The sequence below is a fragment of the Polaromonas sp. 39-63-25 genome (genome assembly GCF_002278925.1).
Lineage (GTDB): Bacteria > Pseudomonadota > Gammaproteobacteria > Burkholderiales > Burkholderiaceae_C > Polaromonas.
This window is the reverse complement of the sequence record NZ_NCJH01000014.1, coordinates 1-105,701: the sequence shown is the minus strand read 5'-3', so window position 1 is coordinate 105,701 and position 105,701 is coordinate 1. Positions and strand designations below refer to the sequence as shown.

General features: G+C 64.1%; 97 protein-coding genes, 2 tRNA genes and 3 pseudogenes. 45 read left to right on the top strand and 57 right to left on the bottom strand.

The window, feature by feature from the left end; translation table 11 throughout:
- Window positions 1-145, top strand: a pseudogene (locus B7X65_RS16915) (DUF4148 domain-containing protein); the annotation flags it as partial.
- Window positions 146-455: 310 nt separating this feature from the next.
- Window positions 456-767, top strand: a complete 312-nt coding sequence (locus B7X65_RS16910) for a hypothetical protein (RefSeq protein ID WP_293595464.1) — start codon at window positions 456-458, stop codon at window positions 765-767.
- A gap of 143 nt (window positions 768-910) precedes the next feature.
- Here the strand turns inward: B7X65_RS16910 and B7X65_RS16905 are convergent, their stop codons facing one another.
- The 7 genes from B7X65_RS16905 to B7X65_RS16875 form a co-directional block, all read right to left on the bottom strand.
- The gene (locus B7X65_RS16905) at window positions 911-1,366 is read right to left on the bottom strand and encodes a MaoC family dehydratase (RefSeq protein WP_293595463.1); all 456 of its coding nucleotides are present in this window, start codon (window positions 1,364-1,366) and stop codon (window positions 911-913) included.
- Window positions 1,367-1,439: 73 nt separating this feature from the next.
- Window positions 1,440-2,057, bottom strand: coding sequence for a ParA family protein (locus tag B7X65_RS16900; RefSeq protein WP_293595462.1), 618 nt, complete (start codon window positions 2,055-2,057; stop codon window positions 1,440-1,442).
- Window positions 2,058-2,304: 247 nt separating this feature from the next.
- Window positions 2,305-4,245: a serine/threonine-protein kinase gene (locus B7X65_RS16895; protein ID WP_293595461.1), complete on the bottom strand. Its 1,941-nt coding sequence runs from the start codon at window positions 4,243-4,245 to the stop codon at window positions 2,305-2,307.
- Between the two features lie 66 nt (window positions 4,246-4,311).
- Window positions 4,312-5,199 carry an adenylate/guanylate cyclase domain-containing protein gene (locus tag B7X65_RS16890; protein WP_293595460.1) on the bottom strand — a complete coding sequence of 296 codons (888 nt, stop codon included), beginning with the start codon at window positions 5,197-5,199 and terminating at the stop codon, window positions 4,312-4,314.
- 172 nt (window positions 5,200-5,371) lie between these two features.
- A complete protein-coding gene (locus tag B7X65_RS16885; RefSeq protein ID WP_293595459.1) occupies window positions 5,372-6,127 on the bottom strand; it encodes a sulfite exporter TauE/SafE family protein in 756 nt (251 codons plus the stop codon).
- A 279-nt stretch (window positions 6,128-6,406) separates the two neighbouring features.
- Complete coding sequence (locus B7X65_RS16880) at window positions 6,407-6,727, bottom strand: Dabb family protein (RefSeq protein ID WP_293595458.1); 321 nt, start codon at window positions 6,725-6,727, stop codon at window positions 6,407-6,409.
- A gap of 90 nt (window positions 6,728-6,817) precedes the next feature.
- A complete protein-coding gene (locus tag B7X65_RS16875; RefSeq protein ID WP_293595457.1) occupies window positions 6,818-7,648 on the bottom strand; it encodes an intradiol ring-cleavage dioxygenase in 831 nt (276 codons plus the stop codon).
- Window positions 7,649-7,850: 202 nt separating this feature from the next.
- Between B7X65_RS16875 and B7X65_RS16870 the strand changes: the two genes are divergently transcribed.
- Both B7X65_RS16870 and B7X65_RS16865 read left to right on the top strand, forming a co-directional pair.
- The gene (locus tag B7X65_RS16870; protein ID WP_293595456.1) at window positions 7,851-8,780 is read left to right on the top strand and encodes a LysR family transcriptional regulator; all 930 of its coding nucleotides are present in this window, start codon (window positions 7,851-7,853) and stop codon (window positions 8,778-8,780) included.
- A 1-nt stretch (window position 8,781) separates the two neighbouring features.
- The gene (locus B7X65_RS16865) at window positions 8,782-10,452 is read left to right on the top strand and encodes an FAD-dependent oxidoreductase (RefSeq protein ID WP_293595455.1); all 1,671 of its coding nucleotides are present in this window, start codon (window positions 8,782-8,784) and stop codon (window positions 10,450-10,452) included.
- 94 nt (window positions 10,453-10,546) lie between these two features.
- Here B7X65_RS16865 and B7X65_RS16860 read toward each other — a convergent pair whose 3' ends face one another.
- A complete protein-coding gene (locus B7X65_RS16860) occupies window positions 10,547-11,155 on the bottom strand; it encodes a hypothetical protein (RefSeq protein ID WP_293595454.1) in 609 nt (202 codons plus the stop codon).
- A gap of 314 nt (window positions 11,156-11,469) precedes the next feature.
- Between B7X65_RS16860 and B7X65_RS16855 the strand changes: the two genes are divergently transcribed.
- A complete protein-coding gene (locus B7X65_RS16855; RefSeq protein ID WP_293595453.1) occupies window positions 11,470-12,114 on the top strand; it encodes a trimeric intracellular cation channel family protein in 645 nt (214 codons plus the stop codon).
- An 88-nt stretch (window positions 12,115-12,202) separates the two neighbouring features.
- Here the strand turns inward: B7X65_RS16855 and pcaF are convergent, their stop codons facing one another.
- The 3 genes from pcaF to B7X65_RS16840 all read right to left on the bottom strand — a co-directional run bounded on the left by pcaF (window position 12,203) and on the right by B7X65_RS16840 (window position 14,872).
- Window positions 12,203-13,405: a 3-oxoadipyl-CoA thiolase gene (pcaF, locus tag B7X65_RS16850; RefSeq protein ID WP_293595452.1), complete on the bottom strand. Its 1,203-nt coding sequence runs from the start codon at window positions 13,403-13,405 to the stop codon at window positions 12,203-12,205.
- Between the two features lie 77 nt (window positions 13,406-13,482).
- Entirely contained in the window at window positions 13,483-14,154 is a 672-nt protein-coding gene (locus tag B7X65_RS16845; RefSeq protein ID WP_293595451.1) for a 3-oxoacid CoA-transferase subunit B, read from the bottom strand.
- Window position 14,155: 1 nt separating this feature from the next.
- Window positions 14,156-14,872, bottom strand: coding sequence for a 3-oxoacid CoA-transferase subunit A (locus tag B7X65_RS16840; protein WP_293595450.1), 717 nt, complete (start codon window positions 14,870-14,872; stop codon window positions 14,156-14,158).
- A 93-nt stretch (window positions 14,873-14,965) separates the two neighbouring features.
- On the opposite strand from B7X65_RS16840, the gene B7X65_RS16835 reads away from it, so the two are divergent.
- Window positions 14,966-15,781 (top strand): IclR family transcriptional regulator C-terminal domain-containing protein, encoded by an 816-nt coding sequence (locus B7X65_RS16835; RefSeq protein ID WP_293595449.1) that lies wholly within the window; start codon window positions 14,966-14,968, stop codon window positions 15,779-15,781.
- A gap of 24 nt (window positions 15,782-15,805) precedes the next feature.
- On the opposite strand, the gene B7X65_RS16830 is transcribed toward B7X65_RS16835, so the two are convergent.
- Window positions 15,806-16,027, bottom strand: coding sequence for a hypothetical protein (locus B7X65_RS16830; protein WP_096698029.1), 222 nt, complete (start codon window positions 16,025-16,027; stop codon window positions 15,806-15,808).
- Window positions 16,028-16,207: 180 nt separating this feature from the next.
- Here B7X65_RS16830 and B7X65_RS16825 point away from each other — a divergent pair, with 180 nt between their 5' ends.
- A complete protein-coding gene (locus B7X65_RS16825) occupies window positions 16,208-16,642 on the top strand; it encodes a DUF1841 family protein (RefSeq protein ID WP_293595448.1) in 435 nt (144 codons plus the stop codon).
- Window positions 16,643-16,905: 263 nt separating this feature from the next.
- Here B7X65_RS16825 and B7X65_RS16820 read toward each other — a convergent pair whose 3' ends face one another.
- On the bottom strand, window positions 16,906-17,571 hold the full coding sequence (locus tag B7X65_RS16820; RefSeq protein WP_293595447.1) for a c-type cytochrome: 666 nt from the start codon (window positions 17,569-17,571) through the stop codon (window positions 16,906-16,908).
- Window positions 17,572-17,706: 135 nt separating this feature from the next.
- Between B7X65_RS16820 and B7X65_RS16815 the strand changes: the two genes are divergently transcribed.
- The 4 genes from B7X65_RS16815 to B7X65_RS16800 are packed head-to-tail and all read left to right on the top strand — an operon-like array spanning window position 17,707 to window position 20,630.
- Window positions 17,707-18,549, top strand: coding sequence for a MoxR family ATPase (locus tag B7X65_RS16815; RefSeq protein ID WP_293595446.1), 843 nt, complete (start codon window positions 17,707-17,709; stop codon window positions 18,547-18,549).
- A gap of 8 nt (window positions 18,550-18,557) precedes the next feature.
- Entirely contained in the window at window positions 18,558-18,797 is a 240-nt protein-coding gene (locus tag B7X65_RS16810; protein WP_293595445.1) for a hypothetical protein, read from the top strand.
- A complete protein-coding gene (locus B7X65_RS16805; RefSeq protein ID WP_293595444.1) occupies window positions 18,794-19,399 on the top strand; it encodes a GNAT family N-acetyltransferase in 606 nt (201 codons plus the stop codon). Before B7X65_RS16810 ends, B7X65_RS16805 begins: the two co-directional genes overlap by 4 nt.
- A 13-nt stretch (window positions 19,400-19,412) precedes the next feature.
- Window positions 19,413-20,630: a VWA domain-containing protein gene (locus B7X65_RS16800; protein ID WP_293595443.1), complete on the top strand. Its 1,218-nt coding sequence runs from the start codon at window positions 19,413-19,415 to the stop codon at window positions 20,628-20,630.
- A 62-nt stretch (window positions 20,631-20,692) separates the two neighbouring features.
- Here the strand turns inward: B7X65_RS16800 and B7X65_RS16795 are convergent.
- From B7X65_RS16795 to cysM, 5 genes are all read right to left on the bottom strand, one after another.
- Window positions 20,693-20,768 (bottom strand) — tRNA-Arg (locus B7X65_RS16795).
- A gap of 237 nt (window positions 20,769-21,005) precedes the next feature.
- Window positions 21,006-21,899, bottom strand: a complete 894-nt coding sequence (locus B7X65_RS16790) for a sigma-70 family RNA polymerase sigma factor (protein WP_293595442.1) — start codon at window positions 21,897-21,899, stop codon at window positions 21,006-21,008.
- Window positions 21,900-21,919: 20 nt separating this feature from the next.
- Complete coding sequence (locus B7X65_RS16785; RefSeq protein ID WP_293595441.1) at window positions 21,920-22,366, bottom strand: carboxymuconolactone decarboxylase family protein; 447 nt, start codon at window positions 22,364-22,366, stop codon at window positions 21,920-21,922.
- Between the two features lie 255 nt (window positions 22,367-22,621).
- Window positions 22,622-23,152 carry an NUDIX hydrolase gene (locus tag B7X65_RS16780; protein ID WP_293595440.1) on the bottom strand — a complete coding sequence of 177 codons (531 nt, stop codon included), beginning with the start codon at window positions 23,150-23,152 and terminating at the stop codon, window positions 22,622-22,624.
- 178 nt (window positions 23,153-23,330) lie between these two features.
- The gene (cysM, locus tag B7X65_RS16775) at window positions 23,331-24,233 is read right to left on the bottom strand and encodes a cysteine synthase CysM (protein WP_293595439.1); all 903 of its coding nucleotides are present in this window, start codon (window positions 24,231-24,233) and stop codon (window positions 23,331-23,333) included.
- A 40-nt stretch (window positions 24,234-24,273) separates the two neighbouring features.
- On the opposite strand from cysM, the gene B7X65_RS16770 reads away from it, so the two are divergent.
- The 3 genes from B7X65_RS16770 to B7X65_RS16760 all read left to right on the top strand — a co-directional run bounded on the left by B7X65_RS16770 (window position 24,274) and on the right by B7X65_RS16760 (window position 26,999).
- A tRNA-Leu gene (locus tag B7X65_RS16770) sits at window positions 24,274-24,358 on the top strand.
- A gap of 186 nt (window positions 24,359-24,544) precedes the next feature.
- Complete coding sequence (locus B7X65_RS16765; RefSeq protein ID WP_293595438.1) at window positions 24,545-25,837, top strand: amidase; 1,293 nt, start codon at window positions 24,545-24,547, stop codon at window positions 25,835-25,837.
- 109 nt (window positions 25,838-25,946) lie between these two features.
- A complete protein-coding gene (locus B7X65_RS16760; protein WP_293595437.1) occupies window positions 25,947-26,999 on the top strand; it encodes a S1C family serine protease in 1,053 nt (350 codons plus the stop codon).
- A 124-nt stretch (window positions 27,000-27,123) separates the two neighbouring features.
- On the opposite strand, the gene B7X65_RS16755 is transcribed toward B7X65_RS16760, so the two are convergent.
- Both B7X65_RS16755 and B7X65_RS16750 read right to left on the bottom strand, forming a co-directional pair.
- The gene (locus tag B7X65_RS16755; RefSeq protein WP_293595436.1) at window positions 27,124-28,806 is read right to left on the bottom strand and encodes a methyl-accepting chemotaxis protein; all 1,683 of its coding nucleotides are present in this window, start codon (window positions 28,804-28,806) and stop codon (window positions 27,124-27,126) included.
- 176 nt (window positions 28,807-28,982) lie between these two features.
- The gene (locus B7X65_RS16750; RefSeq protein ID WP_293595435.1) at window positions 28,983-29,909 is read right to left on the bottom strand and encodes an SDR family oxidoreductase; all 927 of its coding nucleotides are present in this window, start codon (window positions 29,907-29,909) and stop codon (window positions 28,983-28,985) included.
- 65 nt (window positions 29,910-29,974) lie between these two features.
- Here B7X65_RS16750 and B7X65_RS16745 point away from each other — a divergent pair, with 65 nt between their 5' ends.
- On the top strand, window positions 29,975-31,018 hold the full coding sequence (locus B7X65_RS16745; protein ID WP_293595434.1) for a CDP-6-deoxy-delta-3,4-glucoseen reductase: 1,044 nt from the start codon (window positions 29,975-29,977) through the stop codon (window positions 31,016-31,018).
- A gap of 594 nt (window positions 31,019-31,612) precedes the next feature.
- Here B7X65_RS16745 and B7X65_RS16740 read toward each other — a convergent pair.
- Window positions 31,613-32,614: a tripartite tricarboxylate transporter substrate binding protein gene (locus B7X65_RS16740; protein WP_293595433.1), complete on the bottom strand. Its 1,002-nt coding sequence runs from the start codon at window positions 32,612-32,614 to the stop codon at window positions 31,613-31,615.
- 148 nt (window positions 32,615-32,762) lie between these two features.
- On the opposite strand from B7X65_RS16740, the gene B7X65_RS16735 reads away from it, so the two are divergent.
- Together B7X65_RS16735 and B7X65_RS16730 are read left to right on the top strand one after the other, a co-directional pair.
- The gene (locus B7X65_RS16735) at window positions 32,763-33,839 is read left to right on the top strand and encodes a hypothetical protein (protein WP_293595432.1); all 1,077 of its coding nucleotides are present in this window, start codon (window positions 32,763-32,765) and stop codon (window positions 33,837-33,839) included.
- Window positions 33,840-33,843: 4 nt separating this feature from the next.
- Window positions 33,844-34,842, top strand: a complete 999-nt coding sequence (locus B7X65_RS16730; protein ID WP_293595431.1) for a hypothetical protein — start codon at window positions 33,844-33,846, stop codon at window positions 34,840-34,842.
- A 110-nt stretch (window positions 34,843-34,952) separates the two neighbouring features.
- Here the strand turns inward: B7X65_RS16730 and B7X65_RS16725 are convergent, their stop codons facing one another.
- The 8 genes from B7X65_RS16725 to B7X65_RS16690 all read right to left on the bottom strand — a co-directional run bounded on the left by B7X65_RS16725 (window position 34,953) and on the right by B7X65_RS16690 (window position 44,043).
- Complete coding sequence (locus B7X65_RS16725; RefSeq protein WP_293595430.1) at window positions 34,953-35,681, bottom strand: ABC transporter ATP-binding protein; 729 nt, start codon at window positions 35,679-35,681, stop codon at window positions 34,953-34,955.
- Window positions 35,682-35,695: 14 nt separating this feature from the next.
- The gene (locus B7X65_RS16720) at window positions 35,696-36,463 is read right to left on the bottom strand and encodes an ABC transporter ATP-binding protein (protein WP_096666533.1); all 768 of its coding nucleotides are present in this window, start codon (window positions 36,461-36,463) and stop codon (window positions 35,696-35,698) included.
- 10 nt (window positions 36,464-36,473) lie between these two features.
- Window positions 36,474-37,562, bottom strand: a complete 1,089-nt coding sequence (locus B7X65_RS16715; protein ID WP_293595429.1) for an ABC transporter ATP-binding protein — start codon at window positions 37,560-37,562, stop codon at window positions 36,474-36,476.
- A 10-nt stretch (window positions 37,563-37,572) separates the two neighbouring features.
- Window positions 37,573-38,502, bottom strand: a complete 930-nt coding sequence (locus B7X65_RS16710; RefSeq protein ID WP_293595428.1) for a branched-chain amino acid ABC transporter permease — start codon at window positions 38,500-38,502, stop codon at window positions 37,573-37,575.
- 264 nt (window positions 38,503-38,766) lie between these two features.
- Window positions 38,767-40,107 (bottom strand): replication-associated recombination protein A, encoded by a 1,341-nt coding sequence (locus tag B7X65_RS16705; protein ID WP_293595427.1) that lies wholly within the window; start codon window positions 40,105-40,107, stop codon window positions 38,767-38,769.
- Between the two features lie 18 nt (window positions 40,108-40,125).
- Complete coding sequence (lolA, locus tag B7X65_RS16700) at window positions 40,126-40,842, bottom strand: outer membrane lipoprotein chaperone LolA (RefSeq protein WP_293595426.1); 717 nt, start codon at window positions 40,840-40,842, stop codon at window positions 40,126-40,128.
- A 107-nt stretch (window positions 40,843-40,949) separates the two neighbouring features.
- Window positions 40,950-43,295 (bottom strand): DNA translocase FtsK, encoded by a 2,346-nt coding sequence (locus B7X65_RS16695; protein WP_293595425.1) that lies wholly within the window; start codon window positions 43,293-43,295, stop codon window positions 40,950-40,952.
- A gap of 70 nt (window positions 43,296-43,365) precedes the next feature.
- A complete protein-coding gene (locus tag B7X65_RS16690; RefSeq protein ID WP_293595424.1) occupies window positions 43,366-44,043 on the bottom strand; it encodes a Crp/Fnr family transcriptional regulator in 678 nt (225 codons plus the stop codon).
- A 195-nt stretch (window positions 44,044-44,238) separates the two neighbouring features.
- Here B7X65_RS16690 and trxB point away from each other — a divergent pair, with 195 nt between their 5' ends.
- From trxB to rpmG, 3 genes are all read left to right on the top strand, one after another.
- The gene (gene trxB, locus B7X65_RS16685; protein WP_293595469.1) at window positions 44,239-45,189 is read left to right on the top strand and encodes a thioredoxin-disulfide reductase; all 951 of its coding nucleotides are present in this window, start codon (window positions 44,239-44,241) and stop codon (window positions 45,187-45,189) included.
- Between the two features lie 369 nt (window positions 45,190-45,558).
- Window positions 45,559-45,792 (top strand): 50S ribosomal protein L28, encoded by a 234-nt coding sequence (rpmB, locus tag B7X65_RS16680; protein WP_293595423.1) that lies wholly within the window; start codon window positions 45,559-45,561, stop codon window positions 45,790-45,792.
- A gap of 11 nt (window positions 45,793-45,803) precedes the next feature.
- Complete coding sequence (rpmG, locus tag B7X65_RS16675; protein WP_007863188.1) at window positions 45,804-45,971, top strand: 50S ribosomal protein L33; 168 nt, start codon at window positions 45,804-45,806, stop codon at window positions 45,969-45,971.
- Window positions 45,972-46,304: 333 nt separating this feature from the next.
- On the opposite strand, the gene B7X65_RS16670 is transcribed toward rpmG, so the two are convergent.
- Window positions 46,305-47,504 (bottom strand): fatty acid desaturase, encoded by a 1,200-nt coding sequence (locus B7X65_RS16670; RefSeq protein WP_293595422.1) that lies wholly within the window; start codon window positions 47,502-47,504, stop codon window positions 46,305-46,307.
- A 195-nt stretch (window positions 47,505-47,699) separates the two neighbouring features.
- On the bottom strand, window positions 47,700-48,953 hold the full coding sequence (locus B7X65_RS16665) for an RsmB/NOP family class I SAM-dependent RNA methyltransferase (protein WP_293595421.1): 1,254 nt from the start codon (window positions 48,951-48,953) through the stop codon (window positions 47,700-47,702).
- Window positions 48,954-49,001: 48 nt separating this feature from the next.
- Here B7X65_RS16665 and B7X65_RS16660 point away from each other — a divergent pair, with 48 nt between their 5' ends.
- Together B7X65_RS16660 and B7X65_RS16655 are read left to right on the top strand one after the other, a co-directional pair.
- Window positions 49,002-49,244: a DUF1653 domain-containing protein gene (locus B7X65_RS16660; protein WP_293595420.1), complete on the top strand. Its 243-nt coding sequence runs from the start codon at window positions 49,002-49,004 to the stop codon at window positions 49,242-49,244.
- A 29-nt stretch (window positions 49,245-49,273) separates the two neighbouring features.
- Window positions 49,274-50,890 carry a peptide chain release factor 3 gene (locus B7X65_RS16655; RefSeq protein ID WP_293595419.1) on the top strand — a complete coding sequence of 539 codons (1,617 nt, stop codon included), beginning with the start codon at window positions 49,274-49,276 and terminating at the stop codon, window positions 50,888-50,890.
- 73 nt (window positions 50,891-50,963) lie between these two features.
- Here B7X65_RS16655 and B7X65_RS16650 read toward each other — a convergent pair.
- A pseudogene (locus tag B7X65_RS16650) lies at window positions 50,964-51,173 on the bottom strand (glycerophosphodiester phosphodiesterase); the annotation flags it as partial.
- A gap of 167 nt (window positions 51,174-51,340) precedes the next feature.
- On the opposite strand from B7X65_RS16650, the gene B7X65_RS16645 reads away from it, so the two are divergent.
- A complete protein-coding gene (locus B7X65_RS16645; RefSeq protein ID WP_293595418.1) occupies window positions 51,341-53,152 on the top strand; it encodes a 7TM diverse intracellular signaling domain-containing protein in 1,812 nt (603 codons plus the stop codon).
- An 8-nt stretch (window positions 53,153-53,160) separates the two neighbouring features.
- Here the strand turns inward: B7X65_RS16645 and B7X65_RS16640 are convergent, their stop codons facing one another.
- Window positions 53,161-53,628, bottom strand: a complete 468-nt coding sequence (locus tag B7X65_RS16640; protein WP_293595417.1) for an Lrp/AsnC family transcriptional regulator — start codon at window positions 53,626-53,628, stop codon at window positions 53,161-53,163.
- A gap of 153 nt (window positions 53,629-53,781) precedes the next feature.
- Here B7X65_RS16640 and mdeB point away from each other — a divergent pair, with 153 nt between their 5' ends.
- On the top strand, window positions 53,782-56,427 hold the full coding sequence (mdeB, locus tag B7X65_RS16635; protein WP_324487526.1) for an alpha-ketoglutarate dehydrogenase: 2,646 nt from the start codon (window positions 53,782-53,784) through the stop codon (window positions 56,425-56,427).
- Window positions 56,428-56,444: 17 nt separating this feature from the next.
- On the opposite strand, the gene purN is transcribed toward mdeB, so the two are convergent.
- Complete coding sequence (gene purN / locus B7X65_RS16630; RefSeq protein WP_293595415.1) at window positions 56,445-57,053, bottom strand: phosphoribosylglycinamide formyltransferase; 609 nt, start codon at window positions 57,051-57,053, stop codon at window positions 56,445-56,447.
- A 20-nt stretch (window positions 57,054-57,073) separates the two neighbouring features.
- A complete protein-coding gene (locus B7X65_RS16625; protein ID WP_293595414.1) occupies window positions 57,074-58,261 on the bottom strand; it encodes an MFS transporter in 1,188 nt (395 codons plus the stop codon).
- A 155-nt stretch (window positions 58,262-58,416) separates the two neighbouring features.
- Between B7X65_RS16625 and B7X65_RS16620 the strand changes: the two genes are divergently transcribed.
- The 3 genes from B7X65_RS16620 (at window position 58,417) to B7X65_RS16610 (ending at window position 62,255) form a co-directional block, all read left to right on the top strand.
- The gene (locus tag B7X65_RS16620; RefSeq protein WP_293595413.1) at window positions 58,417-59,598 is read left to right on the top strand and encodes an acyl-CoA dehydrogenase family protein; all 1,182 of its coding nucleotides are present in this window, start codon (window positions 58,417-58,419) and stop codon (window positions 59,596-59,598) included.
- Between the two features lie 86 nt (window positions 59,599-59,684).
- A complete protein-coding gene (locus B7X65_RS16615; protein WP_293595412.1) occupies window positions 59,685-60,800 on the top strand; it encodes an acyl-CoA dehydrogenase family protein in 1,116 nt (371 codons plus the stop codon).
- Window positions 60,801-60,878: 78 nt separating this feature from the next.
- The gene (locus tag B7X65_RS16610; RefSeq protein ID WP_293595468.1) at window positions 60,879-62,255 is read left to right on the top strand and encodes an alpha/beta fold hydrolase; all 1,377 of its coding nucleotides are present in this window, start codon (window positions 60,879-60,881) and stop codon (window positions 62,253-62,255) included.
- 108 nt (window positions 62,256-62,363) lie between these two features.
- Here the strand turns inward: B7X65_RS16610 and B7X65_RS16605 are convergent, their stop codons facing one another.
- Both B7X65_RS16605 and B7X65_RS16600 read right to left on the bottom strand, forming a co-directional pair.
- Window positions 62,364-62,975, bottom strand: coding sequence for a hypothetical protein (locus tag B7X65_RS16605; protein WP_293595411.1), 612 nt, complete (start codon window positions 62,973-62,975; stop codon window positions 62,364-62,366).
- Window positions 62,976-63,180: 205 nt separating this feature from the next.
- Window positions 63,181-63,738 carry an HNH endonuclease gene (locus B7X65_RS16600; protein WP_293595410.1) on the bottom strand — a complete coding sequence of 186 codons (558 nt, stop codon included), beginning with the start codon at window positions 63,736-63,738 and terminating at the stop codon, window positions 63,181-63,183.
- A gap of 161 nt (window positions 63,739-63,899) precedes the next feature.
- Between B7X65_RS16600 and B7X65_RS16595 the strand changes: the two genes are divergently transcribed.
- The 5 genes from B7X65_RS16595 (at window position 63,900) to B7X65_RS16575 (ending at window position 71,426) form a co-directional block, all read left to right on the top strand.
- Complete coding sequence (locus tag B7X65_RS16595; protein ID WP_293595409.1) at window positions 63,900-64,934, top strand: bifunctional riboflavin kinase/FAD synthetase; 1,035 nt, start codon at window positions 63,900-63,902, stop codon at window positions 64,932-64,934.
- A 108-nt stretch (window positions 64,935-65,042) separates the two neighbouring features.
- A complete protein-coding gene (gene ileS, locus B7X65_RS16590) occupies window positions 65,043-67,862 on the top strand; it encodes an isoleucine--tRNA ligase (RefSeq protein ID WP_293595408.1) in 2,820 nt (939 codons plus the stop codon).
- Complete coding sequence (gene lspA / locus B7X65_RS16585; RefSeq protein WP_293595407.1) at window positions 67,862-68,359, top strand: signal peptidase II; 498 nt, start codon at window positions 67,862-67,864, stop codon at window positions 68,357-68,359. The genes ileS and lspA overlap by 1 nt, the downstream gene beginning before the upstream one ends.
- 160 nt (window positions 68,360-68,519) lie before the next feature.
- Window positions 68,520-70,187: a Na/Pi cotransporter family protein gene (locus tag B7X65_RS16580; RefSeq protein WP_293595406.1), complete on the top strand. Its 1,668-nt coding sequence runs from the start codon at window positions 68,520-68,522 to the stop codon at window positions 70,185-70,187.
- 18 nt (window positions 70,188-70,205) lie between these two features.
- On the top strand, window positions 70,206-71,426 hold the full coding sequence (locus B7X65_RS16575) for a multidrug effflux MFS transporter (protein WP_293595405.1): 1,221 nt from the start codon (window positions 70,206-70,208) through the stop codon (window positions 71,424-71,426).
- Window positions 71,427-71,552: 126 nt separating this feature from the next.
- Here the strand turns inward: B7X65_RS16575 and B7X65_RS16570 are convergent, their stop codons facing one another.
- Entirely contained in the window at window positions 71,553-72,368 is an 816-nt protein-coding gene (locus tag B7X65_RS16570; protein ID WP_293595404.1) for an NUDIX domain-containing protein, read from the bottom strand.
- 6 nt (window positions 72,369-72,374) lie between these two features.
- A complete protein-coding gene (locus B7X65_RS16565; RefSeq protein ID WP_293595403.1) occupies window positions 72,375-73,370 on the bottom strand; it encodes a quinone oxidoreductase in 996 nt (331 codons plus the stop codon).
- Between the two features lie 168 nt (window positions 73,371-73,538).
- On the opposite strand from B7X65_RS16565, the gene B7X65_RS16560 reads away from it, so the two are divergent.
- A complete protein-coding gene (locus B7X65_RS16560; RefSeq protein WP_293595402.1) occupies window positions 73,539-74,438 on the top strand; it encodes a DMT family transporter in 900 nt (299 codons plus the stop codon).
- A gap of 21 nt (window positions 74,439-74,459) precedes the next feature.
- Here B7X65_RS16560 and B7X65_RS16555 read toward each other — a convergent pair whose 3' ends face one another.
- Window positions 74,460-75,557, bottom strand: coding sequence for an SMP-30/gluconolactonase/LRE family protein (locus B7X65_RS16555; RefSeq protein WP_293595401.1), 1,098 nt, complete (start codon window positions 75,555-75,557; stop codon window positions 74,460-74,462).
- A gap of 124 nt (window positions 75,558-75,681) precedes the next feature.
- Between B7X65_RS16555 and B7X65_RS16550 the strand changes: the two genes are divergently transcribed.
- Window positions 75,682-76,902 (top strand): MFS transporter, encoded by a 1,221-nt coding sequence (locus tag B7X65_RS16550; protein ID WP_293595400.1) that lies wholly within the window; start codon window positions 75,682-75,684, stop codon window positions 76,900-76,902.
- Window positions 76,903-77,003: 101 nt separating this feature from the next.
- On the opposite strand, the gene B7X65_RS16545 is transcribed toward B7X65_RS16550, so the two are convergent.
- Window positions 77,004-77,798 carry an SDR family oxidoreductase gene (locus tag B7X65_RS16545; protein WP_293595399.1) on the bottom strand — a complete coding sequence of 265 codons (795 nt, stop codon included), beginning with the start codon at window positions 77,796-77,798 and terminating at the stop codon, window positions 77,004-77,006.
- 36 nt (window positions 77,799-77,834) lie between these two features.
- Between B7X65_RS16545 and B7X65_RS16540 the strand changes: the two genes are divergently transcribed.
- Both B7X65_RS16540 and B7X65_RS16535 read left to right on the top strand, forming a co-directional pair.
- The gene (locus tag B7X65_RS16540; RefSeq protein ID WP_293595398.1) at window positions 77,835-78,419 is read left to right on the top strand and encodes an SH3 domain-containing protein; all 585 of its coding nucleotides are present in this window, start codon (window positions 77,835-77,837) and stop codon (window positions 78,417-78,419) included.
- 10 nt (window positions 78,420-78,429) lie between these two features.
- Window positions 78,430-79,500, top strand: coding sequence for a M48 family metalloprotease (locus B7X65_RS16535; RefSeq protein WP_293595397.1), 1,071 nt, complete (start codon window positions 78,430-78,432; stop codon window positions 79,498-79,500).
- Window positions 79,501-80,020: 520 nt separating this feature from the next.
- Here the strand turns inward: B7X65_RS16535 and B7X65_RS16530 are convergent.
- From B7X65_RS16530 to B7X65_RS16500, 7 genes and pseudogenes are all read right to left on the bottom strand, one after another.
- On the bottom strand, window positions 80,021-80,893 hold the full coding sequence (locus tag B7X65_RS16530; RefSeq protein ID WP_293595467.1) for a DMT family transporter: 873 nt from the start codon (window positions 80,891-80,893) through the stop codon (window positions 80,021-80,023).
- A 78-nt stretch (window positions 80,894-80,971) separates the two neighbouring features.
- On the bottom strand, window positions 80,972-82,582 hold the full coding sequence (locus B7X65_RS16525) for a gamma-glutamyltransferase family protein (RefSeq protein WP_293595396.1): 1,611 nt from the start codon (window positions 82,580-82,582) through the stop codon (window positions 80,972-80,974).
- Between the two features lie 56 nt (window positions 82,583-82,638).
- The gene (locus tag B7X65_RS16520) at window positions 82,639-83,622 is read right to left on the bottom strand and encodes a tripartite tricarboxylate transporter substrate binding protein (RefSeq protein WP_293595395.1); all 984 of its coding nucleotides are present in this window, start codon (window positions 83,620-83,622) and stop codon (window positions 82,639-82,641) included.
- 97 nt (window positions 83,623-83,719) lie between these two features.
- On the bottom strand, window positions 83,720-85,231 hold the full coding sequence (locus tag B7X65_RS16515; RefSeq protein ID WP_293595394.1) for a tripartite tricarboxylate transporter permease: 1,512 nt from the start codon (window positions 85,229-85,231) through the stop codon (window positions 83,720-83,722).
- Between the two features lie 10 nt (window positions 85,232-85,241).
- Window positions 85,242-85,716: pseudogene (locus B7X65_RS16510) on the bottom strand (tripartite tricarboxylate transporter TctB family protein).
- A gap of 137 nt (window positions 85,717-85,853) precedes the next feature.
- Entirely contained in the window at window positions 85,854-87,659 is a 1,806-nt protein-coding gene (locus B7X65_RS16505; RefSeq protein WP_293595393.1) for a type II/IV secretion system protein, read from the bottom strand.
- Between the two features lie 53 nt (window positions 87,660-87,712).
- Window positions 87,713-88,486 (bottom strand): spermidine synthase, encoded by a 774-nt coding sequence (locus B7X65_RS16500; RefSeq protein WP_293595392.1) that lies wholly within the window; start codon window positions 88,484-88,486, stop codon window positions 87,713-87,715.
- A gap of 225 nt (window positions 88,487-88,711) precedes the next feature.
- On the opposite strand from B7X65_RS16500, the gene B7X65_RS16495 reads away from it, so the two are divergent.
- A complete protein-coding gene (locus tag B7X65_RS16495; protein WP_293595391.1) occupies window positions 88,712-89,326 on the top strand; it encodes a hypothetical protein in 615 nt (204 codons plus the stop codon).
- A gap of 207 nt (window positions 89,327-89,533) precedes the next feature.
- Here B7X65_RS16495 and B7X65_RS16490 read toward each other — a convergent pair whose 3' ends face one another.
- On the bottom strand, window positions 89,534-90,031 hold the full coding sequence (locus B7X65_RS16490) for a DNA-deoxyinosine glycosylase (protein ID WP_293595390.1): 498 nt from the start codon (window positions 90,029-90,031) through the stop codon (window positions 89,534-89,536).
- Window positions 90,025-90,873, bottom strand: a complete 849-nt coding sequence (locus B7X65_RS16485; protein WP_293595389.1) for a TatD family hydrolase — start codon at window positions 90,871-90,873, stop codon at window positions 90,025-90,027. Before B7X65_RS16485 ends, B7X65_RS16490 begins: the two co-directional genes overlap by 7 nt.
- Before the next feature lie 138 nt (window positions 90,874-91,011).
- On the opposite strand from B7X65_RS16485, the gene B7X65_RS16480 reads away from it, so the two are divergent.
- The 4 genes from B7X65_RS16480 to B7X65_RS16465 are packed head-to-tail and all read left to right on the top strand — an operon-like array spanning window position 91,012 to window position 94,999.
- Entirely contained in the window at window positions 91,012-91,911 is a 900-nt protein-coding gene (locus tag B7X65_RS16480; protein ID WP_293595388.1) for a trypsin-like peptidase domain-containing protein, read from the top strand.
- A gap of 11 nt (window positions 91,912-91,922) precedes the next feature.
- Window positions 91,923-92,933 carry a MoxR family ATPase gene (locus B7X65_RS16475; protein WP_293595387.1) on the top strand — a complete coding sequence of 337 codons (1,011 nt, stop codon included), beginning with the start codon at window positions 91,923-91,925 and terminating at the stop codon, window positions 92,931-92,933.
- Window positions 92,914-93,936, top strand: a complete 1,023-nt coding sequence (locus tag B7X65_RS16470; protein ID WP_293595386.1) for a DUF58 domain-containing protein — start codon at window positions 92,914-92,916, stop codon at window positions 93,934-93,936. Before B7X65_RS16475 ends, B7X65_RS16470 begins: the two co-directional genes overlap by 20 nt.
- A 19-nt stretch (window positions 93,937-93,955) precedes the next feature.
- On the top strand, window positions 93,956-94,999 hold the full coding sequence (locus tag B7X65_RS16465; protein ID WP_293595385.1) for a VWA domain-containing protein: 1,044 nt from the start codon (window positions 93,956-93,958) through the stop codon (window positions 94,997-94,999).
- Between the two features lie 667 nt (window positions 95,000-95,666).
- Here B7X65_RS16465 and B7X65_RS16460 read toward each other — a convergent pair.
- The 6 genes from B7X65_RS16460 to B7X65_RS16435 form a co-directional block, all read right to left on the bottom strand.
- Window positions 95,667-96,878, bottom strand: coding sequence for a hypothetical protein (locus B7X65_RS16460; RefSeq protein ID WP_324487510.1), 1,212 nt, complete (start codon window positions 96,876-96,878; stop codon window positions 95,667-95,669).
- 31 nt (window positions 96,879-96,909) lie between these two features.
- Window positions 96,910-97,665 carry a hypothetical protein gene (locus B7X65_RS16455; RefSeq protein ID WP_293595384.1) on the bottom strand — a complete coding sequence of 252 codons (756 nt, stop codon included), beginning with the start codon at window positions 97,663-97,665 and terminating at the stop codon, window positions 96,910-96,912.
- Window positions 97,666-97,698: 33 nt separating this feature from the next.
- Window positions 97,699-98,301 carry a hypothetical protein gene (locus B7X65_RS16450; protein WP_324487508.1) on the bottom strand — a complete coding sequence of 201 codons (603 nt, stop codon included), beginning with the start codon at window positions 98,299-98,301 and terminating at the stop codon, window positions 97,699-97,701.
- Window positions 98,302-98,304: 3 nt separating this feature from the next.
- The gene (locus tag B7X65_RS16445; RefSeq protein WP_293595383.1) at window positions 98,305-98,595 is read right to left on the bottom strand and encodes a DnaJ domain-containing protein; all 291 of its coding nucleotides are present in this window, start codon (window positions 98,593-98,595) and stop codon (window positions 98,305-98,307) included.
- A 142-nt stretch (window positions 98,596-98,737) separates the two neighbouring features.
- Window positions 98,738-99,442 (bottom strand): lipoprotein-releasing ABC transporter ATP-binding protein LolD, encoded by a 705-nt coding sequence (gene lolD / locus B7X65_RS16440; protein WP_293595382.1) that lies wholly within the window; start codon window positions 99,440-99,442, stop codon window positions 98,738-98,740.
- Window positions 99,435-100,691, bottom strand: a complete 1,257-nt coding sequence (locus tag B7X65_RS16435; protein ID WP_293595381.1) for a lipoprotein-releasing ABC transporter permease subunit — start codon at window positions 100,689-100,691, stop codon at window positions 99,435-99,437. Before B7X65_RS16435 ends, lolD begins: the two co-directional genes overlap by 8 nt.
- A gap of 45 nt (window positions 100,692-100,736) precedes the next feature.
- Between B7X65_RS16435 and B7X65_RS16430 the strand changes: the two genes are divergently transcribed.
- The 4 genes from B7X65_RS16430 to B7X65_RS16415 all read left to right on the top strand — a co-directional run bounded on the left by B7X65_RS16430 (window position 100,737) and on the right by B7X65_RS16415 (window position 104,522).
- Entirely contained in the window at window positions 100,737-101,714 is a 978-nt protein-coding gene (locus B7X65_RS16430) for a hypothetical protein (RefSeq protein WP_293595380.1), read from the top strand.
- Window positions 101,711-103,447 (top strand): single-stranded-DNA-specific exonuclease RecJ, encoded by a 1,737-nt coding sequence (gene recJ / locus B7X65_RS16425; protein ID WP_293595379.1) that lies wholly within the window; start codon window positions 101,711-101,713, stop codon window positions 103,445-103,447. Before B7X65_RS16430 ends, recJ begins: the two co-directional genes overlap by 4 nt.
- 117 nt (window positions 103,448-103,564) lie before the next feature.
- A complete protein-coding gene (locus tag B7X65_RS16420; RefSeq protein WP_293595378.1) occupies window positions 103,565-104,215 on the top strand; it encodes a Crp/Fnr family transcriptional regulator in 651 nt (216 codons plus the stop codon).
- Window positions 104,216-104,324: 109 nt separating this feature from the next.
- The gene (locus B7X65_RS16415) at window positions 104,325-104,522 is read left to right on the top strand and encodes a DUF2892 domain-containing protein (protein ID WP_293595377.1); all 198 of its coding nucleotides are present in this window, start codon (window positions 104,325-104,327) and stop codon (window positions 104,520-104,522) included.
- 331 nt (window positions 104,523-104,853) lie between these two features.
- Here B7X65_RS16415 and B7X65_RS16410 read toward each other — a convergent pair whose 3' ends face one another.
- Window positions 104,854-105,525, bottom strand: coding sequence for a glutathione S-transferase (locus tag B7X65_RS16410; protein WP_293595376.1), 672 nt, complete (start codon window positions 105,523-105,525; stop codon window positions 104,854-104,856).
- Window positions 105,526-105,701 lie beyond the last annotated feature (176 nt).

Here is a 105,701-nt window from a genome sequence, read left to right as displayed (position 1 = left end):
AGTGAAAAACCACAGCCAGGAGCCTGCCGGCTCCCGCGTTGCGGCCACCGTGCAGTCTTCGACCGACCGCGCCACCGTGCGTGCACAAGCGGCTGACGCTGTCCGTCTGGGCCAGATCCCGCGCGGTGAAGCCAGCTACATGTAATAGCGGCGCTATCTGCATAACTGAGAATGGGCCGGGTTTCGGCCCATCCAAAACCGTCCGGGGGCTTGCTCCGGACGGTTTTTTTGTTCTTGCGGAAACCCGCCACCCGGCGCGCAGGGCGCGGTGCCGGCACCGTGCAACAACGTTGCGGCAAATGTCACAACGGGTTAGGTCGGCCGGCCTACTCAATCACAGGGTAATCCCTAGAATTCGATAACACGCTCACGCTTGAGGACCGCGATCCGGTCCGTCAGCGTTTCCTCCGCCCTCCCCTGCGGTCTACCCGACCTCAGGAATCCACAGGTTCCCCATGGCTCTCCCCTCCATTTTTGCCGCGATGCGGACACCTCCTGCTGCGCCGGACACCCCGGACCGGCTGCCGCTTGAGCAGATCAGGCATCAGCTGCACCAAACCCTGCATGACTGCAAGAGTATTGACGCGCAGCGCATCATCTTCAGGATCAACACGGCCGACACCCCGGCCGATCTCTGGCTGTTGCGCAGTGACCTGTACCAGTGCATCGCGCGCGCACGCGACCAGACAGAAGCTGCCAGGCGCATCAACGCCCTGCTGGGCACTTTCAGCGGCTGGCTGCCAGCTGCCCAGCTCACCCCGATTTAGGACGACCGGTCCCATCCCGCGGACCATACTCGGCTACGTGTAAGCCTGCTGCCCGGGAGGCCATGTGGTTCTGAAAAAAAAGCCCGCTGCATGGTTGCAGCGGGCTTTTTTCGTGGTTCAGGCGGTTCGCGCCTTTGAGCCCGTCACGGGTAACGCCGCACCAGAGACTCGGCCACACACACCGGCCTGGTCGCACCCTCCCGCTCGACCGTCACTTCCCAGGTCATCTGCTGCCCCTCGTTGTCAATCGACTCGCAGGCCAGCAGCTTCAGGCGGGCGCGCAAGCGGCTGCCAACAGGCACCGGCGCCGTGAAACGCACCCGGTTGAGCCCGTAATTGACGCCCATGCGGGATTGAACGATCTCCAGGGACGATTCAAAAAATGCCGGCAACAGCGACAGGGTCAGGAAGCCGTGCGCAATCGGCCCGCCGAACGGACCGGCCCTGGCTTTTTCCGGGTCCACATGGATCCACTGGTGGTCGCCGGTGGCCTGGGCAAACAGGTTGACCTGCTCCTGGGTGATGGTCAGCCAGTCGCTGATCGCGACTTCCTGGCCGACACAGGCCGCCAGTTCGGAGAGGGTCTGGAAGGTTTTCATGCCCGGACTTTAACGCCCGCACCGATGGCGGCCTGTCCAGCCAGCGACATGGCCGACCGCGGACGCAGCCCTGTCACTGGTCCAGCCAGCGGCAGATGCCCTGCCATTGCTGCAGGTCTTTTTCCACCCGCCCCGGGGCGACGTCGAACACGGTCAAGCCGCGGGCCGCCAGATGGATGTAGTTCTGGGTATCACGCACATAACCGAGTACCGGCAAGCCCAGGCCTTCGACAAAAGCACGCAGTTTGTCGGCCGCGATGGTGCGGGCATCGACGCGCATGCCGACGATGCCGACCTGCATCTTGCCGGCGTGGCGGTGTTCGGCGAGCTGGTCCAGAAAGCTGCGGGTGGCAAAAATATCAAACACGCTGGGCTGAAGCGGCACGATCACCTTGTCGGCCAGCTTGAGGACGTCGTTAAAGCGCCAGCCGTGCAGGCCGGCGGGGGTGTCGAGCACCACGTGGGTCGTGCCCTTGGGCGGTTTGACAATCAGGTCGGCGTTGACATCCCAGGTCGAAATCGGCCGGGCTGCGGGGGGCCGCAGCCCCAGCCAGAGCCGGGACGACTGCTGGCGGTCCGCATCGCCGAGCATGACCGCATGGCCCTGGCTGGCGAAATAACCTGCAATATTGGTCGACAGCGTCGTTTTACCGACGCCGCCCTTCGGATTGGCAATCACAACCACAGGCATGCGAATCTCCCGGAATTTTGACACTATGGTAACGGCTGGCACCCCATCGGCCAAACCGCAGACGGGGCGGGCGGGTCGCCATGGGGCCGCCCCCTCTGCCTGCGCTGCTGCCATGCCTGTTCGTGGCGCCTTGCCATTTCAGTCAAACAACCCCTCCGCCCTTGATACGCGGGCGGAGAATGCTCATGTTCTTATAGCAAAAAAGCGGGCACGGCGATGCTGCAAGCCGGCAGCCTCTCAAAACACCTCAATTGCGCTGGTCCTGCGCCTCCCGCCGCAGCTTTTCCATCGCGCGCCGTTCGACACAGACCGGATGCCTGCTGTAGGCAGGTTTGGCGCATTGTTCATTCATGCAGATCTGATACCCAAGCAACATGCGGCCTTCACAGGCTTGCGCCGGGCTGGACGGCTGCGCCGGGGCAGCAGCAGGTGGCGTAACGGCAACCGTCGCTGCAGCGCTCGTGCCGGCGTCCGGGCCTGCCGAGGCCGGCCTGGATGGCGCCGCCTTGTCCGTGCGCACGGGGGCGGCGCGTTTGGGTGCCGGATGGACGGCGGCAGGCGCCGTGCCCGCCTTGGCTGAAGGTGAGGGTTCCGAGGATCGCGCCGCCGGGCTGGCAGGCGCGGCGCCGGCAGCCGTGGCCGGCAGGGCCGCATCGGCTGTCGCCGCAACCACCGGCACCGGTTCGCCGGACAAGCCCTTGAACACCACGCCAGCCAGCACCAGTACCGCCGCCCCGGCCAGCGCGAACAGGGGCATCCGGGAGCGGCGTACCGGCGCCGCAGGCGTGCCTGCCTCGCCCGGCGCAACCGGTGCACCCACTGGCGGCGCAATCGTGCTGGCAGCAGCGCTGGCCGGCGCCGGACTGGAAAGCGGCACCGTCGAAGGCGCACCCCAGGTTTCGTCAGGACCCCCGGCGTCCGGCCCGGCCGGAACACTTGCTGCAGGAGCGGGCCGGGTATCTGTGGCCGGAATCGGGGCCGCCCGGGAATTGAGAACCTGCAAACGCGTCCATTCGCTGACCTCTTCGGAAAAAGCCCCCGTGGTGTCAGGCCCGCTGCCGGTCCCCGAACCATCGACCTCTACCGTGCCGCCCAGTTTCCGCAGGCGCCGCCGCGCGAGATCGGCGTAAATGCCGGACGGAAACCTGTCGAGAAACCCTTCCAGGTCTTCCAGGTCCTCGGAGTCCTTGATGTCCTTCCAGTAGACCAGCTCGAGTTCCTGCGTCACGGTCGAGCCGGTGTCGGTCCCGCTCGTGCTGAGCTTGACGGTGGAGCCGCCCGCGCGTGAGCGCCCGGTGTCCGTCGCCGTACCTGCGCGCCCGCCGGGCGGGCTCACGGGCGGCACAATGGTCGGGTCCGAAGCATGGCCGCTGGCTTCCTGCAGCGCCGTCGAAAACTCCTGCGCCGTCGCGAAACGCTGGTCGCGTTTTTTGGCCAGTGCCCGCGCCATCACCGCGTCGATGGCGGGCGGCAACAACGTGTTGAAGCTGCTGGGCTCGGCCGGGGTGTGACCCACAATCTGCTGGATGATCGCAAAGTCGGTATCGCCGTCGAAGGGCCGCTTGCCCGTGAGCAGCTGGTACAGCACCACCCCCACCGCAAACAGGTCGGCGCGCGCGTCGATCGGCAGGCCCTGCACCTGTTCGGGCGACATGTATTTCAGGGTACCCACCATGGTTCCCTGCGTGCGTGTGGCTTCACCGGAGTCCTGAATGCGGGCCACGCCAAAATCGGTGAGCTTGACCCGGCCATCGGCCTCGATCAGCAGGTTGGCCGGCTTGACGTCGCGATGCACGATGTTCTGCCGGTGCGCATAGTCCAGCGCAGACAACAACTCCCGGACCATGCGCAGTGTTTCCTCCAGCGAATAACGCCGGCCCGCGTCCAGATGGTGTTTGAGGTCTTCGCCCTGGATGAATTCCATGACCAGAAAAGCCATGTCACCATGGCGGTCCGAGTCATACACACTGACGATATGGGGATGCTGCAGGCGGGCCGCCGAATGGGCCTCGGTGCGAAAACGCGCTTCGTACTCGGCGGCGGCCTCTTCCGACAGGTTTTCCACCTTGATGGTCTTGATCGCCACGCGGCGGTTCAGGTTGGGGTCGCGCGCCTCGTAGACCAGCCCCATCGCGCCTTTGCCCAGCACGCGAATGATGTCGTAGCGGCCCAGCTTGTTAAGACTCATGGGTTAAAAAAAGGGGGAAAGACCAGTTGGATACGTTTGGAAACAGCAATTCTATCGGCGGCCGCCTCAGCTCCTGATAGAAAAACTGACCAACGGGCTGCCTTCCTTGCGTTCGCAGCCGGCGCTGATCTGGCCGCTGCCGACGAGATAACACTCGGTGCGGCGCAACACCACGGCTTCGTTCTGGTTGCCGAAGTAGACCCAGGTGCCATAACTTGACGCATCGCTGAGCACGAACTGCCCGCCGCGCCATTCCAGCGTGGCGTGCATGCGGGACACCCGCGGATCGTTCAACGCCAGCGACGCCCCGGCGCCGCGGCCGATGGACATCTTCGCGCTGCCGGCATTGACTTGCACGGCCTGCTCGCCGGCCACCAGTTCGAGAACCATGGGCCGGGCATCGGAGGCCATCGACCGCCCCATCATGGTGGCATCGTCGTCGCGGCCGCTTTGCCATTCCACCCGGTACACCAGGCTGGCTTCCGCCTTGCCGCGCAGGTGCATGGGCCCCAGGCTGCGCAATGATGCCCGCTGCACAGGCCCCAGGGCCGACCAGACGTTCTGCGTGGTGAGAATCTGCGCCGCACCAGCCAGGTCGGCCAGGCGCGCCGCAGAATTGACGGTATCGCCAAAACAGTCGCCGTCGATCTCGATCACATCACCCGACTCCATGCCCATCTGCATCTGCACCGGCGCGCCAGTGCCGCCGGGCCGGATGGGTTTGTCGAGGAAGCGCTTCTGGATGGCGACACAGGCGGCCAGCGCATCACCCTCCTGCGGAAACACGACAAACAACCCGTCGCCCAGCAGCTTGACGACACGGCCGTTGTGCTGCTCGAAGACCTGGCTCAGCGCCCCCACGAGCTGCGTGACAAAGCGCGAGGCGGTTTCATCCCCCAGCCGCTCGAACATGCTGGTGCTACCGACGAGATCGGCAAAAACGACGGTGGTCATGAAGACATTCTGGAAAACCGGAGGGCAGAACAGACCGGTACGCACGTGGTGTCAAACGGTAACACGTAACCTTTTGTTCTCATATTGGCGATTTTTACAGAAAATCACCCGCCCCCGCGTGTGAAGTTTTTACCAGCGAAGCGCGCCACCCGCAGGGCGGTGTCGCCTGGCGTCAGCGCAAACCGTCCCAGAGCAGCTTGCAGCCTGTGAGGAACATGCCGCCGTACAGCACCCGGTAAAACAGCAGCTGGCTGATGCGCCTGGCCATGCGCACACCAGCCCACACGCCCACGGGCGCCAGCGGCAGCAGGGCCAGCGAGGTCGCCATGTTGCGCAGGTCGAGCAGCCCCAGCCAGGCATAGGGAATCCATTTGGAGAGGTTGATCACAAAGAAGAAAAACGCCAGGGTGGCGGTGAATTTGAGCGGGCTCAGGCGCAGGGGAATGACATAGGCACTGATGGGCGGGCCGCCGGCATGGGCGACAAAACTGGTGAAGCCCGAGGTCGCGGTCAACAACGCACCCAGCCACTTCGGCGGCGGCGGGCTGTCGGGCCGGGGCGGAAAAAGCAGGCGCTGCGCCAGAAACAGCAGGGTGAAAAAACCCACGATGCCGGCCACGACCTTGCCGTCGAGCAGGCTGAACAAAAGGGCGCCGATCAGCGTGCCCACCAGGCCGCAAGGCAGCAGGAACTTCAGCAGCTTGAGGTCGAAGTCCTTGCGGAACGCCGCCATGCCGAGCAGGTCCATCAGCAGCAACACCGGCATCAGGATGGCCGCCGCCTGCGGCACGGTCACCGCCAGCGCCATCATGGGCACGGCCAGCGAGCCGAAACCCGCCCCGAACCCGCTTTTGCTGACCCCCAGCAACAGCACGGCGGGCACCGCCACGGCGTAAAAGAAGGGGTCGGTGATGAGCGGAAAGGTCACGGGTTTGCAGGTGAAAGCTGCCGATTATCAGGCCTGCATGGATGACGGCGCCACCGGGCTGCATCGCCCGCAGATCCGCCGCGGGTCAGTGTTGATGCAGAGAATCGGCCTCCAGCCCTTGAGGGACAGGCGCAAGCAGCTATTATTTCAGTAGCATCGCCCGACTGCAGGGGCCGGCGATTTCATTCGTGCGTCTCCAGGCCCAGACAGGCTTTCTGGATTTCCGGGCGTGTCAGCAGCTCGCCGTCCACATCCATGTTGTCATTCATGGGCGGTCTCCTACTGTTGCGGGGTGGCGGGCGGACTTTCGTAGTCGACCTGGTGGCGCGCGCTGCGCAGACCGGCGAGTTCGCCCTTCACGCGCAGGTGTTCGGGGTGGCCGGCATAGGCATCAAGCGCCGCCTGGCTGTCGAACTCCGAATAAAGCACCACGTCGCAGGCGTAATCGACCTGGCTGGCATCGACACCGATTTCCAGGTGCGCGAGGCCGGGAATTTTCCCGCGCAGGCTTTCAAAACTGCGCTGCAGCCTGGCGATGCCCGCCGCCCTGGCCTCGGGCGTGTCGCCGCGGATGTTCCACATGACGATGTGTTTGATCATGCGGGCAACCCGGCCTTGTGCTCGGGCCGGACGCGCTGGCGCAGTTCGCCACTGTCGGGCTTGTCGATCAGTGAAACGATGTCAATCACGTCATGCGGCCGGGTTGAGGACAAAATCAAAATCAAGGCGGTACACACCGTCGGGCTGCTTGACCCAGTCGGCCACCAGCGACTGGCGCACGCCGAACACCGCATCGGAGTCGAGGTAAGGGTCCCCCTTGCGAAACACGTGGGTCACCAGCGTTTCATAAGCCGGGGCCTTGATCATGAAATGCAGGTGCGCTGGCCGCCAGGGGTGGCACTTTGTCGCCCGCAACATGTCGCCGACCGGGCCGTCGACGGGAATCGGGTAAGGCTCGGCCACGATGGTTTTAAAGTTGAAACTGCCGTCGGCACCGGACCTGAGCACGCCGCGCGCCTGAAACTTGTCCAGGTCGGCGTACTGCACATCGTAGTGGCCCTCGGCATCGGCTTGCCAGACCTCGATTTCGGCGCCGGCCACCGCCTCGCCGCCCAGGCCCAGCACCCGGCCGCGCACCACGCAGGGCTCACCGACCGCGCCGTTGGCCACATCGGCGCCGTTGTCGAAATGCGGCGCGCCCTCGACATGAAAGGGGCCGAACACCGTGGCCTCGGTGCAGCCCTGCGGCTTGTCGTTGTTCATGGCCACGGTCAGCATGGACAGGCCCAGCGTGTCGCTGAGCAGAATGAACTCCTGACGCTTGTCGTCACATTTCCGGCCGGTGGCGGTGAGGAAGTCGACGCCTGCGAGCCACTCGGCTTCCGTCAATTTCACCTCGCGCGCAAATGCGTGCAGGTGCTGCACCAGGCTGGTCATGAGTTCCTTCAGGCGCGCATCGGGCGTGCCGGCGAATCGCGCAATCACGGCCTGGGTGATGGTGTCCTGGTTCAGGTTGCGCATGACGGGGCCGGGGCAAGGAGGGGGAAATGGATATACATACTTTCCTTCGTGAACGCTCTGGTCCAAATGTAGGTCAAGGCGCCCCTGGAGAAAAGCGGACTCCGCAAATGACTTTTCCGCACCGCGGAAAGACGGCAGCAGCGGCTGGGCCACAATGCAACGACCTTTAAAAAACACAAGCGGCAACTGCAGGAGACATGGCGTGGATCGCTGGACGGAGATTGAACTGTTTGTGCAGGTGGCCGAAACCGGCAGTCTGGGCCGTGCCGCCGAAGTGCTGGAGCTGTCCAATGCCGCCGCGAGCCGGCACCTGTCCGCGCTGGAAGAGCGCCTGGGCGCCCGGCTGGTGGAACGCAACACGCGCCGGCTCTACCTCACCGACACCGGCCAGGAGTTTTTCAGCCGCGCCAAAACCATCCTGTCGGACCTCAAGGATGCCGAGTCGGCCGTCAACGCCACCGCGCTGAACCCGACCGGCATGCTGCGCATCACGGCCTCGCTGTCGTTTTCTCTGCACCACGTGGCGCCGCTGCTGCGCGAGTACACGCAGCGCTACCCCAACGTGACGGTGCATGTCGAGGCCGCCAACCGCTACCTGGACATCATCGACAACAACATCGACGTGGCCATCCGCACCCGCGAGACCGAGCCCGACTCCAACATCACGATTCGGCGCCTGGCCGAAACGCGTCGCATCCTGACGGCGTCGCCGCGTTATTTTGCGCAGCACGGTTTTCCGAAAACCCTGGAAGACCTGCACAAACACAAGCTGCTGATCTACACCTACGCCAACAACCCCAACGAGCTGCGCTTCACGCGCGACGGTAAAACCACCACCGTCACGGTCAAGGGCCTGCTGGAGTCCAATGACGGTCAGATCCTGCGCACCGCGGCGCTCGACGGCATGGGCATCCTGGTGCAGCCCAGCTACATCGTCTACAACGACATCGTGGCCGGCCGCCTGGTGCCGGTGCTCGACGACTGGGACCTGCCGCACCTGACCATCAACCTCGCCTACCCCAGCCGCAAACACCTGTCCGCCAAGGTGCGCACCTTCATCGACTTCATGGCCGAACATTTCGCGAAGCAGGACTACGAGCGCAAATGGACCGGACGCTTCGGGGTGTATTGAGATGGCAAACGTTTTGCGTACCGACGTGCTGATCGCCGGCGGCGGCCCCTGCGGCCTGATGCTGGCCAACGAGCTCGGCCGCCGCGGCATAGCCTGCCTGCTGGTGGACCCCAAACCCGGCACCGCCTTCAACCCGCAGGCCAACGCCACGCAGGCGCGCACCATGGAGCATTTTCGCCGCCTGGGGTTTGCCGGCGAGATCCGTGCCCAGGGCCTGCCGGACGACCACCCGACCGACATTGCCTACTTCACGCGTTACACCGGCCATGAGCTGGCCCGCCTGCACCTGCCCACCGCCGCGCAGGCGGTGAAAAACATCAAGGCCATGAGCGGCTCCTGGAGCGCGGCCGAGCTGCCGCATCGAATATCGCAGAAGTTTGTCGAGGCCAGCTTGCGCCGCCACGCCGAAGCTCTGCCCGGCGTCGATGTGCGTTACGGCTGGGGCCTTGAAAGTTTCGAGGACCGCGGCAGCCATGTGCAGGCGCAGGTGCGCGCCACCGCCGGCGGCGAGTCCCTGGACGTGCAGGCCGCGTACCTGGTCGGCGCCGACGGCCCCCGCAGCCTGGTGCGCAGCACGCTGGGCATCGCCTGGGACGGCGCCAGCGGTGTCAGGCGCGAGTTCATGGGCGGCAAGATGTTTGCGGTGTATCTGCGCGCGCCGGATTTTTACAGCGTCTTCCCGCACGCCCGCGCCTGGATGTACGTGTCGGTCAACCCGCAGCGCCGCGCCTTCATGGCCTCGGTGGATGGGCAGTCGGAGTTTGCCTTTCACGCCGCCGTGCACGAGGGTGAAGATGCCGACGCCTGGACCGCCGCCGACGCACAGCGGATTGTTGATGAAGCCATGGGCATGCATCTGGCCATCGAGGTCTTGTCGGTCGGCACCTGGACGGCCGGGCATTCGCTGGTGGCGCAAAGCTTCCAGCGCGGCCGGGTCTTCATAGGCGGCGACGCGGCCCACCTGTTCACGCCGACCGGCGGCCTCGGCTACAACACCGCGGTGGAAGACGCCGTCAACCTCGGCTGGAAACTGGCCGCCGTGCTGCGCGACCAGGCACCGCCGCAGTTGCTGGACAGTTACGGGCCGGAGCGCCAACCGCTGGCCGAACGCAACACCGCCTATGCCCGGCGTTTCGCCGATTCGGTCGGCAGCTTCCGTGCCTCCCCGCTGCTGGAGCAAGAGGATGCCGACGGCCGGGCCGAGCGCGAACGCGCCTCCAGCTATCTGAACCAGCACGTGCGCATGGAGTTCAACATTCCCGGCGTGACCTTCGGCGGGCGCTACGACGCCTCGCCCCTGATCGTGAAAGACGGCAGCACAGCGCCGCCGGACGAAGCCGGCAGCTACCAGCCCAGCGCCAGCCCCGGTGGCCGCGCGCCGCACGCGTGGCTGGCCGACGGCCGCTCGCTGTACGACAGTTTCAACTTCGAATGGACGCTGCTGGCCCTGGGGCCGGATGCGCCCGGCACCCGCGGTTTTGTGGACGCGGCGGCGGCGCTTGGCCTGGACCTCCAGGTTGTCGCGCACGTATCGGAAACACTGCGGGCGCTGTACGAAGCGCCGCTGGCCCTGATCCGCCCCGACCAGATCGTGGCCTGGCGCGGCAGCAACAGCCGGCAGGCCCTGCAGGTGCTGAAGCAAGCCAGCGGGCACGCCGCCGGCACCTTCTGACAGCATCGACTACTCCTGATTTGATAGCTGGTTGCGCCCATCTGATAAGGGCTGGCGCTCGATTTGACTGAACCTTTTTGGCAGCGCCACCGGTTCACCGGCCTATCACCGCAAGATAAGCTTGGCGTGTCTCCGGGTCCACGGATGCCAACATCTGCTGGTAAGGCGTCTGGTGCCGGGCCAGCATGCGGGCCGAGGCGACCGCCCTGGAGTGGCAATACCAGTGGCAGGTGTGCTGCATCAACAACAGCTCGGCCGACAGGGTGTAGGCCTTGTCACGCGGCGCGCGGCCCTGTGCATTTTTTGCCGCGCGCTCCATCCCCTCGGCATGAACGACCAGGATGCGCCGCATGTCGAAGGTGTTGTCGGGGAAAAATCGGTCGGTCTCAGGCAGAAACGCCGGCAGCTTGCTGACGCGGGCATCGGCTTCGTCCACCGCCGAAAAATCCGCGGTAAAACGCCGGAACTGTTCACACAACTGCTCCTCGGAGAAAGCCAGCGTGGCCCAGAGCCGGGTCTGGCGCTCCGGGTCTTTCTCCTCCAGCGCCTTGAGGTAGCCTTCGATCAGGTTTTCCATCCGCTTGTCCAGCTGGTAGCGGCCGAGAAAACCGTCCAGCAAGGCAACACGCCTGGTCCGGTTTTCCGATTTGAGCTGCCAGGCGCCGAAAGCAGCAACCATCAGCAGCAGAACAAAAATTTCCATGACGCCACGGGTCTGTCCACACAGGATGCCAGTCTAGTACGGCTACCCGAAAATGGCGACCCATGAAAGCGCGCCATCGCCCCGTGGCGGCCGACCGCGTTTCAGGCTCCGAGGCGCTGTCCGTTGAACGCCCAGCGTCCAGGCCGAGGTCCATTCGATACGCATGCCCATGGTTGTTCTCGTTTCTTTTAACCCGGCTGCCCTGTGCAGCAGCACCTGCCGGGGTCCAGAAAATCCAGCGGAAATCAGTTTTTCATGGGCGAAAAAACGGCTGCCACCCGCCCCGCCGGCAACCGGCGCGGCACAATCCCCCCATGGAAAACATCAACACCTGGGGCAGCTGGCTGCGCCATGCGCTGGAACTGTCGGCCACCATCGCCTTTGCCCTCTCCGGGATCATGATGGCTGCCCGCAGCCGGCTTGATGCCGTGGGCGTCTTTGTGGTGGCTTTTGTGGCTGCTTTTGGCGGCGGCACGCTGCGCGACCTGCTGCTGGACCAGCGGCCCTTCTTCTGGGTCCGGCATGTGGAGTATGTCTGGGGCATTCTGGCGCTGGGCACGGCAGCGATGCTGTTCATGCGCCAGCGCCATTTCGAGCCGACCGAGCGGGTCATGCAGATCCCCGATGCGCTGGGCCTGGGCCTGTTTGCCGCAGTGGGGGTGGACGTGGCCAGCCGGGCCGGCATGCCGGCGCTGGTCTGTGTGTTGATGGGTATCGTCACCGGCGTGTTCGGTGGCGTGTTGCGCGACATCGTCTGCAACGAAATTCCCAGCGCGTTTCGCGACCACCGGCCGTATGCGGTCTGCGCCTTTGCCGGCGGCTGGGTCTACCTGGGATTGAGCGGGCTCGGCGCGCCCGAATGGGTCGCGCTGGTCAGCACCGTGACCATCACCGCCGGCCTGCGCCTGCTGGCGCTGTGGCGCGACTGGCGCCTGCCGCTGTGGCAGGTGGGGCATTAGTCCTCCGCCCTCCCCTCACCCAAGAAGCAATGCGGCCGGGGCGCCGTAGAACCGGCATTGCCAAGCCACGGGCCTTGCCCGGTTCAGTTCAAACGCGTTCGATCACCAGCGCAATGCCCTGGCCCACGCCGATACACATGGTGCACAGCGCGTAGCGGCCGCCGGTGCGGTGCAGCTGATTGACCGCCGTGGTGACCAGGCGTGCGCCGGAGGCCCCCAACGGGTGGCCCAGCGCAATCGCGCCGCCGTTCGGGTTGACGCGTACATCGTCGTCCTGCAGGCCCAGCAGGCGCAACACCGCCAAGCCCTGGGCCGCAAAGGCTTCGTTGAGTTCGATCACGTCCATCTGCGCCAGGCTCAGGCCGGTCAGCGCCAGCACCTTCTCGGTCGCGGGCGCCGGGCCTATGCCCATGATGCGCGGCGGCACGCCGGCCGTCGCCATGCCGACGATGCGCGCGCGCGGCGTGAGGCCGTTCTGCTTCGCGGCCTCTTCGTTGGCAATCAGCAGCGCGCAGGCGCCGTCGTTGACGCCCGAGGCATTGCCCGCCGTGACACTGCCGTCAGGCCGCACTGCACCCTTGAGTTTGGCCAGCGCTTCGAGCGAGGTTTCACGCGGGTGTTCGTCCTTGCTGACGACGATCGGGTCGCCTTTTTTCTGGGCAATGGTGACCGGCGTGATCTCGGCGTCGAAGAAACCCGACTTCTGCGCGGCCACCGCCTTCAGCTGGGAGGACAGCGCCATCCTGTCCTGGTCTTCGCGGCTGATCTTGTACTCGGCCGCCACGTTTTCAGCGGTTTCCGGCATGGCATCCGTGCCGTACTTTTCCTTCATCAGCTTGTTGACGAAGCGCCAGCCGATCGTGGTGTCGTACATCTGCGCTGCGCGGCTGAAGGCACTCTCGGCCTTGGCCATCACAAACGGCGCGCGGCTCATGCTCTCCACGCCACCGGCAATCATCATGCGGGCCTCACCGGCCTTGATGGCGCGGGCCGCCGTGCCCACCGCGTCCATGCCCGAACCGCACAGGCGGTTGATGGTGGCGCCCGGCAACTCCAGCGGCAGGCCGGCCAGCAACGTGGCCATGTGGGCCACGTTGCGGTTGTCTTCGCCGGCCTGATTCACGCAGCCGTAAATCACGTCGGTCACGGCCAGCCAGTCAACGTTGGGGTTGCGCGCCATCAGCGCCTTGAGCGGCACGGCGGCCAGGTCGTCGGTGCGCACGCTGCTGAGCGCGCCGCCATATCGGCCGAAAGGGGTACGGATGGCGTCGCAGATAAAAGCCTGATTCATGTGTGTCCTTTAGTGAAAGTTTCCCTCTCCCTTTGGGAGAGGGTGTGGGTGAGGGCTCTTCGTGTGCCGGCTTGCCCTCACCCCTGCCCTCTGCCGGAGGGAGAGGGAGCAATACCAATCGGCAGGCCGACCAGCTTCTCCAGCTCGTCGTGCGCCAGCCCCTCGACTTTATCCACCAGCCGGAGGCCTTGCGGCGTGCATTCCAGCGTGGCCAGGTCGGAGTAGATGCGTTTGACGCAGGCTATGCCGGTCAGCGGGTAGCTGCAGGTCTTGACCACTTTGCTCTCGCCTTTTTTGGTCAGCAGGTCCATCATGACCCAGGTCTGCCTGGCACCGATGGCGAGGTCCATGGCACCGCCCACGGCCGGAATGGCGCCGGGCTCGCCGGTGCTCCAGTTGGCCAGGTCGCCGGTGCTTGAGACCTGAAAGGCGCCGAGCACACAGATGTCCAGGTGGCCGCCGCGCATCATCGCGAAGCTGTCGGCATGGTGGAAATAGGCGCCGCCCTTGAGCAGGGTCACCGGCTGCTTGCCGGCATTGATCAGGTCAAAGTCTTCGTCGCCCTCGGCTGGCGCCGGGCCCATGCCCAGGATGCCGTTTTCGCTCTGCAGGATGACCTCGATTCCTTCGGGCAGGTGGTTCGCAACCTGCGTCGGCATGCCTATGCCCAGGTTCACGTAGGCGCCGTCATGGATGTCACGCGCCACACGGGCGGCGAGCTGGTCTTTGCTGCGTTTCTGGTAAGTCATGTCAGGCTGCCTGTTTGAAGCCGCCGGCCTGCGTGGCGACACGCTCAATTTTCACGATCCGGTGCACAAAGATGCCGGGGGTCACGATGTGTTCCGGGTCCAGCGCGCCGAGCTCCACGATCTCGTGCACGGTCGCCACCGTTTGTCTGGCCGCTGTCGCCATGACCGGGCCAAAGTTGCGCGCCGCCTTGCGGTACACCAGGTTGCCCCAGCGGTCGCCGCACTCGGCCTTGATCAGCGCCACGTCGCCGTAGATCGGCATTTCCAGCACGTAGTGCCGGCCATTGATTTCGCGGGTTTCCTTGGGCGAACCATCGGCCTGTTTGGCCAGCTCGGTGCCGAAGCCGGTGGGGGAAAAGAACGCGCCGATGCCGGCCCCCGCCGCGCGCAGGCGCTCGGCCAGGTTGCCCTGCGGCACCAGTTCCAGCTCGAGCTTGCCGGTGCGGTACAGCTCGTCAAAAACATAACTGTCGGCCTGGCGCGGAAAACTGCAGATGATCTTGCGCACGCGGCCGGTCTTGAGCAGCGCCGCGAGACCAATGTCGGCATTGCCGGCGTTGTTGTTGACCACGGTCAGGTCCTTCGCACCCTGCGCAATGAGCCCGTCTATCAGTTCGTTCGGGATGCCGGCCGTGCCGAAGCCGCCGATCAGCACGGTTGAGCCGTCCCTGACACCGGCCAGCGCCTCGGCCACCGACCGGGCTGTCTTGTTGATCATGAAACTGTCTCCGTCGGAAAAATCATTCGCCTGAAATTTGTTCTTATGTAGAACAAATGTTCGTATAATGAATTTTAGGAGATTTCCGCACCCATGGCAATTGCTGCATCCCCTTCGGGCCCTGATGGCCGTCCCGGCCCCGCGCCGGGCGACAGTTATGTCCAGTCCTTTGCACGCGGGCTGGAGGTCATCCGCTCCTTCAGCGCGCAATCGCCCCGCCAGACGCTGAGCGAGGTGGCGGCGCGCAGCGGCTTGACCCGCGCCGGTGCGCGGCGCATTTTGCTGACCCTGCAGACGCTCGGTTATGTCGTCAGCGACGGCAAGTTGTTTTCCCTGACCCCGCGCATCCTGGACCTGGGCTTTGCCTACCTGTCGTCCATGCCGATCTGGAACCTGGCCGAACCGGTGATGGAGGGTCTTGCCGGGGAAGTCGGGGAGTCGTGTTCTGCCGCGGTGCTGGAAGGCACGGACATTGTGTATGTGATGCGGGTGGCCACCCACAAGATCATGAGCATCACGCTGGGGGTCGGTTCGCGCCTGCCGGCCTACTGCACGTCCATGGGCCGCGTGTTGCTGGCCGGCTTGCCAGAGGGCGAAGCGCTGGCTTGCCTGAAAGCCTCGGAACTGGCGCCGCTCACCCGCCACACGCTGACGGACCTGGACGCCTTGCGCCAGAAAATTGCGCAGACGCGCAAGCAGGGCTGGTGCCTGGTGAACCAGGAACTCGAAGAAGGCCTGGTGTCCATGGCCGCGCCGATTCACGACCGGCTAGGCAAGACGGTGGCGGCCCTGAACATCAGTGGCCAGGCCAACCGGACCAGTGCCAGGGCCATGCAGGACAGCATGCTGCCGGCCCTGCTGGCCGCCGCGCAAACGATTTCACGCCTGCTCAGCGTTCAACGCACCTGATCGGGCCATGACCCGACGGGCCGTTCAGGACTTGCGGGAACCCATGACCAGCACCACGGCGCCCAGGACAATCGCGCCAATGCTGAGCCACTGGGGCACATTGACCGACTCTTTTTCCTTGACGACCAGTTCGAGCGGGCCGATGTTGGCTTTGGTGGTGTCCTTGGTGAAGCTGAAACCGCCGGTGAAAAAACCGGCCAGGCCGAGCACGATCAGGACAATGCCTGTGATTCTGACTGCATTCATGAAATTCTCCTCGCCGGATGATGGGTATGCCGGCGCGCGCTTGCCGGGATCACGCTGCCGTGCAGGTAATCTAGCCGATAAGACCCTGCAGGGCGCGTAGGACATTGCCGACGGACCTTTTTTGGCGTCCCGGAAACACCACAGCAGCAACAAGCACAGACCCCATGCTACGCTTGACCCATGTTCACGCCTTCACAAGCCGACGTCCGTCGTTTTTTTTGTTCCGTTTACGCCAAAGCCCGCTCCGGGCAAGCACTGGAAGCTATTGAAATCATAGCAAGCCAGTGGATCGACGAGCACCCCGAGTACCACGCCGACTTTGCCGATGCCGATGCAGCGCTGCAGAAGATGTACGACGCTGAAGACGGCAAGACCAACCCCTTCCTTCACCTGTCCATGCACCTGTCGATCAGCGAGCAGTGTTCGATTGACCAGCCGCGCGGCATCCGGCAGGCGGTCGAGCTGCTGACCGCGCGGCGCAATTCGCTGCACGACGCCCACCATGAAGCCATGGACTGCCTGGGCCAGATGGTCTGGGAAAGCCAGCGCGCCGGCCGCCCGCCCGACGGCGCCGCCTACATCGCCTGCGTGCAGCGCCACGCCACAAGAGATTAGCCCCCCCCGTTCGCTCGCTTCGCGTAGCTCTCGAGGCCTTGCAGGCCGCGGCTCGCGAGACGCTTCGCCTCTGTCGCCTGTCCAAAGCTGCTCAAGCAGCTTTGGAGCTGCAGGCTCCAGCCCCTCGGGGCACTGCGCCTGCGGGCCGGCAAAGCCGGACCCGCGGCCCCTGCTTGAAAAAAAAGCCCCGCCGTTGGGTGTCCGGGTAATCGCCCACGAAAAAGCCGCTGATTCAGCGGCTTTTTCGTGGGTGCAAAGTGCGCTTAACGGAACTTGCTCTGCGGAACCACTTTCAGGTCACCCTCGACAGACGCCAGGTAGTTGGCCAACTGCTTGAGCTCAGCGTTGGTGTACTGCTTGGCCATGCCCGCCATGATGGCGTTGCCGCGACCCACGGTTTTGTTGTTTTCCACCTTGTAGGCCTTGAGCGCCACAAACAGGTAGTCGGCATGCTGGCCGCCGAGCTTGGGATAGGACGGATCGATCGGCTTGCTGAAGTCGGCGCCGTGGCAGGACGCGCAATTGGCCTTGCCCAGCAAGGCAGTGACGGCCGGGCTGGGCGTTTTGGCGGTGCGCGCTGCAGCGGCTGCGCCTTCGGTCACGCCATGCTGGGCGTAATACGCGGCCAGATCGGCAATGTCCTGGTCGTTCAGCGACTCGGCGATGCCGCGCATCGTGGGGTGTTTGCGCTCACCCTTTTTATAGGCATGCAGGGCCGCGTCAATGTACTTGGCGCTCTGGCCTGAAATCATGGGGACTTTGTAGACCTCGGGGAAACTGGCCTGGTAACCCTTGATGCCATGGCAGCCAATACACATGGCATTTTTGGTTTCGCCTGCCTTGACATCACCCTTGATGTCCTGGGAATGGGCGGAAACCGTCACAAATGAGACAGCCAGGGCGAATAACGTGGTGAACAGCTTGGTCATTTTGCGCGCACAATCAGGTGAGAATTTGTTATAAAAAACAACCGCTGATTATATCTGTGCCTGCCGCGGCCCGATCCTGCCCCGGCTTAATCACCGCAGATTCACCCATCTTCCTGTCCCTACCTCCTGTCCACCATGAAATTCCAAGGCTCCAAAAACTACGTCGCCACCCAGGACCTGATGCTCGCCGTCAACGCCTCCGCCACTCTGAAAAAGCCCCTGCTGGTCAAGGGCGAGCCCGGCACCGGCAAGACCATGCTGGCCGAGGAAGTGGCCGAAGCCCTGAGCCTGCCGCTGTTGCAGTGGCACATCAAGTCCACCACCAAGGCGCAGCAGGGCCTGTATGAATACGACGCGGTGTCGCGCCTGCGCGACTCGCAGCTCGGCGACGAAAAGGTCAAGGACATCCACAACTACATCATCAAGGGCGTGCTCTGGCAGGCCTTCACTGCGGACGAGCCGGTGGCGCTGCTGATCGACGAGATCGACAAGGCCGACATCGAGTTTCCGAACGACCTTCTGCGTGAGATCGACCGCATGGAGTTCTACTGCTACGAGACACGCGAGCTGATCAAGGCCAAACACCGGCCGCTGGTCTTCATCACCTCGAACAACGAAAAGGAACTGCCCGACGCCTTCTTGCGCCGCTGCTTTTTCCACTACATCAAGTTCCCGGACGCCGACACGATGAAACTGATCGTCGACGTGCACTTCCCCGGCCTCAAGAAGGAACTGCTGGCCGCGGCCATGAAAACCTTCTACGACGTGCGCAACCTGCCCGGCCTGAAGAAAAAGCCGTCCACCAGCGAACTGCTGGACTGGCTCAAGCTGCTGGTGGCCGAAGACATTCCACTGGAAGCGCTGCAAAGCAAGGAAGACAAGGTGGCCGTGCCGCCGCTGGTGGGCGCGCTGCTCAAGAACGAGCAGGACGTCACCTTGTTTGAAAAACTGGTGTTCATGCAACGCCACAACCGCTAGGCGCGGCCATGGCAAGCGACACCCGCAATCTCCTGGTCGAAGGCCTGTCCGACGCCGTCGGTTTTGTCGGCGGCGCGCTACTCGGCTTCTGGCTGGGCCGGCTGTTCGGCCTGGACATTTTTGCCGCCGGTTACGGCAACAGCGCCATAGGCGGCATCGTGCTGGTCGGCCTGGGCGGTGGTCTGGGGCTGCAGATCGCGCGGCGCTGGCGCCGTGCGCAGGCCAAAAAACAGGGCAAAGACACATGAGTTTTGTGCAAGCCGTCATTCTTTCCGGGCGTGGCATCGAGCTGGTGCCGCTGGCGCTGGACCACGAAGCCGGCCTGCGCGCCGCGGCCGCCGACGGTGAACTGTGGAAGCTGCGCGTGACCTCGGTCCCGGAGCCGGACCAGACCCGCACCTACATCGACGACGCGCTCAAGGCCCGCGATGCCGGCCACCGCTTCGCCTTTGCCGTGCGCGACGCCGCCAGCGGCACCGTGCTGGGCAGCACCAGTTACCACGACATCCTGCCGGCCGTGAAACGCGTGGAGATTGGCTACACCTGGTACGCCGCGCGCTGCCAGCGCACCCATGTCAACACCACCTGCAAGCTGCTGATGCTCACCCACGCGTTCGAGGCCCTGGGCTGCCACGTGGTGGGCTGGCGTACCGACAACTTCAACTTCGCCTCGCAGCGCGCCATCGAGCGCCTGGGCGCCAAAAAAGACGGCGTGATCCGCGGCCACGCGCTGCGGCGCGACGGCACGATTCGCGACACGGTGATGTACAGCCTGCGCTCCGGCGAGTGGCCGGAAGTGAAAGCGCAACTCCTGTACCTGCTCGACAAACCACGCGCGCCAAAAGCCTGAAAGGAGTCCTGCCATGTTGATCGACTTCTTCTACACCCTGCGTTCGGCCAAGCTGCCGGTCTCGGTCAAGGAATACCTGATGCTGCTCGAAGCGCTGCAGGCCGGCGTGGTCGGGCCCAACAGCGGCAAGGGGGAGGACGGCGAGATCGGCGAGGGCGCCTACAAGATCGACGACTTCTATTACCTCAGCCGCACCGTGCTGGTGAAGGACGAAAAACACTACGACAAGTTCGACCGCGCCTTTGCGGCCTACTTCAAGGGTGTGGAGATGATTGCCGACTTCACCAAGGACATTCCGCTGGAGTGGCTGCGCAAGAACCTCGAGCTCGAACTCAGCCCCGAAGACAAGGCCAAGATCGAGAAGATGGGCTGGGACGAACTCATGGAAACGCTGAAAAAGCGTTTCGAGGAACAGAAGGAACGCCACGAAGGCGGCAGCAAGTGGATAGGCACGGGCGGCACCTCGCCGTTTGGCGCCAACGGCTTCAACCCGCAGGGCATACGCATCGGCCAGGAAAAAAGCCGCAACAAAAGCGCGGTGAAAGTCTGGGACCAGCGCGCCTACAAGGACTACGACGACACCCAGGAGCTGGGCACGCGCAACATCAAGGTCGCGCTGCGCCGCCTGCGCAAGTTTGCGCGTGAAGGCCATGTCGAGGAACTGGACCTGGACGACACCATCAAGTCCACCGCGGCCAACGCCGGCTGGCTGGACATCAAGATGGTGCCGGAGCGCCACAACAACGTGAAGGTGCTGCTGCTGATGGACGTGGGCGGCACCATGGACGAACACATCAGCCGCGTGGAAGAACTGTTCTCCGCCACCAAGACCGAGTTCAAGCACATCGAGTTCTATTACTTCCACAACTGCGTCTATGACTTCATGTGGAAGAACAACCGCCGCCGCTTCAGCGAGAAGTTTGCGACCTGGGACATCATCCGCAAGTACAACAAGGACTACAAGCTGATCTTTGTGGGCGACGCGACCATGAGCCCGTATGAAATTTTGCAACCGGGGGGCAGCGTCGAATACAACAACGAGGAAGCCGGCGCCGAGTGGATGCAGCGGCTGACCAACGCCTTCCCGAAATTTGTCTGGATCAACCCCGAGCCGCAAGGCGTCTGGCAGTACCGCCAGAGCATCAGCGTGATCCAGCAGCTGGTAAACCAGCGCATGTACCCCTTGACCATCAAGGGGCTGGAAGAGGCGATGCGCCTGCTGTCGAAGTAACGCACGGCCTGAAGCGGCATCGCCATTCAGCGCGTGATTGGCACGGCAGCGTAAAAAGAAAATGGTGCCCTTGGCAGGAATCGGACCTGCGACCTATCCCTTAGGAGGGGATCGCTCTATCCACTGAGCTACAAAGGCACACACACATAGTTTACCAAGGCGGGCGACGCGGCGCCCCCCGATGCAGGCCCCCGGCTTCGTCAGCTGCGGTAATTCCGGGGCGGTACGGTCGACAGGCCGGCCGGCTGTCCATCGGACAGCTTGCAAGGCGCTTCTTTTTTGATAGCTGCTTGCGCCCACCCCATAAGGGCTGGAGAGCCAAAACGCTTATATCAATGACGTTTCGGGCTCATTTCACACCGCAGCGCACCAGCCTCACGACAAAACCTCCGGCCCGAAGGCCAGCCCGTCGAGCTTGTCGGGGTTGCGCATGATGTAGATGTTGGTGGCCTGGCCTTTGTCGTTGTAGGCGAAGGTGATGGCCGCCGCGATTTCGCCGTTCTTGCGCAGCTGGATGGCGCGGCCGCCGTTGATCTCGCAGGGCAGCCATTCGTAGTGGGCCCAGTAGCGGGCCAGTTGCGTCGTCAGCAGGGTGAGCACGCTGCCCTTGCCCTGGAAGATGCCTTCCACCGAGGCGACCTTGCCGCCGCTGTCGGTGCACAGGGCGATGTCGTCCGAGAGCAGGCTGGCGAGCGACCCGGTGCTGCCGGCGGTAATGGCTTCGCGGAATGCGGCGAGCAGGCCGTCCTGCACCTGGGGCGGCGTCACGTGCCGCACCTTGCCCTGGGCAATGCTGATGCTGGCGCGCGAGACCAGCTTGCGGCAGGCAGCTTCTTCCATGTCCAGCATCTCCGCCACTTCGGCGTACGGCGTTTCAAAAATCTCGTGCAGCAGGTAAGCGGCGCGCTCCCTGGGCGTGAGCCGCTCCAGCAGCAGCAAGAAAGCCATGCTCAGCGACGAGGCCAGCATGGCCTGCGTTTCGGGCGTGTCTTCGGTGCGGGTCTGAATCGGTTCTGGCAGCCAGGTGCCGACGTAGTCGACCCGGCTGCGCTGGGCGTCGCGCAGCATGTCGATGCAGTGCCGCGTGCAGAGCGTGGTGAGCCAGGCCGCCGGCGTGGCAATGCCGGCGCGGTCGGCCGCCTGCCATTTGATGAAGACATCCTGCACGGCGTCTTCGGCATCGGCCCGTGAACCGAGGATGCGGTAGGCCAGGCCGAACAAATGCCTGCGCCTTTCTTCAAAGACGGCGGTGGGGTCAATGGTGCTCATGCTGCGCGTCTCGGGTTTACTCAGTGTGCCGAGACCTGGAGGCGATTCCAGAGGTTGATCATGCCGACGGTAGCGGTCAGTGCGCCGATCTGCTTGTCGGTGAAAGAGGCACGTAGCCGGCCGCGCAGGCTGGCGTAGTCGGTCTGGGGGTTGAGCACGGTCAGGGCTTCCGTCCAGGCCAGTGCGGCTTTCTCGGCTTCGCTGAAGTCGCTCACATGCGCCCAGACAACGAGGCGGTCCAGCCTGTCGCTGGTTTCGCCGTCCTGCCGGGCTTCGCGGGTGTGCATCTTGACGCAGAAGGCGCAGCCGTTGATCTGCGAGGCGCGCAGGTGCACCAGGTGGTGAAGTTTTATGTCGAGTCCGTGGCCACCAACGGCTTCACGCACCTTGATCAGGGCGGGGATGACGTCGGGAACGACGAGGTCCAAACGGACGGGGGCGGTATTGGCAGTGGCGGTAGCAGTCATGGTGTTTTCCTTTAGAAACTGGAGGTGACACCGTATTGACGATTGAGCTTTTCAGTTTGTGACGCGGGGCCAGAAAATAAAAAGTCTGAAATGACAGAGATTCAGGCCGGGGGACCGCTGCACACGACGCGCCTGCCTGGCAGGATCGACGTGCCCGTCAGCCATTGCTACGCTTTTCATAGCTGTCTGCGCCCGTGCAACAAGGGCTGCAGCCCAAAAATACTCACAAGCACCAAGTCCCGCGCCGCCAGGCCCTCAATCCCGCTTCGCCCACTCCACAAACTCCGGCGCGTAACCCCTGGACTTCAGAAAGTCGGCCAGGGCGTAACCGGTGCCGGCCGGCCAGCACTTGACGTCTTCGTGGGCATACAGCCGGTAGTCCACCAGCTCCGGGGAGAGTTTCACTTCACCGTGGCCGACGGCGCTGTAGGCAATGATGATCTGGTTCATGCGCTGGAAGTCGTAGACGCCGATCAGTTTGAGGTCGGTCACGTCGAGGCTGGTTTCCTCCTTGATCTCGCGGGTGATGCCGCCTTCGGGTGTTTCGCCGGCCTCCATGAAACCGGTGATCAGCGCGTACATCTTGCCGGACCAGGCGGCGTTGCGCGCCAGCAGGATCTTGCCCTGGTGCTCGATGACCGCGGCCAGCACCGGCACCGGGTTGTTCCAGTGGGTGTAGTCGCAGGCCGGGCAACGCAGGCGCACGGTTTCGCCGCTGTCTTCGAGCTGGGAAATCATCGCCAGCGGGGTGGCGCAACTGGGGCAAAACTTGAATTCCTGGCTCATGCGATTTGTATCCTGTTACTGATATTCAACAATGCCCGTTCCCGGAAGGCAGGTATTGCCGTCCATGAGCCAAAATCTGTCATCCCGGACTCGATCCGGGATCCATGCCACATGACCCACGCCAAGCGTTGAGCCAGCATGGATTGCGGGTCAAGCCCGCAATGACAAGGCATGAGAATCAGGCCGGAAACACGCCGGTCGACAGATAACGGTCGCCGCGGTCGCAGACGATGAACACAATCACCGCGTTCTCGACGGTTTTGGCAATCTCCTGCGCCACCCAGCAGGCGCCGGCGGCCGAGATGCCGGCGAAGATGCCCTCTTCGCGCGCCAGGCGGCGGCACATGTCTTCGGCGTCGAGCTGGCTCACCAGCACGGTGTCGTCGATGTGGCTGGGGTCGTAAATTTTCGGCATGTAGGCCTCGGGCCACTTGCGGATGCCGGGAATGCGCGAGCCTTCGCTCGGCTGTGCGCCGATGATCCTGATTGCCGGGTTTTTCTCTTTCAGGAAACGCGACACGCCAGTGATGGTGCCGGTGGTGCCCATGGCGCTGACGAAGTGCGTGACTTTGCCCGCCGTGTCGGCCCAGATCTCGGGCCCGGTGGTCTCGTAGTGGATGCGCGGGTTGTCCTGGTTGGCAAACTGGTCCAGCACGCGGCCCTTGCCGTCTTTGGCCATCTGGTCGGCCAGATCGCGGGCGTGTTCCATGCCGCCGCTTTTGGGCGTGAGGATCAGCTCGGCGCCAAAGGCCTTCATGGTCTGCGCACGTTCGATCGACAGGTCTTCCGGCATGATCAGCACCATGCGGTAACCCTTGATGGCCGCGGCCATGGCCAGCGCAATGCCGGTGTTGCCGGAGGTGGCCTCGATCAGCGTGTCGCCGGGTTTGATCTCGCCGCGCTCTTCGGCGCGCTTGATCATGGACAGCGCGGGCCGGTCTTTCACCGAGCCGGCGGGGTTGTTGCCTTCGAGCTTGCCGAGGACCACGTTGTGGCGTTGGGTGTTGGCTTGGGACTGGATGCGTTGCAACGCCACCAGGGGCGTTTTGCCAATGGCGTCTTCGATGGTCGGATAATTCATACCCTGCACTGTGCCATAATTTGCCTCTTTGCTTCTTCCAGCCCGGGTGGTGAAATTGGTAGACGCAGGGGACTCAAAATCCCCCGCCGCAAGGCGTGCCGGTTCGATTCCGGCCCCGGGCACCACCTCCTGTGAACTTCGTTGCCTGGTTCTCCCGAACCGGCCCGCCTTTGGGCGAGATTGACGAAGCGCACTTCGTACGCGGGTTCGACTCCGGCCCCGAGCACCAGATACAGGCCCTTCCAGTTCTGGAGGGGCCTTTTTTGTGGGCGCTTGCGCGCAAAAACGCAGAAACACAGATACTGGCGGCCATGACTTCCTCCAGCACTCCCCTGCATCAACTCGACGCCTGGCAAGCCGCCGCCCTGCTCGCGCGCCGCGAACTCCAGGCCGTGGACCTGGTCCGCGCCTGCCTGGACCGGATTGCCGAACGGGAGCCGCAGCTGCAGGCGTTTGTGCAGCTGGGCGCCGACGCCGCGCTGGCAATGGCCCGTGAACTCGATGCCGGGCCGGTGCGTGGCCTGTTGCACGGCCTGCCCTTCGGCGTGAAGGACTTGTTCGACACCTTCGACCTGCCCACCGCTTACGGATCACCCATTTATGCCGGCCAGCAGCCGCTGGCCGATGCGGCGGCCGTGGCGCTGTGCCGTGAAGCCGGCGCGGTGTTGCTCGGCAAAACCGTGACCACCGAGTTGGCCAACATGTTCCCCGGCGCCACGCGCAACCCGCACCACCCGGATCACACGCCGGGCGGCTCGTCGAGCGGTTCGGCCGCCGCCGTGGCCGACGCCATGCTGCCGCTGGCACTGGGCACCCAAACGGCTGGCTCGCTGATACGACCGGCGGCTTTTTGCGGCGTGGTCAGCTACAAGCCCAGCCACAACCGGGTGCCGCGCGGCGGTGTCAAAAGCCTGTCGGAAACGCTGGACACGGTGGGCGGCTTTGCGCGCAGCGTGCGCGACGTGGCGCTGCTCGGCGCGGTGCTGACCGGCGATGCGCGGCTGGCCGACCCCGCCGCGTTTGCGCAAGGAGCCGCGCCGCGCATCGGCTTTTGCCGCACGCCCGAATGGGCGCAGGCCGATGAGGACACGCAGCAGGCCTGGGCCCGGGCCGAAGCCGCGCTGGCCGGCCATGGCGCGCCTGTGGCGCTGCCGCCCGAGCTGTCGGGCCTGGTCGCCGTGCAGAAAGAGGTGCAGGCTTTCGAGACCGCGCGTTCGCTGAGCCATGAGCGCCTGCGGCACCGCGACCAGCTCAGTGCGCCGCTGCAGGCACTGATCGCCACCGGCCTGGCCATCGGTGGTGAGGCCCATGCGCACAACCTGCAGGTGACCGCGCAGGCGCGGCGCCAGGCGCAGGCCCTCTTCGGGCCGCACGACGTGTTGCTGGCGCCCAGCAGCATCGGCGAGGCCCCGGCCGGGCTGGACGGCACCGGCGACCCGCTGTTTTGCCGCACCTGGACACTGCTGGGCCTGCCCTGCGTGCACCTGCCCTTTGCCCGGGGCCGCCACGGGCTGCCGGTGGGCCTGCAACTGGTGGGCGCCCATGGCGACGATCACCGCCTGCTGGCGGCCTCGCACTGGGTACATGCGCGCCTGAGCCGGTAAGCCCTGCCGCCAGGCGCGGGTAACCGCGACTTGACCCCGCGCAATGCCACGGCATTGAAATCGGCGCATTCTCGAGGCGCAGTTTTTTCTGCGGCTTCGGGAGTCCGTCATGCACTCACTTCGTCGTTGGACCCATCCCTTCGTGGCGGCTGTCCTGCTGGCGGCCCTGCCCGCCCAAGCGGCCTCGGCCCAGCCCCCGAACGCCCAGGAAATGATTGCGGCGATGGCCCGGGCCAACGCCGCAGTGGTCGGCGTGCGTGTCATGGTGGACGAGGAGGCGCGGTCGGCCGAGACGCTGGGTCAGCACCGCCGCGGCTCCGGGGTGATGATCGCGCCGGACGGCCTGATCCTGACCATCGGCTACCTGATGCTGGAGGCCGAGCAGATTGAAATCGTCACGCAGGACAACAAGATCCTGCCGGCACGCGCCGTGGCCTATGACCTGGCGACCGGTTTCGGCCTGCTGCGGCCCTTGCTGCCGCTGCGCGCCGGCAGCGGCGTCGGTGCCGCAGTGCTGGGCAGCAGCCAGCCCCTGCAAGCCGGCGAGGCGCTGATGGCCGTGACCGGCCCGCAGGCCAGCGACGACGGCGAGGTCAGCATGACACGGCTGGTCAGCAAGCGCGCGTTTTCGGGCAGCTGGGAATACCACATCGACACGGCCCTGTTCACCAGCCCGCCCCTGCTGGGCAACGCCAACCACAGCGGCGCGCCGCTGTTCAACCAGAAAGGTGAACTGGTGGGCATTGGCTCGCTGCTGGTGTCGGACGCCAGCGGACAGAACCAGCGTCTGCCCGGCAACATGTTTGTGCCGGTGGACCTGCTGCACCCCATCCTGGCCGAAATGCAGCGTTCGGGCACCAGCGCCCAAAGCCGCCGGCCCTGGCTGGGCCTGAATTCGAGCGACCAGGGCGGACGCATCCAGATCGTGCGTGTCAGCAGGGACAGCCCGGCCGAGCTGGCCGGCCTGGAGGCGGGTGACGTGGTGCTGGCGGTGGACGGCAGCAAGGTCGCGACGCTGGCCGATTTCTACAAAAAACTCTGGGACCGGGCCGCACCCGATGCGGAGGTGTCCCTGACCGTGCTGCAGGGCGCCGACGTGAAGACCATTGTGCTGAAAGCGCAGGACCGCCTGCAGACCCTGAAAAAACCTTCCGGCATCTGAGTTTTTCAGGTCAAATCGGCCCTCAGCCCTTTCTGGACAAGCGCCACCAGCTACTGATTTTATAGCGCCTCACGCGCGACGGCTGGCAGCAGCGGCAAGCCAGACCGGGCCGACCCGGGACAGCTCAAGATTGCAAGCTTCCTGCGATTGCCAGCCGGGGAGACGGCACCGCTGCCCGGCGCCGGGCTGGCCGACCTGCAGCGTGGCCATTGGCGGGCTGTTTTCTCCTGAACACCGTGACGGCCTGCTCCAGGTGCTCAGCCTGCTCCTGCAGTGCGGCGGCGGCGGCGGCCGCTTCCTCGACCAATTCGGCGTTCCGCTGCGTCCCCTGGTCCATCTGCGTGATCGCCTGGTTGATCTGCTCGATACCTTGCGTCTGCTCCTGGCTGGCCGCGGTGATCTCGGCCATGATGTCGGTCACACGTTTGACGCTGCCCACAATCTCGTCCATGGTCTTGCCGGCCTCGGCCACCTGTTTGCTGCCTTCTTCAACCTTGCTCACCGAGTCGCCGATCAGGGTCTTGATCTCCTTGGCCGCTGCCGCGCTTCTCTGCGCCAGGCTTCGCACTTCAGCGGCCACCACGGCAAAGCCGCGACCCTGCTCACCGGCACGCGCCGCTTCGACCGCTGCGTTGAGCGCAAGAATATTGGTCTGGAAGGCAATGCCGTCGATCACGCCGATGATGTCGACGATCCTGCGAGACGAGGTGTTGATCGCACCCATGGTGCCCACCACCTCGGAAACGACGCTGCCCCCGCGCACCGCCACGCCGGCGGCAGACACCGCCAGCTGGTTGGCCTGGCGGGCGTTGTCGGCGTTTTGCTTGACGGTGCTGGTCAGCTCCTCCATGGCGGCAGCGGTCTGCTCCAGGGAACTGGCCTGCTGTTCGGTGCGTGCCGACAGGTCCATGTTGCCCGCGGCGATCTGGGCGGCGGCGGTGACCACGCCGCCGGAGTTGGCCGCGATGTCTGCGACGATCGCCGTCAGATTGGCGCTCATCTGGTTCAGGGCGCGCAACAGGGGTTTGGCCTCGTCAGCCGGCTGGATCTCGAACTTCATGAGTTCGCCGCTGGCAATGCCCTGGGCCACGTGAACGGCCTTGTGCAACGGACGAAACACCGAACGCACCAGAAAATAGCCCAGCCCCGCCCACGCCATGGCTGAAGCCACCGCCACCGCGGCAAATGCGTCGGGCAGCCTGCCGGCCTCGCCGGCCGCCGCAACAAGCCGGCTGATTTCGCGCCAGCCCAGGACGCCCAGCACCAGCGTCAGCACGGTTGCCAGGGCGGTGACCCAGACTATCCTCTGCTGGATGGGAATTCTTCGCACGCTGGCCAGGGGGCTGCGCCAGACCGGCGAAATCACCTCGCCATGCTGGATCGTCAACCCGCCGGCATGCCCCTCCCTGATATTTCTGTAGATCTGCTCGGCCTGGGCCACCTGGGCGGCTTCGGGCTTGCTGCGCACCGACATGTAACCCAGGACCTGGCCGTGGCTGCGTATGGGCGTGACGTTCGCCTGCACCCAATAGAAGTCACCGTTTTTGCGCCGGTTCTTGACCAGGCCCGTCCACGGGGAACCCTGCCCCAGGGTCTCCCACATGTCGGAGAAAGCTTCAGGCGGCATGTCGGGATGCCGCACGATGTTGTGGGCTTGACCCATGAGTTCGTCGTTCGCATAACCGCTGGCCTCGACAAACGCGGGATTGGCGTAAGTGATACGTCCCTTGAGGTCGGTGCGGGAGACCAGTGAGACGTCCTCCGCCAGTTCATAAGCAATGTTTGTAGTTGGCAGATTGAGACGCATGGCGGGTGAAAAGCTTCCTTTGAGGCGTTGAAGGTGTCAATACGACCGAATCTCCCATCTAACGGCAGATCCGGCGAAAAACTTTAATAAACGCCTGCCAACGCATCCCGCCAAGGGCGCTGGCGGCAAGCCAGCAGACCCACTTGCCACTCACCGCTCACCGCTCACCGCAGAATTCAAGGGCGCAGGCCATCCGCTACGGTCGGGTAATGCAGCCGCAGGCCCAGCTCCCGCTTCAGCCGCGTGTTGGCTAGCCGGCGCGACTCGCTCATGAAGCTCAGCAGCATCAACGGCAATTCGTCCTGCGCGGTGCTGCGTGCCACCCGCGGCGGGCGCGGCAGGCTGTACAGGTCGGCGGCGAGGTCGAAGTAGTCGCCCATCTTCAGCTCGGTGTCGTCGCTGGCATTGGTGATGCGCTGGGGTTTGCCGCGCCACAGAGCCGCCACGCAGGCACGCGCCAGGTCGTCGGCATGAATGTGGTTGGTGAACACATCGTCCGCTGGCGCCAGCACCGGCGTGCCCTTGAGCAGACGGCCGTGCGGCGTGCCGCCCTCGCGGTCGGGGGCGTAGATGCCCGGAATGCGCAACGTGTGCACCCGCACTCCGCTGGACCGGCCAAAAAAGCGCAGCTGGGTCTCGGCATCAACACGGCGCCACGCGCGCGGCGTGTGCGGGTTCACGGCGCGCGTTTCACTTGCCCACTCCCCCTGGCAATCGCCGTACACGCCGCTGGTCGAGCCATACACCACCGCTTGCGGCAGGCCGCGCAGGCGCATGGCCCGCAGCAGGGCCAGCGTGCGCGGGTCGCGGCGCCAGTCGGGCAGGTTCTCTCCGGGCGGCGGGGCCAGGTGGACCACGCGGGTGGCCAGCCCGGCCAGCCGCCGCAGGGTGGCGCTCTGATCCAGGTTACCGGCCAGCGGCGTGATGTGTTGGGCACGCAGTTCAGGGCTGCGTTCGGGCGACGAGCTCAGGGCCAGCAGCCGCACACGCGGCGCCAGCTGGCGTGCCACACGCAGGCCGACGTCGCCGCAGCCGATGATCAGAATACGCTGGCGGCGAAAGCGCGAAGGCAGGGCGCCGAGGGGACTTTGGTTTGAGGGCAAAATTGGGGAATCTGCTGAAAACAGCCAGAGTTATAAAAACAGGATTACGTCAGAGGATAACCAGTATGACTTTCAACGTCACCGTGCTGCCCAGCGGCCGTTCGTTCACCGCCAACCCCGACGAAGCGCTGCTGGCCGCGGCCATCCGCCAGGGCATAGGCATGCCTTATGGCTGCAAGGACGGCGCCTGCGGTTCCTGCAAGTGCAAAAAGATCGAAGGCACGGTCGTGCACGGCCCGCACCAGCTCAAGGCACTGTCGCACGAGGAAGAAGCCGCGGGGTTCATCCTGACCTGCTGCGGCGTGGCGCAGACCGACGTGGTGCTGGAGTCGCGCCAGGTCACCGACGAAAGCGCCTTCCCGATCAAGAAAATGCCGGCCCGCGTGAGCAGCCTGGCACGCGCCTCGCACGACGTGATCGTGATCCGCCTGCAGTTGCCGGCCAGCGATGTGTTCAAGTACCACGCTGGCCAGTACGTGGAGTTTTTGCTGCGCGACGGCGACCGCCGCAGCTACTCCATGGCCAATGCGCCGCACACGCAGCTGGACAACCCCGGCATCGAGCTGCACATCCGCCACATGCCGGGCGGCAAGTTCACCGAGCAGGTGTTCGGCACCATGAAGGAAAAAGACATCCTGCGCATCGAAGGGCCTTACGGCAGCTTCTTCCTGCGCGAAGACAGCGACAAGCCCATGGTGCTGCTGGCCTCGGGCACGGGCTTTGCGCCCATCAAGGCGTTGATCGAACACATGCAGTTCAAGGGCATCACCCGGCCCGCCGTGCTGTACTGGGGCGGCCGCCGCCCGGCCGACCTGTACATGAACGACTGGGTGCTGGCCAAGGTCGCAGAGATGCCGAACCTGAGCTATGTGCCGGTGATCTCCAACGCACTGCCGGAAGACAACTGGACCGGCCGCACCGGCTTCGTGCACAAGTCAGTGCTGGAAGACTTCCCGGACCTCTCGGGCCACCAGGTCTATGCCTGCGGCGCGCCCATCGTGGTCGACTCGGCCCGCGCAGACTACAGCGCGATCGGCGGTTTGCCTGCTGAAGAGTTTTATGCGGATTCGTTTACCACTGAGGCGGACAAGGCCAAAGCGCTGGCGTGAATTTTTGCGCTGCTTGCGTCACGCTGCGCCTTCAGTCTGCTCTGGACAGTAGGACGGACTCCCCACTCCCACCCCTATCCCCTGCCCTCGCCCCGCTGGGCGATGGAGGGGGACTTCATTTGGCCGTGTGTGCTGCAAGCGCGTGCAAACATGACGGTCCCGTGGTCCGACCTGACGCGCTGCGCGCGTCAGGTCTCCCCGCATCCGATCCCGAACCCGCATTTTTTCCCTACCCGTCGGGCTGGGCCGAGCAGCGCAGACGGAGGCGGGATCAGGGCGGCAGTTGTCCGAGCGCAGCGAGTTCTGCCGACCCCCGCCGGAGTCGAGTAGCGCAGGTTGCCCCGGAGCGCAGCGCAGGGGACCCAGACCATCGGGTCGCCTTTTTCTTTGCTTACTTTCTTTTTGGCGACGCAAAAAGAAAGTAAGTTGCCGCCGGGCAACCCCCGGCTTGCCGGCACACCTCAAAGCGCGAGTTAGCACACATGGATCCCGGATCAAGTCCGGGATGACAAGCCACAGAAAATATTCGCTATAAATTCAATAGCTGTCTACGCCCGTCGCATAAGGGCCAGAGCCTCAAAAGGCTCAAGAAAATCAATCCACCCGAGCCCCGGAAGCCTTCACCACCTTCTCATACTTGGCCAGCTCGCTTTTCATGAAAGCGCCAAACTGTTCCGGCGAACTCGCCACCGGTTCGGCCAGCAGCGCGGCAAAACGGGCTTTGGCTTCCGGCGAGTTCAGCGCGGCCACAAAGGCCTGGTTCAGTTTGACGATCACGTCTTTCGGGGTCGCGGCCGGGGCCACCAGGCCCCACCAGGTGTCGATGGCAAAACCCTTGAGCGTTTCGGCCACAGCCGGCACCTCGGGCAGCGCTGCGCTGCGTTTTTCGGTGGTCACGGCCAGCGCCTTGAGTTTGCCGGCCTTGATGTTGGCGGAGGCGGTCGCGAGGTTGTCGAAGTTGAAATCGACCTGGCCACTGAGCAGCGCCAGTTGCGCCGGGTTGCCGCCGTTGTAGGGAATGTGCAGCGCAAAAATGCCGGCGTCCTTTTTGAACATTTCCCCGGCCAGGTGGCCGGCACTGCCATTGCCACCGCTACCATAGTTGAGCTTGGCCGGATTGGCTTTGGCGTAGGCGATCAGGTCGGCCAGGGTGTGGATGTTCAGGCGTCTGGCGGTGTCGGCGTTCATGACCAGCACGTTCGGCACGCGCAGCATCTGCGTGATGGGCGCAAAGTCGGTGGCTGCGTTGTAGGGCATCTTGCTGTAAAGCCAGGGGTTGATGGCGTGGGTGGCCACGGCGGCAATGCCGATGGTCAGGCCGTCAGGCGCGGCTTTGGCCACCAGATCGGCGCCGATGTTGCCGCCGCCACCGGGGCGGTTTTCAATGATCACGGTGCCCAGCGAGTCCTTGACGCGTTCGGCCATGAGACGCGCGGTGACGTCGATCGGACCGCCGGGTGCGTACGGCACGATGATGCGCATGACCTTGGGCTGGGCCGTGGCGAGGGTGGACGACAGGGCCAGCACGGCGATGGAGGCCGCCGCCAGCGCACGGGCCGCGAAACAGGGGAAAAAGGAGAGAGAGGAGGTTTTCATGGCCCTGATTGTGGCAAAACCGGGAGCCCGGGTCACCGTGGGATTCCCTAGGGCCGGCACGGCGGTGCGCCCGACCTCCCACAAACGCGGGATGCCCCGAATGCGCAGCGCTGGCTAACATGGCCGGCACCTATCCCCTGGAGTTGCCATGCCCCGTTTTTCCCTTCGTGCCTCGCGTTTTTACCTGCTGGCTCTTGCCTGTCTGGGCGTGGGTCCCGCGCTCGCGCTCGACCTGCCGAACCCTGCCGAGCCCGAAGCACAGGCGCTGGTCAAGCGTTTCCAGGCCGACTACGCCCGCATCAAGGCCGACCCCAACTTTTTCAAGCCACCGGCCGCGCCCATGGCCATGCCTTGTGAAGTTCCCCAGCGTGACCTGTACCAGCCGCTCGGACTTTTCATGGCGATTCCGGAAGAGGCCGAGAAGATCCGGCTGATGTCGCGAAAACAGCTGCGCGACATGGGCATGGACCCGGACACCGCCGCCAAGCCCATGCAGTACAGCAACATCCGCATCACGCCGCTCAAGGCGGCCTGCAAGGACGGCAAGCTCGAGGGCGACACCGATTTCCTGGTGCAGTTCGACACCCTGATGGAAAACGTCAACAACATGGACCTCGGCACCAGGAAGGTGAAGATGACCATGAAGATGGGGACGCAGCAGGCCAGCCGCTATTTCCTGACTTTCAAGGACGGCAAGGTCCAGGACGGAGACCGCTACCACGCCAACCAGTTGTCCATGCGTAACGAGACCCTGTACGACGATGCGCAAATGGCCCAGACCATGGCCAAAACAAAAATTCCGGATGCGCCCGAGCCACAGGTTTCGCTGTATTACATGAATTTCAGCTCCGGGCAAATGGCTACTTTCACCGTGAGCATGGCGCCCAAAATCACCGGCGGGCTGTTTGGTGTCAACACCAGCTTCCAGCAGCAGCTGGACAGCCATTTCACGTCCGGCATGAGCGGGCCTGTCAACAAAATGGTCATGTACAAGAACGACAAGTTTTTCATGACCAGCGAGACGCCCATGAAAAACGGCACGTACCACGGCGAGCAAGTGCAGGTGCAGGAGAACTACCTGAAGGCATCGGGCATGCGGCTGGACCAGATGCCCGGCATGGAGAAAGCCCGGCTGGTGACTGTCAATGGCGTGGAAATGCTGGAAACCCGCAACTGCTTTATTGCAGGCGTGTTGACCAAAGCCCAGACCTGTCCCAAGGACTGAGGGGATGCGGGCTTCCTCTTCACGCCGCGCCATGGCGCTGGCCACGCTGGTGGCTGCATTGGCGCCGGCCGTCCATGCGCTGGACATCTCCAATGCCGACTTTTACCGCTGTGTGCAGGGCGACTGCCGCAACGGCCAGGGAACGGTGCACGACATGTACCAGAACCAGATGCTCGAAGGCGTCTGGCAAAACAGCAAGACCATTCCCGGCCAGCGTTACCTGGTCAGCCATCCGCTGACCAAGGGCAAGAAGTACGAGCAGTTCTACGGCGCGGACGGCCTGATGGACCGCGGCAGCCAGATACGCGGTTTTGGCGCCATGAACATCGTGCCGGTGTTCACCGGCAGCTTCGGACGCCTGGACCACGCCTTCATGCGGGCGCGGCTGGCGGTGCCCTACGAGGGTGTGTATGCCCTGGGCAACGGCATCGAATTCCGCGGTCGCTTCGACTACATGCCGGCCAAGGGGATGGAGGCAGGACGCATCACCATGGGCCACATCATCTTTTACGGTGACAAGGTGGATCTGGAAGACAACAGCAAGGAAACCGGCCTGTTTGTCAGCAATTCGGCAGTAGTCGGCGGTGGCGTGGTGATGTTCATGCCGGCGCGGCCCGACTACATGGCCCTGCTGCAGCAGCAGTACCACCGCGACCTGCAGATTGCCGTGGGTGATTTCAAGCAGCAGGAAAGTGAAAAAGCCTGGCGCACGGCTTTTGCGATTCTGGGCCAGGTAGCCTTGACGATGGCGGGCTCTTCAGGCGGTGGTGGCGGAAGTTCAGGCAACCGTTTTGCCATGGACCTGGTCAGCGGCCTGATGAAAAGCGCCACCGCCCCGGAAGGTTCGGCCGGCACATCGGCCAATACCGACCCATCGACCCGCCTGATTCAACTGGTGACCGGTGCGGCGCTCGGCAAGGTGACGGGTGACAGTGGCTTGTCGAACAGTCTGGCCCAGGCGGTGGCGACCGGGATTGAAAAGTCGAACGCGGCGGGAAAATAAAGCTGTATCGCATACAAAAATCAGGCCCGGGAAGGCTCTGATTTTGCTACTGATTCAATAGCTGCTGGCGCCCGTCGTGCAAGGTCTTGAAGCCAAAACTCCTTGAAGAATCACTCCCCCAGATAAGCCGCTCTCACCCGCGGATCGTTGAGCAGTTCCTTCGCCTCGCCGTTCATCGTGACCAGGCCCGACTCCATGACATAACCGCGGTCGGCAATGCCCAGGGCCCGGCTGGCGTTCTGTTCGACCAGCAGCACGGTGACGCCCTGCGCCGACACGTCCCTGACGACTTCGAAAATCTTGTCGACCATGATGGGGGACAGGCCCATGGACGGCTCGTCGAGCAGCAAGACGCGGGGACGGCTCATGAGCGCACGCCCCATGGCCAGCATCTGCTGCTCGCCGCCGGACATGGTGCCGGCGAGCTGGTCCTTGCGTTCGCGCAGGCGTGGAAACAGCGCAAACATCTTCTCCATGTCGGCGGCGATCTCGGGCTTGTCGTTGCGGATGTAGGCGCCCATCTGCAGGTTTTCGGTGATGGTCATGCGGGTGAACACGCCGCGGCCTTCGGGCACCATGGCCAGGCCTTCCTTGACCAGGTCCCAGGCGCCCTGGCCCTTGATGCTTTTGCCCAGGTATTCGATGTCGCCGCCCAGCAGCGGCAGCGTGCCGGTGATGGCTTTCATGGTGGTGGTCTTGCCAGCGCCGTTGGAGCCGATCAGCGTGACCAGTTCACCCTCCTTGACTTCGAAATCGACGCCCTTGACCGCCTGGATGCCGCCATAGGCCACTTTGAGGCCGGTGACTTTGAGCAGGGTGGTATGACTTGTGGTGGCCATGTTCTTGATTTCCTTCAATGACCTGTGCCCAGATAGGCGGTGATCACTTTTTCATTTTTCTGCACCTCGGAAGGCGGGCCTTCGGCAATCTGCTTGCCGTAATCGAGGACGGTGACGCGGTCGCAGAGGCCCATGACGAGCTTGACGTCGTGCTCGATCAGCAAGATGGTGCGGTTGTCCTTGCGGATCTGATCGATCAGCTCGCGCAGCTGCACCTTCTCGGTGGCGTTCATGCCGGCGGCGGGTTCGTCCAGCGCAATCAGCTGCGGGTCGGTCGCCAGTGCCCGCGCGATCTCGAGGCGGCGCTGGTCGCCGTAACTCAGCGTGCGTGCCTTGTAGTCCGCGTATTTGCCGATGCCCACGTAGTCGAGCAGCTCCTGCGCGCGTTTGGAGATGGCCGCTTCCTCGGCCTTGAAACCCGGCGTGCGAAACACCGCGCCGATCAGGCCCGATTTGGTGCGTATGTGCCGCCCCACCATGACGTTTTCCAGCGCCGTCATGTCGGCAAACAGGCGGATGTTCTGGAAGGTGCGCGCAATGCCGGCCTTGGCCACTTCGTGCACGGCCGACGGCTTGTAGGGCTTGCCGGCCAGCTCGAAGGTGCCGCTGTCGGGCGTATACAGCCCGGTCAGCACATTGAAGAAGGTGGTTTTGCCGGCGCCGTTGGGGCCGATCAGGCCGTAGACCTGGCCGCGTTCGATGTGGATGCCGACATCGCTGAGGGCCTGCAGACCGCCGAACCGTTTGGAGACGCCGGAGACTTTGAGAATGGTTTCGCTCATGGCCTTGCCCCTATTTGCCGTTGCCGGTGTTGACCAGCGATTTGCCATGGTCGGGCGCCGGCCACAGGCCGCGCGGCCTGGACAGCATGATGGTGATCATGGCCAGCGCAATCAGCAGCTGGCGCAGGATGGCGGAGTCGAGGCGGCCGCCCGTCATGGCCTGCAGCGGCCCGGCCACGTGGCGCAGCACTTCCGGCAGCGCGGCCAGCAGCAACGCGCCGAGAATGACCCCCGGCAGATGACCGATGCCGCCCAGCACCACCATGGCCACAATCATGACCGACTCCATCAGGCTGAAGGACTCCGGCGAGACAAAACCCTGGAAGGCGGCAAACATGGAGCCGGACACGCCGCCGAACGTGGCGCCCATGCCGAAGGCCAGCAGCTTGAGGTTGCGGGTGTTGATGCCCATGGCCTTGGCGGCAATTTCGTCTTCGCGAATCGCCATCCAGGCGCGGCCGATGCGCGAATTCTCGAGGCGGTGGCAAATGACCACCGACACAATCACGAGCACCAGGAAGAGGTAGTAATACATCGACACCGAGGTGAACTCGATGCCGAAGAATTCATGCGTCTTGCCCAAGTCGAACCCGAAGAACTTCATCGAGTCGATCTGGCTGATGCCCTTGGGCCCGTTGGTCAGGTTGATGGGACGGTCCAGGTTGTTCAGGAACACGCGGATGATTTCGCCAAAACCCAGCGTGACGATGGCCAGGTAATCGCCGCGCAGCTTCAGCGTGGGGGCACCCAGAACCACGCCGAAGAGACCCGCGAGGGCCGCCGCCATCGGAATGATGGCCCAGATCGGCAGGTGCAGGCCGTTCGGGAAAGCCGCCTTCACCGCGGGAAAGGCATCGGCCAGGTGCGGCGAGCCCAGCAGCGCAAACAGGTAGGCGCCGACGGCAAAGAAAGCGACGTAGCCGAGATCGAGCAGGCCGGCGTAACCCACCACGATGTTCAGGCCCAGGGCCAGCAGGACATACAGCAGGGCCATGTCGACAATGCGCACCCAGGCGTTGCCACCCTGCTGCAGGATCAGGGGCAGCACCAGCAGTGCCGCCGCGACGATGAGAAAAGTGGCGATTTTTTTGGTTTTCATCGAAGTTCTCCTAGGCCCTGTCCGCCACACGTTCCCCGAGCAGCCCTGAAGGCCGCAGCGTGAGCACGAAAATAAGCACGATGAAGGCGAAGATGTCCGAGTACTGGCTGCCCAGCACACCGCCGGTCAACGGGCCGATGTAGCCAGCGCCAATGGCCTCGATCAGTCCGAGCAGAATGCCGCCCAGCACCGCACCGCCGAGGTTGCCGATGCCGCCGAACACGGCGGCGGTGAAGGCCTTGAGGCCGGGCAAAAAGCCCATGGTGTGCTGCACCGTGCCGTAATTGGACGCATACATCACGCCGGCCAGCGCCGCGAGCACGGCGCCGATGATGAAGGTCGCCGAGATGACGGTGTCAGGCTTGACCCCCATCAGGGCGGCCACGCGCGGGTTCTCGGCGGTCGCGCGCATGGCCCGGCCGAGGCGCGTGTAGTTGACCAGGTACATCAGGATGGACAGCGAGACGGCGGTAGCGCCCAGGATGAAGATCTGCGTGACGGTGATCACCGCGCCACCAATCTGCAGCGGCTCGGACGGTAGCAGGGTCGGGTAAGGCTTGTAGTTGGGCTTCCAGATGATCATGGCCAGGGTCTGCAGCAGGATGGACATGCCGATGGCGGTGATCAGCGGTGCCAGCTTGGGCGAATTGCGCAGCGGCCGGTAGGCAACTTTTTCAATCGCAAAATTGAGCGCACCACACACCACGAACGCGATCAGCAGTGAAATCACCAGGATGACCCAGCCCGGCGTCCCCGGCATGGCTTCCTGCATCCAGACGATGATGGTCCAGCTCGTCAGCGCGCCCACCATCAGCACCTCGCCGTGCGCGAAGTTGATCAGGTTGATGATGCCGTACACCATGGTGTAGCCCAGGGCGACCAGGGCATACATGCTGCCCAGCACCAGCCCGTTGATGATCTGCTGAAGCAAAACTTCCATAACTCACTCTCCCGATTGGTTGAAATTGTCAACTCCGCCTGGCGGCCACGAACCCCCGGGATCACCGTGAGGACGCGTGAGTTAACAAAAAGCCCGCCTATCAACACCAGATAACAACTGGATTGGGTGGCGAGCTAATCCGCAAATTGTAGCCATGCGTCTCTAGCGAGAAACGGGCCAGCAAGCCGGTTTTCGCGGGGTTTACCCTTGAGAAACCGTATTTATCGAACCGAATCAGGCTTTATCAGCAGGTTTTGTTTTTCATTAGTTTTTCTGCTTGTTCATCAGCTTCAACTCATTCAACTTATCGGCAATCCTGATCTCCAGACCCCGGTTCACCGGGCGGTAAAACACCGGCACCGGCATGCCGTCGGGGAAGTAGCTTTCGCCGGCGGCAAAACCGCCCTCCTCGTCATGGGCATAGCGGTAGTTTTTGCCGTAATCCAGCTCTTTCATGAGCTGGGTGGGCGCATTGCGCAAGTGCAGCGGCACCGGCCGGCTACCGTCCTTTTTCACGAGTGCCTTGGCCTCGTTGAAGGCCTTGTACACCGCATTGGACTTGGGGGCGATGGCCAGATAGACCACACATTCGGCCAGCGCCAGCTCGCCCTCGGGCGAACCCAGGCGCTCGTAGACCTCGGCGGCGTCCAGCGCCAGCCGCAGCGCACGCGGGTCGGCCAGGCCGATGTCTTCGCTGGCCATGCGGATCAGGCGCCGCGCCATGTATTTGGGCTCGGCACCGCCGTCGAGCATGCGCACCAGCCAGTACAGCGCGGCATCGGGGTCGGAGCCGCGCACCGACTTGTGCAGCGCCGAGATCGTGTCGTAAAACTGCTCGCCGCCCTTGTCGTAGCGGCGCATGCGTTCGCCCAGCACCTTGAGCAGCCAGGCCGCCGTGACCTCCAGGCTGCCGCCCTTTTTTTCGCGCTGGGCCGCCACGTTGAGCGACTCCAGCGTGTTGAGCAGGCGGCGGGCATCGCCGTCGGCATAGGCCACAAGCTGGTCGGCGGCGTCAGGCGCTATGTTTTTGATAGCTGGCAGCGCTTTCTCGGCAAGGACCCTGGCGATGATTTGCTTGAGATCTTCTTCCCCCAGGGGCTGGAGCACATACACCGCCGCGCGTGACAACAAGGCCGAGTTGACTTCGAACGAGGGGTTCTCGGTGGTCGCACCGATGAAGGTGAACAGGCCACTTTCCACATGCGGCAGGAACGCATCCTGCTGGCTCTTGTTGAAGCGGTGCACCTCGTCGACAAACACGATGGTGCGTTTTCCGCCCTGCCCCTGCCAGATGCTGGCCTGCTCGACCGCTTCACGGATTTCCTTGACACCGCCCAGCACGGCCGAGATGGTGATGAAGTGGGCGTCGAAACTGCTGGCCATCAGGCGCGCGATGGTGGTCTTGCCGACGCCGGGCGGGCCCCAGAGGATGCAGCTGTGGGGCTGGCCCGATTCAAAGGCAATGCGCAGCGGCATGTCTTCGCCGAGCAGGTGCTGCTGGCCTATCACCTCACCGAGGTTTTTCGGACGCAGGCGCTCGGCCAGCGGGGCCATGGCCCGGGCATCCGCGTCCTGCCCGAAAGGGGTCCCGTCGAGAGCGGCCATGTATCTTCTTCTGTTTTTTTATTGGCGAATCACGTCCGCGCCGGCAGGAGGCTTGAACTGGAATCCGCTGGCATTCAGGGCCGGGTTGACCTCGAACTGGCTGAAGGTCATCACCGAACGCTGGCCGAAGCTGTCGAGGATTTCCAGCACCGCCAGCTCACTGCCCTTGCCGGTGTTCCGGAAACCAACGGTGATGTTTTGCACCTGGCCGTCCTTGGTCCTGGGTGTGGCCTGCACCCACTCCAGACCGTTTTTGTCGGGTTGCGGCACCAGGGTGAAATCGGCCTGCAGCGCCTTGATGTCTGCCGCAGCCGCGATCACGGCCGCGGGCGTGCCGCTGAGCACCTGCGTGAGCTTGCGGGCGGTCACCTGGTTGAGGTCCACGTCGTGCAGCCACAGGGTCTGCCCGTCGGACACGATGCTTTGCTCAAACGGCTTTTTGTAGACAAACTTGAACCGGTTGGGCCGCAAGAATTCAAAGCCCCCGCTGGAGGTTTTGGTCTTGGCGGTCTGCCCTTCGCGTGCCGGGCTGGTCACCACCTGGGTGAAAACGGCGCGTCCGCTTCTGGTGTTCTTGACAAAAGCCTCCAGGCTTTCCAGGCCGCTGGCGGTGCTCACTTGCGCGCTGGCAGCGATGGCAAAAACGGCCAAAGACGTCGCCAGTGCGGCCCGGAATGCGCCGACCAGAGGACGGCGGGCGGCAACGGCAGCGGGAAATGAGAGCAAATGGGTCATGGCAAATGGAGGGGTAAGCCCCGTTGGGTGAACAGTGCTTGTGGGACTCAAGCGGCGGGCATTGGTTGCCTGAACAATGTATCGCCCCGGTAAATGCCCCGCTGTCGTCATTCGGCGCGTGCGGGCACCAGAATTTCGCGCTGTCCGCTGCCCGACATGGCGCTGATCATGCCCGCTTTCTCCATTTCTTCGAGCATGCGGGCAGCCCGGTTGTAACCGATCTTGAGGTGGCGCTGCACCAGCGAGATCGAAGCCTTGCGGTTTTTCAGCACGATTTCGACCGCCTGGTCGTACATCGGGTCCTTGTCGCCCTCGCTGCCGCCGTTGCCGTCGCCCAGCATGTCGCCCTCGCCGTCAACCGTGCCGCCTTCGAGCACGCCGTCGATGTAGTTGGGCTCGCCCTGCTGCTTCAGGTAGGCGACGACGCGGTGCACCTCGTCGTCGCTGACGAACGCGCCATGCACGCGAACCGGAAAACCGGTGCCGCTGGGCATGTACAGCATGTCGCCCATGCCCAGCAGGGCCTCCGCGCCCATCTGGTCGAGGATGGTGCGGCTGTCGATCTTGCTGCTGACCTGGAAGGACAGCCGCGTGGGAATGTTGGCCTTGATCAGGCCGGTGATCACGTCCACGCTGGGGCGCTGGGTAGCCAGCACCAGGTGGATGCCGGCGGCGCGCGCCTTTTGCGCCAGCCGGGCGATCAGCTCCTCGATCTTCTTGCCGACCACCATCATCAGGTCGGCCAGCTCGTCGATGACGACCACGATGTAGGGCAGGCGTTCCAGTGGCTCGGGCTGCTCGGGCGTGAGGCTGAAAGGGTTGTAGATGAACTCGCCGCGCGCCTTGGCCTCGTCGATCTTGACGTTGTAGCCGGCCAGGTTGCGCACACCCATCTTGCTCATCAGCTTGTAGCGCTTTTCCATTTCGGCCACACACCAGTTCAGGCCGTGCGCGGCCTGGCGCATGTCGGTGACCACCGGTGCCAGCAGGTGCGGAATGCCTTCGTAGACACTCATCTCCAGCATCTTCGGGTCGATCAGCAACAGGCGCACATCGCGCGCGTCAGCCTTGTAGAGCAGGCTCAGGATCATCGCATTGATACCCACCGACTTGCCCGAGCCGGTGGTGCCCGCCACCAGGCAGTGCGGCATCTTGGCGAGGTCGGCCACCACCGGCGCGCCGCTGATGTCCTTGCCCAAGCCAATCGTCAGCATGGACTTGGCTTCGTTGTACACCTGCGAGCCCAGAATTTCGCTGAGCTTGATGGACTGGCGTTTGGCGTTGGGCAGTTCCAGCGCCATGTAGTTCTTGCCGGGAATGGTCTCGATCACACGAATCGACACGAGACTCAGCGCGCGCGCCAGATCCTTGGCCAGATTGACGATTTGCGCACCCTTGACGCCGGTGGCCGGCTCGATCTCGTAACGCGTGATGACCGGGCCCGGCGCGGCCGCCACGACACGCACCTCGACACCAAAGTCCTTGAGCTTTTTCTCGATCAGCCGCGAGGTCATCTCCAGCGTTTCTGGCGCCACGGTTTCCTGACGTATCAGCGCGCCGTCGAGCAGGTCCACCTGCGGCAGCTTGGAGTCGGGCATCTCGCTGAACAGCGGTTTTTGGCGTTCCTTGGCCACCCGCTCGCTTTTGGGGATCTCGACCAGCGTCGGCTCGATCAGCACCGGCACCGGATGATGTTCCTCGATCTCGATGCGTTCTTCGTGCAGGATTTCCTCCCGCTCGCGGGCGGCAACGCGGCCCACGGCGAGATCCTCGGCAATCTCGCGCTTTTCGCGGCGCGATTCGATCAGCTCGTCAATCCAGGCGCCTATGCGCTGGGCCGTATGGGCCCAGGAAAAAGCAAACACCACCGACACCGCAATCACCCCAACCGCAATCCAGACCAGGCCGGAGCCGGTAAAACCCAGCCACTTCACGCTGGCAGGACCCGCCAGATAGCCCAGGATGCCGCCCGCATGGCCGGGCAACCTGACTTCAAAGCGGTACAGCCGCGACCATTCGAGCGCCGTGCTGGCCAGCAACAGCAGCGCCAGGCAGGCCCAGAACCTGACCCGGTCCAACGCCGTGCTGGAAGCCGGCTGGCTGCGCAGGCCGCGCGCCAGCGAACCCAGCCAGGCTCGAACGCCCGCAGCCAGTGCCCACCAGACGGAAAAACCAAACAGGAAATAGCTGGCATCGGCCAGGTGCGCGCCCAGGCGCCCGCCCCAATTGCGGGTGACGGCTTCGCCGGCCTTGAGCGCGCTGGCCGCTTCGCTGCTGCCCGTGGTGGACCATGCCGCATCCAGCGGCGAATAGCTGATCAGCGCTCCGAGCCAGAAGACCAGCGCGAGCAGCCCCAGGATCAGGCTGACTTCATGCGCAAAGCGTTTCACGCCGCCTGCGGGACCGGTGGCGGAAGAGGTTCGGGAGTTCAGGGTATCTAGCGAATAAGTCATAGGGCAATCACTGAGCTTACCTCAGTTAACCAGGCCGGCATGACGCAAAAAGGTGACAGAAAAACTGTCGTCAGCCCAGGGTGTTGAGCCTGTCCTTGACCCACATCGAGCCATCGGCGCGGGTCTCGATAAAACCGCGTTCTTCCAGGTCTTTCATCACGCGGCTGACCATCTCGCGCGAGGCACCGACCATTTTGGCCAGGTCCTGGCGCGAGACCTTCTCGCGGATCACGGTGTTGCCCTCGCGGTCCGGCACCGCCGACTCCAGCAAGGCCCTGGCGACGCGGCCATAGACATCCATCAAGGCCAGCGATTCGATCTTGCGGTCGGCCTGGCGCAGGCGCTGCACCAGGCCTTTCATGACCGCGTAGGCCATGGAACTGTTTTCGGGCAGGCAGCGGGCAAACTCCGGCCGGCCCACCACCAGCACGTCGGTCTGGACTTCGGTGCGCACGGTAGCCGAATGCGGTTCGTTGTCGATCAGGCTCATCTCGCCGACGTAGTCGCCCGGATGCAGGGTGGCCAGGATCACCTCCCGCCCGCGCGCATCGGTGGTCACAACGCGCGCCCGGCCAGTCAGGATGATGGCCAGGGCGTTGGACTTCTTGCCCTGCTCGACAATCGCTTCACCGCGTTTGTAGCGGCGCTTGATCACCGCCTGGGCCACGGACTCGGCCTGGCTGGTCGTCAGCATCGAGAACAGGGGCACCCGACGAATCAGTTCAAGGTTAGACACCATCGTAGACATGACAAACTTCTCCAGACCGCGCTGCCGAAGGGATCCCAAAGCCTGCCGGCGCCGGGGAAGCGGCACCGGCGATGCAAACTTCTGGAACGGGTTCCTACAATAGCGTGTGTTGTGCCAACTATTTCCATCCGCCAGGGGTTTTAAACCCTGTGGTCAGCCCCGACTCTAACTGAGTTCAAATGCTTTTCCCTACAGATTTTCACCATGCGACATTCTAAAGTTCTCATTCTGGGGTCCGGCCCCGCAGGCTACACCGCGGCTGTTTATGCGGCGCGCGCCAACCTCAACCCGGTGCTGATCACCGGCATCGCGCAGGGGGGCCAGCTGATGACCACCACGGACGTGGACAACTGGCCAGCCGATCCCATGGGCGTGCAGGGCCCGGCGCTGATGCAGCGTTTTCTGGAACACGCCGAGCGCTTCAAGACAGAAATCATCTTCGACCATATCAACAAGGTCGATTTCAGCCAGCGTCCCTTCACCCTGACCGGCGACAGCGGCACCTACACCTGCGACGCGCTCATCATCGCCACCGGCGCTTCCGCCAAATACCTGGGCCTGGACTCCGAGACCGCCTTCATGGGCCGGGGCGTATCGGGTTGCGCCACCTGCGACGGCTTTTTTTACCGCGACCAGGAAGTCTGTGTGGTCGGCGGCGGCAATACGGCGGTGGAAGAGGCCTTGTACCTGTCCAACATTGCCAGCAAGGTCCATCTGGTCCACCGGCGCGACAAGTTCAAGGCCGAAGCCATCCTGATCGACAAGCTCCACGAAAAGGTGGCTGCCGGCAAGATCGTGCTGAAGCTGCACCAGACACTCGATGAAGTGTTGGGAGATGCCGCCGGCGTCAACGGCGTGCGGCTCAAGAACACGGAAACCGGTGCCACCGAAGATCTTCCCGTTCAGGGCTGCTTCATTGCCATCGGCCACCAGCCGAACACCGACATTTTTGCCGGCCAGCTGGACATGAAGGAAGGCTACATCGTCACCCGCACCGGCTTGCAGGGCTTTGCCACCATGACCAGCGTGCCGGGTGTCTTTGCCGCCGGCGACGTGCAGGACCACGTCTATCGCCAGGCGATCACCAGTGCCGGCACCGGCTGCATGGCGGCCCTCGACGCCCAGCGTTTTCTGGAACAGAGTTAGAGCCCCCACACTTGTCGCTTCGCGTACTGCGCTGCCCCCCGAGGGGGCGCTGCGCCTGCGGACCGGCGAAGCCGGATCCGCGGCCCCTGCTGGGTTTGAGAGCCTTCGCGGACGTTCACTTCTTAACCGATCGTCCTGAGCTTGTCGAAGGATGCCCCCCCGAGGGGGCCGCTGCGCCTGCGGACCGGCTAAGCCGGATCCGCGGCCCCTGCTTGATTCTTCTGGGGAGCGGGTCGCAATCGGGCTACGCCCTCACCGCTAGGAACTTGAGACTTGAGGGCGGCAGGTTTTCAGGCTATAATCGCAGGCTTGGCTGAGTATCCGACGGGTGCCAGCATCCTTTTTTTCTTTTTTATACGGAGAGTGCTCATGGCACGCGTCTGTCAGGTTACGGGCAAAGGCCCGATGGTGGGAAACAATGTTTCTCACGCGAACAACAAAACCAAGCGCCGGTTTTTGCCTAATCTGCAATACCGCCGCTTCTGGGTCGAAACGGAAAACCGCTGGGTTCGCCTGCGTACATCCAGCGCCGGTTTGCGTCTTGTTGACAAGATCGGTATCGACGCGGTCCTGATGGACCTCCGTGCCCGCGGTGAAATCTAAGGAGAATCATCATGGCAAAAGGCGCACGCGAAAAAATCAAGCTGGAATCGACGGCCGGCACGGGTCACTTCTACACGACCACCAAAAACAAGAAGACCACACCTGACAAGATGCTGATCATGAAGTTTGATCCCAAGGCACGCAAGCATGTGGAATACAAGGAAATCAAGCTGAAGTAATTCAGCCTGAACCTGCAGCACTCTGTGCTGTACCATGAAAAAACCCGCCCGGACCCAGTGTCCCGGCGGGTTTTTCATGGCCGGCCGGTTTTCCCTGGTGTAACCATGGCCCGGGGAAGACAGCAGCAGACAGCAGCAGACAGCAGCATTCGCAAAGTCTGTGTGTGGCGTCACGGGGCTTTCCAGCGGCCAGCGGCTGGTACTTCCGAAGTAATCCCTGTCGCCGCCCCGTCCCTTGTCGGCTGGGCGAAACCGAGACCCCAAAGAAAAACCGCCTGGGCGCGAGGCACCGAGGCGGTTTGCAGCACAGGGGGCAAGCCCCTGACGGCAGAATCAGGCGCGTGCGGCGCGCAACTTCATCGAAAACTCCTGCAGGGCCGCGATGCCGCTTTCTTCAGCGCGGCGGCACCAGGCCTGTAGATCCGTGGCCAGCTGCTCGCGCGACGCCGACCTCGACAGCCACATCTGGCGCAACTCTTCGCGCATGGTGACCATCTTGTCGAGCACCGGGTGCTCGGCACGGGCCTGCGCCACCTGAGGCTTGGCCGCAGCAGGAACCTTGTCATCGTCGCGATGCAACCAGCGGTTGGCCGCCTGCAGTACCGAGATATCAGCCTTGCGGGCCTTGAGCACCTCGATTTCAGCCTTGCCGGCGCGGCGCAGTTCACGCGCAAAACCGGCCATCACCTCGTAGCGGTGGGCAATCAGGGCTTCGAGGGTTTTCTCGTCGGCCACAGGCTGGATGTCCCCGAGCTGAAGCCGGGGCGGAACCTTCTTGACCGTCGCCAGACCGACTTTTTCCATGGCGCGGATGTACACCCAGCCAATGTCGAATTCGTAGGGCTTGACAGAGAACTTGGCCGAGGTGGGATAGGTGTGGTGGTTGTTGTGCAGTTCTTCGCCGCCAATGATGACGCCCCAAGGCGACACATTGGTGCTGGCATCCGGTGCCTCGAAGTTGCGGTAACCCCAGTAGTGGCCAATGCCGTTGATGATGCCGGCAGCCGTCACGGGGATCCAGATCATCTGAACGGCCCAGACCGCCAGGCCGGCTGCGCCGAACAAGGCCAGGTTGATGACCAGCATCAGGCCAACGCCCTGCCAGCTGTAGCGGGTGTAGAGATTGCGCTCGATCCAGTCGTTCGGCGTGCCGTGGCCGTACTTGACCATGGTTTCCATGTTCTTGCTTTCAGCGCGGTACAACTCGGCGCCTTCCCAGAACACTTTCTTGATGCCGTAGGCCTGCGGGCTGTGCGGATCTTCCGACGTTTCGCATTTGGCGTGGTGCTTGCGGTGAATGGACACCCACTCCTTGGTGACCTGGCCGGTACCCAGCCAGAGCCAGAAACGGAAAAAATGCGAGGGGATGGGGTGCAGGTCCATCGCACGGTGCGCCTGGTGGCGGTGCAGATAAATCGTCACGCTGGCAATGGTGATGTGGGTCGTCACCAGTGTGTACAGCACAATTTGCCACCAGCTGGCGGCGAGCAAACCATTGGCCAGCCAGTCAAGGGCGGCATCAAACAAGACCATGAGAATCCTTTAAACAGTCACCAGCCACGCATATCAAAGTTGTCTCCGGAGGCTGCGCCGGACAACTTTCCATTGTAATTGGGCCCGTGCCAAACATCAAGCCGGAGCACTCGCACCAAAACCGGTAAAAAACGAACAAAATCACCGATTAACCGGAAACTTCGGCTTACTCACCTTCTTTTTCCATCAAAAACATCAAGCCTTTTGCCATACCGCGGCAAAAAAACCGTCCGTCTGATGCAGATAGGGCCAGAGCCGCAGGTAGGGACCGCGGCACAGTGTTTCAGCCTTTTCCACCCCTAGATGAGTCAACAAAGGTCCGGTTTCAAGGACGGTGAATTCTTTATTTGCAGCGCTGAAGGCCTCGGCGATCGCCTCGTTTTCCTCGCGCAGGATGCTGCAGGTGGCATAAACCAGCCGCCCGCCCGGCTTGAGCAGCCGCGCAGCGCTTTGCAAGATGGCGGTCTGCTTGGCGGTCAGCTCCTCAATGGCCTGGGGGTTGTGCCGCCATTTGAGGTCAGGGTTGCGGCGCAGGGTTCCCAGGCCCGAACACGGTGCATCAACCAGCACCCGGTCGATCTTGCCGGCCAGGCGCTTGATGCGCTCGTCGCGCTCGTGCGCGATGGCGACCGGGTGGACATTGGACAGGCCGCTGCGGGCCAGCCGCGGCTTGAGGGCATCGAGCCGGTGGCCCGAGGTGTCAAAGGCATAGAGCCGGCCGGTGTTGCGCATGCTGGCGCCCAGGGCAAGCGTCTTGCCGCCCGCGCCCGCGCAAAAGTCGACCACCATTTCCCCGCGTTTGGCGTCAACCAGCAAGGCCAGCAACTGCGAGCCCTCGTCCTGCACCTCGATCGCGCCGCGGGTGAAGGCCTCCAGCTTGTTGAGCGCCGGTTTGCCGGCCAGCCGCAGGCCCCAAGGGGAATAGGGCGTTGCGACAGCCTTGATGCCGGCCTTGGCCAGCTCCTTCTGGATGTCTGCCCGCTTGTCTTTCAGGGTGTTGACCCGCAGGTCCAGCCCTGCCGGTGCATTGAGGCTTTCCACCAGCGGCCAGAAGTCGGCCCCGAGCTGGGCCTTGAGCGGCTCGACCAGCCACGCCGGCAGGTTGTGGCGGTGCGGCTCCATCAGGTCGTCCGGTTTGACCTGGTCGCAGCGCGCCAGCCAGTCCTTTTCCTGGTCCGTCAGGGCGCCCAGCAGAAAATCGCGCTCCGCCGCAAAACCCAGAATGGCCAGGCGCCGCTCGGTCGGGCCGCTGCCGTGCTGGGCCAGGTAGGTGTAGAGATTCTTTTTGCGCAGGACGCCGTAAATCGTCTCGGCCACGGTCGCGCGTTCGCGCGGGCCGAGACGCTGCTCGCGAAAATGGCGCGACACCACCATGTCGGCGGGGTGTTCAAATCTGAGGACCTGCTTGAGAAGCGTGGCACAACTGTCGAGTAAGGCGTTAGGATGCATGCCCCTATTGTCCCACCGCAGGCCCGCGGCGTGCCTTTTTGCATCTGGATGACCATGTCTGACGACCTTCCCCCGCTGATCACCACCCCGCCCGGCCTGTACCGCCATTACAAGGGCATGCTGTATGAAGTGGTGGGCACCGTGCGCCACAGCGAAACCCTCGAACCCCTGACCCTGTACCGCGCGCTTTATGGCGAGCACGGCCTGTGGGTGCGACCGGCTGCAATGTTCAATGAAGAGGTGGTGATCGACGGCGTCCGCCAGCCGCGTTTCGCCAGGCAAGCCAGCTAGCCCACCCCCGTCAACGATAATCGTGGGTTATGTCCGAATCCACTGAAATCGAAAAACAGGTCAAGCGCCGCCGCACGTTTGCCATCATCTCCCACCCTGACGCCGGCAAGACCACGCTGACGGAAAAGCTGCTGCTGTTCTCGGGCGCGATCCAGATCGCCGGCAGCGTCAAGGCGCGCAAGGCCGCACGCCACGCGACCTCCGACTGGATGGAGATCGAAAAGCAGCGCGGCATCTCGGTGGCCAGCTCGGTCATGCAGATGGAATACCGCGACTGCGTGATCAACCTGCTGGACACCCCCGGTCACCAGGACTTCTCCGAAGACACCTACCGCGTGCTGACGGCGGTCGATGCGGCGCTGATGGTGATTGACGCGGCCAACGGCGTCGAGCCGCAGACCCGGCGCCTGCTGCAGGTCTGCCGCGCCCGCAACACGCCCATTCTGACCTTTGTCAACAAGATGGACCGCGAGGTGCAGGACCCGATGAGCGTGATGGACGAGATCGAGCAGGAGCTCGGCATGACCGTCGTACCCTTCACCTGGCCGGTCGGCATGGGCAAGCTGTTCCACGGTGTCTACGACCGGCGTGAAAAACGCATGCGTGTGTTCAGCCCCGGCGAAGACAAGGCCGGCGGCGACGATGAAATCCTGGCCGGCCTGGACAACGCCGAAGCGGAACGGCGTTTTGGCGCCGAGTTCACCCAGGCGCAGGGCGAACTGGAGTTGCTTGAAGGCGCCTCACCCGAGTTTGACCGTGCCGCGTTTCTCTCCGGCAAGCAGACACCGATGTTTTTCGGCTCGGCCATCAACAACTTCGGCGTGCAGGAAGTGCTGGACGCGCTGGTGGACCTGGCGCCGGCGCCGGCCGATCGCACCGCGCTGCAGCGCGTGGTGCATCCGGAAGAAAAGAAATTCTCGGGCGTGGTGTTCAAGATCCAGGCCAACATGGACCCGGCGCACCGCGACCGCATCGCCTTTTTACGCGTGGCCAGCGGCGAGTTCACCCGCGGCATGCGCCTGAAGGTGGTGCGCAGCGGCAAGGAGATCCGGCCCAACACCGTGGTGAGTTTCATGAGCCAGCGCCGCGAACTGCTGGACACCGCCTTTGCCGGCGACATCATAGGCATCCCGAACCACGGCATCCTGCAGCTCGGCGACACCCTCACCGAAGGCGAGGCGCTGCAGTTCACCGGCCTGCCCTTCTTCGCGCCGGAAATGTTCCGCGCGGTCGAGGTCGCCGACCCGCTGCGCAGCAAGCAGCTGCGTGCCGGCCTGACCCAGCTCGGTGAAGAAGGCGCGATCCAGGTGTTCCGGCCGATTGCCGGCTCCCTGCTGCTGCTGGGCGCCGTGGGTCAGCTGCAATTCGAGGTAGTGGCACACCGGCTCGAGCACGAATACGGCGTCAAGGCGCGCATCATGCCGAGCAACTTCAACCTCGCACGCTGGGTCACCTGCGATGACCCGAACGAGCTGAAAAAATTCATCGACGCCAATGCGCACCGAGTGGCACTCGACGCGGTGGATGCGCCCACGCTGCTGGTCGATCACAGCGCCACCTTGCGCGCCGTCGAGCAGCAGTGGCCCAAGATCAAGTTCCATGCGCTGCGCGAACACGCGGGCCTGGTCTTCCAGTCAAAAATCTAGTCTTTTCGGCCTCCAACCCAGAAGGGACGGGCGCAAGCAGCTATTGATTCAATAGCATTTGCACCCTGCCCCCTCACTGCGCCTTGGGGAAATCGCCGACTTCCAGCAGGATCAGCGCGTAGTCGTCAGCCTGGTTCGGCTCGCGGCGGCCCGAAAACGGGAGCTTGTTGTCATTGCCCGCGATGATGTACGCGGCATCGACCAGGTCCACGTTTTCGATCATGAAGAAGAGGAAGGTCGGCACGCCATTGTTCAGCGGCTTGCGCGTCCGCTTGTTCGGGTCGGGGCTCCGGTGAGGCCGGGGTAAGGCATGTGGCATCCGTTGTTGAAGGAAGACGGATAGAGGTCAATTCTTGTGACATCGTGATGGCCGGGCGATCCGCTGCCGGACAGCACGCGCTTAAGCAACAGGTTATGCAATAAGCTATGCGGATGTACAGAAAGGCCAACTTGCGCATTTTTTTTCTGGTGCTGCTTGGCCTGGTGCTGCGGGCAGGCCACACGCAGGACTTTGACCGCCTTTACAGCGACAGCGTCACCATCACGCTGGCCGAACCGCTGCAGTGGGTGGCCGTGCCAAAGGGCACGATTGCCTCGCCCGACGCCTTCACTGCCGCCGGGCCCTGGGGATTGCAGCCCTACACCGACAACACAGTTCTTCCCACTTCGGGCAAGCAGGACGTCTGGGCCACCTTCTCACTACCGGCCACCGAGTCGCTTCAAACCTGGTTCATCCGTTTGCCGGGCCAGGCGCTCGTCAAGGCCAGCCTTTTCTCGCGCGGCCCCCGGGGCGACTGGCTCGTACAGGCGGCCGGCGAGGCGATTGCGCCGGCCAACTGGTCATTGCGCACCCGCGTGCCCAGCTTTGAATTGCAGACACGCAGTGACCGCGTGCAGACCTACTACCTGCGCTTCGAGAACAACCGGGCGCTCACGGGGCGACCCATGCTGCTGTCTCCCGTCGAATACGTTGACGGCGCCTCCCGCGTGGGCGTGGTGATTGGCCTGATGTGGGGCATGTTCAGCGTGCTGGCAGCGCTGAGCCTTGCCGCGTTCTCCATGGCACGCAACCGGGTGTTTTTGTGGTTTGGCGCCGTGGTGGTGACGCTGATGTTCACGCAGCTGGTGCTGATCGACTACGGCGGCTGGCGCATGTGGCCAGGCAGCGCACACCTCAACCAGGTCATGGGCTGGGTCTCGGCCGGGCTGAGCATGGCCGCCGGGGCATGGTTCTGCGCCCAGGCCAGCTACGCCAAAAGCGGCCACCCGCGCATTTACCGGCTGCTGGCCACCGTCGCAGCGGGCAGCCTTCTCGTGGCCGGCCTGGCGGCGATCGATCGGGACTTCATCCCGCGCGACCTTCGCAACCTGTGGCTGGCGCTGGCCACGGTGGCAATCCTGGGCAGCCTGGTGTGGATGTCCCTGCGCGGGCAGGCATGGAACCTGCTGCTCCTGCTGGGCACGGCACCCATCGCACTGGCAGCGCTGGCGCGGCTGTCCTACAACGCGGGCTGGGTGCAGAACATCGAGGAGGCACAGGCGGCCGGCGTGTTGTCGGCCATGGTCGGGCTGCTGTGGATCTTTTTTGTGCTGGCATGGCGCAGCCGGGCTGCCCTGTTTTCCACCCATCGCGGTGCCGCCCTGGCCACTTATGACCCGGCCAGCGGGCTGATGCTGCCCCGGGTGATCGACAACCGGCTGGCGCAAATGCTGCTGCGCGCGCGCCGCAAACACTCGGAATGCGGCCTGTTGATGCTGAGCTGGCTCGACCAGGTCCCCAGCCCTGACGAACTCAGCGACCACAAGCGCAGCACCGCGCTTTCGCGCATCGGCGAAATCCTGCGCCGGGCCGCGCGCGACATGGACACAGTGGTCCGTTACGACGAGAACCTGTTTCTGATGCTCATCGAAGGCCCGGTCAATCGCGAGGCCGTCGCCGAAATCGCCACCAAGATCCTGGCCGACTGCATACGCCTGTCCGGAAAACTGGACGACCCCAACGCGTTCAACCTGCACATCGCCATCTGGCACGGCACGCCGGGGGCCCAGACCGGACAGCAAATCATCGACAGCCTCAAAACCCGCCTGCGGCGAATGACCTCAGGCCCGAAGCACTACGTCCAGTTTGTCGATGCTGCCGGCGAACCTGCGAGCCTTCCGCCGGAGGACAGCACACGCCGGGAGGATCTCCTGGCAAAAATCAATGCGCTCGAAACCTCTCATCCAGCCCTCACCGGCGAAGAGCAGGCACCCGTCCGCTAGGGACCTCTTCACAGCGCTGGCAGCGGCAGCGCAGTTTTGTAGCGCACCTGCTTGAGCGCAAAGCTCGAGCGTATTTTTTCAATGCCCGGAATCGGCGTGAGCTGCTCGAGAATAAATTTTTCGAGCGCCGCGATGTCGGCCACGGCCACACGGATCAGGTAGTCGCTGTCACCCGTCATCAGGTAACACTCCATGACCTCGTCGTGCTCGGCAATGCGCCGCTCGAACTCGGCGAGCGAGTCCTTGTTTTGCGAGCGCAGGCTGATGGAAATGAACACGCTCAGCCCCAGCCCCAGCGCCGCGGCATTGGCGATCGCCACATAACGGTCGATCACCCTGGCCGCCTCCAGTGCCTTGACCCGGGCCAGGCAGGGGGACGGACTCAAATGCACGCGCCTGGCCAGCTCCACGTTGGACAACGAGCCGTCGCGCTGCAACTCGTCGAGTATCCGCAAATCCAGTGCATCCAGCTTCATGGCGCCTAAAATCTCCAATTTGAAGCATTTTATGCCGCCAAACAGGATTATGGCGACGTATTTTGACAGCTCATAGGGGGTCAATCGGCCTATATTGAGGGCATGAATGCGCCCGCCCCACTCCATGCCCTCCACGCCCTGCAGCAGGCTGCCATGCCCATACCCGACACCGATCCCCAGGAAACCGCCGAATGGCGCGAGGCTTTCATGGCACTGGCAGCGACGCAAGGCCAGGCCCGCGCACGTTACCTGCTCGATGAACTGGCGCGGCTGGCGCGCGAGCAGCGCGTGAGCTGGAAGCCGGAACTCGCCACGCCTTATGTCAACACCGTCGGTGTCAACGAACAGCCGGTTTTTCCGGGCGACCTGGCGATGGAAGAACGGCTGGCCTCGTTGATGCGCTGGAACGCGCTGGCCATGGTGGTGCGCGCCAACCAGGCCGAGTCGGGTGGATCGAGCGAGCTCGGCGGCCACATTGCCAGTTATGCCAGCGCGGCCGATCTGTTTGAAACCGGCTTCAACCATTTCTTTCATGCACGCGAAGGGCTCGGTCAAATCGACGGTGTTAACCAGCATCGCGGCGACCTGGTTTTTTTCCAGCCGCACAGCGCGCCCGGCGTGTATGCCCGCGCCTACCTCGAAAGCCGGCTGAACGAAAAAGATCTGGGGTTTTACCGCCAGGAACTCTCGGCGGCGACCCAAGGCGCACAGGGACTGTCGAGCTACCCGCACCCCTACCTGATGCCCGACTTCTGGCAGTTTCCGACCGGCTCCATGGGGATCGGTCCGATCAGTTCGATTTACCACGCGCGTTTCATGCACTACCTCACGCACCGACGCCTGCTCGACTGCACCGGCCGAAAGGTGTGGGGCGTGTTCGGCGACGGCGAGATGGACGAGCCCGAGTCGATGAGCGCGCTGACGCTGGCCGCACGCGAAGGCCTGGACAACCTGGTCTGGGTTGTCAACTGCAACCTGCAGCGCCTGGACGGCCCGGTGCGCGGCAACGGCCGCATCATCGACGAGCTGGAGAAGCTGTTTGCCGGCGCCGGCTGGAATGTCATCAAGCTGGTGTGGGGCAGCGACTGGGACGGCCTGTTTGCGCGCGACATCACCGGCGCGCTGACGCAGGCCTTTGCGCACACGGTGGACGGCCAGATGCAGACCTTTGCAGCGAAAGACGGCCGCTTCAACCGCGACAACTTCTTCGGCCAGAACGAAGAGCTCGCACGACTGGCGCAGGGCATGACGGACGAGCAGATCGACCGGCTCAAGCGCGGCGGCCACGACCTCGTGAAAATCCACGCGGCCTATGCCGCCGCCGCCAACCACACCGGCCAGCCGACGGTGATCCTGGCGCACACCAAAAAAGGTTACGGCATGGGCAGCGCCGGCCAGGGCAAGATGACCACGCATTCACAGAAGAAGTTCGACGAAAGCGATCTGCTCGAATTCCGCAACCGCTTCAACCTGCCGCTCAGCGACGAACAGGCGAAGCAACTGGCGTTTTACAAGCCGGCCGCAGACAGCCCGGAAATGCAGTACCTGCACGCCAAGCGCGCCGCGCTGGGCGGTTATCTGCCCAAACGCGAAACCAGCGCCGACACCGTCCCTGTCCCCGCCCTGCCCGTGTATGCGAACTTTGCACTGGCCGCCGACGGCAAGGAGATGAGCACCACCATGGCCTTTGTGCGCATGCTGGGCGGCCTGCTGAAAGACGCGTCACTCGGCCCACGCATCGTGCCCATCGTTGCTGACGAAGCGCGCACCTTCGGCATGGCGAACCTGTTCAAGCAGGTCGGCATTTATTCGAGTGTGGGCCAGAAGTACGCGCCGGAAGACATCGGCTCGGTGCTCAGTTACCGCGAAGCGCTCGACGGCCAGATTCTCGAGGAAGGCATCAGCGAAGCCGGTGCACTTGCCAGCTGGACGGCCGCCGCCACCAGCTACAGCGTGCACGGACTGGCGATGCTGCCCTTCTACATCTACTACTCGATGTTCGGTTTCCAGCGCGTGGGCGACCAGATCTGGGCCGCTGCCGACCAGCGCGCCCGCGGCTTTCTGCTGGGCGCCACCTCGGGCCGCACCACGCTGGGCGGCGAAGGCCTGCAGCACCAGGACGGCTCCAGCCATCTGGTGGCCGCGACCATTCCCAACTGCAAGGCCTACGACCCGGCCTTTGCCTGCGAGCTGGCCGTCATCATCGACCGCGGCATGCAGGAAATGATGGTGGAGCAGCAGGACGTTTTTTATTACGTCACGCTGATGAACGAAAACTATGCGCAACCCGATTTGCGGCCCGGGTCCGAAGCCGGTATTGTTCGCGGATGCTATAAATTCAATAGCTACTCGCGCTCACCAGACAAGGGCCAGAGCCAACAAACGCTTGAAAAATTGACGCTGCTGGGCTCCGGCGCGATTTTGACCGAGGTGATCAAGGCGGCGCAGCAGCTGGCCGAGCAGGGTCTGGACGTGACGGTGTACAGCGTGACCAGCTGGAGCGAACTCGCGCGTGACGGCGCGGCCTGCCAGCAGCGCGCGCTCCAGGGCGAACCCGCGTCTGCGCCCTTCATTGCGGAACAACTCAAGGACAGCGAAGGCCCCATCATCGCCGCCACCGACTATGTACGCGCCGTGCCCGAAAGCATCCGCGCCTTCCTGCCGGCCGGCCGCAGCTACCTGACCTTGGGCACGGACGGTTTCGGCCGCAGCGACACCCGTGCGGCGCTGCGCGGATTTTTCGGGGTCGATGCATCAAGCATCGTCCAGGCGGCGCTGCATCAGTTGAAGGCGGGCTGAAACACCGCCAGGCCGGTTCAGGGCTGGCTCTGCAGCCAGGCCTTCACCGCTTGCGGATACAGCAGGTGCTCCTGCACCAGCACGCGTGCGGCCAGCGTGTCCGCCGTGTCGTCCGGCAGCACCGGCACCACCGCCTGCGCGAGGATGGGGCCGTGGTCGAGCTCGGCCGTCACCTGGTGCACCGTGCAGCCGGCTTCCAGGCAACCCGCATCGATGGCGCGCTGGTGCGTGTTCAGGCCGGTGAAGGCCGGCAGCAACGACGGGTGGATGTTGACCAGCCGTCCCGCGTAATGCCTGACAAACCCCGGCGTGAGAATGCGCATGAACCCGGCCAGCACCACCAGGGCGGGCTGGTGCGTGTCGATCAGTGCCATCAGCGCCGCGTCAAAAGCTTCGCGCGATTCAAACGCCTGGTGGCTCAGCACCTGCGTGGCCACGCCCAGCGACTGCGCGAGCTGCAGCCCGGCCGCGTCGGGCCGGTTGCTGATCACCGCAGCCACCCGGGCACCGAACTGCTGTTGCCAATGCTGCGCCTGCGCGGCCCGGACGATGGCCGCCATGTTCGAGCCGCTGCCCGAGATCAGGATCACGATGTTTTTGGACTGGCGTGGCATCAGGTTGGGCATGAATGCAGGGATTATCGCGGTCACGCCCGCGGCTGCGGCGGCCTGGCCAGGGCAAACAGCGCCAGCGTCGCCACGCCCATGCCGACCAGCAGCCAGAGCAGCCCGGTGTAGCCGCCCAGCGCCAGCAAGGCCCAGGCCGTCAGGAAAGGCGCCGCCGCGCGGGTACACAGCGCAATGCCCGACATCGCGCCGCTGATGCGCCCCACATGTTCGCGGCCGTAGAAGTCCGGCACGATGTTGCTGCGCACGATGGTGATCAGCCCGTTGGCCACGCCGAACAGCACCGCAAAAGCGACCAGCACCCCGGGCTGGCGGCCCAGCGCAAACAGCATCAGCGCGAACGGAAACAGCGCCAGCACCACGAGCCCGAGCGCGCGGTGGTTCAGCGAGCGGCCCAGCCACAGAAAGGCAAAGCGACCCGCCACCTGCGCCGGGCCGAACCACACCATCACGGCCACCGCCTCTGCCTGCGACAACCCGCGCGACGCGAAGGCCGGCATCAGGTGCGCCCATACCGTCGACAGCGCAAAGGTGTAAAGCGTGAAGGTGGCCGTCAGCAGCCAGAAGGTGGAACCCTCCATGGCCTGGCGCAGCGTGGCCTGGTCCTGCACCGCTACCACGGGCGCGGCGCTGGGCAGCGGCGGCCGCTTCCAGCCGCCGCGCAGCACCCAAGCATGCAGCGGCGCCACCATCAGAAGGGTCAGCGCCATCACCAGCAGCGCCGGTCGCCAGCCCAGGCGGGCCTGCAGCCAGGCCACCGCCGGAAACGACAGCGTGCTGGCAAAACCACCGACCAGGGTGAGGGTGGTGATGCCCTGGCGGTAGCGGTCGGGAAAACGTTTGGTGATCTCCATGAAGGCCGGTTCATACAGCGTCATCGCCATCGCCAACCCGAGCAGCGCCCAGGCGCCATACAGCAGCGGCAGGCTGTAGGCCTGCGACCAGAGCGCGCAGCCGGCCGCTCCTAGCAGCGCCCCGCCGGTCAGCACGGCGCGTCCGCGCCCGCGGTCGATCGCCGCGCCGACCGCATAGGTCGCCAGGCCCCAGACCATCAGGCCCAGCGTGAACGCCCCCATGATGTCGGGCTGACTCCAGCCCATGTCGCGCTGCATGGGCAGCACGAAGGAAGAAAAGCCGTAATACATGATGGCCCAGACAAGAATCTGGCCGACACTGAGGGCGCTGATGATGGTGCGGTAGGAAGGCAAGGTGGGGTGATTATCCGGGGCCGGAAAAAACACTCGCCCGCGCCCGATTCTGCAAAGCGGAATCGCTCGCTATTTGTCCCAACTGGGACATAAAATTCCGAACGACCGTGCTAAAAATGCAGCAGTAACTCGAACCCGACGGAGACACGCATCTTATGGATCTCGCTTTCACCCCCGAAGAACAGACATTCCGCGAAGACATTCGCGCCTGGGTTCACGCCAACCTGCCTGCCGACATTTCGCACAAGGTGCACAACGCCCTGCGTTTGAGCCGCGACGACATGCAGCGCTGGGCCAAAATCCTCGGCAAAAAAGGCTGGCTCGGCCACGGCTGGCCCAAGGAATTTGGCGGCCCGGGCTGGAACGCGGTGCAAAAACACCTGTTCGAGGAAGAATGCGCCCTCGCCGGTGCGCCCCGCGTCGTGCCGTTTGGCCCGGTGATGGTGGCGCCGGTGATCATGGCGTTCGGCAGCCCCGAACAGCAAAAGCGCTTTCTGCCCGGTATTGCCAGCGGCGAAGTCTGGTGGAGCCAGGGTTACAGCGAGCCGGGCTCGGGCTCGGACCTGGCCTCGGTCAAATGCCGGGCCGAACGTGTCGGTGACAAATACATCGTCAACGGCCAGAAGACCTGGACCACGCTGGGCCAGTACGGCGAGTGGATCTTCTGCCTGGTGCGCACCAGCACCGAAGGCAAGCCGCAAACCGGCATTTCCTTTTTGCTGATCGACATGAAGTCGCCCGGTGTCACCGTGCGTCCCATCGTGCTGCTCGACGGCGAGGCCGAGGTCAACGAGGTCTGGTTCGACAACGTCGAAGTGCCTGCGGAGAACCTGATCGGCGAGGAAAACAAGGGCTGGACTTACGCCAAACACCTGCTCAGCCACGAGCGCACCAACATTGCCGACGTGAACCGCGCCAAACGCGAACTCGAACGCCTCAAACGCATCGCCAAGGCCGAGGGCGTGTATGACGACCTGCGCTTCCGCGACGAAATCGCCAAAATGGAAGTCGACGTGGTGGCCCTCGAAATGCTGGTGCTGCGTGTGCTGTCGGCCGAAAAGTCGGGCAAGAACTCACTGGACATCGCCGGACTGCTGAAGATCCGCGGCAGTGAAATCCAGCAGCGCTACACCGAACTGATGATGCTGGCCGCCGGCCCCTTCAGCCTGCCCTTCATCGAGGAAGCCATGGAAGCCGGCTGGCAAGGCAACTTCCCCGGCGGCATTCCCGCCGACGCGCCGCTGGCATCGACCTATTTCAATATGCGCAAGACCACGATTTACGGCGGCAGCAACGAAGTGCAGCGCAACATCGTGTCGCAGTTCGTTCTGGGCTGAAACCCGCAGCTTTGTCATTGCGGGCTTGACCCGCAATCCATGGATCCCGGGTCGAGCCCGGGATGACCACCAACAGGAGAATAGCAATGGATTTTGATTTCAGCGACGACCAGGAACAACTGCGCGATGCAGTGGGCAAATGGGTAGCCAAGGCTTATGACTTCGAGCGCCGCCGCGGCATCGCCAAGGCCGGCGGTTTCTCGCGCGAAGCTTACGGCCAGCTGGCCGAACTCGGCCTGACCGGCCTCTACATTCCCGAGGACGACGGCGGACTCGGCATGGGCCCGGTCGAAGGCATGGTCGTGATGGAGGAACTCGGTCGCGGCATCGTGCTCGAGCCGCTGGCCCAGGCCCTGATCGCTGGCGCCGTGTTGTCCGGCTACGCCCCCGCCGATATCAAGGCCGCCTGGCTGCCGAAAATCGCCGGCGGCGAAGCGCTGGTGGTGCTCGCCTCACAGGAGCGCGCCGCCCGCTACCGGCTCGATGTTTGTGAAGCAAAAGCGGTTGCAGCCGGCGCCGGATGGACGCTGACAGCTACCAAAAACATAGTACCGGCCGGTGACCAGGCCGATGCCTTCATTGTCCCGGCGCAGGTCAAGGGCAAGATCGCGCTGTTCCTGGTCGAGCGCACGGCCAAGGGCGTCAGCACCCGCGGCTACGGCACGCAGGACGGCGGCCGCGCGGCTGACGTGGTGCTCAAGGACGCGCCGGCCACGCTGATCACGCTGGACGGCCTGGCGGCGCTGGAGCATGCCACCGACATCGGCATCGCCGCCACCTGCGCCGAAGCCGTCGGCGTGATGGACAAGACCCTGGCCATCACCGTCGAATACATGAACACGCGCAAGCAGTTCGGCGTGGTGATCAGCAGCTTCCAGGCGCTGCGCCACCGCGTGGCGGACATGAAGATGCAGCTGGAGCTGGCCCGCTCCATGAGTTATTACGCCTCGCTCAAGCTCAACGCGCCGGCCGCAGAACGCCGTGCCGCCATGGCGAGAGCCAAGTACCAGCTTGGCGTCTCCATGCGTTTTGTCGGCCAGCAGGCTGTGCAGCTGCATGGCGGCATCGGCGTGACCGACGAATACATTGTCAGCCACTATTTCAAGCGGCTAACGCAGATGGAAATGAGTTTTGGCGACACCCTGCATCACCTGGGTGAAGTGTCAAGCAGGATGCAGGACACCGCCGGCGTGTTTGCCTGACTTGCCGGCGACATATTGAAAAACGATGCTCCGTGGCATGAACCACGGGCACTTTTTAATTTCAGGAGACAAGCCATGATGTTGCACCGTCGCCTTCTTCTCGTGCTTGCTGCCACCGGCCTGGTGCTGGCCGGTTGCGCCACGGCGCCCACATCCGGGGAACACCCGCCCATCGTGTTTGTGCACGGCAACGGCGACAGCGCTTCCATCTGGCAAAGCACGGTCTGGCGCTTCGAGTCCAACGGCTGGCCGCGCGAGCGCCTGCATGCCATCGACCTGCCCTACCCGCTGGCGCGCGACGATGACGGCAAGGCCCAGCCGGGACGCACCTCGACCGCGGAACACATGGCTTACCTGAAGGCGGAAATCGACAAGGTGTTGCAGGCTACCGGCGCACGCCAGGTCGTGCTGGTCGGCAACTCGCGCGGCGGTTATGCGATTCGCAACTACATCCACAACGGCGGCGGCGCCAGCCGCGTGAGCCACGCCATCCTGGGCGGCACGCCCAACCACGGCGTCTGGGCCATCAAGGGTTTCCGCGAAGCCAATGAATTCTCGGGCACCGGCCCTTTTCTGACCGCGCTCAACGCCCCGAAAAACGCCGCCGGCGACGAAGTCACCGGCCCGGTCAAGTGGCTGACCCTGCGCTCTGACAACAACGACAAGTTTGCCCAGCCCGATGGCCTGTGGATAGGCGCCAAAGGCAAGCCGACCAACGTCAGCTTCGAGGGCCCGGCCCTCAAGGGCGCGACCAATCTCGTCCTGCCGCGCGCCGACCACCGCGAGACATCTTTTTCGCCGGCAGCGTTCGAGGCGACCTACCGTTTCATCACCGGCCGGGCGCCACAGTCGTCGACGATCCAGAGCGAAACGCCGCTGGTGCTGAACGGCAAGATCACCGGCCTGGGCCTGCGGCCGACGGACCCGGCCTCGGGCAACTATTCGAACAACCTGCCACTGCCCGGCGCGCAACTCGCGGTGTATGCCACCGACGCCGCCACCGGCGCACGTCTGGGCAACGCGGTGCACAGCAAGACGGTTGGCGCCGACGGCCTCTGGGGCCCGTTCACCGCACAGCCCGGCACGCCTTATGAATTTATCATCAGCGCGCCAGGGTATGCGACCACCCACATTTACCGCAGCCCGTTTGCGCGCTCGAGCAAGCTCATCCACCTGCGCGCCGACCGCCCGGCCGACGCCGACAAAAGCGCCAAGTCCAGCATCACACTGACGCGGCCACGCGGCTACTTCGACGCGACGCGCGACAGGATGTCATTCGACGGCAAGGCCCTGCCAGGCGTGCCGCCCGCGGGCGCGGGCGTGTCGAGTTCCAAGATCAACCTGAGCCAGGATGGTGTTCGGCCAATTGCAGCGGAGTTCAACGGCGAGAAGATCACCGGCCGGACCTGGCCCATGGCGGACAGGCACCTGGTGGTTCTGGAGCTGACTTACTGAGGTGTTGGGAGCGTCTGCCGGCACAGAGACTCAAAAGACGACCAGCAACAAGACCAGACCTCACTCGCCTGCGCTTTTTTTTGCGCGCCCAGGGAATGATGGGTTGGGCTAATGAATTTGAATGGGCAACAGACTATCAAGGCGTCTTCTCCAAACCGGCCAAGCCAACGGTGGAACTTCATCCGTGTTTGATCTCTCAATCCACAGCATCGAATACACGTCAGCGCTGCCTTTCACCACCACAGCCATAGTCATCATTTTGTCCTTCTCACTATTTTCAACTGGAATGGTGATTCCGCAACCCACCATAAATACGAACGCGGGCTGCCCAGTATCAAGTTTCATTTCGCCAATATCTGTGACGGAATAGCTTTTAGGGCAGCCGCTCTTGTAGCTGAACTTCACAAGGTCAGACACCAGCTTGACCGGATCCTTCTCCTTGACCGATGCATCTTGCATTCCGGTTATGAGTATTCTCTGTTTCCACCCGTCATCGGACTCACCGACAACCTTGAGCACCTGTGAAAACGCACCCTTTTTTTCCGACCGGCTTCCAAGTGTGAAGCCTTTGGGCCAAGAGAAAGACAGAATTTGAGAGTAAATTCTGATCACAAGTGGCACCTTGTCGGCTTTTGAAAGAATCTCATCGAAACTGTTGTCCTGCGCCAGGCAGAATGAAGCAGTAAATAGCTGAAGGGCGAATATGTATAGCGCTCTCATGTGCCTATCTTAAGAAAACCCAACGTTGATATCTCCCACAAAACTGCGGGAGAACATGGCCGCAAGTCGGACAACACGTGCCTCTATTGCCTAAAAAAGGTTACCTGATATCCAAATAGCCCGGATCGCCGCACATTCACACAGGTAGAGACTGGTTCGGGCGAAGCCGCCGCTGTCATTTCGCAGGGAAAGCTCCCCGCCAAACTCAAACTAGCAGCCGCGAAGTCCTGGGCACATGCGCCATCAGAAACTCCATCTGGTCCACCAGGATGCGGCGGTTGCGCAAAATGAAGTCTTCCCACAGGCTGGGCACATACGGCGTGTAGAGCAGCGGCATGTGCGCCTGCTCGGGGGTGCGGCTGCTCTTGCGGTGGTTGCAGGCGCGGCAGGCGGTGACCACGTTCATCCAGTTGTCGATGCCGTTTTGTGCGAACGGGATGATGTGCTCGCGGGTCAGGTCTTCCTCGTGGAAATGGTCGCCGCAGTAGGCGCACACATTGCGGTCGCGGGCGAACAGCTTGCTGTTGGTCAGCCCGGGCTTGAGGTCGAAGGGGTTGATGTTGGGCACGCCCTTGGTGCCGATGATGCTGTTGACGGTGATGATGGACTGGTTGCCGGTGATGGCGTTGTGGCCGCCGTGAAACGTGGCCACCTGCGCACCCATCTCCCAGCGCACTTCATCCGAGGCATAGTGCAGCACGGCTTGTTCGAGGCTGATCCACGATTGCGGCAACCCCTGGGCTGAGAGTTTCAAGACCTTCAAACGAACCTCCAACATTTAAAAAAACGCATGGAAACCGGACTCAAACTGCTTGAACCATCAATATACAGCGATTTCATGACAAAGCCGGGTCCATCCCCCTTTTCAGGCCTCCAGCCCCCATCCAGCCGACCTGAGGCGCTATTAAAACGATAATTGGCAGCATGAAAATTTTCCGCGGTTACCAGCACCCCCAGCTTGCGGCGCAGTGCGCGCTGACGATTGGCAACTTCGACGGCGTGCACCGCGGCCACCAGGCCATGCTGGCGCTGCTGAAAAACGAGGCCCAGCACCGCGGCGTGCCCAGCTGCGTGATGAGCTTCGAGCCCCATCCGCGCGACTACTTCGCAGCAAGCGCGCGCAAACCCGAGCTGGCGCCGGCGCGTATCGCCACGCTGCGCGACAAGCTGACCGAGCTGGCGCGCTGCGGCATCGACCAGTGCGTGGTGCTGCCCTTCAACGCGCGGCTCGCTGCCCAGCCGGCTGAAGCCTTCATCGAAGACGTGCTGGTGCGCGGCCTGGGCGCGCGTTACGTGCTGGTGGGCGACGACTTCCGTTTTGGTGCCAAACGCGCCGGCGACTACGCCATGCTCGACGCCGCCGGCGAGCAGCTGGGTTTTGACGTGGCCCGCATGAACAGCTACGAGGTCAGCAACACACGCGTCTCAAGCTCTGCGGTGCGGGAGGCCCTGGGCCAGGGCCAGATGAGCCGGGTGGCCAGCCTGCTGGGCCGGCCTTACAGCATTTCCGGCCATGTGGTGCATGGCCGCAAGCTCGGGCGCGATCTGGGCTTTCGCACGCTGAACCTGCGCTTTTCCCACTGGAAACCGGCCGCCAGCGGGATTTTTGCGGTGCAGGTGTTCGGCCTGTCCGACCAGCCCCTGCCCGGCGTCGCCAACCTGGGCATCCGGCCCTCGCTGGACCCCACCGACGTCAACGGCGGACGCGTGCTGCTGGAGACCCATTGCCTGGCCTGGCCCGCCGGCTTGGGACTGGAGGAGGCATACGGTAAAATCATCCGGGTGGAACTGCTACACAAACTGCACGACGAACTGAAATACGACGGTCTGGACAGCCTCAAGGCGGGCATTACCAGAGACTGCGACGATGCGCGGGCGTTTTTTGCCGAAGCCGCGAAGTCATTTTCAGCCTCCATGCACACGGAAACCAGCCGCCAGACCACGCGCGACCGAATTTAGACGATCTCGTCGCCTCTGGCCCCGCCCCTCCCTCCGGGCGAACGGCTTTCTTCCCGACCCGTATTCCGGCGGTCCTGCCTCACCGGCCTGCCTCAACAAAAGCATCCCATGTCCGACAACAAAACCGATTACCGCAGCACCCTGAACCTGCCCGACACCCCTTTCCCCATGCGCGGCGACCTGCCCAAACGCGAAGCCGGCTGGGTCAAGGAGTGGGACGACAAGGGCATCTACAAAAAGCTGCGCGACGTGCGCGCCGGCAAACCGAAGTTTGTGCTGCACGACGGCCCGCCGTACGCCAACGGTCAGATCCACATCGGCCATGCGGCCAACAAGATCCTGAAAGACATGATCGTCAAGGCGCGCCAGCTCAAGGGGCTGGACGCCGTGTATGTGCCGGGCTGGGACTGCCACGGCCTGCCGATCGAAAACGCCATCGAAAAGCTGCATGGCCGCAATCTTTCAAGAGACGACGTGCAGGCCAAGAGCCGCGCTTTTGCCACCGAGCAGATCGCACAGCAGAAAGAGGACTTCAAGCGCCTGGGCGTGCTGGGTGAATGGGCCAACCCCTATCTGACCATGAACCCCGGCAACGAAGCCGACGAGATCCGCGCGCTCAAACGCATCATGGAACGCGGTTTTGTCTACCGCGGCCTCAAGCCCGTCTACTGGTGTTTTGACTGCGGCTCCTCGCTGGCCGAGTTCGAGATCGAATACGCGGACAAAAAATCGCAGACGCTGGACGTCGGCTTCCAGTGCGACCAGCCCGACAAGCTGGCTGCCGCTTTCGGCCTGAAGAGCCTGTCCAAGGACGCCTATGCCGTGATCTGGACGACCACCGCGTGGACTATTCCCGCCAACCAGGCGCTGAACCTGAACCCCGATCTGGACTACGCACTGGTCGATACCGAGCGCGGCATCCTGCTGCTGGCCGCCTCGCTGGTGGACAAGTGTCTGGAGCGTTACCAGCTCACCGGCACGGTGCTGGCCACCACGGCCGGCAAACACCTGGCGCTGATCAATTTCAAACATCCGCTGTACGACGTGGATGCTGGTTACCGGCGCCTGAGCCCGGTCTTTCTGGCCGACTACGCGACCGCCGACGACGGCACGGGTATCGTGCATTCCTCGCCCGCCTACGGCGTGGAAGACTTCAACTCCTGCGTGGCCAACGGCATTGCCTACGACGACATCCTGAACCCGGTGCAGGGCAACGGCCGTTACGTCGACGAGCTGCCGCTGTTCGGCGGCCTCAACATCTGGAAAGCCGCACCGCTGGTGATCGAGGCCCTGCGCGACGCCGGCCGCCTGTTTGCCACGCATGACATCGTGCACAGCTACCCGCATTGCTGGCGCCACAAGACGCCGGTGATCTACCGCGCCGCCGCCCAGTGGTTTGTGCGCATGGACGAGGGTGAAGGCGTGTTCACCAGGGACAAGGCGCCGCGCACGCTGCGCCAGCTGGCGCTGGCCGCGATCGAGGAAACCAGCTTCTACCCGGAAAACGGCAAGACCCGCCTGCACGACATGATTGCCGGCCGGCCCGACTGGTGCATCAGCCGCCAGCGCAACTGGGGCGTGCCGCTGCCGTTTTTCATCCACACCGCCACCGGCGAGTTGCACCCGCGCACCATGGAAATCATGGACCAGGCCGCCGCCATGGTGGAGGCCGGCGGCATCGAGGCCTGGAGCAAGGCCAGCGCCGAGTCCATCCTGGGTGCCGACGCACCCGACTACATCAAGAGCACCGACATCCTGGACGTCTGGTTCGACTCGGGCACCACGCATTTTCATGTGCTCAAGCGCAGCCACGCCGACCAGTCCGCCTGGCCAGCCGATCTGTACCTCGAAGGCCACGACCAGCACCGCGGCTGGTTCCACTCGTCGCTGCTCACCTCGTGCGCAATGTACGACCACGCGCCCTACAAGGGCCTGCTGACACACGGCTTCACGGTGGACGGCAAGGGCCGCAAGATGAGCAAGAGCGAAGGCAACGTCGTGGCACCGCAGGAAGTGTCGGGCAAGCTGGGCGCCGAAATCATCCGCCTGTGGTGCGCATCGACCGACTACTCGGGCGACCTGGCCATTGACGACAAGATCCTGGCGCGTGTGGTGGACGCCTACCGACGCATCCGCAACACGCTGCGTTTTCTGCTGGCCAATGTCAGCGACTTCGACCCGGCCAAAGACGCCGTGCCGTTCGAGCAGATGCTGGAAATCGACCGGTACGCACTGAGCCGCGCGGCGCAGCTGCAGGCCGACATCCTGGCGCACTACGAGGTCTACGAGTTCCACCCGGTGGTCTCAAAACTGCAGATCTACTGCAGCGAAGACCTGGGGTCCTTCTACCTCGACATCCTGAAAGACAGGCTGTACACCACGGCACCGAAGTCGCTGGCCAGGCGCAGCGCGCAGACCGCGCTGCACCAGATCACGCATGCGATGCTGCGCTGGATGGCGCCTTTCCTGAGCTTCACGGCCGAGGAAGCCTGGAAAGTCTTCGGCAGTTCGGAGTCCATCTTCATGGAAACCTATGCCGATCTGGCCGCGGCCGATGAGGCCCTGCTGTCCAAATGGAGCCGCATCCGCGAACTGCGTGATGCGGTCAACAAGGACATCGAGGCTCTGCGCACCGATGGCAAGGTCGGCTCGTCGCTGCAGGCCAAAGTGACGCTCGAAGTCACCGCCGACGACCATGCACTGCTGGCCAGCCTGGGCGAGGATCTGAAGTTCGTCTTCATCACATCCGCTATAAATTTAATAGCTGGAAGCGCACAATCCATCAACACCGAAGCCAGTTCCGCCGTTAAATGTGAGCGCTGCTGGCATTACCGGGACGACGTGGGCCATGACGCCGCACACCCGACGATCTGCGGGCGCTGCACCAGCAACCTGTTCGGTGCAGGAGAAGAAAGGAAGTACGCCTGATGGCCAAAACAACCTTCGGAACCACCTCCGCCAGCCTGCTGCCCTGGCTGGGCCTGGCGCTGATCCTGCTGATCGCCGACCAGCTCACCAAGGTGCTGATCCTGGGCTATTACCAGCTCGGGGACGCGACCTATGTCACCAGCTTTTTCAACGTGGTGCGGGTGCACAACACCGGCGCCGCGTTTTCCTTCCTGGCCTCCGCGTCGGGCTGGCAACGCTGGTTCTTCACCGCCATCGGCATCGCGGCGGCACTGTTCATCCTGTGGATGCTCAAGTCGCATGCGAGGCAAAAGCTGTTTTCCTTTGCCCTGGCCTGCATTCTGGGCGGCGCGGTCGGCAATGTGATTGACCGCACGCTGCACGGCTATGTGGTCGACTTTCTGGACTTCCACTACGCCGGCTGGCACTTCCCGGCCTTCAACGTGGCCGACAGCGCCATCACCGTCGGGGCCATCTGCCTGGTGCTGGACGAACTGCTGCGCGTGAAAAGAAGTTAGTCCCCACGCTTTTCACTGCGTGTAATGCGCTGCCCACCGAGGGCTAATTTTCCCAGGGGCGGCCCGTCGGAAAATTCCGTCGATGTGCTCAGGTCGTCCTGGGAATGCCGAAGAAGGCCAAGCAGGCGGCGCACCGGCGTTATAGTGGCCCTCAACACTTATGAAGCATTTGTTGAATTTGCTGGCAGCCATCGCACTGCTGGTCTGGGGCACCCATCTGGTTCGGACCGGCATCCTGCGCGTGTTCGGAGCCAATTTGCGCCACGTGCTGTCGCGCAGCATAGGCAACCGCTTCACCGCCGCCCTGTCGGGCCTCGGCGTGACCGCGCTGGTTCAGTCCAGCACCGCCACCTCGCTGATTGTTTCTTCCTTTGTCGGCCAGGGGCTGATCGCGTTGCCGCTGGCGCTGGCCGTGATGCTGGGCGCCGACATCGGCACCAGCCTGATGGCCGTGGTGTTCTCGTTTGACCTGTCCTGGCTCTCGCCCCTGTTCATCTTCACCGGCGTGGTGCTCTTCATCTCGCGCCAGACCACCAATGTCGGACGTTTCGGCCGCGTCCTGATCGGCCTGGGCTTGATGCTGCTGGCGCTGCGCCTGGTAACGGACTCGACCGCGGTGCTGACCTCGAACGCGGCCGTCAAGGCCCTGCTGGGCACACTCAGCAGCGACCTGCTGCTGGAGATCACGGTCGGCGCGGTGCTGGCCGTGGTGTCCTACTCCAGCCTGGCCATCGTGCTGCTGACGGCCACGCTGGCGGCCTCGGGCGTGATTCCGCTGGACGTGGCGCTGGGGCTGGTGCTGGGCGCCAACCTGGGCAGCGGCCTGCTGGCGGTGCTGACCACGGCCCGGTCGGCCATCGAAGTGCGGCAGGTGCCGCTGGGCAACTTCCTTTTCAAGCTGCTCGGTGTCGCCGCCGCCGCGCCCTTTGTCGGCCTGTGGCTGCGCCATGTGCGGCCCTTTCTCGGCGAGGCGGCCACCACGGTGGTGCTGTTTCACCTGATGTTCAACGTGCTGGTCGGTCTGGTGTTCATCACCTTGACGCAGGTGGTGGCGCGCTGGGTTGAAAAACTCCTGCCGCGCCCGGTCAAGGGCGGTACCACCGGCGGCCGGCCGCACCACCTGGACCCGACGGCCCTGTCCACGCCGTCGCTGGCCATCTCGTGTGCGGCCAGGGAAGCGCTGCACCAGGCCGACGTGGTGGAAAGCATGCTGATCGGTGTGCTGGAAGTCATGCGCCACAACGACCTGCGGCTGGCTGAAGACCTGCGCAAGATGGACGACACGGTGGACGAGCTGTATTCGGCCATCAAGTACTACCTGACCAAGATCTCGCGCGAGGCCCTGGGCGAGGAGGAAAGCCGGCGCTGGACCGACATCATCAGCTTCACCATCAACATGGAGCAGATCGGCGACATCATCGAACGCGTGCTGATCGACATCGAGGACAAGAAGATCAAGCCCGGCCGCAACTTCTCCGAAGCCGGCATGACCGAGATCTGCGAGCTGCACCAACGCCTGCTCGACAACCTGCGCCTGGGCATGAGCGTTTTCCTGAACGGCAGTGTGCGCGACGCGAAAAAACTACTGGAAGAAAAGGCGCGCTTCCGCGACCTGGAGCGCGCCTACGCCACCACCCACCTGGGCCGCCTGTCTGACCGCACCATGCAGAGCATGGAAACCAGCTCGCTGCACATCGATCTGATCAGCGACTTGAAACGTATCAACTCGCATATCTGCTCGATTGCCTACCCCATCCTCGACTCGGCCGGCGCCCTGGTGCCCAACCGCCTGCGCCAGAGCGCCTTCAGTGACTCCGTCTCCCGCTGACCGGCAGGACATGCAGCGATGAACCCGGACGCTGACCAGCTCTGGCGTGCCCCGCGCTGGGCTCTGGCCGTGCTGCTGGCCCTGCTGGGCATGCTCGGGCCGTTTTCCATCGACACCTACATCCCGGCGTTTTCGGGTATTGCGCGTTCGCTGGGCGCGACGCCGGTCGAGATGCAGCAGACGCTGTCGGCCTACCTGTTCGGCTTTGCCTTCATGAACCTGTTCCACGGGGCGCTGGCCGACAGCTTCGGCCGCCGTCCGGTCGTGTTGTGGGGCATTGCGATGTTCACACTGGCGTCGGCCGGTTGTGCGTTGTCGCAAAGCATTGAGCAGCTGGTGTTTTTCCGGGCGCTGCAGGGCCTGTCCACCGGCGCCGGCATCGTGGTCTCGCGGGCCGTGATCCGCGACATGTTCGCGCCGGCGCAGGCGCAGAAGGTGATGAGCCAGGTGACGATTTATTTCGGCGTGGCACCGGCGATTGCGCCCATCATCGGCGGCTGGCTGTTTGTGCATCTGAACTGGCACGCGATCTTCTGGTTTCTCACCGGGGTCGGTGTGTTGCTGTGGACCGCCAACTACAAGCTGCTGCCCGAGACCCTGCACGTCACGCAGCGCCAGCCCTTCAATGTGAAACACCTGATGCGCGGCTACTGGCAGCTCGGCTCCAGCGCGCGTTTTTTCCTGCTGGCACTGGCCAGCGGCGTGCCCTTCAACGGCATGTTTCTGTACGTGCTGGCGGCACCCGAATTCCTGGGCGTGCACATGGGCCTGGCGCCGACGGAGTTTTTCTGGTTTTTTGTGCTGACGATTGCGGGCATCATGGCTGGCGCCTGGGTCAGTGGCCGCATGGCGGGCAAGATCGCCCCCAAGCAGCAGATCCGCCACGGCTTTGTCATCATGCTGGTGATTGCGGTGCTCAACCTGGCAGCCAACCTGCTGTTCAAGGCGCATGTCTCCTGGGCGCTGTTTCCGATTGCCATCTTCGCCTTCGGCTGGGCGCTGATGGTGCCGGTGGTGACCCTGCTGGTGCTGGACCTCTACCCCGAACGGCGCGGCATGGCCTCGTCGCTGCAAGCCTTTATCGGCTCGACCGCCAACGGCATTGTGGCCGGCGTGATCGCGCCGCTGATCATGCATTCCACCGTGGCGCTGGCGGCAACGTCGCTGCTGATGATGAGCATTGGCCTGCTGGCCTGGCTGTACCTGCACCACCGCTGGCCGGAGATCGGCAAGTTCTAAAGCCCCCACGGTCGTTCACTGCGTGTAACTCCCTGCCCCCCGAGGGGGCCTCTGCGCCTGCGGGCCGGCGAAGCCGGACCCGCGGCCCCTGCTTGAAGGGGAAGAGGCTCCGTCAGGCCTTGGAGCTTACGCCAGCAGCGCGGCCTGGATCAATGCTGCCTCGAGCGTGAACTCCCCGTCACGCATCTTCTGCAGCATGGCGTGGCCGTCCATCAGCGCAAAACACGCGACCTCGCCGTCCTGGTTCACCGGGGTGACGCCGTCCGGCACGGTGCAGTGGTACCAGGCTATGCGTTCGACCACGTAGCCGGCGCCGCGGCCGTCGTCGCAGGGACGGCGGATGTCGACATGGCCGCCGCGAACCATGCCCCGCAACTGGTCCAGCTCCAGGCCGGCCTCCTCCCAGGTCTCGCGCACCAGCGCTGTTGCCAGTGTGTCTTCGGCGGACACCATGCCACCCATCAGGGTGTCCCAGAGGCCGGGGTCGTTGGGCTTGTCGAAGGCCCGTTGCTGCACCCAGAATCGGCCGTCCACGGCTTGTCCCACCAGATGCACGGCCTGGGTGGTGATGCCCAGCGGCCGGACCGCCGCGCGCTCCACCGTACCGAGGCGAACCCCATGCTGGTCGGTCACCGCGAGTTGCTCATCGCGCCAGGCGCCAGCAAGGCCGGCCGCGTGCAGGGCGGCCGCCACGCGATTCAGGCCGGCCGTCACATCGCCCAGCAGGTGCCAGCCCGGCTGCCCATCGCGCTCTTCTTTTAATAGCAGCTTGCGCCCGTCCAGAAAGGGCTGGAGGTCGATTTGATGTAAAAAATCAGGCTCAACCGTTCCGATCAGCGATGCACCGGACCACAGCGGAACGCGCGGGCGCAAGGGTGGCTGAGCGGCGGCGGCGCGCTGGGCATGCAGCCAGTTCAGGTCAAAAACCTGCGGGTTCTCCACCTTCGGTCACAGCGTCAGGATGGTGCAGCCGGTGGTCTTGCGCGCTTCGAGGGAAATGTGCGCCTGCTGCACCTGGGTAAGCGGGAAACGCTGGTCAATCTGGATATTCACCTTGCCGCTGCTGACCATGGCGAACAGCTGGTCGGCCATGTCCTGCGTGCTTTCGCGCGTGGCGATGTGGGTGAACAGCGTGGGGCGCGACACATAGAGCGAACCCTTGGCGGCCAGCACGCCGATGTCCAGCGGCTCGACCTTGCCCGAGGCGTTGCCGAAATTGGCCAGCAGGCCGAACGGGCGCAGGCAGTCGAGCGACTTGAGGAAAGTGTCCTTGCCGACCGAGTCGTACACCACCTTCACGCCCTGCCCGCCGGTGATTTCCTTGACGCGGGCGACAAAATCCTCTTTCGCGTAGTTGATGACAAAGGCCGCGCCCTGCGCCTTGGCCAGCGCACACTTGTCGTCCGACCCGGCCGTGCCTATGAGCTGCAGGCCCATGGCCCTGGCCCACTGACAGGCAATCAGGCCGACGCCGCCGGCCGCGGCGTGAAACAGCACAAAATCGCCGGCCTGCAGCCCGCCTTGCGGCTGGGTGCGGTTCAGCAGGTACTCCACCGTCAGGCCCTTGAGCATCATGGCCGCGCCGGTCTCGAACGAAATGTCATCGGGCAGCTTGCAGACACACTTGGCGGGCATCACGCGGACCTCGCAATAACTGCCGGGGGGCTGGCTCGCATAGGCCGCGCGGTCGCCGGCCTTCAGGTGCGTGACGCCCTCGCCGACAGCCTCGACCACGCCCGAGGCTTCCATGCCCAGCTGCAGCGGCATGGGCAGCTTGTACAGGCCGGCGCGCTGGTAGACGTCGATGTAGTTCAGACCCACCGCCTTGTGACGGATGCGGATTTCGCCGGGTCCGGGTTCGCCGACAGTCACCTCCACCAGCTTGAGTTCTTCAGGTCCGCCGTGTTTGTCAATCCGGACGGCGAGCGTGGTGGTCTGGGCCATGGTGTTTTTCCTTGGAAAGCGATGGAAGGGATGCGAAAAGCAGATTGCGGCCTGCATCCTGCCACGAATCACCGGGCTCTGCTCGCAGCAGGCGCGGCCGGCCCGGGCATCGGGCGGGTGTTCAGGCTTTCTTCAGCAATCTCGCGGCGTGCTGGGTACAGTCGCCGCATGACGCCCGGCCTGAACCCTCGCACCGCCCTGCTCTTGACCATCCCGCCGCTGCTCTGGGCCGGCAATGCCGTGGTCGGACGGCTGGTCAACCAGCTCGTGCCGCCCATCACGCTGAACTTCCTGCGCTGGGCGCTAGCGTTTGTGATCCTGCTGCCGCTGGCCGGCTGGGTGCTGCGCCGCCGCAGCGGCCTGTGGGCCCACTGGCGGCGTTTTGCGCTGCTGGGCCTGCTGGGTGTGGGCGCCTACAACGCGCTTCAATACCTGGCGCTGCAGACATCGACCCCGCTCAATGTGACGCTGGTCGCGGCCAGCACGCCGGTGTGGATGCTGGGCATAGGCTGGCTGTTTTTTTCCCAGAAGGTGTCGCGGCGGCAGATCATGGGCGCGCTGCTGTCTATCGCCGGCGTGCTGGTGGTCCTGTCGCGCGGCCAGTGGTCACTGCTGGCCCAGGTGCGGCTTGTCCCCGGCGACCTGTATGTGCTGCTGGCCACCATGGCCTGGGCGTTTTACAGCTGGCTGCTGGCCAAACCCGCGGAGCCGCCGGAGATCCGCAACGACTGGTCGGCCTTCCTGATGGCGCAGATGATTTTCGGGCTGGGCTGGTCCGGCCTGTTCGCGGCCAGCGAATGGGCCCTGACCGATGCCCACATCCGCTGGGGCTGGCCGCTGGCCGCCGCGCTGCTGTATGTCGCCCTCGGCCCGGCCATCCTCGCCTACCGCTGCTGGGGCATCGGTGTGCAGCGCGCCGGCCCTGCGGTGGCAGGATTTTTCGCCAACCTCACGCCGCTGTTTGCGGCCCTGATGTCAGCCGCCTTCCTGGGCGAGCTGCCGCACCTGTACCACGGGCTGGCGTTCGCGCTGATCGTGGGCGGGATTGTGGTGTCGGCGCGGCGCTAAGCCCGTCAACCGACGCTCAGCCTACTTCGCCAGCCAGCCCAGGCTTTTGGCATGCAGGCTCTGGATGTACAGCCTGTCGGGGGTTTCCGTGACGCCGGTGGTCTCCGGGTAGGCCCCGCTGGGGTCCTGCAGGTCCGCGACGATCTTTCCGTCTTCCGTGAAGGCCATGACATGCCCGTACGAAGGCGGAATGGGCCACATGGCACGCGGGAGCCGCAGGGTGAGCTTGCGCAAAAAAGGCTGGTCCGCAAGTTTGTCAACCGTCGGGTTTCTGGGCTTGGCCAGGCCCAGCCAGATCCTGCCGTCCAGGCCGCGCATGAGGTTGTCGGGATAACCGGGCAGGTTGTCCAGCAGCACACTGGCCTGTGGATTCGGTTGCGCCACGTCGAGATTGCTGGCGTCCACGGAAATTTTCCACACGCGGTACTTTCCGGTTTCGTTGACGAACAGGAACCGGCCGTCCTGACTCAGGGCAACACCATTGGCAAAGCTCAGGCCCAGGGCGACCACCCGCGTGGCCCGGGTCGCCGGATCGTATTCCAGGATTCGCCCTGTCGAGGATTGCTCGAGAATGTCCAGCACGCTGGCTTCAAACGTGCCGCCCCAGGCGGCCGGCGCAAAACGTGTGGAGGCATCGCTGACATACATTTTCCCGTTGCCGGCCACGATGACCGCATCCGCATAACGAATCGGGTCGCTACCCACTTTGTCGGTCAGCAGCGTGATCTTTCTGTCCGGGCTGATGGACAGCAGGCCCTTGACCGCATCTGCCGCAATCAGATGGCCTGCAGCGTCAAAATCAAAACCCAGCACCCTGCCGCCGGTGTTGGCAAACACCTCCTGCGCGCTGCCGTCGGGGTTCATGCGCAGGATGTTGCCGCTGGCCACGGTCACATACAGCTTGCCGTCCCTGGCCATCACCACATGCTCGGGGCCTTCTTCGGCACCCAGCGAAATTTTTTGCAGGCCCGCCAGCTTGTGGTTGACCGCGTGCGGTCCGGTGTAGCCCGGGGCCGTGCTGGCGTTCCAGCGGACAGGCTCTATCGGTACCGGCCACCAGCTCAGGTAAGCACCGGCCACCGCGATTATCAGGACCAGGATCAACGCTGCCTTTTTCATAGGCTGGACTATAGCGCTGAGCGCAGCCTGCGCCCGGAGCACTTCCCCGCCGACAGGTCCGCAAATGGCCAGCCGCGGCCGCAAGACCGGGCATGATGCGTGTTTTCGGAGAACAGGCACCCCAATGACACCCCCGCTTCCCCGCTCCCTGCTGGCCCTCACCGGGTCCAACCTCGCGGCGCAGATGGCTGAGCAACTGAGTCTGGCGGCGGTGCCCATCGTCGCCGTGCTGGTCCTGGGCGCCGGGCCCGGCGACATCGGGCTGCTGGCGACCGCCCAGACCCTGCCCTTTTTGCTGCTGTCGATTCCGCTGGGCCTGCTGGCCGACCGCACATCGCGGCGCCGCCTGATGGTGTGGGCCGAAACCCTGCGTGCCCTGGCCCTGTTCGGCCTGCTGGCAGCGGTGATGTCCGGCCAGCTCTCCATCGGCTTGCTGGCCGTGCTGGGCTTTCTGGGTGCCGTCGGCACGGTGGGCTTCAGCGTTGCTGCGCCTGCCCTGGTGCCCGCGCTGGTGCCGCGTGAAGCGCTGGCGCGCGCCAACGGCCGGCTGGAACTTGCCCGAAGTGCCGCGTTTGCCGCCGGGCCCGCGCTGGGCGGCGCACTGGTCACCTGGGCCGGTGCACCTGCCGCGTTTGTGCTGGCCGCCGTGTTGTCGGTCTCTGCGGTGGTTCTGCTGCTGCGGCTGGTGGAACCGCCGCGCGCGCCCATGGCCAGGCGTCACCCGCTGCTCGACATTCGGGACGGTGCGCACTGGGTCTGGCACCATGCGCTGCTGCGGCCCATTTTTCTGACGGCTGTGGCCTGGAACATTTCCTGGTTCGTCCTGCAGGCCGCCTACGTGCCCTACGCCATCCGGCTGCTCGGCCTGAGCGCCGCGGCCGTGGGCATGACACTTGCCGCGTATGGGGCCGGCATGGTGGTGGGCGCGCTGCTGGCCCCGCACGTGGTTGCGAAGCTGCCCTTCGGCCGGGCGATTCAGCTGGGGCCGGCCGTCTCGGTGCTGGCGGCGCTGACCATGGTCGCCACACTTGCCCTTCCGTCCGGCGTGCTGGCAGGCCTGGCGTTTTTTCTTTTCGGTGCCGGCCCGATTGTCTGGACCATCACGTCCACGACCTTGCGGCAAACCGTCACGCCCGGCGCCATGCTGGGGCGTGTGTCGGCGATTTTTCTGGCTGCCAATACAGGGGCCCGGCCCATAGGCGCCGCACTGGGCGGTTTCGTGGGCGCGACCTGGGGGGAACCCGCCTGCCTGGTGCTGGCCCTCGCGGGCTTCGCTGTGCAGGCGTGGGTTATTTTCGGCTCACAAGTCAGAGGGCTGCAGCGCCTGCCCCAACCAGCGGGCTGACGAACCTGCCAGCCGAAAGCCTCAGTCCCGTCCCCTTTGAACGCGGACCGCGCCCCGGAGAACCGCAGCCGTTGCGAAGGAACGCCCTCTGCGGATCAGGATCAGTAAGTCCCGGGGTAAGCCCCGCCGTCGGCCAGCACGTTCTGGCCCGTCATGTAAGCGGCATGCGTGCTGCACAGGAAGGCGCAGATCGCACCGAACTCGTCCGGCGTGCCGAAGCGACCGGCGGGAATCTGGGCCTGTTGCGCGCGGCGGACCTCTTCGACACTCTTGCCGGATTTTTCAGCGGCGGCGCGCACCGTGGTGGCGATGCGGTCGGTGTCGAACTTGCCAGGCAGCAGGTTGTTGATCGTGACACCCTGGGCCGCCAGCTTGGTGCGTGCCACGCCGGCAACAAAACCCGTCAGCCCGCTGCGCGCGCCGTTGCTCAATCCCAGAATGTCAATCGGCGCCTTCACCGAGCTGGAGGTGATGTTGATGATGCGGCCAAAGCCGCGCGCGGCCATGCCGTCCACCGTGGCCTTGATCAGCTCGATCGGGGTCAGCATGTTGGCGTCCACCGCCTTGATCCAGGCGTCGCGGTCCCAGTCGCGGAAGTCGCCCGGGGGCGGACCGCCGGCGTTGGTCACCACGATGTCGAAGTCCTTGCGCACCGCGAAGACCGCCGCGCGGCCTTCAACGGTCGTGATGTCCGCTGCCACGAACTGCACGCTGGCGCCCGCCGGCCGGGCACTGTCAGCTATCAATTTTGCAGCGGTCGCTTCCAGCACCTCGGCGCCGCGCGCGACGATCAGCACGTTCACGCCTTCGCGCACCAGCGCCCGGGCACAGCCCAGACCCAGACCCTTGCTTGCGCCGCACACCAAAGCCCATTTGCCTGCAATACCTAAATCCATAATAATTTCCGCTTCTTCGTTGAAAGTTGATGGGCCATGATACTGAGTAAATCCAAGCGCGTTCACTGGCTGGGCTCTTGCGTCCTCCTGCTGGGCAGCGCCCTGGCCCAGGCACAAACCGAAGCGGTGCTGGTCAAACGAACCACTGAATTGCGCGAGGCGCCGGGGGAAACGTCGCGCAGCGTGACCCCGCTGGCGGCGCGCACGCCGGTCACGCGCTCGGGCGCGCGCCAGGGCGCGTGGATCCAGGTGCGTACCGCCGAAGGCGCCAGCGGCTGGGTCCACATGTTCGACGTGGCCCCGGCCAGCAGCGCCGCCGCGCCCAGTACCGGCGCCAATGCACTGCGCGGCCTGACCAGCTTCTTCAACAAGGGCAGTGCCCAGGGCACCACCACCACCGCCACCTCCACCGTGGGCATACGCGGGCTGGGCGCGGAAGACCTGGCGCGCGCACAACCCAACATGGCGGCGGTGGCGCAAGCCGACACGCTGCGCATGGATGCCGACCAGGCCCGCCAGTTCGCCAGCGCGGCGGCCCTCAGCAGCCGGACGGTTGACGCCCTGCCCGAGCCGGCGCAGGCGCCGCTGCAAAACGCCGGCCCCACGGGCAATAACAACTAGGGAGCCGTCCATGAACCTGCCACATCGCCTCCCGCAGCCGGCCTGGCTGCTGCCGCTGGCCCTGGCCGCCGGTCTGGCCTGCATGCCGGCGCACGGCCAGGACGCCGGCAAGGCCCTGAACCTGCTGGGCTCCTTTCTGCGCCAGGCCGCCCCTGCAGAAGCGCCGGCGCCAGCCCAGCCGGCCTCGCCCGCCGGCGTGCTGGGAAACATGCTGGGCGCCAGCTTCGCGCCGGCAGGCGCAGGTCAGGCGTCCCGCGCCGGTGACCTGATCGGCCTGCTGTCGCAGTCGCTGGAACAGATTGATGAACCGAAGGAAATTGAAATCGGCCGCCAGCTGGCCGCCGTGCTGCTGGGCAGCAAGCCGCTGCATCCCGACATGGCGCTGCAGCGTTACGTCAACCAGCTGGGGCGCTGGATCAGCCTGCAGTCCTCGCGGCCGCAACTGCCCTGGACTTTTGCGGTGCTGGACGATGCCGGCTTCAACGCCTTCGCCGCGCCCGGCGGTTATGTGTTCGTGACCAAGGGACTGATCGAACGTGTGGCCGACGAGGCCGAGCTGGCCGGCATCCTGGCGCATGAAATCACCCACGTGACCGCCAGGCACCACCTGCAGGCGATTGCCAAAACCGCGCGGGCCGGCCTGCTCACGCAGGTCATCGGCTCGCAGGTCAAGGGCGAACTGGCGGGCGCGGTGTCGGCCCAGTTTCTCAACCTGGGGCGCGATTTGTATTCACGAGGTCTGGACCAGACCGATGAATTCGATGCCGACCGCAGCGGTGTGGCGCTGGCCGCGCGCGCCGGTTTTGACCCCTATGGCCTGGTGGCCGTGTTGCAGCAGCTGCGCACCGCCACGCCCGACAACCCGCTGTTTGCCCTGTCGCTGAGCACCCACCCGCCGGCGCAGCAGCGGCTGGACTTGCTGGAGCAGGCCATGGGCAACCGGATGGACGGCCTGAGCGGACAGCAGCCCGTCACCGTGGCCCAGCGCATGGAAGGCCTGGCGGTCGCACGCACGGCCAGCCGTGACTATGCACCAGCGGTCACCGCGCCGAGCGGGCGGCGAGTCCCGGTGAAAAAGTAAGGACCGCTTTTTCAGCGTTTGGACTGAGCCTGTCGGAGCCTGTGCTAGATCGCGCGGCTGTGGGTCTTCAGGCAAGCCGGGACTCGCCCCGGCGGGCGACTCACTTTCTCTTGCTTCGCCAAGAGAAAGTAAGCAAAGAGAAGGCGACCCGATGGTCTGGGACCCTCCGCTTCGCTACGGGCAACCTGCGGTGCTCGGTAAAAGCGGGGTCTCGCTCGAACTCGGCTTCGCCTCAAACAATCGCGAGCCCTGATCCGCTTTTGCCTGCGCTCCTCGGCCCAGCCCGACGGGTGAGAGATGGAAAACCAATACCAATTCGGGGAGACATGACGCGCATAGCGCGTCATGTCGGAGTCAAGCGGCCGTGGCGTTTGCACGCGAGAGCAACACACGCGGCCAAATGAAGACCCCCTCCATCGCCCAGCGGGGCGCGGGCAGGGGTTAGGGGTGGGAGTGGGGAGTTGCGCCTACTGTCCAGGACAAACCGGGAACGCAGCGTGACGCAAAAGCCGAACGACGATTACTTGCCCGCGCGGGAAAACACAAAAATACCCGCGATGACGAGTACCGTGCCGGCCGCCACCCAGGCAGTGAACGGCTCCCCGAGAATCAGCACGCCCATCAGGATGGTGGACATCGGGCCAACCATGCCGGTCTGCGCGGCCATACTGGCGCCTATGCGTTCAATGGCCATCATCACCATCAGCACCGGAGCCGCCGTGCACAGCGTGGCATTGAGCACCGACAGCCAGATCACCTCGGGCGCGACAGCTGCAGCACTGAGCGGCCTGAGCAGCACAAACTGCAGGATGCAGCACAGGCAGGCCACCGTGGTGGCCAGTCCCACCAGCCGCAAGGCGCCCAGGCGCTTGACCATCTCGCCGCTGTAGACCAGGTAAATCGCATAACTGACGGCGCTGAGAAATACCAGCAGCGCACCCCAGGCGGCCTCCGGCCCCAGCAGGGTGATCTCGTGGCCGAAGACCAGCACCACGCCGCTGTAGCTGATCGCCATGCCCATGATTTGCGCCGCGCTGATGCGCCTGCGATACAGCACCAGCCCCAGTAGCAGGACCAGCGTGGGGTTGAGGTAGAGGATCAGCCGCTCGAGCGAGGCGCTGATGTAGGCGAGCCCGGCAAAGTCCAGAAAACTCGCCAGGTAGTAACCGGTGAAGCCCAGCCAGAGCACACCCTGCCAGTCCTTGCGGGTCAGGGCCGCCTTGCCGCGGCTGGCCCACCAGGCCATCACGGCAAAGATTGGCAGCGCAAACAGCATGCGGTACATGATGAGCGTGACCGCATCGACGCCGTAGCGGTAGGCGAGCTTGACGATGATCGCCTTGCCGCTGAAGGCAATCGCGCCAAACGTCGCCAGCAGCAACCCGGTCGCTATGCTTTTAGGAGCTGTCTGCGCCCGTGGATCCTGGGCTGCAAGTGTTTTTTGCTCTGAACTTCTGGACAAGTGGATTTATCAGAAACCGACGGCCTGGCCGTCGCGCCGGCTGTCGCTGGCCGCCACATACCCCTCGACCTTGGGATCGCCGGCACGGCAGATGAACTGGCCCGCGCCGAAGTCCTGGTAGGAGTCGTTGATCACTTCCATGCGGTGGCCGCGGTCCGACAGGCCCTGCACGGTCTGCTGGTTCATTGCCGCTTCGACATTGATTTCAAAACCGGCGTTGTAGCGCCAGCGCGGCGCATCACAGGCGGCCTGCGGGCTCTGCCCGTAGTCGAGCATGCGCACCAGCGTCTGCATGTGGCCCTGGGGCTGCATGTTGGCGCCCATCACGCCATAACTCATCACCGGTTGACCGTCTTTCATGAGGAAGGCCGGGATGATGGTGTGGAAAGGCCGCTTGCCCGGCGCCACCTGGTTCACGCCGGCCTGCACGCTGAACGCGTGGCCGCGGTTTTGCAAACTGATGCCGAAGTCGGGCTCGACACAACCCGAGCCGAACCCCATGTAGTTGCTCTGGATGAAGCTGACCATCATGCCGTCTTCGTCGGCCGCGGTGAGGTAAATGGTGCCGCCCTTGACCGGGTTGCCGGCGCCGAAATCCTGCGCTTTTTTCATGTCGATGAGTTTGGCACGGGAGGCGAGGTAGCTGTCATCGAGCATTTGATCGACGCTCACCTCCATAGCCGATGGCTCGGCCACATATTTGTAAACATCGGCAAAGGCCAGCTTCATGGCCTCGATCTGCAGGTGCTGCGAATCCACCCCGTCCACTGCCAGGCCGGCCACATCGAACTTGTCCAGGATGCCCAGCGCAATCAAGGCCGAGATGCCCTGGCCGTTCGGCGGAATCTCGTGCAGCGTGTAGCCGCGGTAGTCCTTGCCGATGGGCTTGACCCACTCCGGCTGGTAGGACGCAAAGTCTTTGGCCGTCAGGCTGCCGCCGTTTTGGGCAGAGAATTTTTCGATCGCCTGCGCGATCTCACCGCCGTAATACGCCGCGCCCTTGCTCTGGGCGATCGCCCGCAGCGCCCTGGCCGCGGCCTTGAACTGGAACAGCTCGCCCACATTCGGTGCGCGGCCCCAGGGCAGAAAGGACTGGGCAAAACCGGGCATCGCTTTCAGTTCATTGGTAGCGGCCGCCCACTTCTGCTGAACCACCGGCGGCAGCAGGTAGCCCCGCTCGGCAATTTCGATCGCGGGCTCCATCAGGTCGGCAAACGGCAGCCGGCCAAAACGCTCGCTCATGGCCACCCAGCCGGCCACGGCACCGGGCACGGTCACCGAATCCAGGCCGCGTTTGGGCGGGGTGGCGGCGCCGTCGCCGTATTTGCGCTTGAAGTAGTCCGGCGTCCAGGCCTGCGGTGCGCGGCCCGAGGCATTGAGGCCATGCAGTTCCTTGCCGTCCCACAGGATGCAGAAGGCGTCACTGCCCAGGCCGTTGCTGACCGGCTCGACGATGGTCATGGCAGCGGCCGCGGCAATGGCGGCATCCACCGCGTTGCCACCCTTGAGCAGCATGCGCAGCCCGGCCTGCGCGCCCAGCGGGTGCGAGGTGGACACCACATTGCGGGCAAACAGGGGGATGCGGGTGGAGGTGTAGGGATTGCTGTAGTCGAAGTTCATGAATGGCTCTGAAAAGGAAAGGGCTGGCGCCAGGCCATGGCGCCAGTTAAACGCTGTCAGTCGGTGGTGATCTTGCGTTCGGAAATGATTTTTTTCCACTTGGCGTTGTCGGTCCTGACCATCGCCGCAAAAGCCTGCGGCGTGCCGCCGGTGGGCTCGGCGCCCAGCCGCGCAAACCGCTCTTTGACATCGGGGTCGGCCAGTGCCGCATTGAGCGCCTGGTTCACCCGGGCCGTCAGCTCGGCAGTCAGGCCTTTGGGGCCGTACACGCCAAACCAGGTCACCGACTCGAAGCCCGGCAGGATCTCGGACACCGTCGGCAGATCAGGCGCGAGCGCGGTGCGCTTGAGAGTGGTCACCGCCAGGGCGCGCAGCTTGCCATCCTTGACATGCGGCATGCCGGTCACAAAAGAGTCGAACAGTACGTCGAGCTTGCCGCTGATCAGGTCCGGCATGGCCAGCGCCGTGCCCCGGTAGGGAATATGAAGAATGAAGGTGCCGGACTGCGCCTTGAAGTACTCGGTGGTCAGGTGCACGATGGTGCCGTTGCCGCTGGATGCGTAGTTCAGCCGCCCCGGATTTTTTCGCGCATGGGCGATGAACTCCTGCATGGTCCTGGCCGGCGAGGAGTTGGGCACCAGCACGACGTTGGGCGAACTGGCGACGTAGGCGATCGGTGTGAAATCCGTCTCGGCGTTGTAGGGGATTTTCGGGTTGATGGCCGGCCCGATGCTGTGGGTGCTCGAGGTCGCCAGCAGCAGCGTGTAGCCATCCGGCGTGGCCTTGGACGCGGCGTCGGCGCCTATGGTCCCGCCGGCACCCGGCCGGTTGTCGACCACCACGGTCTGCCCGATTTTTTCACCGAGCTTCTGCGACAGCGCACGCGCCAGGATGTCAGTGGCTCCGCCCGCCGGGAAAGGCACGATCATGCGGATCGGCCGTGCGGGATAAGCTGCTGCAGAAGTCTGCGCCGCGGCGGGCAAAGCGGCAGCAACCGCAACGCTGGCCGCCGTCATAAAAATGATATGTCTGCGTTTCATTTCGCCATTGTGCAACGGTTTTCAGGCTGGCTGGGTCAGTACAGTTTTACAAAAAAAACGGCACCCGAGGGTGCCGTTGGGTCATGTCATCGAGGGATCAGTCCTCGACAAAAGCCTCTTCACGCTTGTTCTTGACCGCAGGCAGAAGCACGATCAGCAGCAGCAACGCTCCGGCGGCAAGCAGGCCGGCAGACAGCGGACGGGTCACGAACACGCTCCAGTCACCGCGCGAGAGCAACAGCGCGCGACGCAGGTTCTCCTCCATCATGGGGCCCAGGATGAAACCCAGCAGCAGCGGCGCAGGTTCAGCTCCGAGCTTGATGAAAATATAACCAATCACACCGAAAATCGCCACCATCCAGATGTCCCAGGTGTTGTTGTTGGTCGAATAAACACCAATCGCACAGAACAACACAATCGCCGGGAACAGCAGGCGGTAGGGGATGGTCAGCAGCTTGATCCAGATGCCGATCAGCGGCAGGTTGAGGATCACCAGCATGGCATTGCCGATCCACATCGAGGCAATCAGGCCCCAGAACAACTCGGGGTTGCTGGTCATGACCTGGGGTCCGGGCTGGATGTTGTGGATCGTCATGGCACCGACCATCAGCGCCATCACGGCGTTGGGCGGAATGCCCAGCGTCAGCAGCGGGATGAACGATGTCTGTGAACCGGCGTTGTTGGCCGCCTCAGGCGCGGCCACACCGCGGATGTTGCCCTGGCCAAATGGCACTTCACCCGGTCGGCCCTTGATTTTTTTCTCCATGGTGTAAGCCGCAAAGGCCGACAGCAGGGCGCCGCCACCGGGCAGGATGCCGAGGGCGGAACCCAGGGCCGTGCCACGCAACACGGCCGGGGCCATGTCCTTGAAGTCCTGCTTGGTGGGGAACAGCCCCGTCACATTGGCCGTGAAGACTTCGCGCTCATGCTCGGGCTGGGACAGGTTGCTGATGATTTCCCCGTAACCGAACACACCCATGGCGATCACGACAAAATTGATACCGTCGGTCAGTTCGGGCACGTCAAAGCTGAAGCGCGCCACACCGGAATTCACATCGGTACCGACAAGGCCCAGCAGCAGCCCCAGCACAATCATGCCCACCGCCTTGAGCAGCGAACCCGAGGCCAGCACCACGGCGCCGATCAGGCCCAGCACCATCAGGGCGAAATACTCGGCCGGGCCGAACTTGAAGGCCAGTTCGGTCAGCGGCGGCGCGAAGGCCGCGATGATCAGCGTGCCGACGCTGCCGGCAAAAAACGAACCGAGTCCGGCGGCGGCCAGCGCCGGCCCCGCTCGCCCTTTTCTGGCCATCTGGTAACCGTCGATACAGGTCACCACGGACGACGACTCACCGGGCAGGTTCACCAGGATGGCGGTGGTCGAACCGCCGTACTGGGATCCGTAATAAATGCCGGCCAGCATGATCAGCGCGGAAACCGGTGGCAGCGCGTAGGTGGCCGGCAGCAGCATGGCGATGGTGGCCACCGGGCCGATGCCGGGCAACACGCCAATCAGGGTACCGAGCACGCAACCGAAAAAGGCATACATCAGGTTGATCGGCGTGAATGCCACGCCAAAACCCAAGGACAAATTTGCAATCAGATCCATTTTATTTTCCTTAGCCCGTGATGAAGGACGGCCACACCGGGAACTGCAGCTTCAGCGCCAGCACAAAGGCGATGTAACTGCCGGCGGCCAGCACCGTAGCGAGGATGAGGGTGGTCTTGAATTTCCAGCCGGCTTCCGCCATGCTGGCAATAAAGGTCAGGGCGTAAATCGCCACAATCAAGCCGAAGGCAGGAAACTTGATGCTGGGCAGGCCCGCCAGCAGGAGGCCGAACACAACGTTGGCGGCAATGACGAAAATCAGCGGTTTCCACGCCCATTTGCCGATCTTGTCGCAACACCAGCGCCGTAAAGGTGATGGCCGCACCGATGATGGCCAGAAGCACGCCCAGCATCAGGGGAAAATAGCCCGGCCCCATGCGCGCACCTGTGCCGACGCTGTAGGTCGTTGCCCCCCAGGCAAACGCCACACCGACACCCATGAACATGAGACCGGCAAAGAAGTCTTTTTGACTCTTGATATTCACGGTGAGTCTCCTTTGTCTGTAAAGAATGAATCGCTGGATTGTGCATGCAATAACCCCTGACAGGAATGTGGCTTTCACTTAGGCGAAGGAAGGCACATTCAGCCCTGTCCCGGCCGGGACAGGGTTCAGGACAAGGTTCAGGACATCGGCGGCGTCGTGGAAAGGATTTCCTCAATGGTGGTCAGGCCCTCCGCCACCTTGAGCGCGCCCGCCAGCCGCAGCGGCCGCATGCCGTCGGCCACGGCCTGGCGCCGCAACGCGTCGATGCTGGGCTCTTTGGTGACCTTGTCCTTGAAGGCTTCGGTCACCGTCAGCAATTCATACAGACCCATGCGGCCCAGGAAACCGGTCATGCGGCAATCGACACAGCCGGCCGGCTTGTAAGGCTGGTAAGCGCCGTTGATCTGCCAGGGCTTGACGATTTCGGTCAGCGTTTCGCGCGAACTGCCTTCGTCTTTCTCGCGGCACTGCGAGCACAGCGTGCGCACCAGGCGCTGCGCCAGCACACCCAGCAAGGTGGCATTGATCAAATAGGAAGGCACACCGAGCTCCATCAGGCGCGACACCGCCGAAGGCGCGTCGTTGGTGTGCAGGGTGCTGAAAACCAGATGCCCGGTCAGCGCGGCCTGCACCGCCATTTCCGCGGTCTGCAGGTCGCGGATCTCGCCGACCATGATGATGTCCGGGTCCTGCCGCATCAGCGCGCGCAGGCCTTCGGGGAAATCGAAGTCGAGGTGCGCCTGCACCTGGGTCTGGTTGAAGGCCGGCTCGATCATCTCGATCGGATCCTCGATCGTGCTGACGTTGACCTCTTCGGTGGCGATGCGTTTGAGCGTCGAGTACAGCGTGGTGGTTTTGCCCGAGCCGGTCGGCCCCGTCACCAGCACGATGCCATAGGGCCGCTTGACAAGCTGTTCCCAGCGCGTGGCGTCATGCTGGGAAAACCCCAGTGCATCGAGGTCCTTGACGGTGGTGTCGGGGTCGAAAATCCGCATCACCATTTTTTCGCCAAAGGCCGTCGGCAAGGTGGACAGCCGCATTTCGATTTCGTCGCCGCGCGGGTTGCGGGTCTTGATGCGGCCGTCCTGCGGGCGGCGCTTCTCGACCACGTCCATGCGGCCCAGCAGCTTGATGCGTGCCGTCATGGCGTTGTGCACCCCCATGGGCAACTGGTAGACCGGGTGCAGCACGCCATCGATGCGAAAGCGGATCACACCCTGGTCACGCCGCGGCTCGAGGTGGATGTCGCTGGCGCGCTGGTCAAAGGCGTACTGCCAGAGCCAGTCCACCACCTGCACCACGCCCTGGTCGTTGGCGTCGAGCTGCTTGTTGGTTTTGCCCAGCTCCACCAGCTGTTCGAAACTGGCGGCGCCGGCGTTGCCGCCGGCCTTCATCGCCGCCTTCACCGATTTGGCCAGCGCGAAAAACTCGGCGGTGTAGCGGGCAATCTCCAGCGGGTTGGCCACCACCAGGCGCACGCTGCGCTTGGCCTGGCGCTCGACCTCGGAGACCCAATCGGTGACGAAGGGCTCGGCGGTCGCCACCACCACCTCTGTCGGAGTGACCTGCACCGGCAGCACCTTGTGGCGTTCGGCATACAGGGCCGACATGGTGTCGGCCACCTTGCCGACGTCGACTTTCAGCGGGTCGATACGCAGATAGCCCAGGCCGGCCCGGCCGGCCAGCCACTGGGAAATGGTTTCGATGTCCAGCGGCTTGCCGTCGGCCACGCGGGTCATGCTGACGCTGGCCAGCCGGATCAGCGGGTGCTGCGCGCTCTGGACCTGCGAGCAGCGCGCAATGGTGCGTTGCGCCTCGGCCGCCGAGATCACCCCGTCGTCACTGAGCCATTCCACGAGCCGGCGCCAGTCCAGCGGCCCGGCAGGGGCGGCGGACCGGGGGGTGGATTCAGGGGGGTGTTTGGGAGGCACGGCAGCTCGCATGCAGGCACTTTAACTGATCACCCCTCCGAGACGGAAAACTTCTCGGGGAACTCTCAAAAAACGGGTTTGAACAGCCTCAGCCACTTTTTGGCGGGCAGGCCAAAGCGGGACTCGATCACCTCGGCCCTTTGCGAAAGCTCCTCCCGCTCGGGCCGGGTCGGCTCACGTTGCGCCGCCACGACGGTGTTGCCCTCACGCGTCGGCTTGAAGGCCCAGACGGATTCGGGGCCAAAGGCTTCGGCGATTTTTTCCAGCGAGCTGATGTAGCTGGAGTCGCGCCCGAACAGGTTGACCGTCATGACACCGTCCTCACTGAGCAGCTCACGGCAATCCGCGTAGAAGTCCGCGCTGTCGAGCACCGGCGCCGCCGCTTCATGGTCGTACAGGTCCACCTGCAGCGCGTCCACCGTGCCGCGGTGCTCCGCCTTGCGGATTTCCTGCGCGGCGTCGGCCACGATGACCTTCAGGCGCAGGTCATCGGCGGGCAGCTTGAACCACAGCCGGCAGGCGGCCAGCACCTGCGGGTTGAGCTCGATGGCCGTGGTCTTCATCTTCAGCTTTTTGTAGCAGAACTTGGTCAGCGCTGCCGACCCCAGGCCCAGCTGCATCGCGTGGCGCGCGGCCACCGTGCCCGGCTCGGCGAACAGCAGCCAGACCATCATGCGCTGGACATACTCCAGCTCGATGTCGAAAGGTTTGTCCAGCAGCATGGACCCCTGCACCCACTCCGTGCCCAGATGCAGGTAGCGGACGTCGCCGTAATCGGAGAAATTCACCTCGGGCAGTTCTGCCTGGGGAAGCGGGTTGCTGGTTTCTTTGCGGGCCATCGGTTCAATCTGGATACTGGCGCTGAACGCGGCCGGGCTTGTCGGCCCGCCCGGAACAGGGTGACTGTTCAACGGCCAGCGTCAAAGGCTCAAAGTGTACCCACCGGCCGCAAGTGCCCGCAACCACAGGGAAGGGCATGGCGCTGGCACGCCATCTTCCGGGAAAAATTTGACCGCGCCGGACAACTTTTCCATAATGCGGCGCATCCAGGGAAAGGAAAACCGGTGTCCACAAAAATTCTGCTCAGTTTTGCCATGGCCAACCACGGGGCCAATTTCGCCAACTGGCTGCGTGACCGCTTGATGAAACAGTACAACCTGTACCAGGTGGACGCGGTGTACATGGACTCCGTGGTGGCCCGGTCCGGTGCGACGCGCCATGCCAAAACATTTGCGCAGAACGACATCGCGCCTGACGGCGTGGCGAGTGTGTCGCTCGACATGCGGCCGCACATGCGCTCCCCCACAGGCGCGCGGCCCATAGGCGCAATGAAATCCGACTGGAACAGGATGTACAAGATCGCCATGATGGAGGCGCAAGTCATGCTTTTTGTGTACACGGACGAATACCGGGACAGTCCGTGGTGCATGAAGGAATGGGGGCAGTTCCACATGGAGAACGGGCGGCGGCGACTTCGCCGGCAGGCCACGCTGCGCGGCGTGTTTCTGGCGTTCAACCCTGCCGTCAACCTGGTCGGCATTCATGAGCCCCACGTCACGCGCATCAACGTTGCAAAGACAGATGGCATGCAGCGCGGACTGGCCTGGGATCGCGGCGACTTCGTTCTCAACGAATCCGACTATCGCCAGACGGTCAACGCCATCGGGCCGATTGGATAAATCCACCCACTGCCGCCTGGCACGGCGGCGCATGCCGGACGCTAGTGCAGTGTTGCATGCTTGATGGAACAAATAAAAGCGATGGATGTTGGGTCAGGGCAAGGCGCAAACCACAGCGATACCCTAGGTATCGCGCGGATTTGCAACGCAGCCATGGCACAAAAGACGCGCTTTTATGTTCCAGATAGCGTGCAACGCTGCGCTAGATCACACCATGCCGTGCTTTTCGAAGACTTCGCGCCAGGCCGCCAGCTTGCGCTCGAACGACCAGGACGCGTTCGCCGGGCTGGTGGACGGTAACTTGTAGACAGGCAAGCCCAGCAGCGCGGTGTGGCGCGCGTGTTTGAAACTCTCGCCCCCATTGTGAGCAATGGCTTCCAGCGCCGGGCACTGGACCAGCATTGCTGCGAAATCGTTGACCACCGGCTGGCGGATGCGGCTGTCCAGGCTGCCCTCGCGTTCGCAGGAGGCATACACGTCCCAGACGCCCAGTTGCCTGTCCAATAGCCATTTGCTACGATTTTGATAGCTGTCTCCGCCCGATGATATTGGGCTGGATGGCCAAATGGCCTGCAAAATTTTCCAGAAATGGTTTTGCGGGTGGCCGTAGTACTGCTGCGCCGCCAGCGAGGCCACGCCGGGGAAACTGCCGAGGATGAGCACGCGGGTCCGGCTGCTGACCAGCGGCGCCAGACCGGTCAGCATGCGGACAGGGCCTGCAGCCCGGGCAGCGCCGCGCCGGCGTTGGCGGTGGTCGCCAGCGCCAGGGCGTCGACCGTCATGCCACGCAGTTCAGCCACCACGGCGGCAATGCGCGGCAACTCGGCCGGCTCGTTGCGCCCCTGGGCCCGGCCCTCGCCGCGCTGTTGCGCCGTGGCGTACAGCCAGTGCGGCGGAATGTCCGGCGAGTCGGTTTCCAGCACCAGCGCCTCCAGCGGCAATTCGGCCGCCAGGCGCCTGAGCTGCCGCGCCGGCTCGAAGGTGACGGCCCCGCCAAAACCGAGCTTGAGGCCCAGCTTGAGGAATTCATCGGCCTGTTGCCGGCTGCCATTGAAAGCATGGGCTATTCCGCGCCAGCCGTCCTGCGGCGCGAGTTCGCGCAGGTGCTTGAGCAGTTTGTCGGCGGAGCGGCGCACATGCAGGATCACCGGCAGGCCGTGTTTGCGTGCCAGCAGCAGTTGCTCGCGGTAGAAAAACTCCTGGCGCTCGCGCAAGGGGCTTTGTGTCAGGGCCGGGACAAAATAGTCGAGCCCGATTTCGCCCACAGCAACCAGCCGGTCGTCGGCTTTTCGCAGGGTGAGTTCGGCATCGAGCAAGGCCAGGTCGCCATCTGTTGCCTGGCCGACAAACAGCGGGTGAATGCCGAGCGCATAACTGTCCCCAAAAGCGTGCGCCAGTGTGCGTACGGCCGCAAAGTCAAACACCCCGACCGCCGGCAAAACGCAACGCACCACGCCGGCGTCCGCCGCCCGCTCCCGCACGGCGACACGGTCGCTGTCGAAGTCTTGGGCATCGAGGTGGCAATGAGTATCTATCCAGCGGGGCATGACCCGATGATGCCTGAACACCGGCCAGCAGCGATGACCCCACGGATGCCTGAAGAATGTGCAGGGTTGGGGCAGACGTGATACCGTGCATTCGTCAGTCCGGAAATCCCCGGAAAACCCTTTTCACAGGTGACACGGATGCGCAGGCCAGCCCTCTACAGCAGCTCCAGCAGCCCCCCTCCGGCGGAGGCGCACGAGCAGCAGGCGCAAGCCGGGCCAGCCGCTGAATCTGCCCCGGCAACACGTTTTTTCTCGCTGTCCAGTCCCCGCCTTCTTTGGGCTGCCCTGGCCGTGATGGCCCTGTTACTGGTCCTCAGCCTCTCGCTGGCGCTGCGGCCGCAGCCGCGCAGGTTGACGCAGGCCGACATCCATGCGGCCGTCCTGAAAACGCTGGAAACCGCCCAGTTGCCCTCGGCCGTCGCCAAAGCCTACGACACCATTCGTCCCTCGGTGGTGCGCGTCACCGGTTACGGCAAAAGCAGGAACGGCAAGGAAGACGAGGAATACGGCGTCGGCACCGGCGTGGTGATTGTGGACAAAGGCATCATCCTGACCAACCTGCATGTGGTGCAGGGCGCGCAGACCATCAAGGTGGTGTTTTCCGACGGGCTGGAGTCCATCGCCCACATCACCGGCGCCCAGCCCGAAAACGACCTGGCGGTGCTGCAGGCCCACAAGATCCCCGACGACATGATTGCGGCCACCATGCGCTCCACCGGCGACCTGGCGCCCGGCGACCATGTCCTGGCCGTCGGCTACCCCTTCGGCATCGGGCCGTCGGCCTCGGCTGGCGTGATCTCCGGACTCAAGCGCACCTTCCGCTCGCCTGAAGGCAAACAGGAAATGAGCAACCTGATCCAGTTCGACGCGGCCGCCAACCCCGGCAACTCCGGTGGCCCGCTGGTCACCATGGACGGCGAGGTGGTCGGCATCGTCACCGCCATCCTCAACCCCAACCAGCAGCGCAGCTTTGTCGGCATTGCCTTTGCCGTGCCGATTGAAAACGCTGCTTCCGCCGTCGGCCTGCCCCCTTTCTGAAGGATCTCCCCATGCAAACACCCGCCACTTCGCAGGCCCCTCACACCGCGCAACTGATGGAGCAGATCCTCTACGAGGTCAAACGGGTGGTCGTCGGGCAGGACCGTTTTCTCGAACGTGTGATGGTGGCCATCCTGGCGCAGGGCCACCTGCTGGTCGAAGGTGTGCCGGGCCTGGCCAAAACCCTGACCGTCAAGACGCTGGCCAACACGATTCAGGGCAACTTCAAGCGCATCCAGTTCACACCCGACCTGGTGCCGGCCGACCTGGTCGGCACCCGCATCTACAACCAGAAAACCGGTGACTTCAGCACCTCGCTGGGGCCGGTGTTCACCAACCTGCTGCTGGCCGACGAGATCAACCGGGCGCCGGCCAAGGTCCAAAGCGCCCTGCTGGAAGTCATGCAGGAGCGGCAGGTCACGATTGCGGGCGAAACGCACCGCGTGCCCGAGCCCTTTCTGGTGATGGCCACGCAAAACCCGATCGAGACCGAAGGCACCTACCCGCTGCCCGAGGCGCAGGTGGACCGCTTCATGATGAAGGTGCTGGTGGACTACCCGACTGACGAGGAGGAATTCGTGATTGTCGAGCGCGTGATCGGGCCGGCCGTGGCCGTCTCCAGCGTCGCCACCACCGCGCAGCTGGCCGAACTGCAGCGCGAATGTCGGCGGGTCTATGTGGACCCTTCGCTGATCCAGTACGCCGTGCGCCTGGTCTCCGCCACCCGCACGCCGGAAAAAAGCGGCCTGAAAGACCTGGCCCGATTCATCACCTTCGGCGCCAGCCCGCGCGCCACCATCAACCTGACCGAAGGCGCGCGCGCCCTGGCCATGTTGCGCGGACGCAGCTATGTCCTGCCCGAAGACATGACGGACCTGGTGCCGGATGTGCTGCGGCACCGGCTGGTGCTGTCCTACGAAGCGCTGTCCGAAGGCCTGAGTCCGGACACCGTAATCGCCAGAATCATGGCCAAAGTCCCGGCACCTGCGCGGCCACTGGAACATGAAAAACTGGTTGCTTAAATCCGTTCGGGCTGAGCCTGTCGAAGCCCCCGTCCAGGCTGTGGTGGCCCGGGTGCAGGCTGGCAGCGCCGAGCATGTGCTGCGCCGTCTCGAATGGACCGTGCTGCGCCGGCTCGACGGCCTGCTGCAGGGCGACTACCGCACCTTGATGCGCGGCACCGGCATGGACCTGGCCGACCTGCGCGAGTACCAGCACCATGACGACGTGCGCCACATCGACTGGAACGTGACAGCGCGCCTGCAGTCGCCGCATGTGCGTGTGTTCACCGAGGACCGCGAAATGGCCAGCTGGTTCCTGCTGGACCTGAGCCCCTCGGTCGATTTTGGTTCGGGCGACCAGCGCAAAAGCCAGGTCTCCGCCGAGTTTGTGGCGGTGCTGGCCCGCGTGCTGACACGCCACGGCAACCGCGTGGGCGCCATGCTGTACGGCGCCGGTGTAGACACCGTTCTGCCGCCGCGCGGCGGGCGCGCGCATGTGCTGCAGTTGCTGCACACGCTGCAGACCCGTCCCGCCACCACCGGCACAGTCACCACCCGCCTCGACGAACTCTTGAGCTCGGCCGCCCAGTTGCTGCGCCGGCGCTCCACGGTGTTTGTGGTGTCCGACTTCATCAGCGAACCCGGCTGGGAAAAAGCGCTGGCGCAGCTGGCGCAGCGCCACGAGGTGGTGGCGGTGCGCCTGCTGGACCCGCTGGAACTCGAACTGCCCGACCTCGGCCTGATCCCGATACGCGATGCGGAAACCGGCGAGCAGCTGCTGGTCGACACCCACGACGCAGGCTTTCGCCAGCGTTTTGCCCGCATTGCCGCGCAGCGTGAAGCCGACTTGCGCCAGGCGCTGGCGCAGGCCGGCGTGGACACGCTGGAGTTGTCCACCGACGGCGACCTGGTCGACGCCATCATGCGTTTCACCGAGCTGCGCAAGCGCCGCGGCCAGGTCTCGGGTGCCGCCGGCCGAGGTGGCCGCGGCAAGCTGCCCGGCCACCTGAAGGTGGCGGCGTGAGCCCCAAGGAGATGCTCCCATGACCTTTCTCTGGCCCCAGTTTTTGTGGCTGATGCTGGCCCTTCCCCTGCTGGTGGTGGTCTATGTGTGGCTGCTGCGCCGCAAAAAGAAAATGGCGCTGCGTTATGCCAGCCTGTCCATCGTGCGCGAAGCCATGGGCACGGGGCAGAGCGTGCGCCGTCACATCCCGCCGCTGCTGTTTCTGCTGGCCATCGCCGCCATGCTGCTGGCTGCAGCGCGGCCGTTTGCCGTCGTCACCCTGCCGTTGCAGCAGGAAACCATCATCCTGGCGATGGACGTGTCGGGCAGCATGCGCGCCACCGACGTGTTGCCGAACCGCCTGGTCGCCTCGCAAAACGCCGCCAAGGCCTTTCTGGCCGAGCTGCCGCGCAGCGTGCGGGTCGGCATTGTCGCGTTTGCAGGCACTGCCTCGGTGGTGCAGTCGCCCACCCTGAGCCGCGAAGACCTGGTCGCAGCCATCGACAAGTTCCAGCTGCAACGCGCCACGGCCATCGGCAACGCCATCGTCGTTTCGCTGGCCGAGCTGTTTCCCGATGCAGGCATCGACCTGGCGTCGCTGACCTACGGCCGCAACCGCAACAGCGGCATCGCGATTGACCAGGCGCCGAAAGAGCCGAAGAAGGAGTTCACACCGGTAGCACCGGGCTCCTACACCTCGGCGGCCATCATCCTGCTGACCGACGGCCAGCGCACCACAGGGGTGGACTCCCTGGAAGCCGCCAAGATGGCGGCCGACCGTGGCGTGCGCATCTACACCGTGGGCGTGGGCACGGTCGACGGCGAGACCATCGGTTTTGAAGGCTGGTCCATGCGCGTCAGGCTCGACGAGGAAACCCTCAAGGCCATTGCCAACAAGACCCAGGCCGAATACTTCTATGCCGGCACGGCGGCGGACCTGAAGAAGGTCTACGAAACCTTGAGTTCGCGCCTGACCGTGGTGAAAAAGGAAACCGAAATTTCGGGCTTGCTGGCGCTGGTGGCTTCGGTGCTGGCACTGCTGTCGGCTTCGTTGTCCTTGCTTTGGTTCAACCGGATTCTTTGAAGCAGCCACGCCGGCATCACCCTCCGCCTCGGGTTCCCTTCTGACAGTAGGACCAACTCCCCACTCCCACCCCTATCCCCTGCCCTCGCCCCGCTGGGCGATGGAGGGGGACTTCATTTGGCCGCGTGTGCTGCACCCGAGTGCAAACATGACGGCCCCGTGCGCCCGACCTGATGCGCTGCGCGCGTCAGGCCTCCCCGGACCCGATCCCGAACCCGCATTTGTTCCCCACCCGTCGGGCTGGGCCGAGGAGCACTGGCAAAAGCGGATCAGGGCTGGCGTTGTTTGAGCGAAGCGAGTTTAGCCAGACCCCGCTTTTACCGAGCACCGCAGGTTGCCCGCAGCGAAGCGAAGGGATCCAGACCATCGGGTCGCCTTTTTTCTTTGCTTACTTTCTTTTTGGCGACGCAAAAAGAAAGTGAGTTGCCGCCGGGCAACCCCCGGCTTGCTGGAAGACCCCCAACCGCGCAAGCTTGCGCAGGCTTCGACACGCTCAGCCCGAACGGAGTCAGAGGAACGCCCGCATGGATCCCGGCTCAAGTCCGGGATGACAAGCCACAGAAAACATTTGCTATAAATTCAATAGCTGTCTACGCCCTATCAATAAGGGCTGCGACCCTGAATCGCTTTTAAAAATACGTTTGCCGACACCACAGGCGGCAAGCGCCTACTGCACATGACATTCCCGCCGCAGCAGCGCCACAGCGTCATTGAGCGCGTGAACCGCATCGCTTTGCAGCGTGGGCTGCGCCTCCTGCACAAACTCTTCCCACAAGCTGGTGTAGGCCTCCTGGTGTTGCGCCGGGGCGTGATCCACGATGTACTGGTGGGCCAGTGCGGGATGGAAACCTGATTTCCAGATCTTGCGCACCAGGGTCGCGGCGCCTTTTTCGGTCAGCATCGTTTTGGGCGTGGCGCCGGCGGCGACGCACAGCAACAAGGTCAGCAGAGAACCATCATCGCTGTTGCCGCCGGTGACCTTGTTCCAGGCCGCCGACGCCTGGCGGTCGTGGTGGTCGACTTCGGCCAAAGCGTCTTCGACCCAGAAATACCGGCCCATGAACGCTGGGCTGCGGTCAAACAGCTGGCGCACCGGCAGGGCGCGGTCGAGGATTTTCGGCACGTCGGTCATCACGGACTGGCGCACGAGCTCCACCACGCCATGAAGATGGGCAGGCAGTTTTTTGGGCAAGGCGACAGGCAACGCCGCCGGGGCAGCCCCATGTTTTTTGCGCAGGGCAACGATCATCTTCTCGAACGCGATCCAGTCGGGCATCTCGATGCGGCCCACTGCCAGCGCCAGCAAGGCGGTGCGGATCACGGCCTCGGCGTCCTTGCCGGCCTCGTCAAGCTCGTCGGCGTCCATGCCCAGTTCGCCGGCCAGCCACAAGGCCGCGTCCACCACCTGCGCCACCTGGCTGCGCCGGGCGAGTTCGGCCTGGTAGTCGGCCAGGCTGCGCAGCGACCATTTGGCCAGCAGCGGAATGTGTTCGTCGCGGAAGCCGCCGCGTTCGTTCATGCCGAAGTGGCTGTTCTGCGGCATGGCGATCAGCGCCTTGAGCATGTCAGAGCCGCCCTTGGAGCGCGACAGCAGGGAAAAATCACGCAGCGACTCGGCCGCCTGCTTCAAGTCGCCGCCGCAGCTGCTTTCCAGGTAAATGCTGATCAGGTTGACCATGCGGTCGCGGGCCTTTTCAAGCTCCGGGCGCAAAAACTCGTTGCCGAAATAACGCGCGATCTGCACCATGCCCTTGGGGCCCTCGATACGCATGGCCTCGATTTTTTCCGGACCAAGGATGCCGTGTTGCACGCCATGCTGCAGCGCCTTTTCGAAAAAAGGTCGGGCATCGTACAGCGAGACGGCGGAAGGCGTGGACACGGTGTTTGCTTCGGTCAGGAGATGATGGGGTTCAGATCGCCGATTCCTCGTCGGACTCGCGCGCCGTCGGTGTGGCCTTGCCACGGTCGGTGTCGCCGGTCTCGACCTTGCCGTCGTCCTCGGCGTCTTCCTCGTCTTCATCCTCGGAAGCGGCCGCCTGGTGAGCACTGACCTTGGCGCGCAGCACCATCAGCATCTCGATGAACAGGTCCGGCAGTTCGTAACGCAGAATCCAGGCGAGTTCCATCCAGTCATGGTCGGCGATTTCATCCTGCTGGACACGCGGTTTCTCGTAGGCCGAGGCCAGCAGGGCCGCCTGGGACAGCATCTTGCCGTACTCGTCCGCCGCCTCGAAGCTGCCGCTGCGGGCAAAACCCTCGACCCGGCTCCATTGGTCGGAAAAATAGTCGGCGAGGGCCTCGCTGCCGCCGTCCAGGTCGCCAATCGCATTGAGAAAGTCCAGCGGGTCGGCGTCGTCCCGGAAGATGACTGCGTTGACCATGCCGCGCAGATGGGTGCGGGTCAGGTCCTTGTAGAGCTTTTCGATCACCACGGCGCGGGCGAACTGCGCGGGCGACACCAGCAGGCTGACCACCGACTCCTTCGAATGGTCGTATTCGCGGATGACGGCCAGGATGTCCTTGGGCGGCAGTTGCTCCAGCACCACCATCAGCGCGGCATCCCCTTCGGTGTCGGCCAGCGTGACCAGGGCCGACTCGGCGCCCACGATGTCGCCGGCCGCAATCAGGCTTTGGGTTTTTTCTATCAGGGCGAGGTGCTGGGTCATCAGGGTTTCACTTTCCGGGTCATGTGGCTGGCATCAGTCTTTCTGGTCGAAGCCCTGCTGGACCAGCCAGTCGGCACCGGCTTCCTGGCGTGCGCGGGCATCACTACCCTGCCCGCCCTCGCCATCGTCGGCAAAAATCACCAGCTCGTCATCGCCGCCCTGGTCGCTGTCTTCGTCATCTTCTTCGTCGCCGCCCAGGGCGAGCCCCGCCGCGGCTACCGGCAGGCCGGCCATGTATTCCAGACCCGCCGTCAGTGTCATAAACCGGTCGCCGCCCGGCGACTCCAGAACGATCTGCGCCAGATCCTGTGCCCAGGGCGCCAGCTCACAGCTGCCCGCCAGGCTGCTCCAGGCCGGAAAAACATCGGCGTCATGGGTGAGCAGGTGATCCATGACGACCCGCCCGGTGAAGTCAAACCCCTGGTGAAACACCACCGCCACCATCTCGGGGCTGAGTTCCATCATCTGGAGCAGAAAGGCGAGCTCCTGGCGTTTGCCGGCCAGCCGCTGGTGCAGCACGTCGCGCCCCTCGGAGTCGAAGCGCAGGTCATCCATCTCGGACTGGTAGGCCGAACGCAGGTCGAGGAAATAGGGGGAGATGCTCATGCCACCGGGTTTTTCATTGTTCAGTTCCATGGGTCAGCGGAGCTCAGAGGTGAGCAGCGGGTTGAAATAGTTTTGCCAGATATCGGTCGCGGTGGCCAGCGGGCTGTCGAGCAGGTTGCGGCGCCGGTTGTCGTCGTAGGCCTGGCGTTTGTCCGCGTCCGACAGCACTTCGTACGCTTCCTGCACCGACCGAAAACGCGCCGGCGCCTGCGGATCGGGATTTTTGTCGGGGTGCCAGAACGACGCCTTCTGGCGAAAGGCTTTCTTGACGTCGGCCAGCGTGGCAGCGCTGTCCAGCCCGAGGGCGGTGTAGTGATCGGTCATGCGCAGGTGGCGTTGTCCTGGGCCGCGGGCAAGGCACTGCCACGGCATGTTGAAGGGCTCACCGGCAGGAAAAAGCGCAGGCGCGGGCGACGAGGGGACCCAAGATTATGCACGTCCGGCCCTTTCCAGGGCGCGAGGCCGGTTAATGCCCTTGCGCCGGACTGGCCGCCCATTTCGACAGGCGCCCCGACACCAGCCTGAAACGCCGGCCACAACGCGCGGCCAGTGTTTCGTCGTGCGTCACCATCACAAAGGCGGTGCCGTGCTCGCGGGCGAGTTGCAGCATCAGCTCGAACACGCCGTCGGCGGTGGTCCGGTCCAGGTTGCCGGTGGGTTCGTCAGCCAGCACGCAGGCCGGCCGCGTGACCAGCGCACGCGCAATCGCCACACGCTGGCGCTCGCCGCCCGAGAGTTCGGCCGGACGGTGGTGGATGCGGTCTTTCAGGCCCACGCTGGCCAGCATGGCGGTGGCGATTTGCGCCGCTTTTTCGCGGTCCTCGCGCCGTATCCACAGCGGCATGGCCACGTTGTCGAGCGCGCTGAACTCGGGCAGCAGGTGGTGGAACTGGTAAACAAACCCCAGGTGCCGGTTGCGCAGCTCGCCCTGTTCGGCCGCCGACAGCGAGGACATCAGTTGCCCCTTGAGCTCGACACTGCCGCTGGTGGGCGCGTCCAGCCCACCCATCAGGTGCAGCAAGGTGCTTTTGCCGGAACCCGAGGCGCCGACAATCGCCAGCGTTTCGCCGGCCATCACCCGCAGGTCCACGCCGTGCAGCACGGTCAGGTCGATAGGCCCTTCGTGAAAACGTTTGGTCAGGCCCTGGGCTTTAAGAACAACATCACTCATATCTCAGGGCCTCTGCGGGATTGACTCTGCTGGCGCGCCAGCTCGGATAGATGGTGGCCAGAAACGCCAGCACCAGCGCAATCACCGCGATCGGCATGATGTCGGCGTATTGCGGGTCGCTGGGCATGCGGCTGATCAGGTAGATGTCTTTCGGCAGGAAGCTGGCGTTGAGCAGGCGCTCCAGCGCCGGCACGAGCACGTCGATGTTGAGCGCGATGCCCAGGCCCAGCAGCAGGCCGGAGAGCGTGCCGATCACGCCGACCATCGCGCCCTGCACCATGAAGATGCCCATGATGCTTTTCGGGCTGGCGCCCAGGGTGCGCAGGATGGCGATGTCGGCGCGTTTGTCGGTCACCGTCATCACCAGCGTGCTGACCAGGTTGAAGGCGGCCACGGCCACGATCAGCGTCAGGATGATGAACATCATGCGTTTTTCCAGCTGCACCGCGGCAAACCAGGTCTTGTTCTGGCGCGTCCAGTCGCGGATCAACAAATCGCCGCTGAGGCTGCGTGACAACTCGGCCGCCACTTCGCGCGCCTGGTGCAGGTCCCTGAGCTTGATGCGTATGCCGGTCGGGCCTTCGAGTCGGAAAATTTTCGCGGCGTCGTCCTGGTGCAGCATGACCAGCGCCGAGTCGTACTCAAAGTGGCCGGAGTCAAACGCTCCCACCACCGTCATCTGTTTCAGGCGCGGCACCACACCGGCCGGGGTCACCTGGCCACTGGGCGCAATCAGCGTCACCTGGTCGCCCTCACGCACGCCGAGCGAACGCGCCAGTTCGATGCCCAGCACCACACCGAACTCGCCGGACACCAGCTTGGGCAAGGCCGTGTCCTTCAGGTCGACGGCCAGGTCGGTGACCTGCCCTTCGAGCGCCGGGTCGATGCCGCGCACGATCGCGCCCTTCATGTCCTCGCCGCGGGCCAGCAAGGCCTGCGCGGCAATAAAGCTGGCGGCACCAATGACCTGCGGGTTCTGCCGGATCTCGGCCAGGGTTTTCTGCACATCGGGCAGGGCGGCGCCATTGGGCGCAAACACCTCGATGTGCGAGATCACGCCCAGCATGCGGTCGCGCACCTCTTTCTGGAAACCGTTCATCACACTGAGCACGATGATCAGCGCCGCCACGCCCAGCGCAATGCCCAGCATGGAGACGCCCGAGATGAAGGAAATAAACCCGTTGCGCCGCGTGGCGCGGCCGGCGCGCGTGTAACGCCAGCCCAGAATCAGTTCGTAGGGGATTTGCATGGGGCGATTGTGGCATCTGCTCGCGCCATCCCGGACAATAAGGGGATGCCCGCCTCCCTCCCCCCGCCCCAACACCACTGGGTGCTGCCGTTTGCCGCCTGCGCCTCTGACGACTGGCTGCCTGCCGTCCAGGCCATGCCTCCCGCCGGCTGGCGCCACCTCGGCAAGTTGCTGCAGGGCATGAAGCTGGTCCACACCGACAGCGGCGATGTGCGTTCGCTGACGCCGCCGCACGAGCGTGTACTGGCCCGGGGGCTGGGCCTGCAGGCACCCGACGGCCTGATTCCCTGGGCCGCCTGGCAGCATCTGCAGAGCGGCGGCGTGTCCGCGGCCCGGGCCTGGGCGTTCATCACGCCCTGCCACTGGGCCATGGGCCGCGACCACGCCACGATGACCGACCCGGCCTTGCTGGACCTGCCGGAGGCCGAGTCGCGCACGCTGCTGGCGGCCATGCAGCCCTATTTCGAGACCTATGGCATCACGCTGCACTACGCGGCGCCGACACGCTGGCTGGCCGAAGGCGAGCTGTTTCGCGACCTGCCCAGCGCCTCGCTGGACCGCGTGCTGGGCCGCCATGTGGACACCTGGCTGCCCGGCGGCGTTCCCGGCCGGGCCATGAGGTTGTTGCAGAACGAAATGCAGATGCTGCTTTACACCCATGCGGTCAACGATGCGCGTGCGGCAAGAAGGCAACTGGCCGTCAACTCCATCTGGATCAGCGGTAGCGGTGCCTTGCCTGACACCTTCCCTGCCAGGGTGCCGCCCGACACCACGGTCTCACGCAGCCTGGCACACGCCGTTTTCAGCGACGACTGGGCCGCCTACACACGAGCATGGACGGCCCTCGATGCCGGCGAAGGCGCGCGGCTGCTCGCCTTGCAGCAAGGCGGCGCGACCGTCCGGCTGAGCCTGTGCGGTGAGCGCAACGCCTTGACCTTTGAAACCACCTCCACCGGAATTTTCTCCCGAATGAAAAGTCTTTTTGGCCAGCAGCCCTTTCCAGCTCTGCTTGAGCAGCTATGAAAATAATAGTACGCGAAGCACCGCCACGCAGCGTGTGGGCGCTGCAGCAGGCCGGCGTCCACCCCTTGCTGGCGCAGTTGTACGCCGCGCGCGGGGTGCGCACCGCCGATGAACTCGACGACGGCCTGGCCCGGCTGCTGCCTCCGTCGGCCATGAAAGGCACGACGGAGGCGGCCGTGCTGCTGGCCGACGCCATCGCCGCGAACAAGAAGATATGCGTGGTGGCCGACTACGACTGCGACGGCGCCACCGCCTGCGCCGTCGCGCTGCGCGGCCTGCGCCTGCTGGGCGCGACCCAGGTCGGCTACATCGTGCCGGACCGCGTGGTCGACGGTTACGGGCTGACCGCGACGATTGCCGAGCGCGTCAAGGCCACCGGCGCTGACCTTCTCGTCACGGTGGACAACGGCATCGCCAGCATCGAGGGCGTGGCGCGCGCGCGTGAACTGGGCATGCAGGTACTCGTGACCGATCACCACCTGCCAGCGCTCCGGGACGGCGCCATCGTGCTGCCCGACGCCGACGTGATCGTGAACCCGAACCAGCCCGGCTGCACGTTCGAGAGCAAGGCCATGGCCGGTGTCGGCGTGATGTTTTATGTGTTGCTGGCCCTGCGCGCCGAATTACGCAAGCGCGGCGTGTTTGATGCCGGCAACCAGCCCAAGCTGGATACCCTGCTGCCGTTGGTGGCACTCGGCACCGTCGCCGACGTCGTCCGGCTCGACGCCAACAACCGCCGCCTGGTGGCGCAAGGCCTCAAGCGCATACGCAGCGGCGCCCTGCCGGCCGGCCTGGCGGCGCTGTTCACCGCCGCCGGTCGCGTCGCGGCGGTGGCGACCAGTTTCGACTTTGGTTTTGCGGTCGGCCCGCGCATCAACGCCGCCGGCCGGCTCAGCGACATGACGCTGGGCATCGAGTGCCTGCTGACCGACGATGCGGGCCGCGCCGACGAACTGGCAAAAACGCTGGACGGCATCAACCGCGAGCGGCGCGACATCGAGGCCGGCATGCGCGAGCAGGCCCAGTTGGCCGCCGATGCAATGATCGACGAAGATGCTCACGGGGAATATGGGCCGCCGCCGGCCATCGCCATCTTCGACCCGGACTTCCACGAAGGTGTGGTCGGCATCGTCGCCTCGCGCATCAAGGACAAGCTGCACCGCCCGACCTTTGTGTTTGCCGCCAGCCAGGCGCCGGGCAAGGAACACGAGCTCAAGGGTTCGGGCCGCTCGATTGCGGGCTTTCATCTGCGCGATGCGCTGGACCTGGTGGCCAAGCGCCACCCCGGCGTGTTGCTGCGTTTCGGCGGCCATGCGATGGCGGCCGGCTGCACGATTGCCGAGGAACACTTCGAGGTGTTCGAGCAGGCGCTGCAACTGGTGGCGCACGAGTGGCTGGACGCCGCCACCTTGCTGCGCCGCATCGACACCGACGGTCCGCTGGCGCCCGAGTACCGGCGCGCCGACCTGGTGGACACGCTACATAAAGAGGTCTGGGGCCAGGGTTTTGCGGCACCGACTTTCAGCGAGGAAGTCGAGGTCATCTCGCAGCGGCTGGTCGGCGAAAAACACCTGTCGCTCAAGCTCAAGCACCAGGGCCAGCCGGTGGACGGCATCTGGTTCGGCCACACCGAGTCGCTGCCGGCGCGCGTCAAACTCGCCTTCCGGCTCGATGCCGACGAATGGCAGGGCATCAAACGTGTGCGTTTTCTGGTGGAGGCGGCGGAGATTTGAATGATTTTGGCCTCCAGCCCAACAGGGACGGGAGCAAGCAGCTATTGATTTGGTAGCATAGTGACGCCGGCAAAGCCTGCCACCACCCCGGCCACCCCGGAAACGAGCATCAGCCCCATGAACGACCCCCTCGCCTTGTACCCCGCCCTGGCCGAAGTCGTGCCCACGCTGGCCGAGCTGGGGCCCGACGCCGGCCCGCTCAGCGTGCCGGCAGGCACCGTGCTGTTTGACGAACACGCGCCCTGCCAGGGCTTTCCGCTGGTGCTCAGCGGCGAGGTCAAGGTCTCGCGCCATTCCGGCGACGGGCGCTCGCTGGAGCTCTACCGCGTGGTCCCCGGCGAGTTGTGCCTGGTCTCCAGCGCCTGCCTGTTTCGCAGCCAGCCGCTGTCGGCCCAGGGCGTGACCACCCGGCCCACCACCCTGCTGCTGATTGCCCCGCCGGTGTTCGCCCGCTGGCTGGAAACCCCGGTTTTCCGCAACGAGGTGCTGGGCCTGTTTGCCGAACGCATGGCCGACCTCACCGGGCTGATCGATGCCATCGCCTTCCAGCGGCTGGACCAGCGGCTGGCGGCCGCGCTGCTGGGCCGCGGCCAGGACCTGGCGCTAACGCACCAGACGCTCGCCGACGAACTCGGCACCGTGCGTGAAATCGTCTCGCGCCTGTTGCGCCGCTTTGAGCGTGAAGGCTGGGTCGAACTCGCACGCGAGCACATTCACATCCGCGACAGCGCCGCATTACGCGCCATGGCCGCGGACCTGCCCGCCTGAGCCCCGGGGCGGCCCGCAAGGCTGCTGCGTGACCCAGGTCACTGACCCGGGCCGTGCCAGGGCGCCTAATGCGGTCATCAGTCCTTCCCCTTTTTCAAAGGAGCTCACCATGAAATCCAACGTCGGCGGCATCGACCGCATCCTTCGCATCGTTATCGGCCTGGTCCTGATAGCGCTGGCCGCCACCGGCACGGTCGGCCTGTGGGGCTGGATAGGCGTCGTTCCGCTGGCCACCGGTGCCATCGGCTGGTGCCCGCCTTACGCCCTGTTCGGCTGGAACACCTGTTCCATGAAAAACAAGGCCTGACGCGCCGAAGTTGAACTGGGGCCGCGGCCGGGGCGCTGTAGCCCTTGTCTGACGGCCGCAGGCAGGGGCAGCCTACAGCCGGAGGCCGCCGCCGCGTTCATGATCTGGGACAGAAGGTGTACATCCCGGTGCACCCGGAAAACTCCCAGAGGAACCACATGAACACCATCATTTACATCGTCGGCCTGATCGTCATCATCGGCTTCATCCTGTCTTACTTCGGCTTTCGCTGAAACCGCACCGGCGCAGAAAACGCTATTGAATTCGCTATCGAATCGATAGCTGCTTGCGCCCGTCCCTCAATGGCTGAGGGCATAAAAGACCTGAAAATTCAGTGCAGCAGGGTGTATTCCCCGCCGCGTGCGATGGCCCGCTTGTAAGCCGGCCGCGCGTGAATGCGCTTCAGGAAAGCCATCAGCTTCGGACGGCTGGCATCCAGCCCGCCGCGCGCCGCCGCCGCCTCCAGCACAAAACTCAGCTGGATATCCGCACCGCTGAACGCTTCACCTGCAAACCAGGTGCTCTTTCCCAGCTCCCCCTCGAGGTAGTCCAGGTGCTGTGTGATCTGCGGCTCGATGAAAGCCGCCTTGGTTTTGGCGCTGATCGCCTTGGCGATCGGTTTGGCAAAAAACGGCATGGGCGTGGTTTCTATCTTGTCGAACACCAGCTTGAGCAGCAACGGCGACATGGCCGAACCTTCGGCGTAATGCAGCCAGTAGGTGTAGCGCAGGCGCGCCGGTGTTCCCGCTGGCGGAGAGAATTTTCCGTCGCCATAACGCTCGATCAGGTAATCAATGATGGCGCCGGACTCGGCCAAGGTCAGTTCACCGTCGGTGATGACCGGCGACTTGCCCAGCGGATGCACAGCACGCAAGGTCGCGGGTGCCAGCATGGTCTTGGGGTCACGCTCGTAGCGCTGGATCTCGTAGTCAACGCCCAGTTCTTCCAGCAGCCAGAGGATGCGTTGCGAGCGGGAGTGGTTGAGGTGATGCACAGTGATCATGGGGAAAATCCGGTAAGGTTCAGGAGGTGTTGCCATGGTAGGCCATGGCAGCGTACACAACGCCGGCAGGGCATAAAGGAAGCGCTGAACAAGTCCCCTGCGGCGCGCGATCAGCCGGGCTCGGGCGGCCTGCTGCGTTGAATTTCTTGCCAATAGCCAGCTATTGGCTGCGAAAT

Bases quoted from the DNA above. Each gene is read 5' to 3' on its own strand.
- recJ (WP_293595379.1), top strand. From the start codon at position 101,711: ATGAAAATAATAGTACGCGAAGCACCGCCACGCAGCGTGTGGGCGCTG.
- B7X65_RS16790 (WP_293595442.1), bottom strand. From the start codon at position 21,899: ATGAGCACCATTGACCCCACCGCCGTCTTTGAAGAAAGGCGCAGGCAT.
- B7X65_RS16655 (WP_293595419.1), top strand. From the start codon at position 49,274: ATGTCCGAATCCACTGAAATCGAAAAACAGGTCAAGCGCCGCCGCACG.
- B7X65_RS16595 (WP_293595409.1), top strand. From the start codon at position 63,900: ATGAAAATTTTCCGCGGTTACCAGCACCCCCAGCTTGCGGCGCAGTGC.
- B7X65_RS16485 (WP_293595389.1), bottom strand. From the start codon at position 90,873: ATGCCCCGCTGGATAGATACTCATTGCCACCTCGATGCCCAAGACTTC.
- cysM (WP_293595439.1), bottom strand. From the start codon at position 24,233: ATGAATTATCCGACCATCGAAGACGCCATTGGCAAAACGCCCCTGGTG.
- B7X65_RS16575 (WP_293595405.1), top strand. From the start codon at position 70,206: ATGAACCCGGACGCTGACCAGCTCTGGCGTGCCCCGCGCTGGGCTCTG.
- B7X65_RS16470 (WP_293595386.1), top strand. From the start codon at position 92,914: ATGAAAAACTGGTTGCTTAAATCCGTTCGGGCTGAGCCTGTCGAAGCC.
- B7X65_RS16580 (WP_293595406.1), top strand. From the start codon at position 68,520: ATGAAGCATTTGTTGAATTTGCTGGCAGCCATCGCACTGCTGGTCTGG.
- B7X65_RS16605 (WP_293595411.1), bottom strand. From the start codon at position 62,975: ATGAGAGCGCTATACATATTCGCCCTTCAGCTATTTACTGCTTCATTC.
- B7X65_RS16490 (WP_293595390.1), bottom strand. From the start codon at position 90,031: ATGCTGACCGGTCTGGCGCCGCTGGTCAGCAGCCGGACCCGCGTGCTC.
- B7X65_RS16745 (WP_293595434.1), top strand. From the start codon at position 29,975: ATGACTTTCAACGTCACCGTGCTGCCCAGCGGCCGTTCGTTCACCGCC.
- B7X65_RS16420 (WP_293595378.1), top strand. From the start codon at position 103,565: ATGAACGACCCCCTCGCCTTGTACCCCGCCCTGGCCGAAGTCGTGCCC.
- B7X65_RS16780 (WP_293595440.1), bottom strand. From the start codon at position 23,152: ATGAGCCAGGAATTCAAGTTTTGCCCCAGTTGCGCCACCCCGCTGGCG.
- B7X65_RS16565 (WP_293595403.1), bottom strand. From the start codon at position 73,370: ATGGCCCAGACCACCACGCTCGCCGTCCGGATTGACAAACACGGCGGA.
- B7X65_RS16480 (WP_293595388.1), top strand. From the start codon at position 91,012: ATGCGCAGGCCAGCCCTCTACAGCAGCTCCAGCAGCCCCCCTCCGGCG.
- B7X65_RS16520 (WP_293595395.1), bottom strand. From the start codon at position 83,622: ATGAAACGCAGACATATCATTTTTATGACGGCGGCCAGCGTTGCGGTT.
- B7X65_RS16660 (WP_293595420.1), top strand. From the start codon at position 49,002: ATGACCATGTCTGACGACCTTCCCCCGCTGATCACCACCCCGCCCGGC.
- rpmG (WP_007863188.1), top strand. From the start codon at position 45,804: ATGGCAAAAGGCGCACGCGAAAAAATCAAGCTGGAATCGACGGCCGGC.
- ileS (WP_293595408.1), top strand. From the start codon at position 65,043: ATGTCCGACAACAAAACCGATTACCGCAGCACCCTGAACCTGCCCGAC.
- B7X65_RS16560 (WP_293595402.1), top strand. From the start codon at position 73,539: ATGACGCCCGGCCTGAACCCTCGCACCGCCCTGCTCTTGACCATCCCG.
- B7X65_RS16755 (WP_293595436.1), bottom strand. From the start codon at position 28,806: ATGCGTCTCAATCTGCCAACTACAAACATTGCTTATGAACTGGCGGAG.
- B7X65_RS16505 (WP_293595393.1), bottom strand. From the start codon at position 87,659: ATGCGAGCTGCCGTGCCTCCCAAACACCCCCCTGAATCCACCCCCCGG.
- B7X65_RS16895 (WP_293595461.1), bottom strand. From the start codon at position 4,245: ATGAGTCTTAACAAGCTGGGCCGCTACGACATCATTCGCGTGCTGGGC.
- B7X65_RS16610 (WP_293595468.1), top strand. From the start codon at position 60,879: ATGTTGCACCGTCGCCTTCTTCTCGTGCTTGCTGCCACCGGCCTGGTG.
- B7X65_RS16900 (WP_293595462.1), bottom strand. From the start codon at position 2,057: ATGCCTGTGGTTGTGATTGCCAATCCGAAGGGCGGCGTCGGTAAAACG.
- mdeB (WP_324487526.1), top strand. From the start codon at position 53,782: ATGCCCATACCCGACACCGATCCCCAGGAAACCGCCGAATGGCGCGAG.
- B7X65_RS16875 (WP_293595457.1), bottom strand. From the start codon at position 7,648: ATGCGCAACCTGAACCAGGACACCATCACCCAGGCCGTGATTGCGCGA.
- B7X65_RS16910 (WP_293595464.1), top strand. From the start codon at position 456: ATGGCTCTCCCCTCCATTTTTGCCGCGATGCGGACACCTCCTGCTGCG.
- B7X65_RS16415 (WP_293595377.1), top strand. From the start codon at position 104,325: ATGAAATCCAACGTCGGCGGCATCGACCGCATCCTTCGCATCGTTATC.
- B7X65_RS16690 (WP_293595424.1), bottom strand. From the start codon at position 44,043: ATGTCTACGATGGTGTCTAACCTTGAACTGATTCGTCGGGTGCCCCTG.
- B7X65_RS16845 (WP_293595451.1), bottom strand. From the start codon at position 14,154: ATGACTTACCAGAAACGCAGCAAAGACCAGCTCGCCGCCCGTGTGGCG.
- B7X65_RS16670 (WP_293595422.1), bottom strand. From the start codon at position 47,504: ATGGTCTTGTTTGATGCCGCCCTTGACTGGCTGGCCAATGGTTTGCTC.
- B7X65_RS16465 (WP_293595385.1), top strand. From the start codon at position 93,956: ATGACCTTTCTCTGGCCCCAGTTTTTGTGGCTGATGCTGGCCCTTCCC.
- purN (WP_293595415.1), bottom strand. From the start codon at position 57,053: ATGCCCAACCTGATGCCACGCCAGTCCAAAAACATCGTGATCCTGATC.
- B7X65_RS16410 (WP_293595376.1), bottom strand. From the start codon at position 105,525: ATGATCACTGTGCATCACCTCAACCACTCCCGCTCGCAACGCATCCTC.
- lolA (WP_293595426.1), bottom strand. From the start codon at position 40,842: ATGACCCATTTGCTCTCATTTCCCGCTGCCGTTGCCGCCCGCCGTCCT.
- B7X65_RS16760 (WP_293595437.1), top strand. From the start codon at position 25,947: ATGCACTCACTTCGTCGTTGGACCCATCCCTTCGTGGCGGCTGTCCTG.
- B7X65_RS16880 (WP_293595458.1), bottom strand. From the start codon at position 6,727: ATGATCAAACACATCGTCATGTGGAACATCCGCGGCGACACGCCCGAG.
- B7X65_RS16525 (WP_293595396.1), bottom strand. From the start codon at position 82,582: ATGAACTTCGACTACAGCAATCCCTACACCTCCACCCGCATCCCCCTG.
- B7X65_RS16725 (WP_293595430.1), bottom strand. From the start codon at position 35,681: ATGGCCACCACAAGTCATACCACCCTGCTCAAAGTCACCGGCCTCAAA.
- B7X65_RS16785 (WP_293595441.1), bottom strand. From the start codon at position 22,366: ATGACTGCTACCGCCACTGCCAATACCGCCCCCGTCCGTTTGGACCTC.
- B7X65_RS16815 (WP_293595446.1), top strand. From the start codon at position 17,707: ATGAAATTCCAAGGCTCCAAAAACTACGTCGCCACCCAGGACCTGATG.
- B7X65_RS16855 (WP_293595453.1), top strand. From the start codon at position 11,470: ATGGAAAACATCAACACCTGGGGCAGCTGGCTGCGCCATGCGCTGGAA.
- B7X65_RS16500 (WP_293595392.1), bottom strand. From the start codon at position 88,486: ATGGCCCGCAAAGAAACCAGCAACCCGCTTCCCCAGGCAGAACTGCCC.
- B7X65_RS16455 (WP_293595384.1), bottom strand. From the start codon at position 97,665: ATGACCCAGCACCTCGCCCTGATAGAAAAAACCCAAAGCCTGATTGCG.
- B7X65_RS16620 (WP_293595413.1), top strand. From the start codon at position 58,417: ATGGATCTCGCTTTCACCCCCGAAGAACAGACATTCCGCGAAGACATT.
- B7X65_RS16835 (WP_293595449.1), top strand. From the start codon at position 14,966: ATGGCAATTGCTGCATCCCCTTCGGGCCCTGATGGCCGTCCCGGCCCC.
- lolD (WP_293595382.1), bottom strand. From the start codon at position 99,442: ATGAGTGATGTTGTTCTTAAAGCCCAGGGCCTGACCAAACGTTTTCAC.
- B7X65_RS16450 (WP_324487508.1), bottom strand. From the start codon at position 98,301: ATGGAACTGAACAATGAAAAACCCGGTGGCATGAGCATCTCCCCCTAT.
- B7X65_RS16720 (WP_096666533.1), bottom strand. From the start codon at position 36,463: ATGAGCGAAACCATTCTCAAAGTCTCCGGCGTCTCCAAACGGTTCGGC.
- B7X65_RS16430 (WP_293595380.1), top strand. From the start codon at position 100,737: ATGCCCGCCTCCCTCCCCCCGCCCCAACACCACTGGGTGCTGCCGTTT.
- B7X65_RS16535 (WP_293595397.1), top strand. From the start codon at position 78,430: ATGAACCTGCCACATCGCCTCCCGCAGCCGGCCTGGCTGCTGCCGCTG.
- B7X65_RS16715 (WP_293595429.1), bottom strand. From the start codon at position 37,562: ATGAAAACCAAAAAAATCGCCACTTTTCTCATCGTCGCGGCGGCACTG.
- B7X65_RS16765 (WP_293595438.1), top strand. From the start codon at position 24,545: ATGACTTCCTCCAGCACTCCCCTGCATCAACTCGACGCCTGGCAAGCC.
- B7X65_RS16730 (WP_293595431.1), top strand. From the start codon at position 33,844: ATGCGGGCTTCCTCTTCACGCCGCGCCATGGCGCTGGCCACGCTGGTG.
- lspA (WP_293595407.1), top strand. From the start codon at position 67,862: ATGGCCAAAACAACCTTCGGAACCACCTCCGCCAGCCTGCTGCCCTGG.
- B7X65_RS16825 (WP_293595448.1), top strand. From the start codon at position 16,208: ATGTTCACGCCTTCACAAGCCGACGTCCGTCGTTTTTTTTGTTCCGTT.
- B7X65_RS16545 (WP_293595399.1), bottom strand. From the start codon at position 77,798: ATGGATTTAGGTATTGCAGGCAAATGGGCTTTGGTGTGCGGCGCAAGC.
- pcaF (WP_293595452.1), bottom strand. From the start codon at position 13,405: ATGAATCAGGCTTTTATCTGCGACGCCATCCGTACCCCTTTCGGCCGA.
- B7X65_RS16550 (WP_293595400.1), top strand. From the start codon at position 75,682: ATGACACCCCCGCTTCCCCGCTCCCTGCTGGCCCTCACCGGGTCCAAC.
- B7X65_RS16695 (WP_293595425.1), bottom strand. From the start codon at position 43,295: ATGACTTATTCGCTAGATACCCTGAACTCCCGAACCTCTTCCGCCACC.
- B7X65_RS16435 (WP_293595381.1), bottom strand. From the start codon at position 100,691: ATGCAAATCCCCTACGAACTGATTCTGGGCTGGCGTTACACGCGCGCC.
- B7X65_RS16860 (WP_293595454.1), bottom strand. From the start codon at position 11,155: ATGGAAATTTTTGTTCTGCTGCTGATGGTTGCTGCTTTCGGCGCCTGG.
- B7X65_RS16905 (WP_293595463.1), bottom strand. From the start codon at position 1,366: ATGAAAACCTTCCAGACCCTCTCCGAACTGGCGGCCTGTGTCGGCCAG.
- B7X65_RS16555 (WP_293595401.1), bottom strand. From the start codon at position 75,557: ATGAAAAAGGCAGCGTTGATCCTGGTCCTGATAATCGCGGTGGCCGGT.
- B7X65_RS16475 (WP_293595387.1), top strand. From the start codon at position 91,923: ATGCAAACACCCGCCACTTCGCAGGCCCCTCACACCGCGCAACTGATG.
- B7X65_RS16640 (WP_293595417.1), bottom strand. From the start codon at position 53,628: ATGAAGCTGGATGCACTGGATTTGCGGATACTCGACGAGTTGCAGCGC.
- B7X65_RS16820 (WP_293595447.1), bottom strand. From the start codon at position 17,571: ATGACCAAGCTGTTCACCACGTTATTCGCCCTGGCTGTCTCATTTGTG.
- B7X65_RS16810 (WP_293595445.1), top strand. From the start codon at position 18,558: ATGGCAAGCGACACCCGCAATCTCCTGGTCGAAGGCCTGTCCGACGCC.
- B7X65_RS16665 (WP_293595421.1), bottom strand. From the start codon at position 48,953: ATGCATCCTAACGCCTTACTCGACAGTTGTGCCACGCTTCTCAAGCAG.
- B7X65_RS16800 (WP_293595443.1), top strand. From the start codon at position 19,413: ATGTTGATCGACTTCTTCTACACCCTGCGTTCGGCCAAGCTGCCGGTC.
- B7X65_RS16515 (WP_293595394.1), bottom strand. From the start codon at position 85,231: ATGGATCTGATTGCAAATTTGTCCTTGGGTTTTGGCGTGGCATTCACG.
- B7X65_RS16740 (WP_293595433.1), bottom strand. From the start codon at position 32,614: ATGAAAACCTCCTCTCTCTCCTTTTTCCCCTGTTTCGCGGCCCGTGCG.
- B7X65_RS16805 (WP_293595444.1), top strand. From the start codon at position 18,794: ATGAGTTTTGTGCAAGCCGTCATTCTTTCCGGGCGTGGCATCGAGCTG.
- B7X65_RS16735 (WP_293595432.1), top strand. From the start codon at position 32,763: ATGCCCCGTTTTTCCCTTCGTGCCTCGCGTTTTTACCTGCTGGCTCTT.
- B7X65_RS16445 (WP_293595383.1), bottom strand. From the start codon at position 98,595: ATGACCGATCACTACACCGCCCTCGGGCTGGACAGCGCTGCCACGCTG.
- B7X65_RS16540 (WP_293595398.1), top strand. From the start codon at position 77,835: ATGATACTGAGTAAATCCAAGCGCGTTCACTGGCTGGGCTCTTGCGTC.
- B7X65_RS16615 (WP_293595412.1), top strand. From the start codon at position 59,685: ATGGATTTTGATTTCAGCGACGACCAGGAACAACTGCGCGATGCAGTG.
- B7X65_RS16710 (WP_293595428.1), bottom strand. From the start codon at position 38,502: ATGGAAGTTTTGCTTCAGCAGATCATCAACGGGCTGGTGCTGGGCAGC.
- B7X65_RS16840 (WP_293595450.1), bottom strand. From the start codon at position 14,872: ATGATCAACAAGACAGCCCGGTCGGTGGCCGAGGCGCTGGCCGGTGTC.
- B7X65_RS16830 (WP_096698029.1), bottom strand. From the start codon at position 16,027: ATGAATGCAGTCAGAATCACAGGCATTGTCCTGATCGTGCTCGGCCTG.
- B7X65_RS16890 (WP_293595460.1), bottom strand. From the start codon at position 5,199: ATGACCACCGTCGTTTTTGCCGATCTCGTCGGTAGCACCAGCATGTTC.
- B7X65_RS16705 (WP_293595427.1), bottom strand. From the start codon at position 40,107: ATGGCCGCTCTCGACGGGACCCCTTTCGGGCAGGACGCGGATGCCCGG.
- B7X65_RS16865 (WP_293595455.1), top strand. From the start codon at position 8,782: ATGGCAAACGTTTTGCGTACCGACGTGCTGATCGCCGGCGGCGGCCCC.
- rpmB (WP_293595423.1), top strand. From the start codon at position 45,559: ATGGCACGCGTCTGTCAGGTTACGGGCAAAGGCCCGATGGTGGGAAAC.